We start from the raw sequence: 103899 nt of genomic DNA on the forward strand, positions 1-103899 counted from the left end.
GCTCGTCGCCGAGGGCGGCGCCGGGCGCCTCGTCGCCGTCGTGACGACGCACCGCCACCGCGACCACGTCGGCGCCTGGCCGCCGTCGTCGCGGCGACGGGGGCGGCCGTCGCCGCCGGTGCCGACGACGCCGACGCGGTCGAGGCCGTGACAGGAGTCACGGTCGACCGCCGGCTGCGCCACGGCGACCGGGTCGCGTCGGGCGCGCGGCCCTCGACGTGCTCGCGCTGCGCGGGCACACCCCCGGCTCGGTGGCGCTCGCCCACCGCGAGCCCGAGCGCGTCGCGCAGCCGCAGGCACGCCCCGGCCGGGCCCACCTCTTCACGGGCGACTCGCTCTTCCCGGGCGGCGTGGGGAACACTGACCGCGACCCGGAGCGCTTCGCCCGGCTGCTCGACGACGTCACCGAGCGCGTCTTCGCGCGCTTCGACGACGACACCTGGGTGTACCCCGGCCACGGGGCCGACACGACGCTCGGTGCGGAACGGCCCCACCTCGACGCGTGGCGCTCGCGCGGCTGGTGACCGGCCCTCGTCGGGCTGCTCGCCGGGCTGCGCGTCGGGCTGCTCGCCGGGCTGCTCGCGCGCTGTTCGTGCGGGCTGCCCGCACGGACCACCCCAGGCTGCTTGGATGGGGACATGCCGATCCACGCCGTGACGTACGTCTATCCCGACCGGCCCGCCGACCTCGACGCGGTGCGGCCCGAGCACCGGGCGTTCCTGCGGGACCTGCACGAGAAGGGCACGCTGCTCGCGTCCGGGCCGCTGCCCGCGACGGACGACGCACCGGCGGGGGCGCTGATCGTCCTCGACGCCGACTCCCCCGCCGCCGTCGAGGCGGTGCTCGACGCCGATCCGTTCGCGCGCGCGGGCCTCGTGGCCGAGCGGACGATCCGGCCCTGGTCGCCGGTGATCGGCGACTGGGCCGACCGCGCCTGACCGCCCGGCTCAGTCCTCCTCGCGCGCTCCCACCGGGGCGACGTCCGTGGCCTGCGCGGCGCGCAGCGCGCGGGTCCGCAGGAGGCTCGCCACCGTCGTCACGGCCAGCGCACCGACGATGACGACGAGCGACAGCCAGATCGGGACGGTCGGGACGGCGTCGACGGGCTCGCCGCCGTTGATGAACGGCACCGTGTTCTCGTGCAGCGCCTCGAGCACCAGCTTCACGCCGATGAACCCGAGGATGACCGCGAGCCCGATCGGCAGGTACACGAGCCGCTCGAGCAGCCCGCCGAGCAGGAAGTAGAGCTGGCGCAGGCCCATGAGCGCGAAGACGTTCGTCGTGAACACGATGAACGGGTCCTGCGTGAGGCCGAAGATCGCCGGGATGGAGTCGAAGGCGAACAGCAGGTCGGTGCTGCCGATCGCGAGGAACACCACGACGAGCGGCGTGAAGACGCGGCGCCCGTCCTCGACCGTGCGCAGCCGGCCGCCGTCGTAGCGGGACCCGATCGGGAGCACGCGACGGACGAGGCGCACGGCGCGGTTCTCGCGGTACTCCTCTGCCTCGTCCTCGCCCACCACGAGCTTGATCGCGGTGTACACGAGGAACGCGCCGAAGAGGTAGAAGACCCAGACGAACTGCTCGAGCACCGCGGCGCCGGCCAGGATGAACGCCCCCCGCAGCACGAGCGCCACGATGATGCCCACCATGAGCACGCGCTGCTGCTGCTCCCGCGGCACGGCGAACCGCGCCATGATGAGGACGAACACGAACAGGTTGTCCACCGAGAGGCTGTACTCCGTCAGCCAGCCCGCGTAGAACTCGCCCGCGGGCGCACCGCCGCCGACCGCCGCGACGATCGCGCCGAAGACGAGCGCGAGCGCGACGTAGAAGCCGACCCACAGCGCGCTCTCGCGCATCGAGGGCACGTGGGGCCGCCGCCCGACGACGAACAGGTCGACGAGCAGCAGGACCGCCAGCGCGGTGAGGGACGCCCACTCGAACCAGAGGGGCAGCTCGTGGATCACTGGCCCTGCTCGGGGCGTGCGGGCTCACGCTCGGCCTCGGTCGCCACGAGCGCGCGCCGACGCCGGTCCGCGAGGAGGCTCGCGACCGTCGTGATCGTGAGGACCACGACGATGAAGCCCAGCGAGACCGGCGTCGAGATCTCCGGGATCGCCGTGACGTGCTCGCCGCCGTTGATGAAGGGCACCTCGTTGGTGTGCAGCGCGTGGATGACGAGCTTGACGCCGATGAACCCGAGGATCGCGGCGAGGCCGTAGTTGAGGTAGACGAGCCGGTCCAGCAGGCCGTCGATGAGGAAGTACAGCTGACGCAGACCGAGCAGCGAGAACGCGTTCGCGGTGAAGACGAGGTACGTCTCCTGCGTGAGGCCGAAGATCGCCGGGATCGAGTCGACGGCGAACAGGAGGTCCGCGCTGCCGATCGCGACCATGACGATGAGCATCGGGGTGATGAAGCGGCGGCCGTCGATCTTCGTCGTGAGCCTGTCCTCGACGTACGTCTCCGTCGTCGGGAACAGGCGGCGCGTCAGGCGCAGGACCCCGTTCTCGTGGAACTCCTCGTCGTGCGAGGTGCCCGCGCGCGCCTGCGAGATCGCGGTCCAGATGAGGAACGCGCCGAAGATGTAGAACACCCAGGCCCAGTTCTCGATGATCGCCGCGCCGAGGAAGATGAAGATCGTCCGCAGGACCAGCGCCACGGTGATGCCGATGAGCAGCACCTTCTGCTGGTAGTCCCGCGGCACGCGGAAGCTCGTCATGATGAGGACGAACACGAAGAGGTTGTCGACCGACAGGCTCTTCTCGGTGATGTAGCCGGCGAAGTACTCGCCGCCGTACGTGCCGCCCCACACCGCCCACACGACCCCGCCGAAGATCACGGCGATCGCGACGTAGGCGATGGACCAGCGCGTCGCCTCGCGCAGGCTCGGGGCGTGCGGCGTGCGCACGTGGCCGACGTAGTCGACGGCGAGCATCGCGAGGATGACGCCGACGGTGACGATCCAGACCCAGACGGGGACGTCCATGCAGAAACCTCCGGTACGCAGGTGTGCTCCAGTACCGAAGGTCTCTTCCGCCACGCACCGCCACGCGCACCCGCACGGGACGCGGGCTGGTGGTTGCGGGACCGGTGACACCGGACCGACGTCTGCGCCGGCCGTGATGACGACGTCACCGCGGAGGAATACTCCCCTTCAACGAGGTGCCAGCATAGGCCATGCCGCGCTCGCACGCGGCCTGCGCCTCGCCCCGGGGACGGCGCTCAGGCCGTCGCCGCGTGCATCTGCCGCAGCTCCTTCTTGAGCCCGCCGATCTCGTCGCGCAGCCGCGCGGCGAGCTCGAACTGCAGCTCGGCGGCCGCCGCGTGCATCTGGTCGCTGAGCTCCTGGATGAGGTCCGCGAGCTCGCTGGCGGCCGCACCGGCGAGCCGGTTGCCCGACGTCGCGCCCTCCTTGGGTGCACCCGGGACCGGCGCCTTGCCCTTGGCTCCCTTGCCCGGCTGGCGGAACCCGCCGGCGAGCAGCTCGGCCGTGTCGATGTCCTCGCGCGCCAGCATGTCGGTGACGTCGGAGATCCGCTTGCGCAGCGGCGTCGGGTCGACGCCCGCTCGCGGTTGTACGCGATCTGCTTCTCGCGGCGGCGCTCGGTCTCCTCGATCGCCTCGGCCATCGCCGGCGTGATCTTGTCGGCGTACATGTGCACCTGGCCCGAGACGTTGCGCGCCGCGCGCCCGATGGTCTGGATGAGCGAGCGGGGCGAGCGCAGGAAGCCCTCCTTGTCGGCGTCCAGGATCGCCACGAGCGAGACCTCGGGCAGGTCCAGGCCCTCGCGCAGGAGGTTGATGCCGACGAGGACGTCGTACTGGCCGAGCCGCAGCTCGCGCAGCAGCTCCACGCGGCGCAGCGTGTCGACCTCCGAGTGGAGGTAGCGCACGCGCACGTCCTTCTCGAGGAGGTAGTCCGTGAGGTCCTCGGCCATCTTCTTCGTGAGCGTCGTGACCAGCACGCGCTCGTCCCGCTCCACCCGCTCCCGGATCTCGTGCAGGAGGTCGTCGATCTGGCCCGTCGTCGGCTTGACGACGACCTCCGGGTCGACCAGGCCCGTGGGGCGGATGATCTGCTCGACCACCCCGTCCGCCATCGACAGCTCGTAGGAGCCCGGGGTCGCGGAGAGGTAGACCGTCTGGCCGATGCGCTCGACGAACTCCTCCCAGCGCAGCGGGCGGTTGTCCATGGCGCTCGGCAGCCGGAACCCGTGGTCGACGAGGCTGCGCTTGCGCGACATGTCGCCCTCGAACATCGCGCCGATCTGCGGGACGGTGACGTGCGACTCGTCGATGACGAGGAGGAAGTCCTCCGGGAAGTAGTCGAGCAGCGTGTTGGGCGCTGTGCCCGACGCGCGCCCGTCGATGTGCCGCGAGTAGTTCTCGATGCCCGAGCACGTGCCGATCTGGCGCATCATCTCGATGTCGTACGTGGTCCGCATGCGCAGGCGCTGCGCCTCGAGCAGCTTGTTCTGCGCCTCGAGCTCGGCGAGGCGCTCGCCCAGCTCCGCCTCGATGGACGTGATGGCGCGCTCCATGCGCTCGGGCCCGGCGACGTAGTGCGTCGCCGGGAACAGGTGCACGTACTGCTCGGAGCGCACCACGTCTCCGGTGAGCGGGTGCAGCGTCTGGATCGCCTCGATCTCGTCGCCGAAGAACTCGATGCGGATCGCGAGCTCCTCGTACACCGGGATGATCTCCACGGTGTCGCCGCGCACGCGGAACGTGCCGCGCGTGAAGGCCATGTCGTTGCGGGTGTACTGCATCGTCACGAACTGCCGCAGCAGGTCGTCCCGCTCCACCTGCATGCCGACGTCGAGCCGCACCATGCGGTCGACGTACTCCTGGGGCGTCCCGAGGCCGTAGATGCACGAGACCGACGCGACGACGACCACGTCGCGCCGCGTGAGCAGCGAGCTCGTCGCCGAGTGCCGCAGCCGCTCGACCTCGTCGTTGATCGACGAGTCCTTCTCGATGTAGGTGTCCGTCTGCGCGATGTACGCCTCGGGCTGGTAGTAGTCGTAGTACGACACGAAGTACTCGACGGCGTTGTTCGGCAGCAGCTCGCGGAACTCCGTCGCGAGCTGGGCGGCGAGCGTCTTGTTGGGCGCCATGACGAGCGTCGGGCGCTGGAGCTGCTCGACGACCCACGCCGTCGTCGCCGACTTGCCGGTGCCGGTCGCGCCGAGCAGGACGACGTCCTTCTCCCCCGCCCGCACGCGGCCGGTGATGTCGGCGATCGCCGTCGGCTGGTCGCCGGAGGGCTCGAACTCCGAGACGACCTCGAAGGGCGCAGCGGCACGCTGCAGGTCGGTCACAGGACGCATGGGACCACGGTACGGCCCCGCACCGACACGCGCCGCGGACGACGGTGCGCCACCTCCGGCGCCCTGCACACCCCGGTCCCCGCCTCCTGGACGCCCGTCCAAGATCACCCGCCCTCCCGCTGTACGAACGCCCCGGCCGTCGCCTAGCGTCGTCCTGCGGCGCCACGCGCCGTGGCCGGGGGGGCGGTCGACGCAGGCGGTGGACGCCCACCGTCCCGGCCGCTCTGGAGACCGTCATGCCCCGCGCACGCCACCGCGCGCACCCCCTCGCCGCCCTCGTCCTCGCCCCCGGCCTCGCCGCTGCCGTGCTCGCGGCGCCGGCGGTCGCGGTGACACCGCCCTCCGAGGCGACGACGCGCTGCGACGCCGACGGCACGCTCGCGGGGTTGTCGAGCGACGGACCGGTCGCGACCGACGACGGCGTGGCGGTGCTCGTGGGCGGCTCGTACACCGCCCTGCCCGGCGCCACGGAGACCGAGGGCGTCCTCGCCGTCGTGGGCAACGTCCGCGTCGCGACGGGCGGCCGGTTCAACGTGGGGCGCGCGGGCGGCGGGTCGCAGATCGTCCCGCCGGCGGGCACGGCGATGCTCGTGGCCGGCGGGCGGATCGACGCGACCGGTTCGGTCGTCGACGTCGGCCACGGCCTCGTCGGCGCCGACGGGTCCGGCGGCGACGTGGTGGCGGGCGGCCACGCCCTCCCCGCCGACGCGTTCGAGACGAACGGCGGCGTGGTGATGGCGCACGGCGGGCAGGACGTCGCCGCCTCGCTGCAGGGCCTGCGCGACAGGCTCACCACCCTCTCCGCCGGGCTCGCCGCCCAGCCCGCGACGGGGACCGCGGTGCTCACGGGCGACCAGCTCACGCTCACCGCGGGCGAGCCGGCCGACGTGCACGTGTTCGACGTCCGGGCCGAGGACCTCGCGGTCGCCCGCTCGCTCCTGTACGTCGGGACGGGGACCTCTCCGGTCGTCGTCGACGTCGCGGGCGCCGACGTGGACTACGGCGTCCTCCACACGGCGGTCGGCACGCTCGCCGCGCGCGTCGACGAACCGGGCGGCACGACCATCGGCCCCGCCGCCGCGCGGACGCTGTGGAACCTCGCGGACGCCACGACCGTCGACCTGGGCGACGGCACCACCACGAGCCAGCTCGTCGGCAGCGTGCTCGTCCCGCGCGAGGGCTCGGTCGTCCGGCAGCGCACGCACACCAACGGCCGCCTGTGGGTCGGGGGCGACCTCGTCGTCGGCGGCGCGCCCGGTCTGGAGCACCACAGCTACCCGTGGGCGGGTGCCGAGGACCTCGACTGCACGCCCGGCACCGCGCCGTCGACCCCGCCGGTCCCCGCAGACCCGGACGGCGGCCAGGACGACGTCGACCCCGAGGCGCCGTCGGACCCGCCCGCGACCGAGGAGCCGCCGGGCGCGGCCGAGACGCCCGACGGTCCGGACGACGTCACGCACCCGGTCGGCACCACGGAGCCCGTTGCCGGCGGTGCACCGGCGGGCACGACCGGGCCCGGGCCGCGAGCGGCGGCGGTCCGCGTCACGACGGCGAGCGCCGTCGGACAGCAGGAGCCCTCCACGCCGTCGGCGGGCCGTGAGCTCGTCGCGACCGGCGCCTCGACGCTGGTCCCGGCGTCCGCGTCGGCCGCCCTGCTCGCCGCCGGCGCCGTGCTGCTCGCAGCGAGCAGGCGCCGTCGCGCGACGCGCTGAGCCGCCTCAGGCCTCGGCGCCGGCCGCGAGCGCCGGCTCGCGCCGGCCCGCGAGCGCCGCACGCACGACCGCGGCGACGGCGCGCACCTGCTGGTCCACCGGGACGACGTCCGCCCCGGGCACGTGGACGAACCCGGCGCGCAGCCCCGGCACGCGGGCCGCGTGGTGCATGAGGCGGTAGAACGTCGCGTTGCACACGTAGGTCCCGGCGGTGTTCGACACCTCGGCGGGGATGCCCTCGGCGCGCAGCGCGGCGAGCGAGCCCTTGAGGGGTAGCCCGGACCAGTAGGCCGCGGGGCCGCCGGCGACCACGGGCTCGTCGACGGGCGCGGAACCGGTGTTGTCCGGGATCCGCGCGTCGACGACGTCGATCGCCACCCGCTCGAGCCGGACGGCGCGCGAGCCCCCGGCGAGCCCGAGCGCGACGACGACCGCCGGCTCGTGGGCGCGGACGACGGCCTCGAGCGCCGGCCAGGCGCCGTCGAACGTGACGGGAAGCCGGACGGCCACGACGTCGTCGCCGACGAGCTCGCGACCGCGGACCGCCAGCGCCTGCGCGGTGTCCCAGGACGGGTTGGTCGCGTCGCCGCCGAACGGCTCGAACCCGCTCACGACGACGGTCATGCCTCGTCCTCGCTCTCCTCGTCGAGCTCCCGGCAGACCTTGTCCCACAGGGCGTCGACCTGGTCGCGCAGCGCGTCGGCGCTGCCGGTGCCGTCGAGCGTGACGTCGGCGGCGGCCAGCCGCGCGTCGTCGTCCGCCTGGGCGGCGACGCGGGCCGCGGCCTCGTCGGGGGTGAGCCCCCGCTCGGCGAGCCGGCGGGTGCGCAGCTCGGCGGGCGCGTGCACGACGACCACGAGGTGGAAGCGCGCGGGGTCGCCGGTCTCGACGAGCAGGGGGATGTCGTGCACGACGACGGCGCGCGGGTCGGCCGCGGCGGCCGCGGCCTCGCGCTCGGCGGCGAGACGGCGCACCTCCGGGTGCACGACGCGTTCAGCCGCTCGCGCGCGGCGTCGTCCGCGAAGACGACCGCGGCGAGCGCCTGCCGGTCGAGGCTGCCGTCGGGCGCGAGGACCGCCGCGCCGAACGCCGCGACGACCTCGTCGAGCCCCACGGAGCCGGGGGCGACCGCCTCGCGCGCGAGCACGTCGTAGTCGATCGTGACGGCCCCTCGCTCGCCGAGCCGTGCGAGGGCGACGGACTTGCCTGCCGCGATGCCTCCGGTCAGACCGATGCGGAACATGGGCCCCATCCTGCCAGGGCCGGGCCGTGCACGACCGGTGGGGAGGCGGTCAGGCCGACGGCCCGCCGGCGACGGCACGCAGGAGCCGCAGCAGCGCGCGGCGGTCGGCGTCGCCGAGCCGGGCGAGCAGCGACCCCGCGCTCGACGAGCGCACCGCGCCGACCTGGTCGACGGTCTCGCGACCGCGCGGGGTCAGCTCGACGAGGGTCGCGCGCCGGTCGTCGGGGTCCGGGATGCGCCGCACGAGGCCGGCCCGCTCGGCGTCGTCGACCTTCGACGTCACCGACCGCGGGGCGACGTCGAGCGCCGTCGCGACGGCGCCGAGCCGGCACGGCGCCTCGCAGCGCGCGAGGAAGCGCAGCATGCGGAACTGGCCGGGCGTCGTGCCGACGGGTCCGAGGTGCTCGTGGGCCTCGCGCCGCACCGCGTGCAGGGCGGTGTGCAGGAGCGCGAGGAACTCCCCCGCCTCGTCATCCGAGGGTGCGGGCAGCGGCTCGCGCGGGCGCTGTTCGGTCACGGGGCGTAGCGTACTCGCGCGCCGCGGCGTTGTTCCCCGGCTATTAGTGAGTTAGACTCACGATCGCTTTCCGCTCGAGCGGCACCCGCCCCCGAGGTGCCCGCGCCCGCCGGCCGCCCCTGGCCCCCGCGGACGACGCGCGCTCCCCACCCCCCGGGAGGCACCATGACGTTCCCCTCGTCCTTCCCCGGCCACGGACCCGCCGGCGGTCGCGGCATGCGCTCGTTCCGGCAGGACTCCGCCGTCGCGCACCGGCGCCTGCGGCGCGGCACCGTCCACCGCGTGCTCGCCTTCGCGCGCCGTACCGACGCCGGCTCGCCGTGTTCCTCGTGCTCATCAGCATCGACGCCGCGGCCGGCGCGGTGACGCCCCTGCTCTTCCAGCGCATCATCGACGACGGCATCGCGGACGGGCGCACGGACGTCGTGGTCTCGCTCTCGCTCGCGGCCGCGGGGCTCGCCGTCCTGTCGGGCGGGCTCGGCGTCGCGCAGCGGTGGTTCTCCTCGCACATCGGCGAGGGACTCATCGTCGACCTGCGCACCGCGGTGTTCGACCACGTCCAGCGCATGCCGCTCGCCTTCTTCAGCCGCACGCGCACCGGTGCGCTCGTCCAGCGGCTCAACGGGGACGTGCTCGGCGCGCAGCAGGCGTTCACGTCGACGCTGTCCAACGTCTTCTCGAACCTGCTCACGGTCGTGTTCGTCCTCGCCGCGATGCTCTCCATGTCGTGGCAGCTGACGCTGCTCGCCCTCACCCTCCTGCCCGCGTTCGTCCTGCCCGCCCGCTGGGTCGGCAAGCGTCTCGCGGCGATCACGCGCGAGAGCTACGAGCTCAACGCGGAGGCGGCGCAGACGATGAACGAACGGTTCAACGTCGCGGGCGCCCACCTCGTCAAGGTGTTCGGGGACACCGGCCGCGAGTCGGCACGATTCGCCGCGCAGGCCCACCGGGTACGGGACATCGGCGTCAAGCAGGCGATGTACGGGACCGTGTTCCGGGTCGGGCTCACCGTCGTCGCGTCGGTCGCCGTGGCGATCGTCTACGGCATCGGCGGCGTCATGGCGATCGCCGGGTCCCTCACGGTGGCACCGTCGTCGCGCTCACCGCGTACCTGGGCCGCCTCTACGGCCCGCTCACCGCGATGTCGAACGTCCAGGTCGACGTCATGACCGCGCTCGTCAGCCTCGAGCGCGTGCTCGAGGTCCTCGACCTGCAGCCCACCGTCACCGACGCGCCGGGCGCCGCCGACCTCGCCGACGACGTCGCCCGCACCGGGGCGAGCCTCGAGCTCGACCGCGTCACGTTTCGCTACCCGTCGGCCGCCGAGGTCTCGCTCGCGTCGCTCGAGTCCGTCGCGGTCGAGGGGGCCGACCCGACGACGGACACGCTCACGGACGTCTCGTTCTCCGTCCCCCCGGGCGCCATGGTCGCCCTGGTCGGCGCGTCGGGGGCCGGCAAGACGACCGTGTCCCAGCTCGTCACCCGCATGTACGACCCCACGGGCGGCGCCGTGCGCATCGCCGGGCGCGACGTGCGCGAGGTCACGCAGGCGAGCCTGCACGAGACCGTCGGCGTCGTCACGCAGGAGGCGCACCTGTTCCACGACACCGTCGCGGAGAACCTGCGGTACGCCAAGCACGACGCGACGGACGCCGAGATCGAGGAGGCGCTGCGCCGTGCCCACGTGTGGGACGTCGTCTCCGCGCTGCCCGCCGGGGTGCGCACGGTCGTCGGCGACCGCGGCTACCGGCTCTCCGGGGGCGAGCGCCAGCGCCTCGCCATCGCGCGCGTCTTCCTCAAGGCGCCGGACCTCGTCGTGCTCGACGAGGCGACCGCCCACCTCGACTCGGGCTCCGAGGCCGCCGTGCAGGCCGCGCTCGCGGAGGCCCTGCGCGGACGCACCTCGCTCGTCATCGCGCACCGGCTGTCGACGGTGCGCGCGGCGGACCTCATCGTCGTGCTCGACGCCGGACGCGTCGTCGAGACCGGCACGCACGCCGACCTGCTGGCCCGCGACGGCCGCTACGCCGCGCTCTACCGCACCCAGTTCGCGGACACGCCGGCCGCCGTCGCCTGAGCCGGACCGCGGCGGTCCCCCGGCACGTCCTCCGGCACGGCGAAGGCCCGCCACCCCGGACGGGGTGACGGGCCTTCGTGGCGTCCGGTCGTGACCGCGCACGGTCACGGACGGATCAGTTGCCGGTGAGCTTCTCGCGCAGAGCGGCGAGCGCCTCGTCCGACGCGAGCGTGCCCGTGGCCTCCGCGGCCGGGGCCGAGGAGTACGAGGTGCCGCTGCTGCTGGCCGGCGCCGCCGAGTCGCCCGCGGGCGTCTCGAAGTCGGCGCGCTGCGCCTCCGCGACCTGCTTGCGGTGCGCCTCCCAGCGCTCGTGGGCCTTGGCGTACTCCGCCTCCCACGCCTCGCGCTGCGCCTCGAAGCCCTCGAGCCACTCGTTGGTCTCGGGGTCGAAGCCCTCGGGGTACTTGTAGTTCCCCTGCTCGTCGTACTCCGCGGCCATGCCGTAGAGCGCGGGGTCGAAGTCCTCCGACTCCGGGTCGACGCCCTCGTTCGCCTGCTTGAGCGAGAGCGAGATGCGACGACGCTCGAGGTCGATGTCGATGACCTTGACGAAGACCTCGTCACCGACGTTGACGACCTGCTCCGGCAGCTCGACGTGACGCACGGCGAGCTCGGAGATGTGCACGAGGCCCTCGATGCCGTCCTCGACGCGCACGAACGCACCGAACGGGACGAGCTTGGTGACCTTACCCGGCACGACCTGGCCGATCGCGTGGGTCCGGGCGAACGTCTGCCACGGGTCCTCCTGCGTCGCCTTCAGCGACAGCGAGACGCGCTCGCGGTCGAAGTCGACGTCGAGCACCTCGACCGTGACCTCCTGGCCGACCTCGACGACCTCGGAGGGGTGGTCGATGTGCTTCCAGGACAGCTCGGAGACGTGCACGAGGCCGTCGACGCCGCCGAGGTCCACGAACGCACCGAAGTTGACGATCGAGGAGACGACGCCCGGGCGCACCTGGCCCTTCTGCAGCGTCTGCAGGAAGGTGGAGCGGACCTCGGACTGCGTCTGCTCGAGCCACGCACGGCGCGAGAGCACGACGTTGTTGCGGTTCTTGTCGAGCTCGATGATCTTCGCCTCGATCTCCTTGCCGACGTACGGCTGGAGGTCGCGGACACGACGCATCTCCACGAGCGACGCGGGCAGGAAGCCGCGCAGACCGATGTCGAGGATGAGGCCGCCCTTGACGACCTCGATGACGGTGCCGGTGACGACGCCGTCCTCCTCCTTGATCTTCTCGATCGTGCCCCAGGCGCGCTCGTACTGGGCGCGCTTCTTGGACAGGATCAGGCGGCCTTCCTTGTCCTCCTTCTGGAGGACGAGGGCCTCGACGGCGTCGCCGACGTTGACGACCTCACCGGGGTCCACGTCGTGCTTGATGGACAGCTCGCGGGAGGGGATGACGCCCTCGGTCTTGTAGCCGATGTCGAGGAGGACCTCGTCGCGGTCCACCTTGACGATCGTGCCTTCGACGATGTCGCCGTCGTTGAAGTACTTGATGGTCGCGTCGACGGCGGCGAGGAAGTCCTCCTCGGTGCCGATGTCGTTGACGGCAACCTGGGGTGCGGACTTCGCGGGGGTAGAGATGGTCATTGAGTTCGATGCTCCGATGCGGACAGGGAAGTCGTGCGGATAGGGACCTGCGGCGATCACGGGCCGGCACCTGCCGACCGCTGGGCTGCCGTGGCCGGGGCAGGAGACCTGCGCGGCCCGGGAACGTGGGTCGACGTGACGGCGGGCGCAATGCACCGCCGTCCATCGTACGCGGGCCGCGCGGCGAGGGTCAACGCACGTCAGGCGAGGACGTGCGCCACCCGCAGGAGCTCCTCCGGGACGCGCTGGGGCCGGCCGGCGACCTCGGACAGCGGAACCAGCTCGACCCGCTCGCCGCGCAGCGCGGTCATCACCCCCGTGGTCCCCGCGCTGACGGCGTCGACCGCCGCCACGCCGAAGCGGCTGCCGAGGATGCGGTCCGTCGGTGTCGGCGTCCCGCCGCGCTGCACGTGGCCCAGGACCGTCAGCCGTGTGTCGAACCCGGTGCGCTGCGCGATCTCCGCGCTCACGCGCTCCCCGACCGACCCGGCGACGATCTCCCCGAACCGGCCGAGCTGCTGCGTGAACTCCATCGACGAGCCCTCGCGCGGGACCGCGCCCTCGGCCACGACGACGATGGAGAAGTTGGCGTGCGCGCGATGGCGGTGGCGCAGGAACTTCACGACCTGGTCGATGTCGAAGGGCTCCTCGGGCGCGAGCACGACCTCCGCCCCGCCGGCGATGCCGGCGTTCACGGCGATCCACCCCGCGTGCCGCCCCATGACCTCGACGACCATGACGCGGTTGTGGCTCTCCGCCGTCGTGTGGACGCGGTCGATCGCGTCCGTCGCGATGTTCACCGCGGTGTGGAAGCCGATCGACAGGTCCGTGCCCTGGACGTCGTTGTCGATCGTCTTGGGGATCGCGACGATCGGGACGCCCGCGTCGGCCACGCGGCTCGCGGCGTGCAGCGTGCCGTCGCCGCCGATGCAGACCAGCGCGTCGAGGCGCTCGGCCTCGACGGTCGTCAGCACGGCGTCCATGCTGCCGTCCTCCGTCGACGGGTGGAAGCGCGCCGTGCCGAGCAGCGTCCCGCCCACGGGCAGCACGTTGCGGATGTCCTGGCGCCCGAGCGGGAAGACGTCGCCGTCGACGACGCCGCGCCAGCCGTTGCGGAAGCCGATGATCGTGTGCCCGTACTCCCCCGTCCCCTGCTTCACCACGGCACGGATCGCCGCGTTGAGCCCGGGGCAGTCGCCGCCCCCCGTGAGAAGTCCGATGCGCACCTGGTTCCTCCGTCTCGTCGTCGTCGCGCGACCTCGCGCCGTCGGCGGCGGGACGGGGCCCGGCCCCGCGGCGCCGCGTCGGCCACCACCCTAGTCACGGCCCCCCGTTCTCCCCGCGCCGTCCCGCGGGCCGGGCGCGCCGACGACGACGGCCCCTCCCGCCGGGCGGCACCGTCCCCGCCGGGTGGCCGAGAATGGCCGGATGACGTCCTCCCCCGGCGGGCCCGGAACCGCAGCCGTCCCACCCCTGCCCCGCGACGCGCGGCCCACGGCGCCGGGCCCGACGGCGCACGCCGGCTACCGCGACGTCGCCCCCGCCGAGGGTGGCCGGGCCGGGCGTTCCTGGTGGGACGGCAACGCGCAGGAGTACCTCGACGAGCACGGGGACTTCCTCGGCGCCGCGGACTTCTGCTGGTGCCCGGAGGGGCTGCGCGAGCGCGACGCGCACCTGCTCGGCGACGTCGCCGGACGTCGCGTCCTGGAGGTGGGTGCGGGCGCCGCGCAGTGCTCGCGCTGGCTCGCCACGCAGGGTGCGCACGTCGTGGCGACCGACGTCTCGGCCGGGATGCTGACCGCGGGGCGCGCGCTCGACGCCCGGACCGGCGTGCACGTCCCCCTCGTGCAGGCCGACGCGCGCCGCCTGCCGTTCGCCGACGAGACGTTCGACCACGTCTTCACGGCGTTCGGCGCGCTGCCGTTCGTGCCCGACGCCCGCGCGGTCCACCGCGAGGTCGCACGCGTGCTGCGCCCGGGGGGCACGTGGACCTTCTCCGTCACCCATCCCGTGCGATGGGCCTTCCCCGACGACCCGGGCGCCGGGGGCTCACGGCCGACCGGTCGTACTTCGACCGCCGGCCCTACGTGGAGACGGACGCCGCCGGCGCGGTCGTCTACGCCGAGTACCACCGGACGCTCGGCGACCACGTGCGCGACGTGGTGGCCGCCGGACTCGACCTGCTCGACGTGGTCGAGCCGGAGTGGCCCACCGGTCACACCGAGGTCTGGGGCGGCTGGGGCCCGGTCCGCGGGGCGTTCCTGCCCGGCACGGCGATCTTCCGCGCGCGCCGGCCCGGCTGATCCCGGCCGACGCACGACGGCGGCGCGACGGCGGAAGGCCCAGGGCCCTCAGTGGCCGGCGTCGTGCCAGGTCGCGCCCACGCCGACGGAGACGTCGAGCGGCACGTCGAGCTGCGCGGCCGCGCCCATCTCGGTCCGCAGCACCTTCTCGACGGTCTCGCGCTCGCCCGCCGCGACCTCCACGACCAGCTCGTCGTGCACCTGCAGGAGCAGGCGCGAGCGCAGGCCCTGCTCGTCGAGCGCGCGCTGCACGCCCAGCATGGCCACCTTGATGAGGTCGGCCGCGCTGCCCTGGATGGGAGCGTTGAGCGCCATGCGCTCGGCCATCTGGCGGCGCTGGCGGTTGTCGCTCGTGAGGTCGGGCAGGTAGCGGCGGCGCCCGAGGATCGTCGCGGTGTACCCGGTCGCGCGTGCCTCGTCGACGACGCCGGTGAGGTAGTCCCGCACGCCGCCGAAGCGCTCGAAGTAGTCGTCCATGAGCGTCTGCGCCTCGCCCACCTCGATCGTCAGCTGCTGCGAGAGCCCGAACGCCGAGAGCCCGTACGCGAGGCCGTAGGACATCGCCTTGATCTTCGAGCGCATCGCCGGCGTGACCTCGGCAGCGGGGACCTCGAACACGCGCGAGCCCACGTAGCTGTGCAGGTCCTCGCCCGAGCGGAAGGCGTCGATGAGCCCCTCGTCGCCCGACAGGTGCGCCATGATCCGCATCTCGATCTGGCTGTAGTCGGCCGTCATGAGCGTCTCGTAGCCCTCGCCGACGACGAACGCCCGGCGGATCCGCCGACCGGCCTCGGTCCGGATCGGGATGTTCTGGAGGTTCGGCTCGGTCGAGCTCAGGCGTCCGGTCGCGGCGATGGTCTGCTGGAACGTCGTGTGGATGCGCCCGTCGTCCGCGACCGACTTCAGCAGGCCCTCGACCGTCTGGCGCAGACGCGAGGCGTCGCGGTGCGCGAGCAGGTGCTCGAGGAACGGGTGCTGGGTCTTGACGAAGAGGTCCGCGAGCGCGACGCGTCGGTCGTGTACCCGGTCTTGATCTTCTTCGTCTTCGGCATGCCGAGCTGGTCGAACAGGACCTCCTGGAGCTGCTTCGGCGAGCCGAGGTTCACCTCGCGGCCGATCACGGCGTACGCCTCGGACGCCGCGGTCGCGACGAGGTCGCCGAAGTGCCGCTCGAGCTCGGTGAGGTAGTCGACGTCGGCGGCGATGCCGGTGCGCTCCATGCGCGCGAGCACACCGGTGAGCGGCAGCTCGAGGTCCGTCAGCAGGTGCGTCGCGCCGCGGTCGGCGAGCTCGCCGGTGAGGACGTCGGCGAGCTGGGCGACGGCGAGCGCGCGCACGGCGTCGCGCTCCTGCTCTCCGCTGCCGTCCAAGGACAGGTCGAGGGCGCCCTGCGCGTCGCCGCCGGCGTCCGTGTCCGCGCGCAGCTCGCGGTGCAGGTGGCGGACCACGAGGTCGCCGAGGTCGTAGCCGCGCTGGTCGGGGTGGCACAGGTAGGCCGCGAGCTCGGTGTCGAACACCACGCCGTGCAGCTCGTACCCGCGCGCCGCGAGCTCGTGGGAGGCCGACTTGGCGCCGTGCACCACCTTCGGCGCGCCGGGGTCGCGCAGCCACGCGGCGAGCGCCTCGTCGTCGGCCGCGCCGAGGTCGGCGAGCTCGAACGCGACGGCCGACCCGGCGTCGTCGGACAGCGCGAGGCCCCAGCGTCGCCGCCGGCGGGCACGGCCTTCCCGGAGACGTCGACGCCGAGGCGACGCTCGCCGTGCTCGGCGAGCCACGCACCGAGGCCACCCGGCAGCACGTCCGCCAGCTCGACGTCGAACCCCGACTCCGGCGTTACCTCGCCCTCGGGCGCGATGGCGAAGAGCCGGTCGCGCAGGACGCGGAACTCGAGGGCGTCGAGCACGCGGTGCACCGCCTCGCGGTCCCAGGCCCGCGCCGCGAGGTCGTCGGGGCCGACCGGCAGCTCGAGGTCGCGCAGCAGCGCGTTCAGCCGGCGGTTCGTGCGGACCTGCTCGAGGTGCGCGCGCAGGTTCTCCCCCGCCTTGCCCTTGACGTCGTCGGCGTGCTCCAGCAGGCCGTCGAGGCCGTCGTAGGTGGTGATCCACTTCGCCGCGGTCTTCGGCCCGACGCCCGGGATGCCGGGCAGGTTGTCCGACGTCTCGCCCACGAGCGCGGCCAGGTCGGGGTACCGCTCCGGGGGGACGCCGTACTTCTCGACGACCGCGGCGGGGTCCATGCGCGAGAGCTCGGACACGCCCTTGCGCGGGTACAGCACGGTGACGTCCGGGCTCACGAGCTGGAACGCGTCGCGGTCGCCCGAGCAGACGAGGACCTCCATCCCGGCGGCGGCGCCCTGGGTCGCGAGCGTCGCGAAGATGTCGTCGGCCTCGTACCCCTCGCGCTCGAGCGTCGGGACGTGCAGCGCCTCGAGGATCTCCTTGATGAGCGGCACCTGGCCGCGGAACGGCTCCGGGGTGGACTCGCGCGTGCCCTTGTAGCTCGGCAGGAGCTCGGTGCGGAACGACTGCCGGCCCGCGTCGAACGCGACCGCGACGTGCGTGGGCTCCTCGTCGCGCAGGAGGTTGATGAGCATCGACGTGAAGCCGTAGACGGCGTTCGTGTGCTGGCCCGTCGTCGTCGAGAAGTTCTCCGCGGGCAGCGCGAAGAACGCGCGGTAGGCCATGGAGTGTCCGTCGATGAGCAGCAGGCGGGGTCGCGCGGAGTTCGTCACGGGTGCCAACCTATCGTCCATGACCGACACCACCGGCGAGGGCGTACCCACCGCCGCCGACGCCCCGGAGGGCGCGGCGCGCCACGACTACGAGGCCCTCGGGTTCACCACGCGGGGCACGCTGATCGAGCGCATGGGCATCGAGGTCGAGGAGGTCGCGGCCGACCGCGCGGCGGCGCGCATGCCCGTCGCGGGCAACACGCAGCCGGCGGGCCTGCTCCACGGCGGCGCGTCGGTGGTCCTCGCCGAGACGCTCGGGTCGATGGCGGCGCAGCTGCACGCCGGCCGGGGCCGCGCCGCGGTCGGCATCGAGGTCAGCGCCACGCACCACCGAGGGGTGCGCGAGGGGTGGGTGCGCGCGCAGGCGCGAGCGCTCCACCTCGGCCGCACGACCGCGAGCTACGAGATCGTCGTGTCGGACGACGCGGGCCGGCGCGTGTGCACCGCGCGGCTCACGTGCATGGTGCTCGACCGGGGCTGACCACCCGTGCGCCCGTCGGCTCAGGAGGCAGGGCGCCGGTGGTACTCCGCCTGGAACTCGCGCAGGTCGACCGGGCCGCTGAGCCCCTCGGTGCGCGCGCGCCGACGCCGCGCGATGAGGTCCTCGAGGGACCGCGCGCCGCGTCGCGCCGGGACCAGGTCGGCGGCGAGGCGGCGCTGCAGCACGCCGGTCGCCACGACGCGGTGGCCGGCCACCGGGGCGAACCCGAGCCGGGCAAGGAACCGCTGCACGCCGCGCGAGCCCGGGATGGGGACCGAGTACACGTGCGACGCGCCCGACGCCGCGGCGAGCTCGGCGGTCGCGCTGAGCAGCGCGTGGCCGACCCCCCGGCGGCGCGCGTCCTCGCCGACGTAGACGGCCTCGACGTACAGGCTCGGCTCGTCGGCGAACAGGTGCGGGTCGAGCACGCGGGCGAGCACGAACCCCACGGGGCGACCGTCCTGGACCGCGGCGAGGACGCTGCCCCCGGGCAGCGCGAGCAGGACCGACAGGTGGCGGACGAGCCGCTCCTCGTCCGGGGCGCAGAGCTGGGCGCCGGACGCCGACTCCGTCCGGGCCTCCGCGCACAGCGCGGCGATCCCGGGCAGGTCGTCGCCCGTCGCGGACCTGACCTCCACTGCGTGGCGCACGTACCCCTCCTCGTTCGCACCGTGGGCCGACGGGCACCGAGGACGTGGGGCGTGAGAAGGTCCACGTCGCTCGGTCGACGCCGTCGGCGACCGACTGAGCACTACGTGGCGACCGCGTTCACCGCCCCGGAACAACTGGACGCCGGTCCAAGACGATAGTCCGCTCCGCTCGTCAGGACAAAGGCCCAGCCCAGGGCGGCCGCACGGGGCCGCCGGCCGCGCGTGCGGCTCAGGCGCTGCCGACCTGCTCGATGACCGCGTCCGCGACCTCGCGCATCGTCAGGCGCCGGTCCATCGACGTCTTCTGGATCCAGCGGAACGACTCCGGCTCCGTCAGGCCCATCTTCGTCATGAGCAGGCCCTTCGCGCGGTCGACACGCTTGCGGGTCTCGAAGCGCTCCGCCAGGTCGGCGACCTCCGACTCGAGCGCCGAGATCTGCGAGTAGCGCGAGATCGCGATCTCGACCGCGGGCAGCAGGTCCGCGGGCGTGAACGGCTTGACCACGTAGGCCATCGCACCCGCGTCGCGCGCGCGCTCGACGAGCTCGGCCTGCGAGAAGGCGGTCAGGAGCACGACCGGTGCGGCGTGCGCCTTCCCGATCCGCTCGGCGGCGGAGATGCCGTCGAGCTCGGGCATCTTCACGTCCATGACCACGACGTCGGGCTTGAGCTCGAGCGCGAGCCGCACCGCCGTCTCGCCGTCGCCGGCCTCGCCGACGACCTCGAACCCCGCCTCGCGCAAGGTCTCCACCACGTCGAGGCGGATGAGCGCCTCGTCCTCGGCGACGACCGCGCGCCGTGCGGGACGACCCGTCGCCGGCGGCGTCGGCTCGGCCGGCTCGGTCTCGATCATGGGGGGCAGGTCGAGCGGCGTCCTGTCCTCGGGCTGCGCTGTCTCGTCACTCACGAGGATCATCGTAGTGCGCGCGCGGCCGTGACGGCGGACCATTCGCGCGTCGCGGACTGTGATTCTCGCTCCAGCAGGCCGCTGTGGTTCGATGGAGCTCGCGCGCCCCCGGGGCGCGCGCCGCCCCGGTAGCCCAACCGGCAGAGGCGTTCGGCTCAAACCCGATCCAGTGTGGGTTCGAATCCCACCCGGGGCACCTCGTTCTCGTCACCCTCGTGCTCGCCTCGGTGACGACCCCCTCCGTGCACGGCACCCGCCGGCACGGCGACCGCCGGCACGGCGACCGCCGGCACGGCGCCCGCGGTCGCACCCGTGGTCGCACCGCCGATACCGCCGCGAAACGCCCCCGACACACCGTGCTCGTAGCGTCCGACCACCGGCCCGGGACCCCGGCCGGCGGCGCACGGGAAGGGGCGCGACCGTGACCGACCCGCTCGACCACGTCGACCCGTTCATCGGCACGGCGGCCACGGCCCTGCCCGGGCCCACCGGGCTCGCGGCGACGTGGTGGTCGCCCAAGCCGCAGGTCGGCAACACCCACCCCGGCGCGTGCCACCCGCTCGGCATGGTGTCGGCGTGCGCCTACTCCGGCGCTACCCCACCGGGTACGGCCGGTACGACATCGGGACCGAGGGCCTGCCCACGACGCTGCCCGCCCTCGCCGGGAGCAGCGGCGCGGGGACCGTGGCCTCCGGCGTCACGCACTTCCAGCAGTCCGGCACCGGGGCGATCCGCAAGTACTACAACTACCTGCGGGTCACGCCGATGCTCGAGCCGCTCGACGTGCTCGGCCGGACCTGGGACCTGCACGACGAGGTCGCCTCCCCGGGGTACTACGCCGCGACGCTCGGGAGCGGCATCCGCTGCGAGGTCACGGTCGGTCCGAAGAGCGCGGTCCACCGGTTCACGTTCCCCGCCCGTCCCGACGCCCGCGTCGTCGTCGACCTGTCGCTCGGCGGTCTCGCCATCCCGTTCGGCGCGACGATCCCGCTGCGTGCCCGCCTCGGCACGCTCGGGCCCGGCGCCGCGTACGGCGAGGTCGTCGTCGAGGGCGCGCCCCTCGCCGCGCACCTCGAGTGCGACGCGCCCCGCTGGCGCCAGCTGCTCTGGTACGACCGCCGACTCATGCCCGGCAGCACGCGGCTCGAGCTCGGCGACATCCGGCCGACCACGCTGCGCCCGTTCGGCCTCATGTGGGCCGGGCCCACCACCGAGGGCCAGGTGGTCGAGCTGCGGGTGGGGTTCTCGCTGCGGGGCACCGAGCGGGCACGCGACACGCTCGCCGCCGACTGCGGGCCCGGCCCGGTGAGCTTCACCGCCCGCCGGGCGAGGACCGCGGCCACCTGGCGCGAGCACCTGTCGCGGATCGAGGTGGACGGCGTCGACGACGAGCACCGCACGGTCCTGACCACCGCGCTCTACCACTCGCTGGTCAAGCCGTGCCTCGCGCCCGGCGAGAGCCCGTTCTGGCCCACCGACGGTCCGTTCGCGTTCGACCTGTCGACGATGTGGGACGTCTACCGCACGCAGCTGCCGCTCCTCACCACGTTCTGGCCGGAGCGGGCCGTCGAGCTCGCGACGGCGCTGCTGCACATCTGCGAGGAGGAGGGGAACTTCCCGATCGGCTACCGCATGGCGCGCGGCGCGGACCGCTTCTCCCGTCAGGCGAGCGCGCTCGCGCAGACCTTCCTCGCCGACCTGTGCGCGCTCGACCTCCCGGGGATCGACTGGGACTGGGCCCTGGTGCACATGCACGCCGACCTGCGCCGGACCTACGGCGAGGACTACCTCTTGCACGGCGTCGCGCACCCCGTCAGCCACACGCTCGACCTCGCGTTCGGCTACTGGTGCACCGAACGCGTCGCCCGGCGCGTCGGCGACACCGCGCTGGCCGACGACCTGGCCCGGCACGCCGCCGGCTGGGTCGCCGCGTTCGACCCGGCGACGGGACTGCTGCGCGACTCCACGTTCTACGAGGGCGGACGCTGGAACTACTCGTTCCGGCTCGTGCACGACATGGCGGCACGCATCGCGCTGGCCGGCGGCGACGACGCGTTCGTCGCGCTCCTCGACCGCTTCTTCGGGTACGGCGCCGCCCCCGTCACGCAGCCGGGCGAACGGCCCGGGGCGGCCGAGATGGAGGCCGGGTACGCGCTCGACCGGTTCGAGGGGCTGAACAACGAGCCCGACATGGACGCCCCGTGGGCCTACCACTACGCCGGGAGGCCGGACCGGACCGCCGAGGTCGTCCACGCGGCCGTGCAGCAGCGGTTCGGCACCGGACCCGGCGGCCTGCCGGGCAACGACGACTCCGGCGGGCTCAGCTCCTGGTACGTGTGGGCGTCGCTCGGGCTGTTCCCCGTCGCGGGCCAGAGCCTCTTCCTCGTCAACACCCCCGCGTACGCCGAGTCGCGCCTCCACGTCCCGGGCGGCGTCCTCACCGTCGAGACCACGGGGTTCGTCCCCCCGGGGCCCCGCAGCGCCCCGCAGTACGTGCGAGCGGCCTGGTTCGACGGCCGCCCCCTGCCCGCCTCGTGGTTGCCGGCGTCGCGGGTGCGCGCCGGCGGCCGGCTCCTGCTCGAGCTGGGCACGGAGCCCGGCGGCTGGGGCACCGCGCCCGACGACCGGCCCCCCTCGTTCCCGCCGCGCCCGCGGCGCGGTCCCACCCCCACCACCGACCCCCGGGAGACGCCATCGACCCCCACCGACGCCGCCCGCGACCGCCGCCTCGTCATCGTCGTCCGCGCCGACCCCGTCATCTGCGGCCACTCCGGCGAGGCGCGCCACCTCGCCGAGGCCGCCCTGGACCGCGGCTTCACCGACGTCCGCATCGTCACCTGGCCCGTCGAGCGTCTCGAGGAGGCGGGCCTCCGCTCAAGCCGCTGGACGCCGTCCTGCCGTACAGCCCCGGCATCACCGTCGAACGCCCGGCCCCCGTCGGCGACTACAAGGTCCCCGACGGCCGCTATCTCGCGGGCATCACCGGCCGACTCGTCGAGCTGTTCACCGACGGCGTCCCGACCGTGTGCCTCTCGCTGTACCTCAGCCCCCACACCACCGCCGTCTCCGACGCCGTACGGGTGGCCCGCAGCACCGGGCTGCCGGTCGACGTCGCGACCGTCGCCGAGGCCGTCGGCTCGGACGTCACCCACGTCGTGCGCTCGTGCGTCGAGCAGGGCCGCTTCGGCGCGGCGGCCCACGTCCTCGCCGACTACCTCGGCAACGACCTGTGCGTCGCGGTCTCGCGGTACACGCGCGACCTCGTCGTCGCGTGCGCCCAGGAGGTCGACGACCGGCACGGGACGTTCTTCGCCGCGCAGTGCCGCGAACGCGTGCAGGTCTCGTACCCGGCCGTCGACACCGGTGCGTGGACGGACCTCGACCCCGCCCGCACCGCCGCGGTCCTCGACCGGCGCGGCCTCACCGCGGAGGGCTACGTCCTGTACCTGTCGCGGCTCGCCTCCGCGAAGGGCGTCGACGACCTGATCGGGGGGTTCGCGGCGTCGGGCGCCCCGGCCACCCACCGGCTCGTCGTCGCGGGGCGCGGCCCCGAGGAGGCGGAGCTGCGCGCGCTGGCCGCCGCGACCGACGTGGCGGACCGCATCGACTTCCTCGACGACGTCGACGACGCCGAGAAGCCGCACCTCATGGCGGCCAGCGCGGCGTTCGTGCTGCCGAGCAGGCCGCAGCCCGAGTTCGTCGAGACGTTCGGCATCGCTCTCGTGGAGTCGATGCTCGCGGGCGGCGGCCCGGTGATCACGACCGCGACCGGCGGGATCGGCGAGGCCGTCGGCCCGCACGCGACGATCGTGCCGACCGCGGACCCCGCCGCCGTCGCGCAGGCCCTCGACACGGTGCTCGCGACCCCTCCCGCGGACCGCGAGCGGGCCCGTCTCGCCGCGCGGGCGTACGCGCTGCAGTTCGACCGGGCGCAGGTGCTCGACCGGATGCTCCGCGCGCTAGCGCTGACCCCGGACGCGCCGTCCTGGCTGACCCCGTGGCAGCCCGCTGCCGTGTGAGCGGCGGCACGGACGACGACGCCCGGGTCGCGGCACGTGCGGTGCGCCACCCGGGCGTCGCTGCGCGCACCCTCACGGGTGCGACGAGGTCACTTCCGCGTGTCGGAGTGGTCGCCGATCTTGTGCACGAGGATCGAGTTCGTCGTGCCCGGCTGACCCACCGGCGCGCCGGAGACGACGACGACCAGGTCGCCGACCTCGGCGAGCCCGTTGGCCTGGAGCGTCGTGTCGACCTGGCCCACCATCGCGTCGGTGTTCTCGACCTCGGGGACCTGGTACGTCTGCGTGCCCCACGAGAGCGACAGCACGTTGCGCACGTGCTCGCGCGGCGTGAACGCCAGCAGCGGGATCGACGAGCGCAGGCGCGACATGCGGCGCGCCGAGTCGCCGGACTGCGTGAACGTGACGAGGTACTTCACGCCGAGGATCTCGCCGATCTCCGCCGCCGCGCGCGTGATCGCACCGCCCCGGGTGTGAGGGGTCGACCCGAGGGGGGCGATGCGCTCGCGGCCCGCCTCCTCGGTGGCCTCGATGATGCGCGCCATGGTCTGCACCGTGACGATCGGGTAGTCCCCGACGCTCGTCTCGCCCGAGAGCATGACCGCGTCCGCGCCGTCGAGCACCGCGTTGGCGCAGTCGGACGCCTCGGCGCGCGTCGGGCGGGGGTTGGTCGTCATCGACTCGAGGACCTGCGTCGCGACGATCACCGGCTTCGCGTTGCGACGGGCGAGCTCGACGATGCGCTTCTGCACGAGCGGGACCTGCTCGAGCGGCAGCTCGACCGCGAGGTCGCCGCGGGCCACCATCACGCCGTCGAACGCGTCGACGATCTCGGCGAGGTTCTCGACCGCCTGCGGCTTCTCGATCTTGGCGACGACGGGGACCGTGCGGCCCTCCTCCGCCATGATCTGCGCGACGTCGTCGAAGTCCTTCGCGGACCGCACGAACGACAGGGCGATGAAGTCGGCGCCGAGGCGCAGCGCCCAGCGCAGGTCCTCGCGGTCCTTGTCGGACAGCGCCGGCACGGAGACCGCGACGCCCGGGAGGTTGAGGCCCTTGTTGTTGGACACGGGGCCCGCGACCTCGACGCGCGTCACGACGCGCGGGCCGTCGACGGCGGTGACCCGCACGAGCACCTTGCCGTCGTCGATGAGGATCGGGTCGCCGACGCGGGCGTCGCCCGGCAGGCCCTTGTGGGTCGTGGAGACGAGCTCCTTGGTCCCCACGACGTCCTCGGTCGTGATGGTGAACTCGTCGCCGACCTCGAGCCAGTGCTTCTCGTCGCCGGCGAACCGGCCGAGACGGATCTTGGGACCCTGGAGGTCGACGAGCACGGCGACCGACCGGCCCGACGCTCCGCCGCGGCGCGCACGCCGTGGTAGACGGCCTCGTGCTCCTCGGCGCTGCCGTGGCTGCGGTTGATCCGGGCGACGTCCATACCGGCGTCGACCAGCGCCCGGAGCTGCTCCGGCGACTCGGTCGCGGGTCCGATGGTGCAGACGATCTTTGCTCTGCGCATATCTCCAGCCTCTAGTTGTCGGTCCGGCGACGAGCCGGCCGTCGCGGGGTGCCCCTCCCAAGGATGCCCCGCACATCGTCCCGGCGCCGGGCACGGCGCCGGGTGAACGTCAGGCGCGCAGCGACACGGTGCTCGCGCGAACCGGAGCCGGGAGCTCCGTACCGCCCTGGAGGTAGGCGTCGACGGACGCCGCCGCCGCCCGGCCCTCGGCGATCGCCCACACGATGAGCGACTGCCCGCGGCCCGCGTCCCCCGCCACGAAGACGCCGGGCAGCGTCGACGCGAAGTCGTCGTCGCGCTCCACGAGCCCGCGCGGCGTGAGTCCCGCCGCGGCCTGCTCCGTGAGCGTCCCCGTCTCCGGGCCGGTGAACCCCATCGCCACGAGCACGAGGTCCGCCGGGATCTCGCGCTCGGTGCCCGCGCGGGGGGCGCGGCGCCCGTCCGGCAGGTACTCCGTCTCCGCGACGCGCAGCGCCCGGACGTTCCCCGAGGCGTCGCCGAGGAACTCCACGGTCGAGGCCAGGTACTCCCGCTCGCCGCCCTCCTCGTGCGAGGACGAGACCTCGAACACGATCGGGTCGGTCGGCCACGGCTGGTTCGCCGGGCGCTCGAGCGGCGGCTGCTTGCCGATCGCGAGCGTCGTGACGCTCGCGGCGCCCTGACGCAGCGAGGTGCCGAGGCAGTCCGACCCCGTGTCGCCGCCGCCGATGACGATCACGTGCTTGCCCGTCGCGGTGATCTGGTCCGCGACCTCGTGGCCCGCGACGACCGCGTTGGCCTGGTGCAGGAACTCCATGGCGAAGTGGACGCCGCCGAGCTCCCGGCCGGGGATCGGCAGGTCCCGCGGCACGGTCGCGCCGGTCGCGACCACGACGGCGTCGTAGCGCGCCCGCAGCTCGTCCCAGGTGATGTCCACGCCGATCTCGACGCCCGGGCGGAACCGCGTGCCCTCCGCCTCCATCTGCGCGATGCGACGGTCGATGTGGACCTTCTCGAGCTTGAAGTCGGGGATGCCGTAGCGCAGCAGCCCGCCGATGGCGTCGTCCCGCTCGTACACGGCCACCGTGTGACCGGCCCGCGTGAGCTGCTGCGCGGCGGCGAGCCCCGCCGGGCCGGAGCCGACCACGGCCACGGTCCAGCCGGTCAGGCGCTGCGGCACCTGCGGCGTCACGTACCCGCGGGCGAACGCCTCGTCGATGATCGAGACCTCGACGTTCTTGATCGTCACCGCCGGCTGGTTGATGCCGAGCACGCAGCTCGACTCGCACGGCGCCGGGCACACGCGACCGGTGAACTCCGGGAAGTTGTTCGTCGCGTGGAGCCGGTCGATCGCGTCGGCCCACTGCTCGCGGTAGACGAGGTCGTTCACTCGGGGATGAGGTTCCCCAGCGGGCAGCCCTGGTGGCAGAACGGGATGCCGCAGTCCATGCAGCGACCTGCCTGCTCCTTGAGGAAGACCTGCCCCTCCTCGAGGTGCGCGTGCACGTCCTTCCAGTCGCGCAGGCGCACGGCCACGGGCCGGTTCGGCGGGAGCTCGCGCTCGCGCACCTTCAGAAAGCCACGGGGGTCAGCCACGGGCCACCTCCAGAATCTGGTCCCACACGCCCGGCGCGGCCGGGTCGAGCCCCGCCGACTCCGCCTTGTCCAGCGCGGAGCGCATGCGGGCGAAGTCGGTCGGCAGGACGCGGGTGAAGCGTCGCGCCGCCGCGGGGAAGTCGGCGAGGAGCTCGGCCGCGAGCGGCGAGCCGGTCTCCTCGTGGTGCCGGCGCACGAGCGTCTCGACGAACGACACCTCGTCGTCCTCGAGCGGGCCGAGGCCCAGCTCACCGGTCGTGAGCGCGGCCGTGTTGACCGCCTCCTCGCGCAGGTCGAGCACGTACGCGGTCCCGCCCGACATGCCGGCACCGAAGTTGCGCCCGGTCGGTCCGAGGACGAGGACCGTGCCTCCGGTCATGTACTCGCAGGCGTGGTCGCCCACGCCCTCGACGACGAGCGTCGCGCCCGAGTTGCGCACGCCGAAGCGCTCGCCGACCCGCCCGCGCAGGAGGACCTCTCCCGACGTCGCGCCGTACCCGATGACGTTGCCCGCGATGACGTTGCTCGAACCCGTGAGGACCGCGTTGCGGTCGGGCCGGACGACGATGCGTCCGCCGGACAGGCCCTTGCCGACGTAGTCGTTCGCGTCGCCGAACAGGCGCAGCGTGATGCCGCGCGGCACGAAGGCGCCGAACGACTGGCCGGCGGACCCGGTGAGCGTGACGTCGATCGTGTCGTCGGGCAGGCCCTCGCCGCGGTAGCGCTTCGTCACCTCGTGACCGAGCATCGTCCCGACCGTGCGGTTGACGTTGCGCACGGGCAGCGCGATGCGCACCGGCTCGCGCCGCTCGAGGGCGTCGGCGGCGAGCGCGACGAGCTGGTTGTCCAGGGCCTTGTCCAGGCCGTGGTCCTGCGTCGTCGTGTTGCGCAGCGACGAGCCCTCGACGGGCACGGGCTTCTCGAGCACCGGCCCGAGGTCGAGCCCCTGGGCCTTCCAGTGGTCGACGGCCCGGCGCGTGTCGAGCAGCTCGACGTGGCCCACCGCCTCCTCGACGCTCCGGAAGCCCAGGCGCGCGAGGTACTCGCGGACCTCCTCGGCGATGAACTCGAAGAAGTTCACGACGAACTCGGGCTTGCCCGTGAACCGCGCGCGCATCGACGTGGCCCACCGCCTCCTCGACGCTCCGGAAGCCCAGGCGCGCGAGGTACTCGCGGACCTCCTCGGCGATGAACTCGAAGAAGTTCACGACGAACTCGGGCTTGCCCGTGAACCGCGCGCGCAGCTCGGGGTTCTGGGTCGCGACGCCAACCGGGCACGTGTCCAGGTGGCAGACGCGCATCATGACGCAGCCCGAGACGACCATCGGGGCGGTCGCGAAGCCGAACTCCTCCGCCCCGAGCAGCGCCGCCACGACGACGTCGCGGCCGGTCTTCATCTGCCCGTCGACCTGCACGACGATCCGGTCGCGCAGGTTGTTCAGCACGAGCGTCTGCTGCGTCTCGGCGAGGCCGATCTCCCAGGGCGTGCCCGCGTGCTTGAGCGACGTCAGCGGGCTCGCGCCGTGCCGCCGTCGTGCCCCGAGATGAGGACGACGTCCGCGTGCGCCTTGGACACGCCGGTCGCCACGGTCCCGACGCCGAACTCGGAGACGAGCTTGACGTGGACGCGCGCCGACGGGTTGGCGTTCTTCGCGTCGTGGATGAGCTGCGCGAGGTCCTCGATCGAGTAGATGTCGTGGTGCGGCGGCGGCGAGATGAGGCCGACGCCCGGGGTCGAGTGCCGGGTCTTCGCCACCCACGGGTACACCTTGTGCCCGGGCAGCTGACCGCCCTCGCCCGGCTTGGCCCCCTGCGCGAGCTTGATCTGGATGTCGTCGGCGTTCGTCAGGTACTCGCTCGTGACGCCGAAGCGTCCCGACGCGATCTGCTTGACGCGCGACCGGCGCTCGGGGTCGTACAGGCGCTCGGCGTCCTCGCCCCCCTCGCCCGTGTTCGAGCGGCCGCCGAGCCGGTTCATGGCGACGGCGAGCGTCTCGTGGGCCTCGGCGGAGATGGAGCCGTACGACATGGCGCCCGTGTTGAACCGCTTGACGATCTCGCTCACCGGCTCGACCTCGTCGAGCGGCACGGCGGGGCGCTCGCCCTCGCGCAGCGCGAGCAGGCCGCGCAGCGTCATGAGTCGCGAGGACTGCTCGTCGACGCGGTGCGTGTACTGGCGGAAGATGTCGAAACGGCGCTCGCGCGTCGAGTGCTGGAGCCGGAACACCGTCTCCGGGTCGAAGAGGTGCTCCTCGCCGTCGCGACGCCACTGGTACTCGCCGCCCGTCGCGAGGCTGACGTGCGCCTGGTGGTTGCCGGACGCCGGGTACGCCTCGGCGTGCCGGGCCGCGACCTCGGCCGCGATGACGTCGAGACCGACGCCGCCGAGCCGGGACGTCGTGCCGGCGAAGTAGTCGTGCACGAGGTCGTGCGACAGCCCGACGGCCTCGAACACCTGGGCACCGCGGTACGACGAGATGGTCGAGATCCCCATCTTGCTCATGACCTTGAGCACGCCCTTGCCGAGCGCCTTGATGAGGTTGGCGACCGCCTTCTGCGGGTCGACGCCGAGGTAGCCGCGGCGCGCGAGGTCCTCGACGGTCTCCATCGCGAGGTAGGGGTTGACCGCGGCCGCGCCGTACCCGATGAGCAGCGCGACGTGGTGCGTCTCGCGCACGTCGCCCGCCTCGACGACGAGCGACACCTGGGTGCGCGTGTGCCGGCGCAGCAGGTGGTGGTGCACGGCGCTCGACAGCAGCAGCGACGGGATCGGCGCGAGGTCGGAGTCGGAGTCGCGGTCCGAGAGCACGATGAAGCTCGCGCCGGCCTCGACGTGCGCGTCGACCTCGGCGAAGATCTCCTGCAGCCGCGCGAGCAGCGCCTCTCCCCCGCCGGAGACGCGGTACAGGCCCTTGACCGTGACGGAGCGGAAGGTCCCCGCCAGGCGCGGGTCCTTGTCGACGCGGATGATCTTCGCGAGCTGGTCGTTGTCGAGCACCGGGAAGGGCAGGACGAGCTTGCGGGCGTGGTCCGGGGTGTCGACGAGCAGGTTCGGCTCGGGGCCGATCGCGCCGCCGATCGACGTGACCAGCTCCTCGCGGATCGCGTCGAGCGGCGGGTTCGTCACCTGCGCGAACATCTGCGTGAAGTAGTCGAAGAGCAGGCGGGGACGCTCGGACAGCACGGCGATCGGCGTGTCGGTGCCCATGGCGCCGAGCGGCTCGGCGCCGGTGTTGCCCATGGGCGTGAGGATGACCTTGAGCTCCTCCTCCGTGTAGCCGAACGCGCGCTGGCGCCGCTGCACGGACGCGGGGCTGTGCGCGACGTGCTCGCGCTCGGGGAGCTGGTCCAGGTACACCGAGTTCTCGGCGACCCAGCCGCGTAGGGGCGCTGGGCGGCGAGCTGCGCCTTGATCTCCTCGTCCTCGATGATCCGGCCCTGGCCCGTGTCCACGAGGAACATGCGGCCCGGCTCGAGCCGGCCCTTGCGCACGATCGTCGCCGGGTCGAGGTCGAGCACGCCGGCCTCGCTCGCGAGCACGACGAGCCCGTCCTCGGTGACCCAGTAGCGTCCGGGGCGCAGCCCGTTGCGGTCGAGCACCGCGCCGATGAGCGTCCCGTCCGTGAAGTTCAGGCACGCCGGCCCGTCCCACGGCTCCATGAGCGTCGCGTGGTACTCGTAGACGCCCGCAGGTCGGGGTCCATGTCGGCGTTGTTCTCCCACGCCTCCGGGATCATCATGAGCACCGCGTGCGGCAGCGGACGGCCCGACAGGTGCAGCAGCTCCAGCACCTCGTCGAAACTCGCGGAGTCGCTCGAGCCGTCGGAGCACACCGGCAGCAGCGGGGCGAGGTCGCCGAGCACGTCGGACGCGAGGGTCCCCTCGCGCGCGGCCATCCAGTTGCGGTTGCCGCGCACGGTGTTGATCTCGCCGTTGTGCGCGATCGACCGGAACGGCTGCGCGAGCGGCCAGGACGGGAACGTGTTGGTCGAGAAGCGCGAGTGCACGAGCGCGATCTCGCTCGCGTAGCGCGGGTCGGACAGGTCCGGGAAGAACGGCTCGAGCTGTGCCGTGGTGAGCATGCCCTTGTACGTCAGCGTGCGCGCGGACAGCGAGGCGAAGAACAGGCCGAGCTCGTTCTCCGCGCGCTTGCGCAGCCGGTACGCGCGGCGGTCGAGGTCGATGCCGGCGAGCTCGCGCGCCGGGTCGGCGACGACGAGCTGGCGGAACACCGGCATGGAGGCGCGCGCGGACGGGCCGACGAGGTCGGCGGTCACCGGGACGTCGCGCCACGCGAGGACGTCGAGCTTCTCCTCGGCGGCGATGGCCTCGACCCCGCGGACGGCCGCCTGCGCGGCGTGCGCGTCCTGCGGCAGGAACGCGGTGCCGATCGCGTAGTGCCCCGCCGGGGGCAGCTCGGCGTCGACGACGTCGCGGACGAACGCGTCGGGGATCTGCGTGAGGATCCCTGCGCCGTCGCCGCTGTTCTCCTCGGCGCCGACGGCGCCGCGGTGGTCGAGGTTGAGCAGGGCCGTGAGCCCCGCGTCAACGATGTCGCGCCCGGGCGTGCCTCGCAGCGTCGCCACGAAGGCGACGCCGCAGGCGTCGTGCTCGGCGGCGGGGTCGTACAGACCGTGAGCCGTGGGAGGAACGGCCAGGGCGGGTGCCCGGTGCTCGTCCCGATACTGCGGCGTGGTCATCAACACCGTCCTCACAGGCGCCCGGCCGCGAGGGCCGGGCTGCTTCCAGCTGGGGGGATTTCGGGACGTCTTCGGCCCTACGGACATGGCGGAACTCGCCGGGCGGTCGCCCGGTGGTCCGACTACGGGTGACGGATGCTCACCGACCTGGGTCTGGTCGTGCGGCATCTGCCTGCTCTGACTCCTCCGCGTCGTCGGAGTCCTCGGCGTGGTCGGTGCCCTCGGCGTCGGTCGATCTCTCGACCTCGTCCGCGGACCCCGTGGTGGGCGCCGGGTCGGGTGCGCGCTCGTCGGCCGCCTCGGGGCGACCTGCGAGCTGCACCGTCTCCTCGCGTCCAGGGTGGCGGCGCCCGACGACGACGAACGCTACCAAGGCACCGAGACCGACCAGGATCGACGTCCAGACGTTCAGCCGAAGACCCAGGACGAGCTCGGCCTCGTCGATGCGCAACATCTCGATCCACACACGACCGAGCGTGTAGACGAGAACGTACAGCCAGAATACCCGACCATGACCGAGCCGGAACCGACGGTCCAGGTAGATCAGGAGGAAGGCAGCGCCGACGTTCCAGATCATCTCGTACAGGAACGTCGGGTGGAACAGCGTCCCCGGGGGGTACCCGGCCGCGGCCGCCACGCCGTCGTCGACGCGCAGGCCCCACGGGAGGGTCGTGGGCGAGCCGAACAGCTCCTGGTTGAACCAGTTGCCCAGACGCCCGACGGCCTGCGCGAGCAGCAGCCCGGGCGCGAGCGCGTCGGCGAACGCCGGGAAGCTCACCTTCTGACGGCGGCAGCCGATGTAGGCGCCGACGGCCCCGAGCGCGACCGCGCCCCAGATGCCGAGGCCGCCCTCCCAGACGTAGAGGGCGCGCACCGGGTCGCCGTCCGGACCCCAGTACGGGTCGGGTGTCGAGAAGACGTGGTACAGCCGGCCGCCGACGATCCCGAACGGCACCGCCCAGAAGGCGATCTCCAGGACGTCGTCCGCCTCGCCGCCGCGCTCGACCCAGCGCCGGCGCGTGAGCCACAGCGCGACCACGATCCCGGCGAGGATCGCCAGCGCGTACGCGCGCAACGGGAACGGCCCCAGGTACCAGGTGTGCTGCGGCGGGCTCGGGATCGCGGCGGGCAGCGTCCCGGCGGCGGGCGCGCCCGCGGCCCAGGCCGACAGCTGGCCGACGACGGCGGCGCTCATGCGACCACCTCGCCGACGCCGGCGTCGCCCGAGGGCCCGCCCGCGGGGACGGCGCCCCGGCGCGAGCCGCGCACGCCCGCGACGAGGGAGTCCGCCACCGCGCGCAGGGCCTCGAGGCGCTCCGCCCAGGCTCGTCGCCGAGGAGCGGGCGGACGAAGGCGGACCCGACGATGACGCCGTCGGCGAAGCGCGCGACCTCGGCCGCCTGCTCCCCCGTCGACACGCCGAGGCCGACGCACACGAACGGCGCGCCCGCGGCGCGCGTGTCCTCGACCAGCTGCGCGGCGCGCGGCCCGACCTGCGAGCGCTCGCCGGTCACGCCCATCGTGGACGCCGCGTAGACGAAGCCGCGCGACGCCTGCACCGTCAGGCGCAGGCGCTCGGGCGCGAGCTGGGCGCCACGAGGAAGACCCTGTCGAGGCCGTGGCGGTCCGCCGCCTCGACCCACGCACGTCCCTCGTCGGGGATGAGGTCGGGCGTGATGAGCCCGGCGCCGCCCGCCGCCGCGAGGTCGCGGGCGAACGCGTCGACGCCGTGGCGCAGCACCGGGTTCCAGTACGTCATGACGAGGACCGGGACCCGACCGCCCGTGCGCTGCGTGACGGCCTCGACGACGCGGAAGACGTCGGCGACGCGCACGCCCGCGTCGAGCGCGGTCTGCGCGGCGGCCTGGATGACCGGGCCGTCCATGACCGGGTCGGTGTACGGGATCCCCAGCTCGAGCACGTCGACCCCGGCGTCGACCAGGGCGAGCGCCGCCTCGACCGAGCGCTCGACCGTCGGGAACCCGACCGGGAGGTAGCCGACGAGCGCCGCCCGGCCCTCCCCGCGCAGCTCGGCCAGGCGCTCCGCGGTCCGCGACCGCACCGGCGCCTGCGCACCCGGCTGGTCCTGCACGCCGTTCACAGCTCCCCCTCCGTGCCCGTCGCCGTCTCGGCGATCGCGTCGTCGTCCACGAGGTCGAACCACCGCGCGGCGGTGGCCACGTCCTTGTCGCCCCGTCCCGACAGGTTCACGAGGATGACGTGGTCCTCGCGCCCGGCGGCCACGGCCTCGCGTCCGAGCCGCAGGGCGCCGGCGAGCGCGTGCGCGGACTCGATCGCCGGGATGATGCCCTCGGTGCGGCACAGGAGACGGAACGCCTCCATCGCCTCGTCGTCGGTCACGGGCTGGTAGGTGGCGCGGCCCAGGTCGTGCAGCCACGCGTGCGCCGGGCCGACGCTCGGGTAGTCCAGGCCGGCCGAGATCGAGTGGCTCGCGAGGGTCTGCCCGTCCTCGTCCTGCAGCAGGTAGGAGCGGGCGCCGTGCAGCACCCCGGGCGCCCCGCCGCTGAACCGGGCGGCGTGCCGACCCGTGCCGACGCCCTCGCCACCGGCCTCGAAGCCGTGGAGGGCCACGCCCTCGTCGTCGAGGAAGGCGTTGAAGATGCCGAGCGCGTTCGAGCCGCCGCCGACGCAGGCCGCGACGGCGTCGGGCAGGCGCCCGACGCGGTCGAGCACCTGGGTGCGCGCCTCCTCGCCGATGACCCGGTGGAACTCGCGCACCATCTCGGGGAAGGGGTGCGGTCCGGTCACGGTCCCCAGCAGGTAGTGCGTCGTGTCGACGTTCGCGACCCAGTCGCGCAGCGCCTCGTTGATCGCGTCCTTGAGCGTGCGCTGGCCGATCGACACGGGGACGACCTCGGCGCCCAGGAGACGCATGCGCGCGACGTTGAGGGCCTGCCGGCGGGTGTCCTCCTCGCCCATGTAGACGACGCACTCGAGGTCGAGCAGCGCCGCGGCCGTGGCGGTCGCCACGCCGTGCTGGCCCGCGCCGGTCTCGGCGATGACGCGCGTCTTGCCCATCCGCTTGACGAGCAGCGCCTGCCCGAGGACGTTGTTGATCTTGTGCGATCCGGTGTGGTTGAGGTCCTCGCGCTTGAGGAAGAGCCGGACGGCGCCCGGCGCGCCGCCGACCTGCTCGGCGAAGCGCGGCACCTCCGTCAGCGGGCTCGGCCGGCCCGTGTACTCACGCTGCAGGCGGGCCAGCTCACCGACGAAGTCGGGGTCGTCGAGCGCCTTGCGGTACTCGGTCTCGAGCTCGTCGAGCGCGGCGACGAGGGCCTCGGGGACGAACCGGCCGCCGAACTCGCCGAAGTACGGGCCCTCGTGGTTCGCCAGGGAGCGCGTGAGGTCGGAGCGCACCGAGCGCGCGGACTGCTCGGTGCCGGCGGACGGAGAGGCGCCGGGTGCGGACGGCGGGGGCGGGGTGGGTGTCGAGTCGGGCACGGGGCCGGACCTCCTGCGGGATGGGTGAGCTGACGGGCCGGGGCGCGGCTCCGAGGCGGTGCGGGACCGGTGGGTCTGCTGCCTCAGGGCCGCACGGACCACAGCGAGGGGTGCGAGCCGGCGGCGACGAGGTCCGCGACCGACGCCCGCGGGGCGTCGTCCGTGACGAGGGCCTCGCCGACGAGCACGGCGTGCGCGCCGGAGCGCGCGTAGTCCATGACGTCGTGCGGCCCGCGCACCCCCGACTCGGCGACGCGCACCACGTCGTCGGGGATCGCCGGCGCCAGCCGGGCGAACGTCGTGCGGTCGACGTCGAGGGTCTTGAGGTCGCGCGAGTTGACGCCCACGACGCGCGCACCGGCGTCGAGCGCGCGGCTGACCTCCTCGAGCGTGTGCACCTCGACGAGGGCGGTCATGCCGAGGGAGTGCACGCGCTCGACGAGGGACGTGAGGACCGTCTGCTCGAGCGCGGCGACGATGAGCAGGACGATGTCGGCGCAGTGCGCCCGCGCCTCCCAGACCTGGTAGGGCGTCACGACGAAGTCCTTGCGCAGCACCGGCACGTCGACCCGCGCCCGGACGGCGTCGAGGTCGGCGAGGCTGCCGTTGAAGCGACGCTGCTCCGTGAGCACGGAGATGGCGGAGGCGCCGCCCTTCTCGTACTCCCCCGCGAGCTCGGCGGGATCGCTGATCGACGCCAGCGCGCCCTTGCTCGGGCTCGACCTCTTGACCTCCGCGATGATCGCGACCGCGTCGTCGGCCTTGAGGCGGCTCACGCTCTCCAGCGCGCCGGGCACGCGCGCCGCGCGCTCCTTGAGCTCGTCCAGCGAGGTCGCCGCCTGGCGCACCGCGAGGTCCTCGCGCACGCCGGCGACGATGTCGTCCAGAACCGTCATCGCCCCATCACTCCCCGAGATCGTCCCCTCGTCCTCGCCGCCGAGCCGGTCGCGCTCCGCCCGCGCGTCCGGCCGCCCCGTAGGTGGCGAGGTACAGCCATCGTAGGGCCGCCCCCGACCGGCGTTGACCACGGCTCACCCCACGAGACGGTCACCGCCGGTCAGGCACCGGCCGGGCCGAGCCACCCCGAGAGCGCAGGGACGTTGCGCAGCACGCCGAACGCGAGGACCACGACGAGCCCCGACCACGCGACGGCGGACGGGACACGGGGCCCGCGGCGACCGCGCCACGACCGCGCCAACCACGCGCCCCACAGCGCGACGAGCAGTGGGGCGACGAGGACCCACAGCGGGTTCGCCGCCCACGCGCCGGCGACGTCCAGGTGGGCGAGGTCGTGCGTCGCGCGCAGCGCGCCGCAGCCCGGGCAGGCCAGGCCGGTGAGCGCGAGCAGCGGGCAGCGAGGTAGTGCCCGGGCCGGTGCGGGTCGACGAGCGCGACGTAGGCCGTCGCCGCCGCCACCGCGACCGCCGTGGCCAGCGGTGCCGCCGTCGTCCGCCGGACCGCGCCGCCGCCCGCGCGGGCACCGGGCCGGTGCGGGGCCGTCGAGGCCCCGCCCTGGTCCGCCCGCGCGGTCGGCGGAGGTGTCACCGCGAGGTCGGCTTCTGCCCGTACCCCATGTTGCGCAGCACGAGGCCGACGACGAGGGCGAGGGCGACGACGCCCATCCCGACCCAGAACAGCCAGACGGCGGCGATCACGACGGCGACCGCGGCCACGAGCACGCCGACGATGATGCCGATCATCGTGAACCACGCGGCGACGGTGTGGCCGTGGTTGGTGGGCGGTGCCGCGGGCGGCAGGTACGCGATCTCGGTGGTCTGGTGCTTCTCGGCCATGGGGGTCGTGCCTTTCGTCATGATGTGCGTCCAGCCTATCGGACCGGCCCCGAGCAGGGCCGGTCCCCGGACGCGGGGTGTCATCGGTCGGTGGGGTCCTCGCCGCGCGACAGCGCGTCCCAGGCGTCGTGGTCGTCGATCCCGTCCGGTGCGCCGCCGTCGGTCGTCGTGGACGCGGGCTCGGCCGCTGCCCCGGCGCCCCGCTCGTGGCGCGACGACGCGCGGACCCACGTCCGCGACCCGGCCGCGACCCACACCACCGCGAGCACGACGAGGACGCCGAGCACGGCGGCGGCCCAGGGGGCGGGCGTGAGCGAGACCGGGGACGTGAGCTCGGTGACTCCCGTGGCCTCGGCGACGGCGGAGCGGGCGCTCGGCGCGGGGTCCAGCGCCACGGCGAGCGCCGCGGCCGTCGCCACCGCCCCGCTCAGCGCGGCCACGGCGAGCACCACCCACCGCCCGACGCGACCGACGAGGCCGAGGGCGAGCGCCGACGCGACGACCACGAGCGCGGCGGCACCGACGCCCGGGGCCGCCGTCGTGCCGCTCACGGCGACGTCGACGACCGGGTCGAGCGCCGTGGCGCCGGTGGTCGTGGCCCACGTCGGGGCCGCGACGGCGAGCGTCGCTCCGCCCAGCAGCAGGAGCAGCCAGACGGCGGTGCGGCGCGAGGGCGTGCTCACGCGAGCCCTCGCAGGCGGGCCGCCACCTGGACGGCACGAACGGCCGCGGCCGCCTTGTTGCGCGACTCGGCGTACTCGAGCGCCGGGACCGAGTCGGCGACGATGCCGCCGCCGGCCTGAACGCTCGCGCGCCCGTCGCGGATGAGCGCGGTGCGGATCGCGATCGCCATGTCCATGTCGCCCGCGAAGTCGAAGTACCCGGCGGTGCCGCCGTAGATGCCGCGGCGCGCCGGCTCGAGCTCGTCGATGAGGGCGATCGCCCGCGGCTTGGGAGCGCCGGAGAGCGTGCCCGCGGGGAAGGTGGCCCGGAAGGCGTCGAGCGCGGAGGCGCCGGGGCGCAGCGTGCCGACGACCGTCGAGCACAGGTGCATGATGTGGCTGAACCGCTTGGTCGCCATGAACTCGACGACCTCGACCGACGTCGGCTCGCAGACCTTGACGAGGTCGTTGCGGGAGAGGTCGACGAGCATGATGTGCTCGGCCCGCTCCTTGGGGTCGGCGAGGAGCTCCTCGCCGAGCGCCACGTCCTCCTCGGGCGTCGCGCCGCGCGGCCGCGACCCGGCGATGGGGTACGTCACGACCCGTCCCTCGCTGACCTTGACGAGCGTCTCGGGGCTCGAGCCGACGACGGCGAAGTCGCTCCCGTCGCGCGGTGAGCTGGAAGTAGTACATGTACGGACTCGGGTTGATGGTGCGCAGGGCCCGGTAGACGTCGAGGGCTGCGCGGGCAGTCGAGGTCGAGACGCTGGGACAGCACCACCTGGAACACCTCGCCCTCGCGGATGGCGTCCTTGCCGGCGACGACCGCGGCCTCGAACTCCTCGCGCGTCGAGCGGAACTCCAGCTCCGGCTCGGGCACGTCGTGCGCGGCCGAGACGACGTGGCCTCCGGCGGCGACGAGCCGCGCCTGCAGGGCGTCGAGGCGCGCGACGGCGTCCGCGTACGCCTCGTCGACGCGCTCGTCGGTGTCGTCGAAGTTGATCGCGTTGGCCACCAGCCACACGCTGCCCTCGCGGTGGTCCACCGCCGCGACGTCGGTCGCGAGGCACAGCGTCAGCTCGGGCACGCCGAGCTCGTCCGGGGCCGCCGCGGGCAGCGTGGGCTCCCAGTGCCGGATGACGTCCCACCCGATCGCGCCGGCGAGCCCGCCCGTGAGCGGCGGCAGGCCCTCGACCGGCGGCGTGCGCAGCGCCTCGAGCGTCGCGTCCAGCACCTCGACGACGTCGCCCTCGACCGGGATGCCGACGGGCACGTCACCGGACCACACGGCCCGGCCCTCGCGCGCCGTGAGCGTGGCGCGCGAGGCGGCGCCGACGAAGGACCAGCGCCCCCACGTACCGTCGGACTCGGCCGACTCGAGCACGAACGTCCCCGGGCGTCCGCCGCCGAGGGTGCGGTACAGGCCGACCGGCGTGACGTCGTCGGCGAGGAGGCGGCGCACGACCGGGACGACCCGGCGCGACGTGGCGAGCTCGCGGAAGCCCGCGGCGCTCGGCCACGTCTCGCCCCAGGCCGGCCCTCCGGCGGGGACGGTGGTGCTCCGGGTCGCGTGGGACGTGCTCACTGGTCCTCCTCCTCGGGTCCGGGCGCCGGTGCCGGCGTCGCTGCCCCGGGCGCGGGCGCGTCCCGGGCAGGTCGCCGACGACGGCACCGAGGTCTCCCCCGGCCTCGAAGCACGTGCGGGTGCCGGTGTGGCACGCCGCCCCGACCTGGTGCACGCGCACGAGCAGCGCGTCGCCGTCGCAGTCGAGCGCGACCGACCGCACGAGCTGGACGTGGCCGGAGGTGTCGCCCTTGCGCCAGTACTCCCGGCGCGACCGGCTCCAGAACGTCACGCGGCCGGAGGTGAGGGTCCGGTGCAGGGCCTCGTCGTCCATCCAGCCGAGCATGAGCACCTCGCCGGTGTCGTGCTGCTGGACGACGGCCGCGACGAGCCCGCCGTCGTCGCGCTTGAGGCGCGAGGCGACGTCGGGGGCGAGGGCGGTGGCCGGGGTCGTCGAGCTCGGGGGGCGGGTCGTGTCGTCGGGCACCTGAGAATCCTGCCAGACGCCGCGACCCGCGCGGCGCCCGGTCCCGTCGCTCGTCCGCCTCACCGCGTCTGCGTGACCCATGCGGCGTGCATGCGCGCGTAGACGCCGCCGGCGCCCGCGAGCTCGTCGTGGTGCCCGACCTCGACGACGTGGCCCGCGTCGACGACGACGACGAGGTCGGCCGCCTCGGCCGTCGACAGCCGGTGCGCGATGGTCAGCGTCGAGCGCCCCGCGGTCAGCGAGGCGAGGGCGCGCGCGATCCGCACCTCGGTCGCAGGGTCGACGGCGGACGTCGCCTCGTCGAGCACGAGGAGGTCGCCCTCCGCGAGGTAGGCGCGCAGGAGCGCGACGAGCTGGCGCTCCCCCGCGGACAGGGACTCGCCGCGCTGGCCGACCGGCGTGTCGAGCCCGTCCGGGAGGTCCGCCAACCAGTCGCCGAGGCCCAGCCGGCCGACCGCCGCCTCGATGCGCCCGCGGGCGGCCGCCCCCGCCGCCGGAGCGTCGGCCGCGCCGGCGTCGCGCAGGCCGTAGGCGACGTTCTCGGCGAGCGTCCCGTCGAAGAGGAAGCCCTCCTGCGGGACGAGCACCACGCGCTCGCGCAGGCTCGAGGCACGCAGCTCGCGCAGGTCGACGCCGTCGAGCAGGACGCGTCCGGCCGTCGGGTCCATGAGCCGTGTCACGAGCTTGGCGATCGTCGTCTTGCCGGACCCGGTGGCGCCCACGACGGCGACGGACGCGCGCGCCGGCAGGTCGAGGTCCACGCCGTGCAGCACCTCGGGGCCGCCCGGGTACGCGAACCGGACCCCCTCGAGCCGCACGTGGGCCGGGCCTCGCGGGCTGACGGCGCCGTCGTCCCCCGCGTCGACGACCTCCGCGGGCGTCTCGAGGACCGCGAGCACGCGGCGCCAGCCCGCGACGGCGTTCTGCAGCTCGTTGAGGATCTCCGTGGCCATCTGGACGGGTCCGGTGAACAGCTGGACGAGGAACAGGAACGCCAGCAGGCGCCCGACGGTGATGTCGCCCGCCACCCCGAGGAGCGACCCCACGACCACGACCACGGCGAGCACGAGGTTGGCGACGAGCACGCCGCTCGAGAAGACGACGGCGACGAGCTTCTGCGCGCGGACCATGGCGCGCCGGGTCTCGTGGACGGCCGCGTCGATGCGACGCGCGGTCCGGGCACCGACGCCGTAGGCGCGGATGGTCTCGGCGCCCACGACGGACTCCGAGATCGCGCCGAGCATGGCGCCCACGCGTGCCCGCACCGCGGTGTACGCCTCGTTGACCCGCCGCTGCGCGGGGCGCAGCACGAGGAACAGGGGCACGAAGCACGCCCAGACCACGAGGGTGAGCTGCCACGAGTAGATCGCCATGAGCACGGTCGCGACGGCGATCTGCAGCACCGAGACGAGCAGCATGATGCCGCCCCACTGCACGAACAGCGAGATGGTGTCGACGTCGCTCGTGACGCGCGAGACGAGCGAGCCGCGCCGCTCCGTGCTCTGCGTGAGGACCGACAGGTCGTGCACGTGACGGAACGCGCGCACGCGCAGCGACGCGAGGCCCGCCTCCGTGGACCGGAACAGGCGCACGTTCACGAGCGCCGAGCACAGCCCGGCGACGACGAGCACGCCCGCCGCCACGCCGACGAGGAGCGCCACGCGAGCGGTGTCCGGACCGCCCTCGGCGAGGACACCGGTGTCGATCGTCTGCTGGACGGCGACCGGCACGACGACGCGCCCGAGCGCCGCGGCGATCGCGAGGCCGAGCGTGACCCACAGCCCGTCGAGGATCTGCGGCGAGACCTGCACGCCGCGGCGCAGGGTCGCGAGCACGCCCAGCGTGCTCGCCGAGGCGATGCGGGCCTCGGTGGTCGTGGTGCTCATTCCTCCAGCGCCCCTGCCTCGGCGCGACGTACGACGACGTCCGCCTCCTCGTCCTCCTGCCGGTCGAGGGCGTCCCGCTCGTCCGCGGCACGCCGCTCGGCCTCGCGCGCGTACGCGGTCGCGAGCTCGCGGTACTCGGCGTCGCGCGCGACGAGCTCGGCGTGGGTACCGACGTCGACCACGCGCCCGGACTCGACGTGCACGACGACGTCGGCGAGCGCGACGCTCGCCATCCGGTAGGCGACCATGACGACCGTCGGGCCCTGCGCCCCGTCCCGCCGCAGCCCGGCGAGGACCTGCTGCTCGACGCGCGGGTCCACGGCCGACGTCGCGTCGTCGAGCACGAGGAGCCGCGGCCGGCGCACGAGCGCGCGGGCGATCGCCAGCCGCTGGCGCTGACCGCCCGACAGGTTCGCCCCGCGCTCCCCGAGGGGGGCGTCGAGGCCCTCCGGCAGCCGCTCGACGACGTCGTCGAGGCGCGCGAGCCGCAGCGCCTCCCACACCTGGTCGTCGTCGGGTCCCGCGTCGTCCTCGTCGGTGAGCGTGACGTTGCCCCGCACGGTGTCCTCGAAGACGAACGCCTGCTGCGCGACGAGCGCGACCTGCCGCGTGAGCTCGTCCTCGCGGACCTCGCGCACGTCCGTGCCGTCGAGCAGCACCCGGCCGCGCGTCGGGTCGGACAACCGGGCGAGGAGCGACACGAGGGTCGTCTTGCCGGAGCCCGTCGGTCCCACCACGGCGACGACCGAACCCGGCGCGAGGTCGAGGTCGACGTCGTCCAGGAGCGTGACGTCCCGTCCCCCGGCGCGGACGTCCAGGCCGACGCGCTCGAGCCGGACCGCGAGGCCCCCGCCGGACACGGGCAGAGTCCGGGTGCCGGGGACGAGCACGCCGCCGGAGTCGATCACCCGGCTGATCCGCTCGTAGCCGACGAGCCCGCGCGGGAGCTCGCCGAGCACCCAGCCGAACGCGCGCACGGGGACGGCCATCACCGTCAGCAGGTAGGCGGCCGTGACGATGTCGCCGGCCTCCACGCCTCCTGCGGCGAGCCGCGCCGTCCCCACGCCGAGCACGAGCAGCGTGCCGAGCGACGGCAGGAGCTCGATGACCGGGTCGAAGAACGCGCGGACCACGCCGACGCGGACGTTGGCGGCACGCAGCGTGTCGGTGCGCTCGGCGAACCGCCGCTCCTCGCGCGCCTCGGTGCCGAGCGACTTGACGAGCAGGGCCGCCTCGAAGCTCTCGTGCGCGACGTCCGCGACCTCCGCCCGCAGCTGCTGGGCCCGCGTGACGGCCGGCGACATGTGCCGCTGGAACACGACGTTGACGACGACCGCGAGCGGGATGATGACGAGGGCCGCGCACGCGAGCCACACGTCGATCCCGAAGAGCATCACCGCGGCCACGACGATCATCACCACGACGCCGAGCGCGAAGGGCAGCGGGTTGAACACGCCGGTCGCGGCCTCGACGTCGGAGCTGGCGTTCGAGAGCAGCTGCCCCGCCGGGTGCGCGCGGTGCCACGACATCGGCAGCCGCAGGTACTGGCGGGAGACGGCCGTGCGGTGGCGGGCCTGGAGCGCCGCGTACCCGTTGCCGGCGAAGATGCGCCGGGCGGCGACGCTGACCGCGAGCGAGACCGCGATCCCGGCGAGCACGAGCCCGGCGAGCCAGATGCGCCCGCGCGCGACCTCGTCGCCCCCGAGCGCGGGCACGACGACCTCGTCGGTGACGGTGCCCACCGCGCGGCTGACGCCGACGGTGAGGGCGCCGAACGCCGCGGAGGCGCCGATCGCGAGGACGTAGGTGCGCCACTCGTCGCGGATGCCTCGCCCCATGAGCACGAGGGAGCGGCGCACGCGCGAGCCCGTGAGGCCGTGGGGTCGGCGCACGACGGGTTCTGCGGGCAGCCGGTCCGGCGGCGGGACCGTCGCGGTGGTCGGGCGCAGGGCGCGCGCGGGTGGTGGTGCGGCGTCGCTCATGTCGTCAGCGCACCTCGAGGCCGGCGGAGCGCATCGCGTCCTTGACCTGCGCCACGGTCAGCGCGCCGAAGTGGAACACGCTGGCCGCGAGCACCGCGTCGGCACCCGCGCGGGCCGCCTCGACGAAGTGCTCGGGCGTGCCGGCACCGCCGCTCGCGATGAGCGGCACGCGCACCTCACGGCGCACCGCGGCGAACATCTCGAGGTCGAACCCCGCGGTCGTGCCGTCGGCGTCCATGGAGTTCAGGAGGATCTCGCCGGCGCCGAGCTCGGCCGCGCGCGCGGCCCACCCCACCGCGTCGATGCCGGTGCCGCGCCGCCCGCCGTGGGTGGTGACCTCGTAGCCGGACGGGGTGGTCGCGCCCCCAGTGGTGCGTCGGGCGTCCACCGACAGGGTGAGGACCTGGCTGCCGAACCGGTCGGCGATCTCGGCGATGAGCTCGGGACGCGCGATCGCGGCGGTGTTCACCCCGACCTTGTCCGCGCCCGCGCGCAGCAGCCGGTCGACGTCGTCGGCGGTGCGCACGCCTCCCCCGACGGTCAGCGGCACGAACACCTGCTCCGCGGTGCGGCGCACGACGTCGTACGTCGTCTCGCGGTTGCCCGACGACGCCGAGACGTCGAGGAACGTCACCTCGTCCGCGCCCTCGCCGTCGTACCGCGCGGCGAGCTCGACCGGGTCGCCGGCGTCGCGCAGGTTCTCGAAGTTCACGCCCTTGACGACCCGGCCGGCGTCGACGTCGAGGCACGGGATCACGCGGATCGCGACGGTCACGAGTTCTCTCCTTGGTCTGCCGGCACCTCGCCGGTCTGGTCGGGGGCGGCGGGCGGCGCCTCCGAGGACTCGCCCGCGGCCTGCTCGGCCGTCACGGGGAAGTGCGCGTCGAGGATGTCGACGACGTAGACGAGGGTCTCCTCGGCGAGCGGGCTCGCCGTGCCGCCGTAGCCCAGGCTCGGCGGCACCACGAGCAGCACGCGGCTGCCGACGGACTGCTCGAGCAGCCCCTGCTCCCAGCCCTCGATCACCTCGCCGATGCCGATCATGACGGACGACGGCGCCGCGCCGTCGGTCCACGTCGAGTCGAACACCCCGCCGTCGGACCACCGCACGCCCGTGTAGCGCACCGTGACGACCTGTCCCGCCTCCACCTGGCGCCCGCGCCGCGCACGAGCGGCTGGACGACGAGGTCGGAGGGCGCGGGCGTGTCGGGCGGGACGGTCACCGTGGGGGCACCGTCCTCCCCCGCGACGACGGTGGGCATGCCCTCGGCCGGCTCGACCGGTTCGCCCTGCGCCCGGGTGGGCAGCACGTCGACGACCAGGACCACGGGCACGCCGTCGTCCTCCTCCACGAGCAGCAGGCGCGCGCCGACGCGCTGCCCGCGCAGCAGGTCCGCGAGCGCGCTGCCGACGGAGGCGTCGCTCAGGGTGAACCACTGCGGCGCGTCGGTGTACGTGTTCTGCAGCACCGTGCCGTCCCGCGCGTCCTGCGCGTACAGGTTGAGCAGCAGCGGGCCACCGTCGACGAGCTCGCGCCCGGTGCCCGGCCACACGACCTCCGAGCGGCTCTGCGGCACGTCGAGCGGGGTCGTGTACGTCAGCGTGGGCGGCGCGCCGCGGAGCCCGCGACCTCGACCGCCGTGTTGAGCGGGGTCTGCGCCGCGTCCTCCGGCTCCTCGCACGCACCCAGCAGGAGCGCGGCGACGAGCGCGAGCGCCACGGCGAGCAGCGCGCGAGGTCGGTGCGCCCGCCCGCGCGCGCGGCGTCGTCCCGGCCGTGCCGCGACCCCGTCGGGTCGCACGGCCGTCGGAAGCACGGTCCTCACATCACGCCCCGCACGTCACATCGACTCGATGAGTCGTTCCACGCGCTCGTCGACGCTGCGGAAGGGGTCCTTGCACAGCACGGTGCGCTGCGCCTGGTCGTTGAGCTTCAGGTGCACCCAGTCCACCGTGTAGTCGCGGCGCGCCTCCTGCGCGGCGCGCACGAAGTCGCCGCGCAGCTTGGCGCGCGTGGTCTGCGGCGGCACGGCCGTCGACTCGAACACCTCGAGGTCGGTCGTGATCCGCTCGACCATCCCGCGCGCGGCGAGCAGGTTGTACAGCCCTTCCGTGCGCGAGATGTCGTGGTAGGCGAGGTCGAGCCGGGCGACGCGCGGGTCGTCGAGCGCGAGGCCGTGCTTGGCCCGGTACCGCTCGATGAGCCGGTACTTGATCACCCAGTCGAGCTCCCGGTCGACGAGCGAGAGGTCCCCCGTCTCCAGCGCGCGCAGGCCGCGCTCCCACAGGTCGAGCACCTGCTTGACGACGGGCGTGGGCGACACCTCGGTGTCGACGAACTCCTTGACGCGCTGCAGGTACTCGCCCTGCAGGTCGATCGCCGTCACCGTGCGCCCGCTCGCGAGCTGGACCGGCTGCTTGGCCGTGATGTCGTGGCTGATCTCGCGGATCGAGCGGATGGGGTTCTCGAGCGCGAGGTCGCGCATCGGCAGGCCCGCCTCGACCATGCGCAGGATGAGGTCGGTCGTACCCACCTTGAGCATCGTCGTGGTCTCGGCCATCGAGGAGTCGCCGACGATGACGTGCAGGCGCCGGTAGCTCTCCGCGTCCGCGTGCGGCTCGTCGCGCGTGTTGATGATGGGCCGCGACCGCGTGGTCGCGCTCGACACGGCCTCCCAGATGTGGTCCGCGCGCTGCGACAGGCAGAAGACGGCGCCCCGCGGGGTCGAGAGCACCTTGCCCGCGCCGGTGAGGATCTGCCGCGTGATGAGGAACGGCACGAGCACGTCGGAGAGCCGCGCGAAGTCGCCCTGGCGCCGCACGAGGTAGTTCTCGTGGCAGCCGTAGGAGTTGCCCGCCGAGTCGGTGTTGTTCTTGAACAGGTGGATGCGCCCCGGCAGCCCCTCGTGCTCGAGCCGCTGCTGGCGTCCGCGACGAGCCCCTCGAGGATCCGCTCCCCGCCGCGGTCGTACGCCACGAGCTGGCGGACGTCGTCGCACTCCGCCGTCGCGTACTCAGGGTGCGAGCCGACGTCGAGGTACAGCCGCGAGCCGTTGCGCAGGAAGACGTTCGACGAGCGCCCCCACGCGACGACCTTGCGGAACAGGTAGCGCGCGACCTCGTCGGCCGACAGCCCGCGGCCGTCGTCGGCGGCGCACGTGACGCCGTACTCCGTCTCGAGCCCGAAGATCCTGCGGTCCATGCGGTCCTACCCCCCGTCCGACGTGCCGGCCGCCGGCGCGGTGCCGTCGTCCGGGGTGCCGCTGCCCCGGCTGTCGCCGGGGCTGCCGTCGCCGTGGCCGTCACGCAGCAGGCCCTCGAGGACCGAGCCGGACAGGCGGCGGAACGCACGACGCGGGCGCGTGCGGTCGAGCACCGCGACCTCGAGCTGGCTCGCGGGGATCTCGCGCGCGTCGGCCTCCTCGGCCCCGGCTCCCAGCGCCCGCACGCCGAGGCGCAGCGCGTCCCCGAGCTCCATGCCCGGCCGCCACCCGTCACCGAGGATGCGTCCGAGCTGCTCCGCCTGGCCGCCCATCACCACGTAGCCCTGCTCGTCGGCCACCGAGCCGTCGTACGAGATGCGGTAGAGCTGGTCCTGCGCCGGCGTCGGGCCGACCTCGGCGACGACGATCTCGACCTCCATCGGCTTGGACTCCGTGGTGAACACGGTGCCGAGCGTCTGGGCGTACGCGTTCGCCAGGCCGCGCGCGTTGACGTCGGTGCGGTCGTAGGAGTACCCCCGCAGGTCGGCGTACCGCACCCCGGCCACGCGTAGGTTCTCGAACTCGTTGTACTTGCCGACCGCGGCGAACGCGATCCGGTCGTAGATCTCGGAGATCTTGTGCAGCGCGCGCGACGGGTTCTCGGTCGCGAACGCGATCCCGTCCTCGAACGCGAGGGCGACGACGGAACGGCCCCGGGCGATGCCCTTGCGCGCGAAGTCCGCCCGGTCCTTCATCAGCTGCTCGGGCGAGACGTAGAACGGCATCGTCATGCGAGGTCACCTCCCGGGACGGCGCGGCCGCCGGCCTCACCCGCGCGGCGCTCGGCTACGATCTGCTCGACCACGGCCTCCAGCTCGTCGGCGGGCACGCGCTCGTAGCCCGCGGCGGTGACCACCGCGACCACCGGCCAGATCCGGCGGACTGGGTCCGGACCACCGGTCGCCGAGTCGTCGTCGGCCGCGTCGTACAGCGACTCGACCGCCACCCGCACCGCGGCGTCGCGCTCCAGACCAGCGCGCCACAGCTTCTTCAGCGCGCCGCGGGCGAACACCGAGCCCGAGCCGACGCTGTGGTGGTCGCGCTCCTCGTAGCGCCCGCCGGTCACGTCGTAGGAGAAGATCCGGCCCTGGCCGCGGTCGAGGTCGTAGCCGGCGAACAGCGGCACGACGGCCAGGCCCTGCATCGCCATCGGCAGGTTCTGCCGGATCATCATCGACAGGCGGTTCGCCTTGCCGTCGAGCGAGAGGAGCGCGCCCTCGATCTTCTCGTAGTGCTCGAGCTCGAGCTGGAAGAGGCGCACGAGCTCGACGGCGAGACCGGCCGTCCCCGCGATGCCGACGGCCGAGAACTCGTCCGCCGGGAAGACCTTCTCGATCTCACGGTGGGCGATCATCGACCCCATCGTGGCGCGCCGGTCACCGGCCATGACGACGCCGCCCGCGCCGTCGGCCCCGAAGGTGGCCGCGACGATCGTGGTGGCGTGCGGCGCCTCGGGCGCGACGCGGGGTGCGTCGCCGCGCGGCGCGCCGGCAGCAGGTCCGGCGCGTGACCGGAGAGGAAGTCCAGGAACGACGACGACCCGGGGGTCGTGAACGCGTCGGGCAGCCGGCCGGGGAGGCGCTGGGGCTGGTGGGTGCTCATCGGCGCTCGACCACTCTTCCTACTCGCCGCCCTTCTGCACGAAGCCCCGGACGAAGGACTCCGCGTTGGTCTCCAGGACCTCGTCGATCTCCTCGAGCAGCGCGTCGACCTCCGCGTCGCGGGACTGGGCCTGCGGAGCCGTGGGGACCTCCGGGGCGTCCGGCTCGTCGTCGGGACGCCGGTCCTCGTGCGACGCGTGGGTGCGTTCCGTACCCGCCATGGCTGCCTCCTCGTCCGCCGGGCACGCCCGGCGCTCGTCGTGCCGCACTCTCGTGCGGCCCGGCCGCCCTCGCGACCGGCTCCTGCCCGCGGGCGGCGCCCCGGGGGGCGCCGTCCTGCCCCCAGCCTAGTCGCCGGACACTCACCCCGGTGCGGCGAGACCCGCCAGGAGCGCCGACGCGTCGGGGCTGGCGTCGAGCAGCGCCCCGATGTGGGCGCGCGTGCCCCGCAACGGGTCCATCATCGGGACGCGCTGCAGCGACGGCGCGCCCGGCACGTCGAAGATCACGGAGTCCCAGCTCGCCGCGGACACCTGGTCCCCGTAGCGCGCCACGACCTCGCCGCGGAAGTACGCACGCGTGTCCTCCGGCGCGTGGTGCACGGCCGCGCCGACCTCGCGCTCCGAAACGACCCGGTCGACGGCCCCGGCCGCGAGGAGGCGGTGGTAGACGCCGCGCTCGGGCCGCACGTCCGACCACTGCAGGTCCATCGCCGCGAGCCGCGGGTGCCCCCAGTCGAGCCCGTCGCGCTCGCGCAGGCGGTCGAGCAGCCGCAGCTTGGCGACCCACTCGACGTCGCGCGCGCACGCGTCGCGGTCCGCCCCGAGGCGCGCGAGCACCGACTCCCAGCGGGTGAGCACGTCGCGCGTCGGCGCGTCGGGCCCGTCGCGCCCGCGAGCCGTGTCGAGACGTCCGCCGCGACCTGCAGGTACTCGCGCTGCACCTCGAGAGCGGTGAGCGAGCGCCCGTCGGCCAGCCGCAGCCGCTGCGTCAGGTCGAGGTCGCGGCTCACGCGCTGGACGTCGCCCACCGGGTCCGCGAGGCGCAGCCCGGCGAGGCGCGCGCGCAGGTCCGGGCCCAGCTCCTCGAGGTGCTCGGCGACGAGGAGGACGAGCGACGTCGTCCCGGTCTTCAGGTACGTGGCCGGCTCGAAGAGGTTCGCGTCGCCCAGGATGAGGTGCAGGCGTCGCCAGCGCTGGCGGTCGGCGTGCGGCTCGTCACGCGTGTTGACGATGGGGCGCCGCAGCGTCGTCTCCAGACCGACCTCCGCCTCGACGTAGTCCGCCCGCTGGGAGATCTGGAACCCGTGCTCCTCCCCCGCGGGCCCGAGCCCGACCCGGCCCGAGCCGGCGAACACCTGCCGCGTGACGAGGAACGGCGTGAGGACCTCCACGAGGACGCCGAACGGGACCGACCGGTCCACGAGGTAGTTCTCGTGCGTGCCGTAGCTCGCGCCCTTGCCGTCGACGTTGTTCTTGTACAGCACCACCGGCGACCCGGGCGCGTTCGCGAGCTCCCGGGCCGCGGCGAGCATGACGCGCTCGCCCGCCACGTCCCAGCACACGACGTCGTGCGGCACGGTCACCTCGGGCGAGGAGTACTCCGGGTGCGCGTGGTCCACGTACAGCCGTGCCCCGTTCGTGAGGATGACGTTCGCCGCGCTCGGGTCGTCGTACTCCTCCGACGTCGGGCGCGCGAGCTCCTGGAGCGAGCCGGCGCGCGCGCCGTCCGCCGACGGACCCGACGGTGCCGGGGCGGCCGGGTCGTCGGTGAGCATCGACGGGTGCGCCGACGCGCGCGGCACGTGGAACCCGCGCGCGTCCTGCAGCGGGTCCTCGTCGTCGTAGTCCCACCGCGCCCGGCCTCGCGCGCCGTCGCTGCGCGCCGCGAGCGCCCGGTACGTCGTGACGACCTGGCTCGACATGAGCATCGGGTTGGCCAAGGGCTGGCCCGGCTGCAGGACGCCGTACTCGGTCTCGATCCCCATGACCCGTCGAACGCTCACGCGCCCACCCTAAGCCGCACCTGCGACGACGCGTCGCGTTCGTCCACGTGCGGTGGGATCGCCCGTCGTGGTCGGGGGCCCGTCTGTGGTCGGGTCCGCGGGCACAGCGCCGTCGGTGCTCGGCTGCCGCGCCGTCACCTCGGCCGTTCGGCAGTCGGTTCGCGCGCGCGGCTTCTACGCCCTTCGCATCCGACGCCGCCCCGCCCGCTCTTCCGTCAGCCCACCCCGTCCGCCATGCTGCGCGTCCGGCGGCGCATCCGGTCCGCACGACCGGCGTCCGTCGGCGGTCTCGTCGTCGACGCGACGCGTCTGCGGCCCGCGTCGGCGAGGCGGGGCGGCCCGCCCGGCCCTGTTCGCGGACGGGTCACGGAGCGGTGATCGCCTCCCACGGCGAGGCCCGTGCACGACTGCGGCGGGGCGTGGCCGGAGGGGCGGCCGTGCCGGGTCGTGGCGGGTCTGGCGGGAGCGCCGCGAGGGACGAGCGGCGCGGATGGTAGACCCGGCACGGCCGCCCCGGAGGTCACGCCCCGGCGCCCCCAGCACCCGACCCCCGGCACGGACCCGCTACAGGTACTGCCCGGTGTTGGTCACCGTGTCGATGGTGCGCGGCGAGCCGCCCTCGCCCTTCTTCTGGACGATCGTGCGGATGAAGACGATGCGCTCGCCCTTCTTGCCGCTGATGCGCGCCCAGTCGTCGGGGTTCGTGGTGTTGGGCAGGTCCTCGTTCTCCTTGAACTCGTCGACGCACGCGGCGAGCAGGTGGTCGACGCGGATGCCGCGCTGGCCGGTCGCGAGGAGGTCCTTGATCGCGGACTTCTTGGCCCGGTCGACGACGTTCTGGATCATGGCGCCGGAGTTGAAGTCCTTGAAGTACAGGACCTCCTTGTCACCGCTGGCGTACGTGACCTCGAGGAACTGGTTCTCCTCCTCCTCGGAGTACATGCGCTCCACGACGGAGCGGATCATGGCGTCGAGCGCCTCGCGCTGGTTGCCGCCGTGCTCGGCGAGGTCCGCCGCGTGGATGGGCAGGTCGTCGGTGAGGTACTTGGCGAAGATCTCCTTGGCGCCCTCGGCGTCGGGCCGCTCGATCTTGATCTTCACGTCGAGGCGTCCGGGCCGCAGGATGGCGGGGTCGATCATGTCCTCACGGTTGGACGCGCCGATGACGATGACGTTGTCGAGCCGCTCGACGCCGTCGATCTCCGACAGCAGCTGCGGCACGATGGTGGTCTCGACGTCCGAGGAGAGCCCGGTGCCGCGCGTGCGGAACAGCGACTCCATCTCGTCGAAGAACACGACGACGGGCGTGCCCTGCGAGGCCTTCTCGCGCGCGCGGGCGAAGATCAGGCGGATGTGCCGCTCCGTCTCGCCGACGTACTTGTTGAGCAGCTCGGGGCCTTTGACGTTGAGGAAGTAGCTCTTCACCGCGCCGGGCTCGACGCTGTCGCCGCGAGAGCGCGCGACGGTGTGGGCGAGCGAGTTCGCGACGGCCTTCGCGATGAGGGTCTTGCCGCAGCCGGGCGGGCCGTACAGCAGGACGCCCTTGGGCGGGCGCAGCCCGTGCTCGCGGAACAGGTCGGGGTGCGTGAACGGGAGCTCGACGGCGTCGCGGATCTGCTCGATCTGCGGGCCGAGACCGCCGATGTCCTCGTACCGGATGTCCGGCACCTCCTCGAGGACGAGCTCCTCGACCTCCGACTTCGGGATGACCTCGAAGACGAACCCGGAGCGGGTGTCGATCGTCAGCGAGTCGCCGACGCGCAGCGAGGTGCGGGCGACGGAGCCGGCGAGGCGCACGACGCGCTCCTCGTCCGCCCGGCCGACCACGAGGACGCGCTCGGCGTCGAGGATCTCCTTGACGGTGACGATCTCGCCGGTGCGCTCGTACCCACCGGCCGCGACGACCGTCATCGCCTCGTTGAGCTTGACCTCCTGGCCGGGGCGCAGCCGGTCGACGTCGATGCTCGGGCTCGCGCCGACGTGCATCTTGCGCCCGGACGCGGACACGTCGACCGAGCCGTCGGCGTGCGCCGCGAGGAACACGGCGTACGTCCCCGGGGGTTTCGCCAGCTCGTCGATCTGCCGCTTGAGCTCGAGGATCTGGTCGCGGGCGGCGCGCAGCGCCTCGGCGAGCCTCTCGTTCTTCGCGGACAGCAGCGCCAGCTCGCGCGCGGTGCTCGTCGCGCCCTCGTCGCTCCGGGATGTCTCGCTCATCGGGTGTCCCCTCTCGCCGTCGGCACCCCCGGCCGCGGGACGGAGTCCGCCGCGGCGGTCGGGTCCTCGACTCTAGGCACAATTGTCGTCCGCGTACACGGACGACACTCGCGATGAGACGACGCGGGCGGGATCGTCACCCGGCCGTCACGCGTCGCGCACGTCGTCGGGCGCCGGACGAGCGACGGCTGTCCCGGTCGCCGCCTCCTCGGTCACCGCCGGCTCCGGCGCCTGTCCGACGTCGCGCCGCACCCGGCGGATCTTCTTCGCCGAGACGGGGCGCTCGCCGAGCTCCTCGGGCGACCACCGCTCCTCGTCGGTCGGGTAGGCGCCCTTGGCGGGGCGGCGCTTGCGCTCCGGCGGGGCGACGCCGTCGGCGAGGCGGCGGGCGGTGAGGAGGAAGCCGGTGTGCCCGATCATGCGGTGCTGCGGGCGCACGGCGAGGCCCTCGAGGTGCCACCCGCGGACCATCGACTCCCAGGCGACCGGCTCGGCGTAGCGGCCGTCGGCGCGCAGGTCCTCGGCGAGGCGGGACAGCTGCGTCGTCGTCGCGACGTAGCACACGAGCACGCCGCCGGGCACGAGCGCGCGGGCCACGACGTCGAGGTTCTCCCAGGGCGCGAGCATGTCGAGCACGACCCGGTCGACCGACCCGTCGGCGGCGACCGTGGGCAGCACGTCGGCGAGGTCGCCCACCGACAGCGACCACGCCGGGTGCTCGCCGCCGAAGAAGGTCTCGACGTTGCCCCGTGCGATGGCCGCGAAGTCCTCGCGGCGCTCGATCGAGTGCAGGTCGCCCGCGTCGCCGACGGCGCGCAGCAGCGACATCGTCAGCGCGCCCGACCCGACCCCGGCCTCGACGACCCGCGCGCCGGGGAACACGTCGGCCATCGCGACGATCTGGCCCGCGTCCTTGGGGTAGACGACGGCGGCGCCGCGCGGCATGGACAGCACGTAGTCGGACAGCAGCGGGCGCATCGCGAGGTACTCGATCTCCGCGGTGTTGCGCACGACCGTGCCCTCGGGCTGCCCGATGAGGTCGTCGTGGCGCAGGTAGCCCTTGTGGGTGTGGAACGTCGCGCCGGGCGCGAGGGTGATGGTGTGCAACCGACCGCGCGGGTCGGTGAGCTGGACCTTGTCGCCGACACGCAGGGGTCCGCGGCGCTGCGCGGCGCCGGTCGCGTCGGTCGGGCGGGGCTCGTCGGACGTCGTGGGGGCGGGCTCGTCGGTCACGGGCGACCATCCTACGGGCGGGCCCGCCCGCAGGCGCCCGCGCCGGTCAGCGCCGCCGCGCGTCGCGCAGCGCAGCCACCACGCGTGCCACCTCGAGGGCACCGACGACGCGGCCGTCCTCGACGACGGGGACCACGGAGGCCTCCCGTCCCGCGACCGCGAGCGCCGCGAGCATGTCCTGCCCCGCCAGCGCGGCGTCCACGGTCGCCTGCGCGGGCAGGGGGACGGCGACGGCCCCGACGGGGGTGGTCTCGGCCACGTCGGGCGGCACCGCGGCGGCCGCCGTCGGGTCGACGTACCCGACCGGACGGCCCGCCGGGTCCACGACGACGGCGAGGACGTGCGGCCCGCCCGCGCGGGCGACGTCGCGGCCCACCGCGGCGACGGACGCGCCCGATGCCACGGGGACGGCCGGGCGGGCGAGCCCGCGCACGGTCAGCCCGGAGAGCGCGTCGCGAGCCCGGCCGGCCGCGATCGCCTGTCCCGCGCCGCCCAGAGGAACGCGCCGATGAGGGCCGCCCACCCGACGGTCCACAGGTCCGGTCGCACACCGAGCGTCAGCGGCCACAGCAGCGCCCAGGCGACGACCCCGACCGCGACGGCCCGGCCGACCCATCCTGCGGCGACGGTGCCCCTGGTCCGCGACCCGGTCGCCGCCCACACGGCGGACTCGAGGATCTGGCCGCCGTCGAGCGGCAGGCCCGGGAGCAGGTTGAAGAAGCCGACGAACGCGTTGGAGAACGCGGCGGCGTACAGCAGCAGCGCCGGGACGGAGAACGTCGTCTGCGCCTGGAAGGCGAGCCAGAACACCACCGCGAGGACGAGGTTGGTCAGCGGGCCGACCACGGAGATGAGGAAGCCGTCGAGCGGGCGCGCCGAGGTCCCGGAGTAGGCGGTGTGCCCACCCCACAGGGTCACGGCGAGCTCGGTGACGCGCTGCCCCCGGGCGCGCGCGACGAGGGCGTGCGCGACCTCGTGCAGGAACACGGAGGCGAAGAGCAGCAGCACGAACGCGAAGGAGACGAGGTAGATCTCGGTGCCGAGCTGCGGGGCGAGGCGCTGGACGGTGGGCGCGAACAGCACGGTGAGCACCGCGGCGGCGAGGAACCACGAGGGCGTGAGGATCACCGGCGCGCCCGAGACGCGGCCGATGACCCACCCCCGGGTCCGTCCGGGCACGTCCTGACGTGCGGGCGTGCGAGGTCTGCGGGGCTCGGGTCCGTCCACCCTGGAAGGGTATGCGGTCAGGGGGCGACCGACGTCACGTCCCGCGCCATGAGGTCGACCGGGTCGCCGCCGACGACCCGCGCGAGCAGGTCGAGGTCGACGAGCTCGAGGGACGGCGTCCGGCTCAGGCCCGGCGCCGGCTCGACGGGCACGACCGCCTCGACGCCGACGGTGGCGGCGCCGGCGGCGCGCGCCGAGGCGATGCCGGCCGGCGAGTCCTCGAGCGCGACGCAGCGGGTGATGTCGACGCCGAGCCGCTCCGCCGCGGTGAGGTACGGCTCCGGGTCCGGCTTGCCGTGCTCGACCTCGTCGCCGCAGACGAGCACCTGGAACGCGTCCGACGGCGCGAGCTCGACCACCGGCTCGGCGAGCTCCCGGTAGGACATCGTCACGAGGGCGCACGGGACCCCGGCCTCGCGCAGGGCGGTGAGCAGCGCGCGCGCACCGGGCTGCCACGGCACCTTCACCCGCACCTGGTCGATGACCCGCCCGAGGAGGAAGCGCACGATCTCCTCGACGGGCAGGTCGACACCGCCGCGGTCGCGCAGGATCTGCGCCGACGTCAGGAGCGGGTTGCCGACGAGCGCCATCGCGTCCTCGTGCGTCCACGTGCCGCCGTGCGCCGCGACGAGCTCGTGCTCCGCGGCGATCCAGTACGGCTCGGTGTCGACGAGCGTGCCGTCCATGTCCCACAGGACTGCGGCGGGCAGGCTCCCCGGCGCAGCGCTCCGAGCTGCCGAGGCATCGTTCGGCGAGAGGGTCACACGTTCTCCTGGGGTCGCAGGGCGTCGGGGGGACCACCCGAGGCTACGTCACCCTCCCGCGCACGGGCCGGGCGGTCCGGGCACCGGCGACCGCAGCACGTCGGCTGCCCGCGACGAGCGACACCGCCGAGGTCGCGCTCGTACCCGGTCGGCTACCAGGTGAGCCGTTCCGTGGCGTATCTCTTGAGGAGGTCGCGCACGTCCGGGTCGAGCAGGTAGGAGAAGTGGTCGCACTCGATCCGGTACGGCGTCCCCACGGCGAGTGCCGAGGCCTGCGGCACGACACGGTCGTTCGGCTGCTGGAGGAACAGCTGGCGCAGGCTCTCGTCGACGAACGACCAGGAGTCCGCGCCCTCGGCGGTGCTCCCCCCGACGGCGGTGACGCCCGAGGACCCGAGCGCCGTCCGGGCGAGCCCCAGGTAGTCGCTGCCCTCCTGCATCGCGGCGATACCCGGTGGGAGGACGCGCGGAAGGGCGAGGCTCGCGAGACGTGTCGCGGTGTCGACGAACGGTCCGCCCGCCCACCGCAGCGCACCGAGGACCGCCTGGAGACCACGCCGACCCGCTTCGGCGGTCCCGATCAGCGGCGTCCCGAGGTAGGGGGTGCCGAGCGAGATGACGGTCGTCTCGACCCCCTGCTCTCGCAACAGGTGCATCGCGTGGCGTGCGACCAACCCACCGCGCGAGTGAGCGACGAGCGTCACCCGACGCGGCCGCACGCGTCGCACGAGCGCGTCGGCGAGCTCGTCCGCGTTCGACACCAGCGGCTGCCACGTGTCGTGCTCGAACCGCAGCACGGTGGCGAGCCGGGGCAACAGCTCTCGCAGGGTCGCCGCGATCGGGACGGCGCAGCTCATCGTCCCGTGCACGGCGACGACCGCGTCGTCGTACGACCGCGCGTAGCTGACGTCCGGGCACGTGTCGACCGTCTCGCGGTCCGCCGCCGAGTACTCCGCCAGACGGTCGCGCCGCGTGGGGTCGCTGCGGTGCTTCAGGGCGCCGTGCGAGGCGATCATGACGATCCGGCCCACGAGGATTGCTGCCCCACGCCGGGCAGCCAGCCTCACGCGGCCGAACACCCCCCGCTCGCGCGCGGTGCGCAGCACGCCGTCGACGACGTCCGTCCCCTCCCCGGCATACGTGCGCCACAGGACTCCCCACTCCGTGTCGTCGGAGAGGCTCGGGCCGAACCCGACGGGCTCGCGGACGAGATCGCGGTTCTCCGGGATGACGAACACCTCGTCGACGTGCGCCGGCACGACCGCGACGAACGCGTCGGGACTGAGCGCCACCTGCGCGGAGAACGCGCGCTCGTCGCGCCCCTGGCTCACCCGGTAGGTGAACCACCCGTTGTTCGTCCCCTCGTCGACCCTCACCGCGGGGCCGGTCTCGCGGAACGACGCGGCGTCCGGGCCGGCTCTCCGGGCGAGCTCGACCCTCGCCCCGAGCGCCCCGAGCGCGGCGAGGTCCGGGTACCCGGCGAGCGGGCTCCAGTGCTCGGGGTCCGTCCCCGTGAACAGGTCCGACTGGCGGGCCTCGGTCACGGCGCGCTCGACGAGCCCGGGCGCGAGACCTCCGCGTCCCAGACCGAGCACGGTCTCCATGCCGGCCCCACCGTCGAACAACAGCGGGTAGCCGATCTCGTCGTCACGTCGCCCCCCGGGCGGCTCGACCGGCGCATGTCCCCTGACCTGCAGGGTGGGGATGGCCTCGACCGGTTCCCCCGAGAGCGCACCGACGACCTGCACCACGTGGATCCCCTCCCGTCATGGGGTCGGCGACGGACGACAGGTCAGCGATACCACCGTCCGGCACCTCTCGTCACGGTCGACGCCGCGGTGCGGGACCCGCACCCGCCGCGGCGTCGTCGGGGATGCCGTGGTTCCAGTACTCCATGGACTGCAGGACCCAGAAGATCGTGAAGAACAGCAGCAGCGACGCCTCGACCCAGAAGATCCACGTGCGTGGCGGGCTGGCGTCGCTCCACCAGACGGCGAGCAGGATCACCGCCACGACGGCCAACGTCGCGAGCATCGCGAGCGCCACCGCGCCGTAGGACCAGCGGAACTGGCTCGGTGTGAGGCCGTCGACCTGGTCCTCGCCCTTGGACGCGACGCGGCGCGCGTGATGATCACGACGGCCACGATGCACGCGAACATCGTGATCGCGGCGGTGTTGTGCCCGGCCGAGAGGAACGACTCCGCATCGACGAAGAGCCAGAGACCGAACAGGAGCGCGACGGCGGTCGTCACGGCCAGTCCCGCACGGACGGCGCTGCCTCCCACCTGCTCACGCCCTCGAGAGCTCCATGCGGTCCACCAGGCGAACACCAGCGTCAGGGCGCCCACGACGAACAGCGCCCGCATGTTGTTCTCGATCCCCGGCACGAGGTCCGGCGGGACGCACGTCGAGGCTCCGTCCGCGCAGGCGGCGGGCGGCGTGGGCCTGACCCGCGTCGGCACGAGCGCCACGACGGGGGCGAGCATGCCCGCGAGGTTGAGGAGCGTCTCCTCCCACCCCTTCCCCCGGATCGCGATCAGCGCGAGACCGATCGCGACCAGTGCCCCGACGAAGACGCTGCGCACCGGCGTGTAGTAGTAGGAGCTGATCGAGCCGCGCAGCGGAGCGTCCGCGCCGACGATCGCGAACGACAAGGACAGGGCGAGGAGCACCGCCATCGCGACGATCCCGGTGCGCAGGTATCGGTACGTGAGCAACGTCGAGTCGTTGAGCGGAGCGTCCGTGCGCCCCACCGGAGCCTCGTCGACCGTGGCGTCCATGGCTGTCCCCTCTCCCTCGAAGGCGACATCCCCTGCTGCCTCGAACGATCCACCTCCGCCCGGTCGACGACAACCGCCCGACCGGGTGAAACCGGCGAGCGGCGACGAGCGGTGACCGCCGCGGCGCGACGACGCGCTCTTCGCCACGCGCGAACCCGCGCGGCGCCCGTCGGCGGGTTCGCCCTACGCTGGGGCGATGAGCGAGAACGCGCACGACGGCGCACGTCAGACCGTGATGATCGCGGCGTTCGAGGGCTGGAACGACGCGGGCAGCGCGGCGACCTCGGCGCTCGCGCACCTGCACGAGGTGTGGGGCGCGGAGGACGTCGACGAGCTCGACCCGGAGGAGTACCACGACTTCCAGGTGAACCGACCGATCGTCACGACCGACGAGGACGGCAACCGCGAGATCACCTGGCCGACCACGACGATCGCCGCCGCGACGGTCTCCCCGAGCGGCCGCCGCGTCCTGCTCGTGCACGGGATCGAGCCGTCGATGCGCTGGCGGCGCTACTGCCGCGAGGTGCTCGACCTGGCCGTCGCGCACGACGTGCGGACCGTCGTCACGCTCGGCGCGCTGCTCGCCGACGTGCCGCACACCCGCCCCATCCCGATGACGGCGACGTCGGAGAGCGTCGGGCTGCAGGCGGTGCTCGACGTCGAGCCGAGCCGCTACGAGGGCCCGACGGGCATCGTCGGGGTGCTGCAGCACGCCGCGGCCGAGCGCGGCATGCAGTCGGTGTCGCTGTGGGCGGCGGTCCCCCACTACGTGGCGCACCCGCCGTCCCCCAAGGCGACGCTCGCGATCCTCGCCCGGATCGAGGAGCTGCTGTCGGAGCCCGTCCCGCTGGGCGACCTGCCGGAGGACGCGCAGGCGTGGCAGCACGGCGTCGACGAGCTCGCGGCCGAGGACGCGGAGATCGCGGAGTACGTGCAGCAGCTCGAGGAGGCGAAGGACACCGCCGAGCTGCCGGAGGCCAGCGGCGAGGCGATCGCGCGCGAGTTCGAGCGCTACCTGCGGCGTCGCGACCCGGGCAGCCCGGGCGAGCGCGGGAAGGGCCCCTCGGCCTGACCGCTCCCCCGGCCCACGGCCGGCGGGCGCCGACGCGGGTGGCTCAGAGCCGCACGCCGAGCAGCGCGTTCACCGCACGCGAGACGACGCCGGGCGCCCCCTCCTCGTCCCCGGACGTGTCCCGGCCGGGCCGCAGCGCCTCGGCCGCCCACGCGTCGACGGCCGCGACCGCGCCGGGCGCGTCGAGGTCGGTCGCGAGCGCGGCACGGACCGCGTCGAGCGTCGCGGTGGCGTCGGGCCCGCCGTTGCCCGAGACGGCGTCCCGCCAGGTCTCCAGACGCTGCACGGCGGCGGGCAGGTCGTCGTCGGTCCACTCCCACTCGTCGCGGTAGTGGTGCGCGAGCAGGGCGAGCCGGACCGCCATGGGGTCGACGCCGGTGGCGCGCAGGTTCGACACGAGGACGAGGTTGCCGAGCGACTTGCTCATCTTGTGGCCCGCGTAGCCCACGAGGCCGGCGTGGACGTGCACGCGGGGCCCGGAGCCGTCGGAGAGCACGCGGTCGTGCGAGGTCGACATCTCGTGGTGGGGGAACAGCAGGTCGGCGCCGCCGCCCTGGACGTCGAACGGGAGCCCGAGCGCGTCGCGCGCGATGACGGCGCACTCGACGTGCCACCCCGGGCGGCCGGTGCCCAGCGATCCCCCGTCCCACGCGGGCTCGCCGGCACGCTCGCGCCGCCACAGCAGCGGGTCGAGCGGGTCCTTCTTGCCGTCACGGGCGGGGTCTCCCCCGCGCTCGGCGAACAGGCGTGCCATCGTCTCGCGCGTGAAGCGCGACACGGAGCCGAACGCCGGGTCGGCCGACAGGTCGGCGTAGACGTCGCCGAGCCCCGGGTCGGTCCCCCCGGCGCCCGGCTCGACCGGCACCCGGTAGGCCGCGCCCGCGGCGAGCATCTCCTCGACGGCCTCGACGACGGACGGGATGCGCTCCACGACGCCGTCCCAGACGTCGGGCGGGAGCACGCCGAGGGCGGTCATGTCCTCGGCGAAGAGCGCGATCTGGTCCGCGGCGAGCGCGCGCCAGTCGACCCCCGTCGCGGCGGCACGCTCGAGCAGCGGGTCGTCGACGTCGGTGACGTTCGAGGCGTACGTGACGCGCTGGCCGGCGTCGCGCCAGGCGCGCACGAGCAGGTCGAACGCGACGTAGGTGTTGGCGTGCCCGATGTGGGTCGCGTCGTACGGCGTGATGCCGCACGCGTAGAGCGTCGCGGTCGGTCCCTCGGCGGCGACGACGAGCCCACCGGTGGTCGAGTCGTGCACCCGGACGGGGCGGCCGCGGCCGGGGAGCTCGGGGATCTGCGGGGCGGGCCAGCTGTGCACGCGACCACCTTAACGGCCGCCCCGGGGGCGCCGTGCCGCCGTCCCACCCGGCGACGGCCGGTGGGGGTGGCGTCGGCCGCGGGGCGGCGTACGCGTGCCGCTCGGCCCTGTGCGTCGCGCTACGGCGTCGAGGCGGCGGTGCCGCCGGGCTCCAGGACGCCGACGAGGAGCAGGAGCACGACGAGTGCGGCGAGACCGAGCCGGTAGACGACGAACGGCGCGTAGGAGAACGTCGAGACGATCTTGAGGAACGCGATGATGACGAGGTACCCGACCACGAACGCGACGAGCGTCGCGATGAGCGTCGCGCCCGCGCCGGGCGCACCGGGCTCCGGCTCCCCGGCCGACTTCACGAGCTGGTAGAAGCCGGACCCCAGGACCGCCGGGATGGCGAGCAGGAACGAGTAGCGGGCCGCGGCCTCGCGCGTGAATCCCATGAGCAGACCGGCGGTGATGGTGCCGCCCGAGCGGGAGACGCCCGGGACGAGCGCGAGCGCCTGGGCGAAGCCGAACGCGACGGCCTGGCGCGGCGTGAGCTCGCGCAGCGTCCGGCGCTTCGCGCCGACCCGGTCGGCCCAGCCGAGCACGAGGGCGAACACGGCGAGCATCAGCGCCGTGAGGTAGAGGTTGCGGAAGGTGTTCTCGATCGACTCCTGGAACAGGAGCCCGAGCACGACGATCGGGATCGACCCGAGCGCGATGAACCACGCCATCGCGGCGTCGTGGTCCGCGCGTCCGGTGCGGGACCGCCAGTCGGAGCCGTGGTCGCCGCGCAGCGACCGCCACCAGGCGGCGCAGATGCGCGCGATGTCCCGGCGGAAGTAGAGCAGGACGGCGGTCTCCGTGCCGATCTGCGTGATGGCGGTGAAGGCCGCTCCCGGGTCGGACCCCAGGAGCTCCCCGACGATGCGCAGGTGCGCGCTCGAGGAGATCGGGAGGAACTCGGTGAGACCCTGGACGAGGCCGAGGAGGACGGCTTCCCACGCGTTCACGAGCGGACACGATACCCCGGCGCGGAGCGCTGACCTGCACCACCGGGTGAACTTTCCCGCGGTGCCCGCCGGCACCCGCCGGGACCGCGCGCCGACCCGCGCGCGAGGGGCCCGCCGGTAACCTCGGCTCCCATGGAACACCGTCAGCTCGGCCGCAGCGGCCTGCGCGTCTCCGCACTCGGGCTCGGCACGATGACCTGGGCGCGGGACACCGACGAGCTCGACGCCGCCGAGCAGCTGCGCGACTTCGTGGACGCGGGCGGGACGCTCGTCGACACCGCCGCCTCCTACGCCGACGGGGACGCGGAGTCGCTCATCGGCTCGCTCCTCGGCACGAAGGTCGACCGCCGGGACGTCGTGCTGTGCACCAAGGCGGGCGTGCGGCGCACCTCGGCCGGCCCGGTGGTCGACGCGTCGCGCGGGGCGCTGCTGGACTCGCTCGACGCCTCGCTCGCCCGCCTCGGCACGGACCACGTCGACCTGTTCCTCGTGCAGGCGCCCGACGCCCGCGCGCCGTTCACCGAGACGCTGTCCGCGCTCCGGCAGGCCGTGACCTCGGGCCGGGCGCGCTACGTCGGCCTCTCGAACCACCCCGCGTGGTCGACGGCTCGCGCGGCGGCGCTGCTCGACGGTCCCGACGACGTCGGCCTCGCCGCGGTCGAGCTCGAGTACTCGCTCCTGCAGCGCGGGGTCGAGCGCGAGGTCGTGCCCGCCGCGCAGGCCCTGGGCCTCGGCCTCCTCGCCTGGTCGCCGCTCGCCCGCGGGGTGCTGACCGGCAAGTACCGCCGCTCGCTGCCCGCCGACTCCCGGGCCGCGTCGGCGCACCTCGCCGGCTTCGTCGAGCCCTACCTGGACCAGGAGTCCGCGGGGATCGTCGAGGCGGTCGTCACGGCCGCCGAGGGCCTGGGCCGCGCCCCGCTCGACGTCGCGCTGTCGTGGCTGCTCGGCCGTACGGCGGTCGCGGGAGCGATCGTCGGCGCCCGCACGCCGGCCCAGCTGCGGGCGTCGCTCGCTGCGACCGACCTCGAGCTGCCCGTCGCCGTACGGGCCGCGCTCGACGACGTGAGCGAGCTCGGGGTGGGCTACCCCGAGCGGTGGTGACGACCGCCTCACGGCCTCCTGGGCGAGGGGGTCAGCGCGCGCCGTCCGCCTCGAGCTCGGAGACGACCTCGTCGTCGAGCGGCTCCAGCTCCTCGTCCTCGTCGTCGTCCTCGTCGTCTCGTCCTCCTCGGCGAGGTAGAACGGGGTGGCCTCCCCGTGCACCTGGCCGAGCGCCTCGTCGTAGACCTCGAAGGCGTCCGCGAGCACGTAGTAGGCGTCGTCGACGGCGGGGTCGTCCTCCCCGCGACGTGCGGCGACGGCGTGTAGTGGGCCTCGAGCGCGGCGACGAACCGGTCGAGGGCGGCACGCGGGTCAACGGTCATACCCTGACCGTAGCGCCGGGAGGGGCACAATGGCACACGTTGAGAACGGTGGCGGGCACGGCCGGCCACCGGCACGACGGACGAGAGGGACGGTGAGTCGTGGGAAGCACGCCGACGTCACGCAAGCGGTCCGGGTGGGCCACGCACGGTGGGCAGTACGAGTACCGCGTCCTGACGATCGACCGCTCCACGAGCCGGTCCGACGCGAACCGCCTGCTCACCGACGAGGCGGAGTACGGGCGCTGGGAGCTCGCCCGGACGCGGCTGTACGTGGGTGGTGAGCGGCGTGTGTGGTTGCGGCGCAAGATCATCCGGGTGAGCTCGACGCTCTGAGCGACGTGGCCGCCGTCTTCACCAAGTCCCGGCCGGACGCGCCACCGGGGTTCTTCGCGTGCGAGGCCGCGGGACTGACGTGGCTGCGGGTGCCGCAGGGCCCGCGCGTCGTGCGGGTGCAGGGCGTGGGGGCGACGCACCTCGACCTCGAGCGGCTGCGCCCCGCACGGCCCACGCCCGACGCGGCGCGAGCGCTCGGGCGCCGGCTCGCCGTCCTGCACGACGCCGGCGCGCCCGCCTGGGGTGCGCCGCCCGCCGACTGGGAGGGCGACGCGTTCTTCGGCCCGCTCGACGACCCGCTCGTGATGCCCACGGGCGCCTGGCCCGACTGGCCGACGTCTACGCGCAGGCACGCCTCGCACCGGTCGCGCGCAGGGCCGCGAGCGCGGTGCCCTCACCGCGGACGACACGCGGCTCCTGGCGACCCTGGGCGACCGTCTCGCCGACCTCGCCCGCCCCGCGCTCGACGACGCGCCCGCGCGCCTGCACGGCGACCTGTGGTCGGGCAACGTCCTGTGGACCTCCGCGGAGCCCGCGCCGCGCGACGAGCCGGACCCCGGGATCGAGGGCGTGCTCATCGACCCCGCGGCGCACGGCGGCCACCGCGAGGCGGACCTCGCGATGCTCGCCCTGTTCGGCGCGCCCCACCTCGAGGAGCTCCTCGCCGGGTACGCCGAGCAGCACCCGCTCGCGCGCGGCTGGCGCCACCGCGTCGCGCTGCACCAGGTGTACCCGCTCGCGGTGCACGCGGTCCTGTTCGGCGGGAGCTACGTGCCGCAGCTGCGAGCCTCCGTCACGGCGCTGCTCGACGGGCGCTGACCCGCCGGTCGGCGCAGGCCCGGCGGGACGCTCAGCAGGTGCGCAGCAGGCGGTCGAGCACGCGGACGCCGAACCGGAGCGAGTCGACGGGCACGCGCTCGTCGACGCCGTGGAACATGCCGGAGAAGTCGAGGTCGGCCGGCAGGCGCAGCGGCGCGAAGCCGTACCCCGTGATGCCGAGGCGAGCGAGGGACTTGTTGTCGGTGCCGCCCGAGAGCGTGTACGGCAGGACGGCGGCGTCCGGGTCCTCGACGTGGAGGGCGTCGACCATCGCGTCCACGAGGTCGCCGGTGAACGGGACCTCGAGGGCGATGTCGCGGTGGATCTCCTCGACCCGCACGTGCTCGCCCGCGAGCGCCTGCAGCGTGGCGAAGCCTCCTCCTCGTGCCCGGGCAGCAGGCGCGCGTCGATCGCGGCCTCCGCCCGGCCCGGGATGACGTTCGCCTTGTACCCGGCGGTCAGCTGGGTCGGGTTCGACGTGTGGCGGACCGTCGCGCCGACGAAGCGCGACGCCGGTCCGAGGGCCGCGACGAGCGCGTCGACGGACGCCGGGTCGTGCGGGTCGAACGGCAGCCCCGTGAGGTCGGCGACGCCGCGCAGGAGCGCGTCGACGGTCGGGGTGAGGGTGTACGGCCACGTGTGGGCGCCGATGCGCGCGACCGCCTCGGCCAGGTGCGTGACCGCGTTGTCGGGGTTGACCTGCGATCCGTGGCCGGCGCGGCCCTCGGCCACGAGGCGCAGCCACGCGATGCCCTTCTCGGCGGTCTGGAGCAGGTAGGCGCGGCGCCCGTCGACCTCGACGGAGAACCCGCCGACCTCGCTGATCGCCTCGGTCGCGCCCTCGAACAGCTCGGGACGGTGGTCGACGGCGTACCGCGCGCCGTACACGCCGCCGGCCTCCTCGTCGGCGAAGAACGCGACGACGACGTCGCGCGCGGGCTTGCGCCCCTCGCGGACCATCTGGCGCACGACCGCGAGGATCATCGCGTCCATGTCCTTCATGTCGACCGCGCCGCGGCCCCACAGCAGGCCGTCGCGCTCCTCCCCCGCGAACGGGTCGACGGACCAGTCCCCGGCCTGCGCGGGGACGACGTCGAGGTGCCCGTGCAGCACGAGCGCGGGACGCGTCGGGTCCTGCCCCTCGAGCCGCACGACGACGCTCGCGCGCCCCGGCGCGGACTCGAACAGCTCGGGCTCGAGACGACCTCGTGCAGCAGCGCCATGACGTGCTCGGCGGCGGCACGCTCCCCCGGGCCCGAGCCGTCGCCGAAGTTCGAGGTGTCGATGCGCAGCAGGTCCTGGCAGATGCGCACCACCTCGTCCTCGGCGCTCGGGACGGGCACGGCAGGGCTGTCGGGGCGGAGGCTCGTCATGCGCCCCACGCTACCCGCCGAGGTAGAGGGTTCTCCGCCGAGGTAGAGGGAGATTCCCTCTACCTCGGCACGAAGAGCTCTACCTCGCGGGGCGTGCGACCCCGGAGCCGGGCCTCAGGCGTCGAGGCCGCGGCGCGCGAGCAGGGGCGCGATGTCGGCGTCGCGGCCGCGCAGCTCGCGGAACGAGGCGAGCGGGTCCTGCGAGCCGCCGCGCGCGAGGAGCGTGCGGCGGAACCGCTCGCCGTTCTCGCGGCGCAGCCCGCCGTTCTCGCGGTACCACTCGACCGTGTCGGCGTCGAGCACCTCCGACCAGATGTACGAGTAGTAGCCGGCCGCGTACCCGCCGCCGAACACGTGGTTGTAGTACGTGGTCCGGTAGCGGGGCGGGACGGGGCCGAACGCCACGCCCGCCGCCTCCAGCGCCGCCGTCTCGAAGGGCACGACGTCGTCCACCGACGCGGGGACGTCCTCGGGCGCGAGCGTGTGCCACGCCTGGTCGAGCAGGGCCGCAGCGAGGTACTCCGTGGTGGCGAAGCCCTCGTTGAACTGGCGTGACGCGAGCATCGTGTCGACCCAGGAGGTCGGCATCGGCTCGCCCGTGACGTGGTGCACGGCGTACGAGCGCAGGATCTCCGGGTCCCACGCCCACATCTCGTTGACCTGCGACGGGTACTCGACGAAGTCGCGCGGCACGTCGGTGCCCGACTGGGACGGGTAGCGCACGTCGGAGAACAGCCCGTGCAGGGCGTGACCGAACTCGTGGAACAGGGTGATGACCTCGTCCCACCGCAGCAGCGTCGGCTCGCCCGCCGGCGGCTTGACGATGTTGAGGTTGTTCACCACGACGGGCCGCTGCCCGAGCAGGTGGTTCTGGTCGACGAGGTTGTTCATCCACGCGCCGCCGCGCTTGGCCTCGCGCGTGTACCAGTCGGCGAGGAACAGGCCCATGCCCTCGCCCGGGGCACCCGGCGTCTCGGCGTCGAAGACCTCGAACACGCGCACGTCGGGGTGGTACCCCACGAGGTCGGTGCGCTCGGCGAAGGAGATGCCGTACAGGAGCGTGGCGGCACGGAAGACGCCTCGTGCACCACCTTCTCGAGCTCGAGGTAGGGACGCAGGAGACCGTCGTCGAGGGCGAAACGGTCCTTGCGCACGCGCTCGGCGTAGAACGACCAGTCCGAGGCGCGCAGGTCCGCACCCGGCTCGTCCGCCCGGAGCGCGGTCTGCAGGTCCGCCGCCTCCGTGCGCGCGTCGCGACGGCGGCGGGGGCGAGGCGCGAGAGCATCCCGTGCACGGCCTCGGTCGTCTTCGCCGTCGCGTCCTCGGCGACGTAGGCGGCGTGGTGCTCGTACCCGAGCAGCCGGGCCCGCTCGGCCCGCAGCCGCACCGTCTCGAGGACGGTGGCTCGCGTGTCGTGCTCGTCGCCGCCGGCGCCACGCGCCTCCGAGGCGCGCTGGACGCGCTCGCGGACGTCGCGACGCGCGAGCGAGGCGAGGACGCCCTGCTGCGTGGGCAGCTGCATCTCGAGCAGCCACGCGCCGTCGTGCCCGCGGGAGGCGGCGGCGGCCGCAGCCCCGGCGACGGTGTCCTCGGACAGGCCCTCGAGCTCGTCGCGGTCGGTGACGAGCACGCTCGCCGCGTTGGCGCCCGCGAGCAGCTTGCGGCCGAACGCGGCCTCAAGGCTGGTCAGGCGCGCGTTGAGGTCGCGCAGCCGCGCCTGCTGGGTGGCGTCGAGCTCGACGCCCGAGCGGCGCAGGTCGACGAGCAGCGTGCGCAGGAGCCAGGCGGCGTCCGGCTGGAGCGTCAGCGTGCCGGCGTCGGCGGCGTCCTGGAGGGCTCGGGCCCGCGCGTGCAGCCGCGTGTCCATGTAGATCGCGTCGTGGTGCGCGGCGAGCTCGGGCGCGATCGTCTCCTGGATCTCCTCGAGCCCGGGCGTCGCGTCGGCGCTGACCTGGTTGAAGAACGCGTGCCCGACGCGCGACAGCGCCTGGCCGGACCGCTCCAGGGCCTCGAGCGTGTTGGCGACCGTCGGCGGCTCGGGGTCCGTCGCGATCGCCTCGACGGCGGCGCGCTGGGCGGCCATGGCCGCCCGCAGCGCGGGCAGGTAGTGCTCCTCGCGCACCGCGGTGTAGTCGGGGAGCTCGTACGGCAGCGTCGACGGTGCGGCGAACGGGTTGGCGGGGTCGAGGTCGAGGACGGCGCCGGTCGGCGCCACGGGCGAAGACGTCATGGTGCCCATCCTCACCCCGCCGTGCGCGCAGCGGAAACCGGGTGCGTCCACGGCTCGGCGGGCTCGCGCGGGTCGTCCGCGAGCAGGGTGGCCACCCAGGCGTCGCGCCGCACGCCGCGCTGCACCGCGTGGCCGCGCACCGTGCCCTCGACGCGGAAGCCGAGTCGCCACGCCAGACGCCGCGAGGGCCAGTTGCCGACGTAGGCCTGCCACGACAGGCGGGCCAGGCCCAGCACCTCGGGGTCGAACGCCGCGTCGACGACGAGACGGCCCGCCGCGGTCGCCAGCCCCCGGCCGCGGCCCGCGGGCGTCATCCAGTAGCCGAGCTCCGCGGAGCGCTGGGAGGCCGGGGCGTCGTCGAGCCCGAGACCGACCATGCCGAGGAGGGGACCGAGCCCGTCCGGTCCCGGCACGCCCGACGGACCGACGCTCTCGCGCACGGCCCACGTGAGCACGTCCCCCCGCTCCCAGCCCGGGGCCACGTGGTCGCGCACGAAGCCGAGCGCGTCGTCGCGCGTGTACGGGGACGGGAGCACGGTCCACGCGGCGATGTCGGGGTCCTGGCACGCCGCGGTGATCGCGTCGACGTCGTCGAGCGTCGGTGCGGCGAGGTGGACGGTGCCGTCGTCGAGGGCGAAGGGCTGCACCCGGCCACCCTGCCACGCGGTCGCAGCCGGGTCACGACGATTCCCGTGGCCGGAGCGGCCGTCCGCGGGCGCGCGGGCACCGCCGCGGGTGCTCAGCCGGCGAGGGCGTCGGCCGCGGCGGTCCAGTCGAGGTCGTGCGCACGCGCGACCGCCTCGTTGAGCAGCGTGCCGCGGTGGGTCGAGGCACCCGCGCGCAGCAGCGGGTCGTCGCGCACGGCGCCCAGACCGCCGTCCGCGAGCGCCGCCAGGTAGGGCAGGGTCGCGCTCGTCAGGGCCTGGGTGCTGGTCACCGGGACGGCACCGGGCATGTTCGCGACGCAGTAGAACGTCGTGTCGTGGACGGCGAAGGTGGGGTCGTCGTGCGTCGTGGGGCGCGAGCTCTCGAAGCACCCGCCCTGGTCGACCGCGACGTCGACGAGCACGGCGCCGGGGCGCATGCGGGCGACGAGGTCGTCGCTCACCAGCCGCGGGGCGCGGGCACCCGCGACGAGCACGGCGCCGACCACGAGGTCCGCCTCGAGCACCTCGCGCTCGATCGCGTACGCGCTCGACGCGACCGTGCGCACGCGGCCGCCGAGCTCGTGGTCCAGGCGCGCAGGACGGGCAGCGAGAGGTCCAGGACGGTCACCTCGGCGCGCATCCCGACGGCGATCTGGGCGGCGCTGCGCCCGGCGGTCCCGCCGCCGAGCACGACGACCGCCCGGGCGGCGTCCCGGGCACGCCGCCGAGGAGGACGCCGCGACCCCCGGCCGAGCGCTGCAGCAGCCACGCGCCGACCTGCGTCGCCATGCGTCCGGCGACCTCGCTCATGGGCGCGAGCAGGGGCAGGCTGCCGTCGGGCGCCTGCATGGTCTCGTACGCGACCGCCGTCGTGCCGGCGTCGAGGAGCGCCCGGGTGCCGGCCCGGTCGGCGGCGAGGTGCAGGTACGCGAACAGCAGCGTGTCCTTGCGCAGCAGCGGGTACTCGGCGGCGACGGGCTCCTTGACCTTGCACACGAGCTCCGCCTCGCCCCAGACCTCCTCGGCGGTGGCGACGACCCGTGCGCCGGCGCGCTCGAACTCCGCGTCGGACAGGTGGGAGCCGTCGCCGGCACCGGACTGGACGAGGACCTCGTGGCCGGCCCGCACGAGGTGGTGGGCGCCGGCGGGCGTGAGCGCGACGCGGTCCTCGTGGTTCTTCACCTCGGTGGGGATGCCGATCCGCATGGTCATTCCTCCGTCGTCGCCGGTCCGGACGACGGGGCGTCGCCGAGCGCGATCTCCTTGGCCGTGGGGACCTCCTCCTCCATGGGCGGGTCCTTGTGCCGCAGCCGCGCGAAGACCGACCACGCGACCGCGACGAGCGGGACGGACACGACCGCGCCGAGGATGCCGGCGATGAGCGTGCCGGCCGTGACGGACAGCGCGACGACGACCGGGTGCAGCGAGACCTGCGCGCCCATGACGAGCGGCTGCAGGACGTGGCCCTCGAACTGCCCGATGAGGGCGATGCCGACGGTGACGATCAGCGCCGTGACGATCCCGTCCGCCGCGAGCGCCACGACGGCGGCGACGATCATCGCGGCCGGCGCGCCGATGATCGGGATGAACGCACCGATGAACACGAGCACGGCGAGCGGCGCGGCGAGCGGCACCCCGAGGACGCCCAGGAGGATCCCGGCGAGGATGCCGTCGATGATCGCGATGATCACGGTGCCGCGCGCGTAGCCGGAGAAGGTGTACCAGCCCGCACCTCCGGCGATCTTCCAGCTGTCGCGCGAGCGCGCCGGGAGCTGGTTGAGGAACCAGGTCCACATGTCCTTGCCGCGCGCGAGGAAGAACACCGTGCAGAAGATCGCGAGCGCGATCGCCGCGAACGCCTCGAACACCGAGCCCGCGCTCGCCGCGGCCTGGCTCGCGATGTCGCCGCCGTGCTCGACGATCCACTGACGCCCGTTCTCGATCCAGCCGTTGACGTCGTCCGCCGTGATCGACACGGGCAGCGGGCCGTTCTCGAGGAAGTCGAAGATCTCCTCGATGCCGGAGCTGAACTCGCCCGCGAGGCGCTCCCACTGCCCGGCGACCGAGGTGATGACGTAGGTGAGCAGCCCGGCGATGACGAGGACCGCGGACAGGATCGCGAGCCCGACCGCGAGGCCGCGCGGCATGACCCGGGCGTAGAAGTCCGTGACCGGGCGCAGCACCGACGTGATGACGAGCGCGAGGAACACCGCGACGAAGACGAGCTGCACCTGCGCCGTGGCGTAGAAGATGAGCGCGACCGCGGCGACGACCAGCAGCAGGCGCCACGACCAGCCCCCGGCGGTGCGCAGCCAGTGCGGGACCGACTCGTCGTAGCCCACGACGGACGGGTTGCGGCGGGCACCGGCCACCTTGCGCGCCTCCCGCGACGCGCCGGCGAGGTGCTTGAACGACCCCGCCGACCGCTCGTTCGCTCCGTTCGCGCGCGGGGTCGGGGGCGCGCCCTCGGGCGTCCGCTGCTCGTCGGTCACGCTCACCCCCGCCCGGTCGTGGCGCGCGCACGCGCTCTCCTGCGCCCAGTGTGCCCCAGGTCGTCCCGAGACGCGCCCGACCCGGGGGCGTGGCGTCGGTCGGCGCGGCCGGCGGACGGGATTCCGGATCGGCGGCCGGTCCGTGCTATGTTTTTGCCCGCACCGGAACGGCGGGAACGCCGCGAAGGTCCACTCGTCCGGGTGGCGGAATGGCAGACGCGCTAGCTTGAGGTGCTAGTGCCCTTTATCGGGCGTGGGGGTTCAAGTCCCCCTCCGGACACTCGTTGAGACAGTGACGACCGAGCGGGTCCAGGCACAGCCTGGGCCCGCTCGGTCGTTCCGCCCCCGCCCGCCGAGGCCTACTGCTGCGCCAGCGCGACGTGCATGCGGTGCTCGGGGTCGAGATGGTGGTCGTGCGTGTCCGTGCCGACGTCGAGCCGGACCCAGCGCAGCCGGCCCGTGAAGCGGCTCGTGCGCGTCGTGTACTCGGGCGAGACGCACGTGCCGGACTCGTAGCCGACGTCGGTCGTCTCGTCCGCGGAGAAGATCAGCGGCTGGGTGGCGTCGACCCGCCCGCTGCCGACCTTCGTGCCGTCGTGGTAGAGGGTGACGTCCCCGCCCTTGCCCAGGCCGCCGCCGTCGTACGCGAGCTCGGCGCGCAGCTCGAGGGAGCCCGTCGGCACCTGCTCGTCCGCCACGACGGCATAGTGCTGGATGCCGAGCACGTTGTAGAGGAACGTCAGCCGGCCGCCGTGGACGTACACGCTCCACCCGCCGAAGCGACCGCCCTGGGCGATGAGGACGCCCTCGACGGGCGTCGACGTCACCTCGACGCGCGCGGTCACGGAGAACGAGCGGTTCTTGACGTTGAGCACGCTGTTCTCCGACAGCCGTCCCATACCCGGGTAGAACGTCTGCGAGGTCCCGTGCAGCAGCGTGGGCCGTCCGGCGAGCGTCGGTCGACCCGCTCCCCCGTGCGGTCGTCCAGCGGCAGGACGCCGTACTTCACCGCCTCCACGAGCCACAGCCGCTGCAGCCTCGCGAGGAGGTCGGGGCGCTCGGCCGCGAGGTCGTGCGCCTGGGTGAAGTCGGTCGTGCCGTCGTACAGCTCCCACACGTCGTCGTCGAAGGCGGGCGTCGTGCCGCCGACGAGGATCCACGGCGTGCGGTGCTTGGTCACCGCGCTCCAGCCCCGGTGGTAGATGCCGCGGTTGCCGAACATCTCGAAGTACTGCAGGTCGTGGCGCTCGGGGACGTCGGCGTCGTCGAACGCGTACAGCATGCTCGTCCCTCGATCGGGGACTGGAGCACGCCGTTGACCGTGGTCGGCTCGGGGATGCCCGCGGCCTCGAGGACCGTCGGGGCGATGTCGATGACGTGGGTGAACTGCGAGCGCAGCCCGCCCCGGTCGGTGATGGAGCGCGGCCAGTGCACGATGGTCCCGTTGCGCGTGCCGCCCCAGTGCGACGCGACCTGCTTGGTCCACTGCAGCGGCGCGTTCATCGCCCACGCCCACCCGACGGCGTAGTGGTTGTACGAGCTGGGCGAGCCGAAGTCGTCCATCTTCGAGCGCATGAACTCGGGCGTCTCGAGCGCGGCCATGCCGTTGAAGTTCGCCATCTCGTTGAACGCGCCCTGCAGCGTGCCCTCCGCGGACGCCCCGTTGTCGCCGACGATGTAGTAGACGAGCGTGTCGTCCAGGACCCCCAGGTCCTCGAGCGTGTCGACGAGCCGCCCGACGTGGTGGTCGGTGTGCTCCAGGAAGGCGGCGTACACCTCCATCTGGCGCGCGAGGACCGGCTTGAGGTCGTCCGGCATCTCGTCCCAGGCGGGGATCTCGTCGTGGCGCGTCGTGAGGTCCGCGTCCGCGGGCACGACCCCGAGCCCCTTCTGCCGGGCGAAGGTCCGCTCGCGCAGCACATCCCAGCCGTCGTCGAACGCCCCGCGGTACCGCTCGATCCACTCGGCCGGGACGTGGTGGGGCGCGTGCGTCGCGCCCGGCGCGAAGTACACGAAGAACGGCTTGTCGGGCATGAGGGCCTTCTGCTGGCGCATCCACGCCACGGCGTGGTCGGCGAGGTCCTCCGTGAGGTGGTAGCCCTCCTCGGGCGTCGCGGGCGGCTCGACCGGACGCGTGCCGTCGTACAGGGCGGGGTCCCACTGGTTGTTCTCCCCGCCGATGAAGCCGTAGAACGTCTCGAAGCCGCCTCCCGCCGACGGCCAGGCGTCGAACGGGCCCAGCGGCGAGGCCTGCCACACGGGCACCTCGTGGCACTTGCCGAACTGCGCCGTCGAGTAGCCGTTGAGGCGCAGCGTCAGCGCCAGCGGGGCCTTCGTGTTCGGACGCACCGAGCTGTTGCCGGGCGCGGACGTCGCGGTCTCGGTGATGCTGCCCATGCCGACGGAGTGGTGGTTGCGGCCCGTGAGCAGCGCCTGGCGCGTCGGTGCGCACAGCGCCGTGGTGTGGAAGCGGTTGAAGCGCAGCCCACCCGCCGCGAGACGTTCCGCGGTCGGCGTGCGGCACGGGCCGCCGAACGCGCTCGACGCCCCGAAGCCCACGTCGTCGAGCAGCACGACGAGCACGTTCGGCGCGCCCTCGGGCGGCAGCAGCGGCGTGATCGGCGGGTACGACGTCTCGGGGTCCTTCGCGTCGTACGTGGTGAGCCCGGGAGCCGTGCGGTCCGGGATCGGGAGCATCGCTCGGGCGTGTCGGTCAGGACGCATCACGGACTCCTCGCTGCCGGTGGCGGGCCACGGGGCCGACGCTAGGAAGACGTCGCGGTGACGCGCATCACGCAGGATGGGTGAGACGGCGCCCGTCCGCACAGCCCGCGCACAGCACCGCAACAGGCGCCCGCCCGGCGACGGACCCAGACTGGTCGCATGACCGCCGCACCGCTCGCCGCCGGGCGTCCCGCCGACCAGCCACGCCTCACCCGTCCCGACGGGTCGCCCGTGCGCGTCCTCGTGGTCGACGACGAGCCCAACCTCGCCGAGCTGCTCACGTCCGCGCTGCGCTACGAGGGCTGGGACGTCTCGACCGCGCTCGACGGCCACGCCGCGATCCGCACGGCCCGCGAGACGGGACCGGACGTCGTCGTGCTCGACGTCATGCTGCCCGACATGGACGGGCTCACCGTCCTGCGCCGGCTGCGCGAGCGCGACACCGACGTCCCGGTGCTGTTCCTCACCGCCCGTGACGCCGTCGAGGACCGCGTCGCCGGCCTGACGGCCGGCGGCGACGACTACGTCACGAAGCCGTTCAGCCTCGAGGAGGTCGTGGCACGGCTGCGCGGGCTGCTGCGCCGCGGCGGCGCGTCCGCCGCGCAGGAGGACGCCGTGCTCGTCGTCGGGGACCTCGAGCTCGACGAGGACTCCCACGAGGTGCGGCGCGCCGGCGAGGAGATCCGCCTCACCGCCACCGAGTTCGAGCTCCTGCGGTTCCTCATGCGCAACCCGCGGCGCGTGCTGTCCAAGGCGCAGATCCTCGACCGGGTGTGGAACTACGACTTCGGGGGCCAGGCGAACATCGTCGAGCTCTACGTGTCCTACCTGCGCCGCAAGATCGACAAGGGTCGCGAGCCCATGATCCATACCCTGCGGGGCGTGGGCTACGTGCTCAAGCCGGCCGCGGGCACGCCGCGTGCCTGACGCCGTCGCCGCTCGGCCCGCGCCGCCCCGGCCGACGACGCTGCGCCGCCGGCTCGTCGTCGTCCTGGTGGGCGTGCTGCTGCTCGTCACCGCGGCGCTCGCCACGACCTCCGCGCTCGCTCTGCGCGGCCAGCTCGTCGACGAGCTGGACCAGTCCCTCGTCGAGGCGGGCCGGCGCGAGGAGCGCCCGCCCGGTCTCGACCGCCCTCCGGACGGCGCCCCGGGCGCCGACTCGGGCGCCGACCCGCTCGCGGGCGCAGCGCCCGCCGGCGACGACCCGGCCCGGTTCCCGTTCGGGGTCGGCCCCGGCACGGTCGTCGTGCGCTACGACGACGACACCCTCGCGCTCGCGGGCTACGTGACCACCGCGGGCACGTTCACGCAGCTCGACGACGAGCAGGTGGAGGCGTTCGCCGCCGTGCCCGTCGACGGGCGCCGCACGACGTCGACGCGCCCGGCCTCGGCGGCTACCGCGCCGTCGCCACGACGCGCGACGACGGGTCCCTGAGCGTCGTCGCGCAGAGCACCGCCGACGTCGACGCGACCGTGCAGCAGTACGTGCTCGTCGAGGTCGTCCTCGGCCTCGTCGGTCTGGTCGGCGCCGCCGCCCTCGGCACCTGGCTCGTGCGCCGGGCCCTGCGCCCGCTCGACGACGTCGCGGCGGCGGCGGGCCGCGTGTCCGAGCTCGAGCTCGCGCGCGGGGAGATCGACACCATCCCGCGCGTCCCCGACGACCTCACCGACGGACGCACCGAGGTGGGCCAGGTCGGCTCCGCGCTCAACCGCATGCTCCAGAACGTCGAGGCGTCGCTCGTCGCGCGGCACGAGTCCGAGACGCAGGTACGTCGCTTCGTCGCCGACGCGAGCCACGAGCTGCGCACCCCGCTCGCGTCGATCCGCGGGTACGCCGAGCTCGTGCGCCGCTCCCCCGACGTCGTCCCGCCCGACACGGCGCGCGCGCTCGACCGCATCGAGTCGGAGGCCGTGCGCATGACCGGCCTCGTCGAGGACCTCCTGCTCCTCGCGCGCCTCGACGCGGGACGGCCCCTCGACCGCGAGCCGGTCGACCTCGCCGCGCTCGCGGTCGACGCCGTCACCGACGCCCACGCCGCAGGCCCCGGCCACGACTGGGGGCTCGAGCTGCCGGGCGGCGAGGACCCGGACGACGTCGACCTGCACGTGACGGGCGACGAGGCGAGCCTGCGGCAGGTGCTGGCCAACCTGCTCGCCAACGCGCGCACGCACACGCCGCCCGGGACCCGGGTCGACGTGCGCGTGCGCGACGAGGACGGGTCCGTCGTCGTCGAGGTGGCCGACGCCGGCCCGGGGATCGCGCCCGCGCTGCGCCCCGTGCTGTTCCGGCGGTTCGCGCGCGGGGACGAGGCGCGCAACCGCGCGGGCGGGTCGACCGGGCTCGGCCTCGCGATCGTCGACGCGATCGTCGCGGCCCACGGCGGGACGATCACCGTCACCTCGGCCACCGCGGACGATCCCGGTCCGACCGGGACGACGGTCGCGGTCCGCCTGCCCCGGGCGTGACGTGCCGCGCCGCCGGCCCGTGCGCGCGCCGGGGGCCCGCGTCAGGTGGTCGCGCGGGGCGGCCCCGCGGGCGGCAGCCGCACCTGCGCGCGCAGCCCGCCGAGCGGCGACTGCGCCAGCACCACGTCGCCGCCGTGCTCGCGCGCCGTCTCGCGGGCGATCGCCAGCCCGAGGCCCGTGCCGCCCGCGTCCCGCTCGCGCGCCTCGTCGAGCCGGGTGAAGCGCTCGAAGACCCGCTCGCGGTCGGCCGCGTCGATGCCCGGCCCGTCGTCGTCGACCACGAGGCTGCCCGGGCCCGCCGTCACGCGCACGCGGGAGGTGGCGTGCCGGAGCGCGTTGTCGACCAGGTTGCGCAGGATCCGGGCGACGGCGGCCCGGTCGCCGCGCGCCGTGGCCGCGCCCTCCCGCGTCGCGCCGTCGGCGTCGAGGTCGAGGTCGAGGTCGAGGTCGAGGTCGAGGTCCACCGACACCGTGACGCCACGCCGGCCGTCGCGCCCCTCCTGCTCCTCGCTCCGACCCTCGGCCTGTCCTCGCCCCGGCGGCGGCGTCGACGTCCCGACGACCTCCCGCGCCAGCTCGCCGAGGTCGACGACGTCCTCCGCGGGGGGCCGCGCGCCGAGCCGCGCGAGCACGAGCAGGTCGTCGACGAGGGCCTGCAGGCGCCGCACCTCGTCCTCGAGCTCGGCGGCGAGCTCGTCCCCCGGGTACGCGTCGGGGTGCAGCCGCGCGACCTCGATGCTCGCGCGCAGCGCCGCCACGGGCGAGCGCAGCTCGTGCGCCGCGTCGGCGACGAACGACCGCTGCCGGGTGGCGGCCGCGCGCAGGCTGTCGAGCATGGTGTTGAGCGTCCGCGCGAGCGCCGCGAGCTCGTCGTCGGTGCGCGGGACGGGCAGCGCGCCCGGCCCGCCGGACCGCGCGATGGACTCCGCGCCGCGGCGCAGCTCCTCGACGGGCGACAGCGCCCTGCCCAGCACCGACCAGGTCACCCCGGCCGCCACGAGCGTGAGGAGCGGGACGACGACGGCGAGCGAGAGCCGCAGCGCACGGACCACGCCCTCCACCTCCCGCAGCGGCACGGTCGCCACCGCGGTGCGGCCGTCCGCGCCGTCGACGGGCGCCACCGCGACCCGCGCCGCGGCGTCGTAGGCGCTGTGGTCCGTGCCCGCGACGCGGACCCCGCCCGCGGCGACGGCCTCGGCGCGCAGCGCCGCGAGCTCGTCCACCGGCAGGACCGGCAGCGTCCGGCTCGCCGTCGCCGAGGAGGCGAGGACCTGCCCGGCAGGTCCCACGAGCTGCGCGACCTCGCCGGGCTCGGCGACGGGCAGCACGTCCGGCACCTGGTCGCTCGCCGCGAGCGCGGCGACCAGCCGGGCGCGCTCGCGCGCGATGTCGTCGAGCGCCGCGACCCGCCCGGCCGACACCACGGCGGACAGCGCGAGCGCGCCCACGACGAGCGCGGCGGCGAGCAGGAGCGACGCGGCCGCGGTGAGCCGGGCCCGCAGGGACCACGCGCGACGCCTCACGACGGGGCGGGTCCGGGCGACGGGGCGGGACCGGCTCCGTGCGGCGTCGCGGGCACGGCGAGGCGGTAGCCGGCACCGCGCACGGTCTCGATGACCGCCTGGCCGAACTTGCGCCGCAGGTACCCGACGTACACCTCGACGACGTTGAGCCCGTCGCCGGCGGCGTCCCACACGTGGTCGCGCAGCTCGCCCTTGCTCAGCACCTGCCCCGGCCGCCGCATGAAGTACTCGAGGAGCGCGAACTCGCGCGCGGTGGTCTCCACCTCGTAGCCGCGCTGGGTCACGACGCGCGTGGACGGGTCCAGGGTGAGATCGCCGACCGCCAGGACGGCGGGGCGCGGCTGCGGCCCGCGGCGCACCAGGGCACGGACCCGCGCGACGAGCTCGACGAACGAGAACGGCTTCGTCAGGTAGTCGTCGGCGCCGAGGTCGAGCCCGTCGGCGATGTCGTACTCGCCGTCCTTGGCGCTGAGGATCAGCACCGGGGTCCAGACCTGGAGGTCGCGCAGCCGCGCCACGACGTCGTACCCGTTGAGCCCGGGCAGCATGATGTCGACGAGGACCGCGTCGAACGCGCCGGAGGCGGCCAGCTCGAGGCCGCGCCGGCCGTCGAGCGCCACGTCGACCGCGAACCCCTCCGCGAGCAGGCCGCGGCGCAGCGCACGGGCGACGCCCCGCTCGTCCTCGACCACCAGCACCCGCACGCCGACAGCATGGCACCCCGGCGCCGCCGTCGCGGTGCCGAGCGGCGCACGACGTTCTCAGCGTGGCCTCAGCAGCCGTGTGCCACGGTGAGGCCATGGCAGCCGAACCCGTCCCCCCGTCCTCCCGCGCCGTCGCCGGCGGGCCGTCGCGCCGCGCCCGCTGGGTCGTCCCGGCCGTGGTCGGCGCCGTCGTCGCCGGGGCGTTCGCCGCCCCCGCGCTCGTCGCGTCCGCCGACGCCGACCTGCCCGAGCTCACGCCCGCCGAGCTGCTGGCGAAGGTCGCCGACGCCGACCCGGTCCCCCTGTCCGGGACGGTGGTCCACACCGCTCGTCTCGGACTGCCCGACCTCCCGCTCGAGGAGCTCCAGGGCGCGAGCCCGCTCGACCTGCTCGGCGGCAGCTCGACCGTCCGGGTGTGGTCTGACGGCGAGGACCGCTCGCGCGTCGCGCTGCTCGGCGACCTGTCGGAGTTCTCGGTCGTGCGGGACGGGCCCGAGGCGTGGACGTACTCGAGCCGCGAGGACGAGGTCGTCCACTACACGGTCGCGCCCGACGACCTGGCGGCCTACGAGGAGCTCGACGAGACGGCGCGCGCCGGGGCCGGGCCGGACGTCGCGGGCGACCTCCCGACGCCGGAGCAGGCCGCGGACGCCTCGTGGCCTACGCGGGGCTGTCGACGGACCTCTCGGTGGGCACGGCGACGCAGGTCGCGGGCCGCGACGCCTACCAGCTGGGCCTCGTGCCGCGCACCGACGGCACCCTCGTGGAGCGGGTGCTCGTCGCCGTGGACGCCGAGACCTCCACACCGCTGCGCGTGCAGGTCTGGAGCACGCAGGACGCCCGGACCCCCGCGCTGGAGATCGGGTTCACCGACGTGTCCTTCGAGGCCCCGGACGGCGGCGTGCTCGACTTCTCCGCGCCCGCCGGGGCGTCGACGCGCGAGGTCGAGGTCCCGCTGCCCGACCCGGCGGACCACCGGCCCGGCCGGGCCGACGCCCTGACGGCGGTGCCCGAGGGCGTGTCGGTCAGCGGCACCGGGTGGGAGACCGTCGTCGCGGTCGACGGCGTGGACGTGGCCGGCCTGCTCGCCGGCGACCCGGCCTCGGCGGCGGCGCTGCCCGGCGTCGAGCGCAGCTTCGGCTCCGCCGGCGCGAGGACCTCTACGGCGAGCTCGTCGGCGAGGACGGCGCCCCCGGTCTGCCGGAGGTCGACGCCACGGGGATCTACGACCAGCTCACGCAGGAGGTGCCGGAGGGTCGTCTGCTGTCCTCGGCGCTGCTGTCGGTGCTCGTGACCGACGACGGCCGCGTCCTCGCCGGGGCGGTGCCCCCCGAGGTGCTGCGCGACCTCGCATGAGGAGCGTGCCGAGCACGACGTCCGGTGCCCCCGGGCACGACCTCGCGGTGCGCACCCGCGGCCTGACCAAGCGGTTCCGCTCGGGTCAGGTCGCGGTGGACGGGGTGGACCTCGAGGTGCCCCGCGGAGCCGTCTACGGCTTCCTCGGGCCCAACGGCTCCGGGAAGACCACGACGCTGCGCATGGTGCTGGGTCTGGTCGCCCCGACGTCGGGCACGGCCACGCTCCTGGGCGAGCCGATGCCGGGGGCGGGGCCGCGCGTCCTGCCGCGCGTCGGCGCTCTCGTCGAGGGCCCGGGGTTCCACCCGTACCTGTCCGGGCGGGCGAACCTCGAGCGCCTCGACGCCGTGGACGCGACCGCCGACCCGCGGACCCGCGAGCGCCGGACCGCCGCGGCCCTCGACCGCGTCGGGCTCGCCCCGGCGGCGCGCAAACCGTTCCGCCAGTACTCGCTCGGCATGAAGCAGCGGCTCGGGCTGGCCGCGGCCCTGCTGCGCCCGCGCGACCTGCTCGTCCTCGACGAGCCGACCAACGGGCTCGACCCGCAGGGCACGCGCGAGGTGCGCCACCTCCTGCGCGAGCTGGCCGACGCCGGCACGACCGTCCTCGTCTCGTCGCACCTGCTGGGCGAGGTCGAGCAGGTGTGCAGCCACGTGGGCGTCATGAGCCGCGGACGGCTCCTCGTCCAGGGCCCGCCGCACGAGCTCGCCGCCGACGCGGAGACGACGGTCGTCGTGACCACCACCGTGGCGTGCGTCGACGGCGCGGGGCGTCTCCTCGCGGACCTCGGCCTCACCGACGTACGGGTCGAGGGGACGGTGCTGACCGCGCGCCTGGGCCTGGTCGCCCCGGAGAAGATCTCGGCGGCGATGGTCGGCGCCGGGCTCGACCTCGTCGGGCTCGAGGTGCGCCGGCCGAGCCTGGAGAGCCTGTTCGTCGAGCTGACCGGGGAGGGCTTCGATGTCGCGCGCTGACGTGGCGCCGGTCGAGGCACCGGCCGGGCCGCCGACCCGTGCGCACGGCGCCTTCGGCAGGCTGCTCGCGAGCGAGCTCCGCCTCGTCCTGGGCCGCCGCCGCAACCTCGTGCTGCTCGCGGGGCTCGCCCTCGTCCCCGTCCTCATCGGCACGGTCGTCCTCGTCACCCAGGACACCGCGGTCGGCGCGGGCGGGCCGCCGTTCCTCGACCGGGTGACGGGCAACGGCCTGTTCCTCGTGCTCACCGCGCTCGTCGCGTGCCTGCCCCTGCTGCTCCCCCTCGTGATGGGCATCGTCGCGGGCGACGCCGTCGCCGGGGAGGCGCAGGCCGGCACGCTGCGCTACCTCCTGCTGGTCCCCGTGCCGCGCACCCGGCTCCTCGTCGCGAAGGCGCTCGCCGTGCTGGTGTTCGCCGCGTGCACGGTCCTCGCGATCGCCCTGTCCGGGCTCGTCACGGGGGCCGCGTACTTCGGCGTCGGCGACGTGACCCTGCTGTCCGGCGACACGGTGCCGATGGCCGAGGGCCTGCTGCGGACCGCGGGCATCGTCGCGTACGTCGGGCTGTCGCTCACCGGCCTCGGCGCGGTCGGGCTGTTCTTCTCCACCCTGACCGAGGTCCCGGTCGCCGCGATGGCGGCGACCGTCGTCGTCGCCGTCGTCTCCGGCGTGCTCGACGCCCTCCCCCAGCTCTCGGCCGTGCACGGCGCGCTCCTCACGCACCACTGGCTCGACGTCGGCGAGCTGCTGCGCACGCAGGTCGACCTCGGCGTGCTCGGGCAGGGCCTCGCCGTGCAGGCCGCGTGGGCCGCGGTCTTCGGCGCGCTCGCCTGGAGCCGCTTCACGACGGCCGACGTGTCGTCCTGAGGCGAGGGGCCGACGAGCGCCCACGGCGGCACGGGACGGCCCGGGGCACCCAGGTGCGAGCGCGGGTCCGCCTGCGCACGATGGCGGAGCCGCCCGGACGACCGTGCGGCCCGTCGACACGAAGGAGGACCACGATGCGCGCCGTCGTCTACCGCGGACCGAAGCAGGTCGAGGTCACCGACGTCCCGGACGCCCGGGTCGAGGAGCCCACGGACGCCCTCGTCCGGATCACGACCACGAACATCTGCGGCTCCGACCTGCACATGTACGAAGGACGGACCACCGTCGAGGAGGGCAAGGTCCTCGGCCACGAGAACATGGGGATCGTCGAGGAGGTGGGCAGCGGCGTCGGCCGGGTGCAGGTCGGGGACCGCGTGAGCGTCCCGTTCAACATCGCGTGCGGCACGTGCCGCAACTGCATCGCAGGCTGGACGTCGTTCTGCCTGCGCACCAACCCGACCGAGGGCATGGTGGGCGCCGCCTACGGGTACGCCAACATGGGCCCGTACGACGGGGGCCAGGCCGAGGTCCTGCGCGTGCCCTACGCGGACTTCAACCTCCTGGAGCTGCCGGAGGGCACGGACCACGAGAACGACTTCACGATGCTGTCCGACATCTTCCCCACGGGCTGGCACGGCACCGAGCTCGCCGGCGTCTCCCCCGGTGACGACGTCGCGGTCTTCGGCGCGGGCCCCGTCGGCCTCATGGCCGCGCACAGCGCCCTGATCCGTGGTGCGTCGCGGGTGTTCGTCGTCGACAAGGAGCCCGACCGGCTGCGCCTCGCCGAGGAGATCGGCGCGCAGGGGGTCGACTTCTCGGCCGGCGACCCGGTCGAGCAGATCATGGACGCCACGCTCGGCCGCGGGGTCGACAGCGGCGTGGAGGCCGTCGGCTACCAGGCGCACGACCCGTCCGGCGAGGAGCACCCCGAGCTCGTGCTCGACAACCTCGTCCAGGTGGTGCGCGCGACCGGCGGGATCGGCGTCGTCGGCGTGTACATGCCGCAGGACCCCGGAGCGGACGACGAGGGTGCGCAGCAGGGGCGGATCGGCTGGGACTACGGCACGTTCTTCACCAAGGGCCAGCGCATGGGCACCGGCCAGGCGCCGGTCATGCGCTACAACCGCCAGCTGCGCGACCTCATCGTCGCGGGCCGGGCGCGGCCGTCGTTCATCGTCTCGCACGAGCTCGGGCTCGGCGAGGCCGCGGACGCGTACGCGCACTTCGACGCGCGCGACGACGGCTGGACGAAGGTGCTGCTCAAGCCGGCCGCCTGACGGTCACCGACCTCCCGGCGCCCCTCGCCCACGGCGGGGGGCGCCGTCGCGCGCCCGGCCCGGCCCGGGAGCCTCCCGCGCCACGGACACCGCCCACGCGACGAGCGGCACCTGGAGCGGAAGCCTGCCCCACGCGACAGCAGGCCTGCGGGCCCACGCCCGGGCGCGGGACGGGAGTCGAGGGCCATCTTCACGTTCCCCGGGAAGACGCCGACGAGCAGGACCGCGCTGGCCGTCCCGGCGAGCCGGCGCGTCGGCGGCAGCACGAGCCCGGCGGCGCACGCGAGCTCGGCCAGCCCGCTCCCCACGACCCAGGCCCTCGCCGGGCCGAGACCGTGCGGGATCAGCGGCTCGAACACCCGCGGGCGGACGAGGTGGAGCACGCCGGACGACCCGAGCAGGGCCGCGAGCCCGACGGCGGAGACGGTGCGAGGGCGCATCGGTCGAGGCTACGGGCGGCGGCCACGCCACGCCCGGCGCTGCAGGGACGACGCACCGCTTGGCACACTTTTCAACGCTGACCTCGCTGTGCTCCCGTGTCGGAGCGCCCCGGTAGGGTTTCGGACGTTCCGGACAGAAACCGCGACACCACCGATGCCGACCGCCGTGCGGCCGTCAGACGACGAGGAGAACGCCTCACCATGATGGGTGCCAACCACGCGGCGACGGGAGCCGCCGCCTGGATCGCCGTGACGTCCACCGCCCCGTTCGCCCTCGGCTGGCACCCCGTGTCGTCCGTCGGCGTCATGACGGGCGCGGTCGTGTGCGCGGGCGCGGCGCTCCTGCCCGACGCCGACCACCACAACGGCACCTTCGCGCACTCCCTGCCGCCCGTCAGCGAGTGGGTGTCCGACGCGGTGGAGGCGATCGCGGGCGGGCACCGCCAGGGCACGCACTCGGTCCTCGGCATCGCGGTGTTCACCGCGCTCGCGTGGCTCGCCGGCCTCGTCACGGTCGAGACGGCGGCGTTCGGCACCGTGTACGTCGGCGGCGGCGTGCTCGCCGTCCTCCTCGTCGCGCTCGCCCTCAAGGCGCTCAAGCTCACCCGCCGCGGGAGGCTCGCGCCGTGGTTGACATCGCTCACCGTCGCCGCGCTCGTCGCGCTGTTCGCGCCCGAGGAGTGGAACTGGCTCCCCGTCGCCGTGGGCCTCGGCGTCACCGTGCACATCCTCGGCGACGTCCTCACCACCAACGGTGCCCCCCTGCTGTGGCCCGTCAAGGTGCGCTCGCCCCGGTGGGTGCGGCGCTCCCTCGTCGTCGACGACGTCTGGCGCCCGAGCGGCAGCTTCGCCCTGCCCCTGCTCGGCTCCACCGGCTCGGTGCGCGAGTGGCTCCTCGCGACCGCGGTCGGGACGTACGCCGTCGTCGGGTTCGTGTGGTCCGCGCTCGACCAGATGGGCTTCGACACGCTCGGCACCTGGGACCGGCTCCTCGCGGCGGTCCGGGCGACCGCCGCCGTGGCCCTCTGAGCGGCAATTCCGTTGCCCCGCCGCGGGGACCGATGAGACGGTCGGTGCCGAGCCGCCCGCCCGTCGGGCACGAGGGAAGGAGGACGCCATGCGCCGCACGAGCCGTGCCTGCGTACCCCCCACCCTCGGGAGCGCCGCCCGCCGCTGAGCCGGGCCACCGTGCGCTCCCCGCCCGAAGGAGCCACCACCGTGCCCGAGCACGACCTTTCCGCACCCGAGCCCGGAGTCCTCGACGCCGCGCTCGACGTCGACCAGCGCTGGTCGACCTGGTCCACCGTCGAGAAGGGGCAGCGCGGCCCCGCACCGCGCCCCGCCTGGGTCGTCACCGCCGACGCCGCCGTGGACACCGAGCTCGGCGTCCTCAAGACCGGCAAGGAGGCGGACGTCTTCCTCGTCGAGCGCGCCGTCCCCGGCGACCCCGCGCAGCGGTCGCTGCTCGCCGCCAAGCGCTACCGCGACCTCGACCACCGCGCGTTCCGGCGCGACACCCTCTACACCGAGGACCGCCGCGTGCGCCGCACGCGCGACCGCCGCGCCCTCGAGCGCGGGTCGTCCTACGGCCGCCAGGTCGCGGCCGGGCAGTGGGCCGCGGCGGAGTTCGCGGCGCTCGGCGAGCTGTGGTCGGCGGGCGTCCCCGTCCCCTACCCCGTGCAGATCGACGCCGGCGAGATCCTCATGGAGTTCGTCGCACGAGCGACGGCGCCCTGCACGTCGCCGCGCCCCGGCTCGCCCGTGCACGCCCGGACGCGGAGCTCCTCGCGTCCTGGTGGGACCAGGTGCGCGACGCCATGGCGGTCATGGCCCGTCTGGGGTACGCGCACGGGGACCTGTCGCCCTACAACGTGCTCGCCGACGACGACCGCCTCGTGATCATCGACCTGCCGCAGGTCGTCGACCTCGTCGCGAACCCGCTCGGCACCGAGCTGCTCCTGCGCGACTGCCGGACGATGGCCGCATGGTTCGCCGCCCGCGGCCTCGACACGGACGCCGACGAGCTCTTCGCCACGCTCCTCGCTCAGGCCTGGTGACGGGCGGCACGGGAGAACGCGGCACGGTAGAACGGGGGCATGGAGTCCTACGACAGCGACGACGTCCAGACGTTCCTGGCGACCTTCGGCGTGGCGGTGAGCACCGGCGACCTCGACGCCATCGCCGACACGTACGCGTTCCCCGCGCTCGTCGTGGACGCGACGACGTCCGAGGTGGTGCCCGACCCGGACGCCGTCCGCGACGCCGCCGTGCGCACGGCGCGCGGGTACCGCGAGCGCGGGCTCGTCGGCCCGGTCGCGCACCTGGAGGACGTCGAGGAGGTCGGCGACGCGCTCGTGTGGGCGCGCGTGCGCTGGAGCTACCGCGACGAGTGGGCGAACGAGCAGGACTCGACGACGGTGCGCTACCTGCTGCGCCGTGCCCGCGACACGTTCGAGGTGTGCGTCGAGGTGCGGCTGGACCCGCGCGAGGTCTGAGGTCGACGACGGGGCGCCCGCCGGGTGCGCGCACGCCCGGCGCGCGTCACCGGAAGTCCCGGGACGTCGTCGCGACCTGGAGCGAGAGCGGGGCCAGGTGCTCCGCGACGAGGTTCGTCGCGCCGTCGGCCCGCTCGAGCCGCCCCCGGACCACGAGCGCCGCGGACGTGCGCGCGACCTTGCGGAACCGTCGCCACAGCCCGGCCGAGCACACGACGTTGAGGATGCCCGTCTCGTCCTCCAGGGACAGGAACGTCACGCCGCCGGCCGTGCCCGGCCGCTGGCGGTGGGTGACGACACCCCCGACGGCGACGCGCGACCCCGGCCGCTCCCCGGCACCCGTCCGGTCCGCGCGCTCGATCTCCTCGGCGGTGCGCACCGCGCCCGCGACGGTGAGCACGCCCGCGGCGTCGAGCCCGCCGCGCACGTACTGGGTCGGGTAGGAGTCGGCGGACACGCCCGTGGCCCACACGTCCGCGACGGCGGTCTCGACCTCCGACATGCCGGGCAGCGCCGGCGCCTCGACGCCGACGCTCACGCCCGGGAGCGTGTCCGGGCCCTCCTGGGACAGCGCGCCCGCGGCCCACAGCGCCTCGCGCCGCGTCACGCCGAGCGAGTCCGTCGCGCCGGCGGTCGCGAGACCCTCGAGCTGGGCGGTCGTGAGGTCGACGCGCCGCACGAGGTCGCGCAGGTCCCGGAACGGCCGGGACGCCTCGTCGCCCGACGACGCGCCGCCGTCGCGCGCCGCGACGACGCGCTCCGCGGCCTGCGTGCCGAGCCCGCGCACGCTCGCGAGCCCGAGCCGCACCGCGAGCCCGAGGTCCGGCTCCGGCCCGAACGCGGTGTCGATCCGCGGAGGCTCGGCACGACCGGGAGGGGGCGGGTCCCCGCCCCCTCCCTCGTCCTCGGGCAGCCGCTCGACCGTCGCCTCGACGTCGGACGCGTTGACGTCCGGGCGCAGCACCGTCACGCCGTGGCGGCGCGCGTCCGCGACGAGCGACTGCGGCGAGTAGAACCCCATGGGCTGCGCCGCGAGCAGCCCGGCGTAGAACGCGGCCGGGTGGTGCACCTTGAGCCACGAGCTCGCGTAGACGAGGAACGCGAACGAGTACGCGTGCGACTCGGGGAACCCGAAGTCGGCGAACGCCTTGAGCTTGTCGTAGATCTCCTCGCGCACGCCCGGGTCGTCGACCCCCTTCCTCCGCATACCCGCCATGAGCCGCTCGCGCAGCGCCTCCATCCGCTCGACCGACCGCTTGGACCCCATCGCGCGGCGCAGCTGGTCCGACTCGGCGGGCGTGAAGTCCGCGACGTCGATCGCCATCTGCATGAGCTGCTCCTGGAACAGCGGCACGCCGAGCGTCTTGCCGAGCGACTTCTCCAGCAGCGGGTGCAGGAACGTCACGGGCTCGCGCCCCCGCGCACGGTTGATGTACGGGTGGACCGACCCGCCCTGGATCGGCCCGGGCCGGATGAGCGCGACCTCGATGACGATGTCGTAGAACCGGCGCGGGCGCAGGCGCGGCAGCGTCGCCATCTGCGCGCGCGACTCCACCTGGAACACCCCCACGGTGTCGGCCGCGCACAGCAGGTCGTACACCGCCGGGTCGTCCTCCGGCAGCGTGTGCAGCTCGAGCTGCGCCCCCTCGTGGCGCTCGACCAGCCCGAACCCGATGCGCAGCGCCGTGAGCATCCCGAGCCCCAGCAGGTCGAACTTCACGAGCCCCGCGTCGGCGCAGTCCTCCTTGTCCCACTGCAGGACGGTGCGCCCCTCCATGCGCGCCCACTCCACCGGGCACACCTCGATCACGGGCCGGTCGCACATGACCATGCCGCCCGAGTGGATCCCGAGGTGCCGCGGCAGACGCAGCATCCGGTCGGCGAGGTCGATCACCTCGCCGGGGATCTCGCCGTCCTCCGCGGCCGACGGCGGCCGGTGCGCGGGCACGACGTCGTGCGTGTCGTCCGCGCGCAGCGCCTCCTCGGCGAGCGGGTCGACGACGCGCGGCTGCGGGCCCCACAGCGCCGTGACGCGTGCGTCCTTGGCCGCGGTCCTCGTGACGGTCCTGGCCGCGACGGCCTTCTCCTTGGCCCGGCGGTCGGCCGCCGGCGACGACGGGTCCGGGCCGCGCAGGGAGCCCCACTGCTCGATGGACTTGCTCCACGCGTCCGCCTGGCCGACGTCGTACCCGAGCGCCCGCGCGGCGTCGCGCACCGCGGACTTCGGGCGGTAGGAGATGACGTTCGCGACCTGGGCGGCGTGCGTGCGCCCGAACCGGGCGTAGACGTGCTGGATGACCTCCTCGCGCCGCTCGGACTCGATGTCGACGTCGATGTCGGGCGGGCCGTCGCGCTCGGGCGCGAGGAAGCGCTCGAACAGCAGGCCGTGGCGCACCGCGTCGACCGCGGTGATGCCGAGCGCGTAGCAGACGGCCGAGTTGGCGGCGGACCCGCGCCCCTGCGCGAGGATGCCGTTGACCCGGCAGAACTCCACGAGGTCGTACACGACGAGGAAGTACCCGGGGAAGCCGAGCTCCTCGATGACGCGCAGCTCGTGGTCGATCTGCGCCCACGCGCCCGGGACGCGCTCGCCGCCGCCCTGCCCCGGACGCGGCCCGTAGCGGTCCTCCGCCCCGCGCCGCACGAGCTCGCGCAGCCACGTGGTCTCCGTGTGGCCGTCGGGCACCGGGTAGGGCGGCAGCTGCGGCGCGACGAGGCTCAGGTCGAACGCGCACTCGTCCCCGAGCGCCGCCGCCGTCGCCACGGCCTCCGGGAACCGGTGGTGGCGCGCGAGCATCTCGGCCGCCGAGCGCAGGTGCGCGGTCGGTGCGCCCGGCAGCCAGCCGTCCATGTCGTCGAGCGCGGACCGCGCCCGCACGGCCGCGAGCGCCCCGGCGAGGTCGGCGTCGGCCGGGCGGGCGTAGTGGGCGGCGGTGGTCGCCACGACCGGGAGCCGCGCGTCGGCGGCGAGGTCGGCGAGCGCGGCGTGCAGGTCGGCGGTGCGGGGGTCGTCGTCGGCGGTGATCTCGACGGCGACGTTCCCGGCCCCGAAGACCGCGACGAGCCGGTCGAGCTCGCGGCGTGCGGCGGCCCGGCCGTCGGTGACGAGCGCGCGCCGCACGGCGCCCTTGCGGCACCCGGTGAGGACGAGCCACTCGCCGCCCGCCTGCTCGCCGAGGTGCTCGAGCCGGTAGTCGGCGGCGCCCTTGGTGCCCGTCGCGAGGTGCGCGGTGGCGATCGCGCTCGACAGGTTCCGGTAGCCCTGCGGGCCCCGCGCGAGGACGAGCAGGTGGGTCGCGCGCGGGTCGGGCACGCCCGTCGGTGGGTCGAGCACCGGCGCGCCCGACGGCGCCCGGTCGCCGGACCCTGCAGGGACCGGCAGGTGCAGCTCGGCGCCGAACACGGTCGGCAGCCCCACCTTGGCGGCGGCCTGGGCGAACCGGACGACGCCGTACAGGCCGTCGTGGTCGGTGATCGCGAGCGCGGACAGGCCGAGGCGAGCCCCCTCCGCGGCGAGCTCCTCGGGGTGGGAGGCGCCGTCGAGGAAGCTGAACGCGGAGTGGGCGTGGAGCTCGGCGTACCGGGGGGTGCGCGGCATCAGTCGTACACCCCCTCGACGGTCCAGCGGCCCTGGGCGCTCGCGAGGAGGAGCCCGCGCCCGTCGTCGAGCAGCACCTGCAGGTGCACGCGCCGCCGGGGCGCGGGGCCCCACCAGCGCTCGGCGAGCGGCCACGGCCCGGCCCAGTCGACGACCACGGCCTCCCCCGGCCCGGCGCCGTCGGTCCGGACGCCGGTCCGCCCCTCCCGGGGCCCGTCGGGGTCCTCGCTCGTCGGCCACCGCACGACCGCGGGCTCGCCGCTCATGGCCAGCCGGGCGTCGACGACGACGGGACGGGCCGCGGCGTCGAGCACCGCGACGTCCGGGGGCACCCCGGGCACGACGGCGGGTGCCGGGCTGGGCCGCGCCCCGGGCCAGGGACGCTCCGGGTCGCGCGGCGTCGCGACGTCCTCGCCGAACGGCACGAGGTGGACGCGGTCGACGGCGTCGCGACCGCCCTGGAGACGCACGTGCAGCACGGCGTCCCCGCCGAGGAGCCCCTGGACGCGGCCGAGGGCGCGGTGGGCGCGCTGGTCCTCACCGCTCGACGCGCCCCACAGGCGCGGCTGCTCGGCGCCCGCGGGCACGACCTCCTCGGCGGTGAGGGCGAGGTGGGCGAGCGGGGCGCGTCGGGCACGGCGACGGTGCCGGCCCCCGCCCGGAGGCGCGGACCGAGGCCGTCGTGAGCCAGCCCTCGAGCTGCCAGCGCACCCGGTCGGTGATGCGCGCGGGGCTCAGCACGCCCGTCGGGCCGTCGAGCCGCCACGTGCGCTCAAGCTCGCCGCCCTCGGTCGTGCGCGCGGTGATCCGCATCCGGCCGGCGACGAGCGAGCGCGTGACGAGCTGGTCGTGCAGGTCCTCCGCGAGCCGGCGCGCGGCGAAGGTCGCGACGTCGACGCGCTCGGCGGGCGGGTCGAGCTCGGTCGCGACCGCGACGTCCGGCTCGACGCGCCGGCGGGCGGGCGGGCGCAGGTCCTCCCCGCGCGCGAGCCGGTGTGCCCACGCGCCGGTCGCGCCGAAGCGCCCCTCGACGGTGTCCGCGGGCAGGGCGGCGAGCGCGCCGAGCGTGCGGACGCCGAGCCGGTCGAGGAGCTGCACGAGGTCGGCCACGGCGACCGCGACGTCGGGGCGGGTCGCGACGTGCACGAGGTCGCCCGCAGGCCGTGCGGCGAGGAAGTCGGCCGACCGCCCGGGCGGGACCACCGACGACGAGCGCGCGGCGAGCACCGCGGCGAGGATGCCGTCCGCGACCCCCACCTGGGCCTCGTGGCCCGTGCGCTCGACGACGCGGGCGACGAGCGCCTCGGCGAGCGCCGCGTCCGAGCCGTGGTAGCGGCTCGCGCCGCCCGCGGGCAGGAGCAGCAGGCCGGGGCGCGTGATCTCCAGGCCCGCGACGACGGTCTCGGCGGCGAGCGCGACGGGCTCGAACTCGCGGGCGTCGCGCGCGTCGTCGACGTCGAGCAGCTCGAGCTCGGGGCAGCACTCCCGGGCCCGGCGCCGGCGCATGCCGCGGCGCACGCCCGCCGCGCGCGCCGTGGCGGAGACGGCGACGACGCGGCGGCCGTCGTGCGTCGCGGCGGGGACGTGCGGCGGGATCTCGCGGACCGCCATCGCGGCGAGCACGGGCCAGTCCGGCACCCACAGCGCGGCTGTCCGGGTCGGTACGCGGGTCGGTGGGCGAGGCGTGCGGGTGGTCGGCCCCGTCCCGCGCGGCGTCGCGGCCTGCACGGTGCGCCCGCTCATCCGACGAGCCTCAGGCCGGGCTGCTCCGCGCCGGCGGCGGCGAGGGCCCGGTCGGTCCGGTGCTCGGGGCCGTCCCCGCGGCGTGCGAGGTGCCGCTCGGCATCACGTGCGACGTCGCGCGCGGCCTCCCGCTCGAGGAGGTAGGCGGGCCAGCCCGCGCGCCCCACCGGCAGCTCGACCTCGAGGCGGGCCGGGCGCGCCGCCCCCGCGCGCCCGGCCCGCTCGACGTGCAGCGTGCGGCGGCGCAGCCACCCGGCGCCGCGGTCGGCGCCGGACCAGGCCCCGCCCGTGACGGTGAGCGCGACGTGCGCGCCGGGCCAGGTCGCCGCGGCGACGAGGACGGTCCCTCGCTCGCGGGCCCGCGCGACGACGCGCCGGCGGTCGGCGTCCGTGAGGGCCGCCGCGGGCCCGACGACCACGACGTCCATGCCGTCGACGAGCGCCGCGACGGCGACCGCCGCGTCCGGACCGGGGCGCGGCACGAGGGCGAGCCGGCCGAGGTCGACGCCCGCGTCCGCCGCGGCCAGGAGCCCGACCTCGGGGAAGCCGACCGCCGTCGTCCACGCCCCGGCCGCCGAGGCACCCGCGACGAGCGCGAGCAGCAGGCTCGTCGAGCCGCGCACGGCGAGGACGGTGCCCCGCTCGAGCGCGCCGGCGGGCAGCAACGGGGCAAGGTCCTCGTGCACGGGCCAGGACCGCTCGTCGGGCACCGCGGTCCGCGGGGCGGCGGGGACGCGACGCCGGGCCGGCGGGACAGGGCGCACGGCGGACCCGACGACCTCCGGAGCCGCGACCGGGCCCACGGCCGGGCCCGGGGCAGCGGCGGCGCGGGGCGCGGCGGCCCGGGACGCGGTGGCCCGGGACGCGGTGGCGAGCGCGGGACGCGCGTCGTGCCGGCGGACCCCGGTCCGCTCCTCCGCCCGGAGCAGCGCGGCACGGGCCCTCGCCGCGCGGTCGGACCGCTCGGCCGGGTCGGCGAGGACGCTCATGCTCGCCTCCAGGTCGTGCTCGTGCCCACGGCGCGCGCCCTGCCCGTGGCCGCGTCGTGTTCGAACGCCTGTTCGAACACCTCCAGTGTTCGACCACCCTGTGGAGCGTGTCAACTCCGCCCGCGCAGCCCGCCGGTTTCGTCCGGGATACCCCGCTCGCAGGCCCGAGAACCCTCGACCAGCACTCGAGGGTCGCCCCGCAGACCCTCGACCGGCGCTCGAAGGTCGCCCCGTGGCCGGCAGGTCCGGCGCGCAGGTGCGGGCACCCCCGCGGGACCGCACGATGGAGCGCATGGCCATCCACGTACCGCTCGACTCGCGACCGCCCGCACCCGACCCGTACTCCCTGCTGCCGCAGGTGCCGCTGTTCACGCTCGAGAGCACCGACGTGACCGACGGCCGGACGATGCCGGACGCGCACGTCGCCTCCGGCGGCAACACGTCCCCCGCGCTCGTGTGGTCCGGCTTCCCCGAGGGCACGCGCTCGTTCGTCGTGAGCTGCTTCGACCCGGACGCCCCCACGCCCGCGGGCTTCTGGCACTGGACGCTGGCCGACCTGCCCGCCTCCGTCACGGCGCTCGAGACCGGGGCCGGGGCGCCCGACGAGGCCGCGCTGCCGGGGGACGCCTTCCACGTGCGCCACGACGGGGGCGGCCTCGGCTACACGGGCGCCGCCCCGCCGCCCGGCGACCGCCCGCACCGGTACGTCTTCGCGGTGCATGCGCTCGGTGTCGACTCGCTCGCCGACGCGGCCGGGCTCGGGCCGGACGCCACGCCCACGGCCGTCGCGTTCAACGCGCTGTTCCACACGCTCGGGCGGGCGACGCTCACCGCCACGTACCAGGCCGCGGCCTGACCGGCCGTCGCGCCGCCCCGGCCGGGTTCGGACCTCCCGGCCCGGGCGGCGCGACGAGTACAGTCGGGCACGCCCCGACGTCGCACCCCGGTGGAAGGACCATGGACGCACCGACGACCCTGCCCACGCTCGGCTCGCTCCGGTGGGAGCCCGCGCTCGACCACCTCGACCTCGTCGCGCCGGTGACCGCCGACGCCCTGCGCCGCTGGGCGGACGCGGACCCCGACGTCGCCGCGGGGGTGGCCGTCACGGAGATCGACCCCGGCCTCGCGGACACGGCGACGCTCAACGAGGCCTTCTCGCTGCCGGTGGAGGCGTCGGCGAACTGCGTCGTCGTCGGCGGCACGCGTGCCGGGGACGAGCGGATCGCGGCCGCCGTGGTGCGCGCGCACACGCGCGCGGACGTCAACACGCGCATCCGCAAGCTGCTCGACGTCCGCAAGGCGTCGTTCCTGCCGACCGACCGCGCGACGGCCGAGTCCGGCATGGAGTACGGCGGCATCACCCCCGTGGGGCTGCCCGCCGCCTGGCGCGTCCTCGTCGACGCGCGTGTGGTGGCCGACGGCGAGCCCGCCCTGATCGGCAGCGGCGTGCGCCGCTCGAAGCTGCTCCTGCCGGGCGCGCTGCTCGCGCGCCTGCCCGGCGTCGAGGTGGTCGACGACCTGGCCGTGCCGGTCGGCTGAGGCAGCGGCGGCGCCCGGCCGGGGCCAGGACCCCTGCCGTCGGGTGCTCAGCTCTCGGCGCGGCCCTCGCGCCAGTAGCCCATGAAGGCGACGGCGCGGCGGTCGACGCCGAGCTCGGCGACGAGGTGGCGGCGCAGCGTCTTGATGCACCCCGCCTCGCCCGCGAGCCACGCGTACAGGACGGTGTCCTCCTCGAGCAGGCCGGGCACCTCCCACAGGATCGAGGCGTCGACGTCGACGTCCTCGAGGTCCTCCGCCGTCGCGCACTGCGTGGGCGGGTCGGCGCCGAGGACGCCGGCGCCCAGCATGCGCTCGGCCGCCTCCTTGACCGTGGGCACGAGCAGCGCGCCGTGCGCGCAGCCCGTGCCGTCAGCCGTCGACGGCTCGGCCGTGTCGCGACCGAGCCACGTCACGCGCACGCCGGGCGGGGCGACGAGCTCGCGCGCGTCGGCCGCGTGCGGCACCTCGACGTACACCTCGCCCCAGGCCGTCGCGGGCAGGTCCTCGCAGATGGCGGCGATCGCGGGCAGCGCCGTCTCGTCGCCCGCGAGCAGCAGCGCGTGCTCGCGTGCCGGCGGGCGGAACTCGATGCCGCCGACGGGCCCGTCGCACCGCGCGTCGGGGCCGAGCAGCACGAGCGGCGTGCCGGGCTCGGCGGCGAGCGCCCAGCGCGAGGCCGGGCCGGCGTCGCCGTGCAGGACGACGTCGACGTCGACCTCGCGCACCTCGGGACGCACCGCGACCGTCGTGTACGTGCGCAGCGGGTTGCGCCGCTCCTCCGGCTGGGCGCGCCACGCGGCGTACCACTCGTCGGCGTCGCGCACGAGGTGCTCGTAGCCGCCGTCCGGTGCGGGCAGGACGAACTTGATCCGGACGTCGAGACCGGGGTCTGCGAAGTGCTCGAGATCCGGCCCAGTGAAGGTGAAGCGGCGGTAGCTCGGCGTGATCTGCTCGACCCGCACGACCTCGACGTCGAAGAAGCACCAGGGCCGGGCAGCCCGGGCGGCGGGCCGCGAGGGTGCGCGGCGGGCGGTCCGAGGGGCGGCGACGGTCTGGCTCACACAGGTGAGGCTAACCTGCCTGGCAGGGGTCGGGTCAACCCGCTCGACCCCCGGGGTCCCCAGGCGACGGTGATCCCCGTCACTGCGCCCGCGTGCGGCCGGTCACGCGCCGCGCCCGCGGCTGCGCCACAGCAGGTACACGAAGTACGGCGCGCCGAGCAGGGCCGTGCCGAGACCGGCGGGGATCTGGTCGGGCGCGATGATCGTCCGGCCGAGCGTGTCCGCGACGGACACGAGCAGCGCGCCGAGCAGCATCGCGACGGGCACCACGCGCCCGTGCCGCGCCCCGACCAGGGCGCGCGCGGCGTGGGGCGCCACGAGACCGACGAACGCGAGGACGCCGACGGCGCACACGGCCGCGGCGGTGAGGAGCGCCGCCGCCGACAGCAGGAGCAGACGCGTGCGGTCGAGCGGCACGCCGAGCACGCGCGGGGTGTCCTCGTCGAGCGCGAGCACGTCGAGGTCGCGGCGCAGCCCCGTCGCGAGCGGCGTGACGAGGAGCAGCGCGATCGCGACCGGCGCGACCTGGGCGAGCGAGCGCCCGTACGTCGAGCCCGACAGCCAGGTGAGCGCGAGGTTCGCGTCCCAGGGGGCCACGACGACGATGACCAGCGTGATGAGCGCCGTGACACCGGCCTGCGCCCCGATGCCGATGAGCACGAGCCGGTCCGAGCTGAGACCACCGCGGTACGACAGCCCGTACACGAGCCCGAACACCGCGAACGCGCCGACGGCGGCGGCCGCGGACATGGGCCAGATCCCGACGCCCGGCACGAGCAGGATCATCGAGACCGCGCCCAGCCCCGCCCCGGAGGTCACGCCGAGCAGCCCCGGCTCGGCGAGCGGGTTGCGGCACACCGCCTGCACGATCGCGCCGGCGAGCGCGAGCGCGGCGCCGGCGAGCAGCGCGGCGAGCACGCGCGGGAGGCGCTGGTCCAGGACGAACGTCACCTGGCGGCCCGCCACGCCGCCCCACCAGTTCGCGACGTCCCCGAGGAGCACGAGGCGGTCGCCCAGCAGCAGGCCGGCGACGGTCGCCCCGCCGACCAGCACCGCCAGCACGCCGACGACGACCACCACGGTCGTGCGGGTGCGCACCCGTCCGAGCGCCCCGCGTGCGGCGCGCGCGCCGGCCCGGCGTCGCGCAGGCGGCGCGCGAGCCACACGAGCAGGCCCGCGCCCAGGACCGTGGTGACCACGCCCGTCGGCACGGCGATGGAGGTCGTGCCGGGCAGGAGCAGGCGCAGCAGGACGTCGGCGCCGAGCACGACGACGACGCCGACCACCGCCGCGAAGGGCAGCAGCAGGACGTGCCGCCCGAGACCGGGCACCCGGCGCGCGACGAGCCGTGCGAGCACGGGCGCCGCGAGACCCACGAACCCGACCGGTCCGGCGACGGTGACGGCGATCGCGGCGAGCAGCACCGCGACGAGCACGGCCACGACGCGCGTGCGGCGCACGTCGACCCCGAGGACGCTCGCGGCGTCGTCCCCGAGCCCGAGCAGGTCGAGCCGGCGTGCGAGCACGAGCGCGGCCAGCACCCCGACCACGACCACCGGCGTCGCGAGCGTCACGGTCCGTGTGCCGGACTGCACGATCGACCCGCTCCCCCACGCGAACAGGCCGAGCGTCTCCTGCTCGAACAGGACGAGCAGGACCATGGTCAGCGCGTGGAGGGCGAGCATGATCGCCGAGCCCGCGAGGACCAGGCGCGTGGGGCCGTCGGCCCCGCCGCGCGCGAGGACGAGCACGAGCCCCGCGGCGGCGAGGCCGCCGAGGAACGCGAGCCCGCCCTGGAGGTAGAACGGCACGCTCAGCCCGAACGCCGCGACGGCGACGACGGTGACGTACGCGCCCGCGTTGACGGCGAGCGTGTCGGGCGACGCGAGCGGGTTGCGCGCGACCGACTGCAGGACGGCGCCCGCGACGCCCAGCGCGACACCGATGAGCAGTCCCGCGAGCAGCCGGGGCACGCGGGAGGCGACGAGCACGGCGAGCGTCTCGTCCCCGCCGCCACCGGTGGCGAGCCGCAGCAGGTCGAGCGGTCCGACCGCCGCGGTGCCCTGGGTCAGGTGCACCGCGGCGATCAGGACGGCGAGCACCCCGGCCGCGACGAACGCCGTCGTGATGCCGAGGCGCGAGGTGCGCGCGGCCGGCGGCGCCGTCGCCCGCACGCGCTCCGGGGTGGTCGTCATCGCTGCGGTCGTGCCTCTCGGTCGGGTGCCGGCGCCGTCAGGCCGTCAGCTCGTCGACGAGCGCGCCGACGTACGCGCCGCCCGACAGCGGGCCGCCGAACATCCAGATGCCGTCGGGGATGCGGTGCACGTCGCCGGCCGTGACGAACGGCAGCTGCTCCCACACGGCGTTGCCCGCGAGGCCGTCCGCGAACGGGTCGCCGTCGGCCTCGTTCGCCGCGTAGACGAACTGGACGTCGCCGAGCTGGGTGAGCCCTTCGACGTCGGTCTGCGCGAGGCCGTAGTCGGGGTCGCCGCCCTCGGTCCAGGCGTTGACGAGCCCGATCTCCTCGCCGAGCGCCCCGAAGTACGAGCCGGGCGTGTACATGCGGATCGACACCGTGCCGTTCGCGATCCAGCCGTCGGCCATGGTGAACTCCGCGCCGGCGAGACCGGCCTCGTCGATCGCGGTCGTCGCGTCTCGACGGTGGCGTCGAACTCCTCGAGCGCCGCCTCCGCCTCGTCCTGCGTGCCGGTGACCTCGGCGAGCGTCTCGACCGTCGAGCGCATGTAGCCGAGCGGGTCCTCGCCGTCGGAGCCGCGCAGCGCGAGCACCGGGGCGATCTCCTCGATCTGCGTGATGACGTTCTCCGGCAGGTCCGTCGTCGTCACGACGAGGTCGGGCTCGAGCGCCGAGATGGCGTCGAGGCTGGGCTCGCCGCGCGTGCCGACGTCCGGCGTGCCCTCGTCGATCGGCGCGACCGTGTTCCAGGTGTTGTAGCCCTCGACGTCGGCCTGCCCGACGGGCTCCACGCCCAGCGCGACGAGGTTCTCGGTCAGGCCCCACTCGAGCGAGACGACGTCGGCCGCCGGCGCGTCGAGCGTGTGCTCGCCCCGCTCGTCGGTGTACGTCACGGGGCCCGTCGTCGCGGCCGTCTCGGCGGTGTCGCGGCCGTCGGTGCGGCGTCCGCCGGGGCCTCCGTGGTGCCGCACGCGGCGAGCGCCAGCGTGGCGGCGAGGGCGAGGGCGCCGCGGTGAGCGAGCGGGATCGGGTGGAACGCATCGGTGTCCTTCTTCTCGTGAGGTGCACACGCCGTCACGGCCGGCGCGAGGCGCGCCGGTACCGGGCCCGTGCTGCCCGCGCTGCGGGCCGTGGACGGCGCGGTGACCCGCGCCGGAGGTCAGGCGAGGGCGTCCGCCCTCAGGTCCGCCCCGACGGACGCCGTCGGCCGCGCCGCGTGCCTCCCGAGCGGTTCGCAGCACGTACGGCCCGTCAGCGGGTGGGTGTAGACGTCGACGCGGATGCCGTACACCTCGGACAGCAGCCCGGGCGTGAGCACGTCGGTCGCCCGGCCGGACGCCCGCACGACGCCCTGGTCCAGGAGCACGACGTGGTCGGCGACCGACGCGGCCTGGTTGAGGTCGTGCAGCACGACGCCGACCGCGACGCCGTGCTCGGCCGCGAGGTCGCGCACGAGGTCCAGCAGCTCGACCTGGTAGCGCAGGTCGAGGTAGGTCGTCGGCTCGTCGAGCAGCAGCACGCGCGTGTCCTGCGCGAGGCACGTCGCGAGCCACACGCGCTGGAGCTCGCCGCCCGACAGCTCGTCGACGCCGCGGTCCGCCATCGCGGTGACGCCGGTGACGTCCATCGCGTGGGCGACCGCGCGCGGCCCGTCCGGGTCGTTCGAGCGGAAGCGGCCGCGGTAGGGGTGGCGGCCGTAGGCGACGACGTCGCGCACGCTCACGCCGCTCGGCGTCGGCCGGCTCTGCGACAGGAGCGTGACGCGCCGCGCGAAGTCCTTCGCGTGCAGGGCCAGGGCGTCGTCGGCGTCGTCGAGGGCGACCGTGCCCGCGTCGGGGCGGTGCAGGCGCGCGAGCGAGCGCAGCAGCGTGGACTTGCCCGAGCCGTTGGGCCCGACGAGGGCGGTCACGGCGCCCGGGGCCAGCTCGAGCCCGGCGCCGTGGACCACGGTCCGGGACTCGTAGGACAGGCGCAGGTCGCGCCCGGCGAGCGCGGCCGTGCGCACGGTCTCGGGGGCGGCGCCCGCCAGTAAGGTACGACTCACATAGGTGAGGCTAAACTACCGCGCGCGCCGATGGCCAGCCCCTGCGGATGCGACCGACGTCACTCCGCCCCGTGCGTCGGCACGGTCGGGCCACGGTCCTCGTCCGCGGCGTGGGAGCGGGTCGGCGACGCGTGGTGCTCGCCCCCGAGCGCGACGGGCACGACGAGCGCGCGATGGTCGGACATGCCCGTGTCCACCGCGTGGGCGGGGGCCGTCGCGCGCACCGGCCCGTGCGCGAGCACGTGGTCGAGCTGGCGCGTCGGCGCCGCGACCGGGAACGTCGCCGCGGTCGCGAGCGGGTGCCAGCCGCTCGTGCGGGCGGCCTGCGGGGCCTCGATGTTGAGGTCGCCGAGCAGCACCACGGGCTCGTCGTGCGGGGCGTCGGCGGCGAGCGAGCGCGTGAGCCGCACGAGCTGGGTGAGGTTGCGCCCCGGCACGAAGGTCAGGTGCGCGCACACCACCGTCACGCGCCCGGCGGGTGCGTCCACGCGCGCGACGAGCGCGGCGCGCGGCTCGTCGCGCACGAGGCTCGGCAGCCTCCGGCCGGGGAACCGCACCGGGACGCGGGTACGCGGCGGCGGCATGACGACGGTGCGCCACTCGAGGACCGGGTACCGGCTGACGATCGCGATCCCGTAGGCCGCCTGACCGGGCTGGTGCTCGCCGGTGGGGGCCGCCCACACGCCCGGCTCGCCGACGAGCGTCGCGACGAACCGGTGGTGCTCCGCTCCCGCCGCCTCGGCGGCCACCGCGGTGAGGTCCGCACGGTGCGAGCGCGGCTGGTCGCGGTCGACCTCCTGGAGGGCGAGCACGTCGGCGTCGAGCGACCGGACGGCGTCGGCGAAGCGGTCGACGTCGACGCGGTCGTCGACGGTCGACCGCCCGTGCAGGATGTTGAACGTCGCAAGGCGCATCGGGTCGATTCTCGGCACCCGTGCCCGTCGTCGCACCCGCAGCCGGCACGGCCGGCCGTCGGGGCGGGCCGTCGGCCGCGGGAGGTCCACGAGCGCCCGCGGCGTGCCTGCCGTCCCGGGGTGGTGTAGACCCTGGGCATGGTGGACGACAGGGAGGCCCTGCACGACGGCCTGCGACTGACCGCGGCCGCGCTCGCCGAGGCCGGCATCCCGCACGCGCTCGTCGGCGGGTACGCCGCGTGGGCGCGGGGCGCGCCGGAGCCGAGCCACGACGCCGACTTCGCGATCCGCGAGGTCGACGTCGACCGGGCGCGGGAGGTGCTGAGCGCGGCGGGGCTCGAGATCACCGAGCCGACGGAGAACTGGCTGTTCAAGGCGTACCACGGCGGCGAGCTCGTCGACGTGCTCTACCGGATGGTCGGCGAACCCATCGACGACGACCTCCTGGCCCGCACGGACGAGATCGAGGTCCTCGCCGTCCGCATGCCGGTGCTGTCCGCGACGGAGATCATGACGTCGAAGCTGCGCGTGGTCGGCGAGCACTACTGCGACTTCTCGCGGCTGCTGCCGGTCGCGCGCGCGATGCGGGAGCAGGTGGACTGGGTCGAGGTGCGCCGCCGCGTCGACGACAACCCGTACGCGCGCGCCTTCCTGTTCCTCCTCGACGAGCTCGGGGTGGTCGACCGCGCGCAGATGCACGACGACGCCGCGCCCGTCGGCACGCGCGCCGGGTCGAGCCCCGCCTCGGGCGACCCGTCGAGCCACATCGAGTGACGCCGGGCCCCGGGCACCGGCAGGGCGCTGCGCTCGCGAGCGGGCACGGCCCGGGGCAGGGTGGAGCGGTACCGCCCGACGAAGCACAGGAGGTATCACCCATGAGCACGGTCACCCAGTCGATCGACGTCGCCGTCCCCGTCCGCACGGCCTACGACCAGTGGACGCAGTTCGAGGAGTTCCCCCGCTTCATGGAGGGCGTGGAGGAGATCCGGCAGCTCGACGCGACGCACACGCACTGGCGGACCAAGATCGGCGGGGTCGAGCGCGAGTTCGACGCCACGATCACGGAGCAGCACCCCGACGAGCGGGTCGCGTGGAACAGCACCTCGGGCCCCGACCACGCGGGCGTCGTGACGTTCCACAAGCTGGCCGACGCCGAGACCCGCGTGACCGTCCAGCTCGACTGGTCGCCGGAGGGCGTCGTGGAGAAGGCCGGTGACGCGCTGCAGCTCGACGAGCGGCGCGTCAAGGGCGACCTCGGCCGGTTCAAGGAGTACATCGAGTCGCGCGGCGTCGAGACGGGCGCCTGGCGCGGCGACGTGAGCTGAGCCACGCGCGCAGCACGCCGCACCCGCCGCGGGCGGGCCGGCACGACGGAGCGGGTCCTGCGGGGCCCGCTCCGTCGTCGCGCGGGGGCGTCCGCGCCGTACGATCGACGGGTGCGCCGCACGACCGGGACGTCGCCCCCGCAGGGTCTGCTGCGGCTGCGCGAGCGCGCGGCGGACTACGCGTGGGCAGCGGCCCGCCAGGTGCAGCACGTCCTGCGCCCGAGCCGCCCGCTCCCGGACGGCCCCGGCGGCCGCGCGCCGGTCGTGCTGCTGCCCGGGGTGTACGAGCCGTGGCCCTTCCTCGCCCCGCTGGCCCGCGCGCTCGCCGCCACCGGTCATCCGGTGCACGTCGTGCCCGGGCTCGGGTACAACCGGCGCCCCGTCCTCGAGGGCGCCGAGCTCGCGGCGTCGTTCCTCGACACGGCGCGGCTCGAGGGCACGGTGCTCGTGGCGCACAGCAAGGGCGGGCTCGTCGGCAAGCAGGTCATGCTCTCGCCCAGCGGACGCCGCGTGGCGGGGATGGTCGCCGTCGCGACGCCGTTCCGCGGCTCGCGCTGGGCGCGCTACCTGCTCGGCCAGACCCTGCGGGCCTTCTCCCCCGCCGACCCCGTGCTGCTCGCGCTCGCCGCCGAGCGCGCCGTGGACGCACGCATCACCGCGGTCTACCCACGGTTCGACCCGCACATCCCGGAGACGGGGTACCTCGAGGGCGCGACCAACGTCGAGCTGCCCCTGTCCGGGCACTTCAAGCCCCTCGGCGACCCGTCGCTCGTCGAGGTCGTCGTCCGCGAGGCCGGCCGCCTCGCCGGCACCGTCGCACGGCAGGGCGACGACCCCGGGTTCGCCGCTCCCCGCTGAGCCGCCGCGGGCTCGCCGCCGTCACGGCACGCGCGTGGCCCAGAACGCGACGGCCGACGCCGCGGCGACGTTGAGCGAGTCCACTCCCCCGGCCATCGGGATCGTCACGACGCGGTCCGCCGCCTCGACGGCGCCGCGCGAGAGCCCGTCGCCCTCGGTACCGAGGACGAGCGCGAGCCGCTGCGGCGGGTCGGCGACGACCTCGTCGAGGCTCACCGCGTCGTCGGACAGCGCGAGCGCGGCGACGGCGAAGCCGTCCTCCCGCAGCGCGGTGAGCCCACCCGGCCAGGTCTCGAACCGCGTCCACGGCACCTGGAACACGGTGCCCATGCTGACGCGCACCGACCGGCGGTACAGCGGGTCGGCGCAGCGCGGCGAGACCAGGACGGCGTCGACCCCCAGCGCCGCGGCCGACCGGAAGATCGCCCCGACGTTGGTGTGGTCCACGATGTCCTCGAGCACCGCGACGCGTCGGGCGCCCGCGCCGTCGCGCGCCCCGGTCACCAGCTCGTGCACGCTCGGCAGCGGCGGGCGGTGCATGGCCGCGAGCGCCCCGCGGTGCAGGTGGAACCCGGTGACCGCCTGGAGCACGTCGGGCTCGCCGACGTACACGGGCACGGGTTCTCCCGTCCCACCGGGCGCGTCGTCGACCGGCAGCGCCGCGATCTCCTCCGCGAGGTCCGCGAGCCAGCGCTCGGCCATGAGGAACGAGCGCGGGCGGTGCCCCGCCGCCAGCGCGCGACGGATCACGGTCGAGCTCTCGGCGATGTACAGGCCCTTCTCGGGCTCGTGCTTCGCGCGCAGCGCCACGTCGGTGAGGCCCGTGTAGTCGCGCAGCCGCTCGTCGTGGGGGGCGGTCACGCGCACGACGCGCACGCCGGGAAGGGGTTCGCTCACGCGACGATTCTCCCAGCGCCCGGCACGTGCTCGGGCCCTTCGCCCTCTCGCGGGGATCGTCGAGCCGGGGTCGAATGGGGGCATGGGACCTGCGCCGGACGCCACACCGCCCTCCGCACCGACCACCACATCGACGTCGTCGACCGCGACCGACTCGTCGTCGGACCGGTCCGGCCTCGACGCGCCCTGGGCCCGGCCCCCGGACGACGTGCTGGAGGCCGTCGGCTCCACGCCGGACGGCCTGACGCGCTCGGACGCCGGCGAGCGGCTCGAGCAGGTCGGCCCGAACCGTCTCGCGCCGCAGCAGCGCGATCCGTTGTGGAAGCGGATCCTCGTCCACTTCGACGACATCCTCATCTACATCCTGCTGGTCTCCGCGGTGCTCAAGGCGATCCTGGGCGACTGGATCGACTTCACCGTGATCCTCGCGGTGGCGGTGATCAACGCCTCCATCGGCTTCATCCAGGAGGGCCGCGCGGAGAGCGCGCTCAACTCGATCCGCGACATGCTGTCGATCGAGGCGCAGGTACGCCGGGACGGGTCGTGGGCGAACGTGGACGCCGACGAGCTCGTGCCGGGCGACGTCGTGCGCGTGAGCTCAGGCGACAAGGTCCCGGCGGACCTGCGGCTGCTGCGCTCGACCAACCTGCGCGTCGAGGAGTCGGCGCTCACGGGCGAGTCGGTGGCCGCGTCCAAGGCGGTCGACGCGGTGGACGCCGAGGCCGGGGTCGGGGACCGCTCGAGCATGCTGTTCTCCGGCACGCTCGTCGCGGCCGGGCAGGGCGTCGGCGTCGTCACCGCCACCGGCGACCGCACCGAGATCGGCCGCATCCAGACGATGATCTCCGAGGTCCGCAGCCTCGAGACGCCGCTCACGCGCCAGCTGGACCGGTTCGGCAAGCTCCTGGCGCTCCTCATCCTCGCGATG

The 103899-nt window shown here is 74.8% G+C and carries 73 protein-coding genes, 2 tRNA genes and 23 pseudogenes; 31 read left to right on the forward strand and 67 right to left on the reverse strand.

Features of this window, described 5'->3' with window-relative positions:
• Both BJF88_RS20755 and BJF88_RS00955 read left to right on the forward strand, forming a co-directional pair.
• A pseudogene (locus BJF88_RS20755) lies at nt 1-524 on the forward strand (MBL fold metallo-hydrolase); the annotation flags it as partial.
• Between the two features lie 114 nt (nt 525-638).
• A complete protein-coding gene (locus BJF88_RS00955; RefSeq protein WP_075827418.1) occupies nt 639-938 on the forward strand; it encodes a YciI family protein in 300 nt (99 codons plus the stop codon).
• A gap of 9 nt (nt 939-947) precedes the next feature.
• On the opposite strand, the gene BJF88_RS00960 is transcribed toward BJF88_RS00955, so the two are convergent.
• From BJF88_RS00960 to uvrB, 3 genes and pseudogenes are all read right to left on the reverse strand, one after another.
• Nucleotides 948-1970 (reverse strand): TerC family protein, encoded by a 1023-nt coding sequence (locus BJF88_RS00960; RefSeq protein ID WP_075827419.1) that lies wholly within the window; start codon nt 1968-1970, stop codon nt 948-950.
• Complete coding sequence (locus BJF88_RS00965) at nt 1967-2992, reverse strand: TerC family protein (RefSeq protein ID WP_075827420.1); 1026 nt, start codon at nt 2990-2992, stop codon at nt 1967-1969. The genes BJF88_RS00960 and BJF88_RS00965 overlap by 4 nt, the downstream gene beginning before the upstream one ends.
• Before the next feature lie 236 nt (nt 2993-3228).
• A pseudogene (uvrB, locus tag BJF88_RS00970) lies at nt 3229-5336 on the reverse strand (excinuclease ABC subunit UvrB).
• Between the two features lie 236 nt (nt 5337-5572).
• Here uvrB and BJF88_RS00975 point away from each other — a divergent pair.
• The gene (locus tag BJF88_RS00975; RefSeq protein WP_075827421.1) at nt 5573-7048 is read left to right on the forward strand and encodes a choice-of-anchor A family protein; all 1476 of its coding nucleotides are present in this window, start codon (nt 5573-5575) and stop codon (nt 7046-7048) included.
• A 6-nt stretch (nt 7049-7054) separates the two neighbouring features.
• On the opposite strand, the gene BJF88_RS00980 is transcribed toward BJF88_RS00975, so the two are convergent.
• The 3 genes and pseudogenes from BJF88_RS00980 to BJF88_RS00990 form a co-directional block, all read right to left on the reverse strand.
• Nucleotides 7055-7672 carry a pyroglutamyl-peptidase I gene (locus BJF88_RS00980; protein WP_075827422.1) on the reverse strand — a complete coding sequence of 206 codons (618 nt, stop codon included), beginning with the start codon at nt 7670-7672 and terminating at the stop codon, nt 7055-7057.
• Nucleotides 7669-8291, reverse strand: a pseudogene (coaE, locus tag BJF88_RS00985) (dephospho-CoA kinase). Before coaE ends, BJF88_RS00980 begins: the two are co-directional and overlap by 4 nt.
• A 49-nt stretch (nt 8292-8340) precedes the next feature.
• Nucleotides 8341-8808 carry a MarR family winged helix-turn-helix transcriptional regulator gene (locus tag BJF88_RS00990; protein WP_139315845.1) on the reverse strand — a complete coding sequence of 156 codons (468 nt, stop codon included), beginning with the start codon at nt 8806-8808 and terminating at the stop codon, nt 8341-8343.
• Between the two features lie 216 nt (nt 8809-9024).
• Between BJF88_RS00990 and BJF88_RS00995 the strand changes: the two are divergent.
• Nucleotides 9025-10885 (forward strand): annotated as a pseudogene (locus BJF88_RS00995) (ABC transporter ATP-binding protein).
• A 115-nt stretch (nt 10886-11000) separates the two neighbouring features.
• On the opposite strand, the gene rpsA reads toward BJF88_RS00995, so the two are convergent.
• On the reverse strand, nt 11001-12476 hold the full coding sequence (rpsA, locus tag BJF88_RS01000; RefSeq protein WP_075827423.1) for a 30S ribosomal protein S1: 1476 nt from the start codon (nt 12474-12476) through the stop codon (nt 11001-11003).
• Between the two features lie 200 nt (nt 12477-12676).
• Nucleotides 12677-13702: a 6-phosphofructokinase gene (locus BJF88_RS01005; RefSeq protein WP_075827424.1), complete on the reverse strand. Its 1026-nt coding sequence runs from the start codon at nt 13700-13702 to the stop codon at nt 12677-12679.
• Between the two features lie 202 nt (nt 13703-13904).
• Here BJF88_RS01005 and BJF88_RS01010 point away from each other — a divergent pair.
• Nucleotides 13905-14779 (forward strand): annotated as a pseudogene (locus tag BJF88_RS01010) (class I SAM-dependent methyltransferase).
• A gap of 48 nt (nt 14780-14827) precedes the next feature.
• On the opposite strand, the pseudogene polA reads toward BJF88_RS01010, so the two are convergent.
• A pseudogene (gene polA, locus BJF88_RS01015) lies at nt 14828-17531 on the reverse strand (DNA polymerase I).
• Here polA and BJF88_RS01020 point away from each other — a divergent pair.
• Nucleotides 17530-17991, forward strand: a complete 462-nt coding sequence (locus tag BJF88_RS01020) for a hotdog fold thioesterase (RefSeq protein ID WP_075827425.1) — start codon at nt 17530-17532, stop codon at nt 17989-17991. The pseudogene polA and the gene BJF88_RS01020 overlap by 2 nt on opposite strands.
• Nucleotides 17992-18011: 20 nt before the next feature.
• Here the strand turns inward: BJF88_RS01020 and BJF88_RS01025 are convergent, their stop codons facing one another.
• A complete protein-coding gene (locus tag BJF88_RS01025; protein WP_255371627.1) occupies nt 18012-18641 on the reverse strand; it encodes a GNAT family N-acetyltransferase in 630 nt (209 codons plus the stop codon).
• 229 nt (nt 18642-18870) lie between these two features.
• Nucleotides 18871-19557, reverse strand: coding sequence for a response regulator (locus BJF88_RS01030; RefSeq protein ID WP_075827426.1), 687 nt, complete (start codon nt 19555-19557; stop codon nt 18871-18873).
• A 113-nt stretch (nt 19558-19670) separates the two neighbouring features.
• Here BJF88_RS01030 and BJF88_RS01035 point away from each other — a divergent pair.
• The 3 genes from BJF88_RS01035 (at nt 19671) to BJF88_RS20760 (ending at nt 23567) form a co-directional block, all read left to right on the forward strand.
• Nucleotides 19671-19744: transfer RNA gene (locus BJF88_RS01035), tRNA-Leu, on the forward strand.
• Nucleotides 19745-20124: 380 nt separating this feature from the next.
• Nucleotides 20125-23034: a glycoside hydrolase domain-containing protein gene (locus BJF88_RS01040; RefSeq protein ID WP_255371628.1), complete on the forward strand. Its 2910-nt coding sequence runs from the start codon at nt 20125-20127 to the stop codon at nt 23032-23034.
• A complete protein-coding gene (locus tag BJF88_RS20760; protein WP_255371644.1) occupies nt 23034-23567 on the forward strand; it encodes a glycosyltransferase in 534 nt (177 codons plus the stop codon). Before BJF88_RS01040 ends, BJF88_RS20760 begins: the two co-directional genes overlap by 1 nt.
• Before the next feature lie 89 nt (nt 23568-23656).
• Here BJF88_RS20760 and pyk read toward each other — a convergent pair.
• From pyk to BJF88_RS01200, 33 genes and pseudogenes are all read right to left on the reverse strand, one after another.
• Nucleotides 23657-25086, reverse strand: a pseudogene (gene pyk, locus BJF88_RS01050) (pyruvate kinase).
• Nucleotides 25087-25195: 109 nt separating this feature from the next.
• A pseudogene (locus BJF88_RS01055) lies at nt 25196-26661 on the reverse strand (glutamate synthase subunit beta).
• Nucleotides 26654-31361: pseudogene (gene gltB / locus BJF88_RS01065) on the reverse strand (glutamate synthase large subunit). Before gltB ends, BJF88_RS01055 begins: the two co-directional pseudogenes overlap by 8 nt.
• Before the next feature lie 139 nt (nt 31362-31500).
• Nucleotides 31501-32556 carry a prolipoprotein diacylglyceryl transferase gene (gene lgt, locus BJF88_RS01070; protein WP_075827428.1) on the reverse strand — a complete coding sequence of 352 codons (1056 nt, stop codon included), beginning with the start codon at nt 32554-32556 and terminating at the stop codon, nt 31501-31503.
• Nucleotides 32553-33423, reverse strand: a pseudogene (gene trpA, locus BJF88_RS01075) (tryptophan synthase subunit alpha). The gene lgt and the pseudogene trpA overlap by 4 nt, the downstream one beginning before the upstream one ends.
• A 35-nt stretch (nt 33424-33458) precedes the next feature.
• On the reverse strand, nt 33459-34739 hold the full coding sequence (trpB, locus tag BJF88_RS01080) for a tryptophan synthase subunit beta (protein ID WP_075827468.1): 1281 nt from the start codon (nt 34737-34739) through the stop codon (nt 33459-33461).
• A gap of 167 nt (nt 34740-34906) precedes the next feature.
• Nucleotides 34907-35719, reverse strand: a complete 813-nt coding sequence (gene trpC, locus BJF88_RS01085) for an indole-3-glycerol phosphate synthase TrpC (RefSeq protein ID WP_075827429.1) — start codon at nt 35717-35719, stop codon at nt 34907-34909.
• Between the two features lie 161 nt (nt 35720-35880).
• Nucleotides 35881-36171, reverse strand: coding sequence for a DUF2752 domain-containing protein (locus tag BJF88_RS01090; protein ID WP_369824433.1), 291 nt, complete (start codon nt 36169-36171; stop codon nt 35881-35883).
• Nucleotides 36172-36364: 193 nt separating this feature from the next.
• Nucleotides 36365-36637 (reverse strand): HGxxPAAW family protein, encoded by a 273-nt coding sequence (locus BJF88_RS01095; protein WP_255371629.1) that lies wholly within the window; start codon nt 36635-36637, stop codon nt 36365-36367.
• A gap of 59 nt (nt 36638-36696) precedes the next feature.
• A complete protein-coding gene (locus tag BJF88_RS01100) occupies nt 36697-37299 on the reverse strand; it encodes a Trp biosynthesis-associated membrane protein (RefSeq protein ID WP_075827431.1) in 603 nt (200 codons plus the stop codon).
• Nucleotides 37296-38863: pseudogene (locus BJF88_RS01105) on the reverse strand (anthranilate synthase component I). The gene BJF88_RS01100 and the pseudogene BJF88_RS01105 overlap by 4 nt, the downstream one beginning before the upstream one ends.
• A gap of 73 nt (nt 38864-38936) precedes the next feature.
• Nucleotides 38937-39329: pseudogene (gene hisI, locus BJF88_RS01110) on the reverse strand (phosphoribosyl-AMP cyclohydrolase); the annotation flags it as partial.
• A 59-nt stretch (nt 39330-39388) separates the two neighbouring features.
• Entirely contained in the window at nt 39389-41215 is a 1827-nt protein-coding gene (locus tag BJF88_RS01115; protein WP_075827432.1) for an ABC transporter ATP-binding protein, read from the reverse strand.
• Entirely contained in the window at nt 41212-43053 is a 1842-nt protein-coding gene (locus BJF88_RS01120) for an ABC transporter ATP-binding protein (RefSeq protein WP_075827469.1), read from the reverse strand. Before BJF88_RS01120 ends, BJF88_RS01115 begins: the two co-directional genes overlap by 4 nt.
• Nucleotides 43054-43201: 148 nt before the next feature.
• Nucleotides 43202-43972, reverse strand: a complete 771-nt coding sequence (gene hisF, locus BJF88_RS01125) for an imidazole glycerol phosphate synthase subunit HisF (RefSeq protein WP_075827433.1) — start codon at nt 43970-43972, stop codon at nt 43202-43204.
• Complete coding sequence (locus BJF88_RS20765; protein ID WP_075827434.1) at nt 43969-44346, reverse strand: FKBP-type peptidyl-prolyl cis-trans isomerase; 378 nt, start codon at nt 44344-44346, stop codon at nt 43969-43971. Before BJF88_RS20765 ends, hisF begins: the two co-directional genes overlap by 4 nt.
• The gene (locus BJF88_RS20770; protein ID WP_075827435.1) at nt 44238-44774 is read right to left on the reverse strand and encodes a hypothetical protein; all 537 of its coding nucleotides are present in this window, start codon (nt 44772-44774) and stop codon (nt 44238-44240) included. Before BJF88_RS20770 ends, BJF88_RS20765 begins: the two co-directional genes overlap by 109 nt.
• 20 nt (nt 44775-44794) lie before the next feature.
• Nucleotides 44795-44998: a hypothetical protein gene (locus tag BJF88_RS20775; RefSeq protein ID WP_255371631.1), complete on the reverse strand. Its 204-nt coding sequence runs from the start codon at nt 44996-44998 to the stop codon at nt 44795-44797.
• Between the two features lie 39 nt (nt 44999-45037).
• Nucleotides 45038-46398, reverse strand: a pseudogene (gene pafA / locus BJF88_RS01145) (Pup--protein ligase).
• A 6-nt stretch (nt 46399-46404) separates the two neighbouring features.
• A complete protein-coding gene (gene prcA / locus BJF88_RS01150; protein ID WP_075827437.1) occupies nt 46405-47190 on the reverse strand; it encodes a proteasome subunit alpha in 786 nt (261 codons plus the stop codon).
• Nucleotides 47187-48061 (reverse strand): annotated as a pseudogene (gene prcB, locus BJF88_RS01155) (proteasome subunit beta). The gene prcA and the pseudogene prcB overlap by 4 nt, the downstream one beginning before the upstream one ends.
• 19 nt (nt 48062-48080) lie before the next feature.
• Nucleotides 48081-48281, reverse strand: a complete 201-nt coding sequence (locus BJF88_RS01160) for a ubiquitin-like protein Pup (protein WP_069386939.1) — start codon at nt 48279-48281, stop codon at nt 48081-48083.
• A gap of 141 nt (nt 48282-48422) precedes the next feature.
• Nucleotides 48423-48593, reverse strand: coding sequence for a hypothetical protein (locus tag BJF88_RS22800; RefSeq protein WP_369824434.1), 171 nt, complete (start codon nt 48591-48593; stop codon nt 48423-48425).
• Between the two features lie 33 nt (nt 48594-48626).
• Nucleotides 48627-48920: pseudogene (locus tag BJF88_RS22805) on the reverse strand (proteasome accessory factor PafA2 family protein); the annotation flags it as partial.
• 98 nt (nt 48921-49018) lie between these two features.
• Nucleotides 49019-50047, reverse strand: a pseudogene (locus BJF88_RS22810) (proteasome accessory factor PafA2 family protein); the annotation flags it as partial.
• A 582-nt stretch (nt 50048-50629) separates the two neighbouring features.
• Nucleotides 50630-52279: a proteasome ATPase gene (gene arc / locus BJF88_RS01170; RefSeq protein WP_075827438.1), complete on the reverse strand. Its 1650-nt coding sequence runs from the start codon at nt 52277-52279 to the stop codon at nt 50630-50632.
• A 147-nt stretch (nt 52280-52426) separates the two neighbouring features.
• Nucleotides 52427-53512: a tRNA (adenine-N1)-methyltransferase gene (locus BJF88_RS01175; RefSeq protein WP_075827470.1), complete on the reverse strand. Its 1086-nt coding sequence runs from the start codon at nt 53510-53512 to the stop codon at nt 52427-52429.
• Between the two features lie 46 nt (nt 53513-53558).
• Complete coding sequence (locus BJF88_RS20780; protein ID WP_255371632.1) at nt 53559-53915, reverse strand: hypothetical protein; 357 nt, start codon at nt 53913-53915, stop codon at nt 53559-53561.
• 32 nt (nt 53916-53947) lie between these two features.
• Nucleotides 53948-54691 (reverse strand): site-2 protease family protein, encoded by a 744-nt coding sequence (locus BJF88_RS01180; protein ID WP_255371633.1) that lies wholly within the window; start codon nt 54689-54691, stop codon nt 53948-53950.
• Between the two features lie 65 nt (nt 54692-54756).
• Nucleotides 54757-55503 (reverse strand): HAD family phosphatase, encoded by a 747-nt coding sequence (locus BJF88_RS01185; protein WP_075827439.1) that lies wholly within the window; start codon nt 55501-55503, stop codon nt 54757-54759.
• 152 nt (nt 55504-55655) lie between these two features.
• Nucleotides 55656-57254, reverse strand: a complete 1599-nt coding sequence (locus tag BJF88_RS01190) for a triacylglycerol lipase (protein ID WP_075827440.1) — start codon at nt 57252-57254, stop codon at nt 55656-55658.
• A gap of 70 nt (nt 57255-57324) precedes the next feature.
• Entirely contained in the window at nt 57325-57537 is a 213-nt protein-coding gene (locus BJF88_RS01195) for a hypothetical protein (protein ID WP_139315847.1), read from the reverse strand.
• A complete protein-coding gene (locus BJF88_RS01200; RefSeq protein WP_075827442.1) occupies nt 57507-58283 on the reverse strand; it encodes a hypothetical protein in 777 nt (258 codons plus the stop codon). Before BJF88_RS01200 ends, BJF88_RS01195 begins: the two co-directional genes overlap by 31 nt.
• A gap of 196 nt (nt 58284-58479) precedes the next feature.
• Here BJF88_RS01200 and BJF88_RS01205 point away from each other — a divergent pair, with 196 nt between their 5' ends.
• On the forward strand, nt 58480-59355 hold the full coding sequence (locus tag BJF88_RS01205; protein ID WP_075827443.1) for a PAC2 family protein: 876 nt from the start codon (nt 58480-58482) through the stop codon (nt 59353-59355).
• A gap of 43 nt (nt 59356-59398) precedes the next feature.
• On the opposite strand, the gene mshC is transcribed toward BJF88_RS01205, so the two are convergent.
• Together mshC and BJF88_RS01215 are read right to left on the reverse strand one after the other, a co-directional pair.
• Nucleotides 59399-60673, reverse strand: a complete 1275-nt coding sequence (mshC, locus tag BJF88_RS01210) for a cysteine--1-D-myo-inosityl 2-amino-2-deoxy-alpha-D-glucopyranoside ligase (RefSeq protein WP_075827444.1) — start codon at nt 60671-60673, stop codon at nt 59399-59401.
• A gap of 119 nt (nt 60674-60792) precedes the next feature.
• Nucleotides 60793-61665: an undecaprenyl-diphosphate phosphatase gene (locus tag BJF88_RS01215; protein ID WP_075827445.1), complete on the reverse strand. Its 873-nt coding sequence runs from the start codon at nt 61663-61665 to the stop codon at nt 60793-60795.
• A gap of 132 nt (nt 61666-61797) precedes the next feature.
• Between BJF88_RS01215 and BJF88_RS01220 the strand changes: the two genes are divergently transcribed.
• From BJF88_RS01220 to BJF88_RS22815, 3 genes are all read left to right on the forward strand, one after another.
• Nucleotides 61798-62766: an aldo/keto reductase gene (locus BJF88_RS01220; protein ID WP_075827446.1), complete on the forward strand. Its 969-nt coding sequence runs from the start codon at nt 61798-61800 to the stop codon at nt 62764-62766.
• Between the two features lie 422 nt (nt 62767-63188).
• The gene (locus BJF88_RS01225; RefSeq protein ID WP_075827447.1) at nt 63189-63422 is read left to right on the forward strand and encodes a DUF5703 family protein; all 234 of its coding nucleotides are present in this window, start codon (nt 63189-63191) and stop codon (nt 63420-63422) included.
• Nucleotides 63423-63839: 417 nt separating this feature from the next.
• A complete protein-coding gene (locus BJF88_RS22815) occupies nt 63840-64241 on the forward strand; it encodes a fructosamine kinase family protein (RefSeq protein ID WP_222843895.1) in 402 nt (133 codons plus the stop codon).
• A gap of 31 nt (nt 64242-64272) precedes the next feature.
• Here the strand turns inward: BJF88_RS22815 and BJF88_RS01235 are convergent.
• From BJF88_RS01235 to BJF88_RS01255, 5 genes and pseudogenes are all read right to left on the reverse strand, one after another.
• Nucleotides 64273-65614 (reverse strand): annotated as a pseudogene (locus tag BJF88_RS01235) (M20/M25/M40 family metallo-hydrolase).
• A 114-nt stretch (nt 65615-65728) separates the two neighbouring features.
• Nucleotides 65729-67853, reverse strand: a pseudogene (locus BJF88_RS01240) (M3 family metallopeptidase).
• Between the two features lie 2 nt (nt 67854-67855).
• Complete coding sequence (locus BJF88_RS01245) at nt 67856-68491, reverse strand: GNAT family N-acetyltransferase (protein WP_075827448.1); 636 nt, start codon at nt 68489-68491, stop codon at nt 67856-67858.
• Nucleotides 68492-68583: 92 nt separating this feature from the next.
• Nucleotides 68584-69697: pseudogene (gene ald, locus BJF88_RS01250) on the reverse strand (alanine dehydrogenase).
• A gap of 2 nt (nt 69698-69699) precedes the next feature.
• Complete coding sequence (locus BJF88_RS01255; RefSeq protein WP_083648768.1) at nt 69700-70983, reverse strand: AI-2E family transporter; 1284 nt, start codon at nt 70981-70983, stop codon at nt 69700-69702.
• Between the two features lie 195 nt (nt 70984-71178).
• Here BJF88_RS01255 and BJF88_RS01260 point away from each other — a divergent pair.
• A tRNA-Leu gene (locus BJF88_RS01260) sits at nt 71179-71263 on the forward strand.
• Nucleotides 71264-71342: 79 nt separating this feature from the next.
• On the opposite strand, the pseudogene BJF88_RS22820 reads toward BJF88_RS01260, so the two are convergent.
• Nucleotides 71343-73707, reverse strand: a pseudogene (locus tag BJF88_RS22820) (arylsulfatase).
• Nucleotides 73708-73866: 159 nt separating this feature from the next.
• Between BJF88_RS22820 and BJF88_RS01270 the strand changes: the two are divergent.
• From BJF88_RS01270 to BJF88_RS01275, 3 genes are read left to right on the forward strand one after another with little or no spacing between them, the layout of a single operon-like run.
• Nucleotides 73867-74634 carry a response regulator transcription factor gene (locus tag BJF88_RS01270; protein ID WP_075827449.1) on the forward strand — a complete coding sequence of 256 codons (768 nt, stop codon included), beginning with the start codon at nt 73867-73869 and terminating at the stop codon, nt 74632-74634.
• The gene (locus BJF88_RS17925) at nt 74627-75142 is read left to right on the forward strand and encodes a hypothetical protein (protein WP_083648761.1); all 516 of its coding nucleotides are present in this window, start codon (nt 74627-74629) and stop codon (nt 75140-75142) included. The genes BJF88_RS01270 and BJF88_RS17925 overlap by 8 nt, the downstream gene beginning before the upstream one ends.
• A 38-nt stretch (nt 75143-75180) precedes the next feature.
• Complete coding sequence (locus tag BJF88_RS01275; RefSeq protein ID WP_255371634.1) at nt 75181-76173, forward strand: cell wall metabolism sensor histidine kinase WalK; 993 nt, start codon at nt 75181-75183, stop codon at nt 76171-76173.
• Between the two features lie 41 nt (nt 76174-76214).
• Here BJF88_RS01275 and BJF88_RS01280 read toward each other — a convergent pair whose 3' ends face one another.
• The gene (locus BJF88_RS01280; protein WP_075827450.1) at nt 76215-77696 is read right to left on the reverse strand and encodes a cell wall metabolism sensor histidine kinase WalK; all 1482 of its coding nucleotides are present in this window, start codon (nt 77694-77696) and stop codon (nt 76215-76217) included.
• Nucleotides 77693-78400, reverse strand: coding sequence for a response regulator transcription factor (locus BJF88_RS01285; protein WP_075827451.1), 708 nt, complete (start codon nt 78398-78400; stop codon nt 77693-77695). The genes BJF88_RS01280 and BJF88_RS01285 overlap by 4 nt, the downstream gene beginning before the upstream one ends.
• Before the next feature lie 655 nt (nt 78401-79055).
• On the opposite strand from BJF88_RS01285, the gene BJF88_RS22825 reads away from it, so the two are divergent.
• The 4 genes from BJF88_RS22825 (at nt 79056) to BJF88_RS01305 (ending at nt 82872) form a co-directional block, all read left to right on the forward strand.
• Nucleotides 79056-79694, forward strand: coding sequence for a hypothetical protein (locus BJF88_RS22825; RefSeq protein WP_369824432.1), 639 nt, complete (start codon nt 79056-79058; stop codon nt 79692-79694).
• Between the two features lie 58 nt (nt 79695-79752).
• Nucleotides 79753-80730 carry an ABC transporter ATP-binding protein gene (locus BJF88_RS01295; protein ID WP_075827452.1) on the forward strand — a complete coding sequence of 326 codons (978 nt, stop codon included), beginning with the start codon at nt 79753-79755 and terminating at the stop codon, nt 80728-80730.
• Nucleotides 80717-81595, forward strand: a complete 879-nt coding sequence (locus BJF88_RS01300; protein ID WP_083648763.1) for an ABC transporter permease — start codon at nt 80717-80719, stop codon at nt 81593-81595. The genes BJF88_RS01295 and BJF88_RS01300 overlap by 14 nt, the downstream gene beginning before the upstream one ends.
• Before the next feature lie 134 nt (nt 81596-81729).
• Nucleotides 81730-82872, forward strand: coding sequence for a glutathione-independent formaldehyde dehydrogenase (locus BJF88_RS01305; protein WP_075827454.1), 1143 nt, complete (start codon nt 81730-81732; stop codon nt 82870-82872).
• A 254-nt stretch (nt 82873-83126) separates the two neighbouring features.
• On the opposite strand, the pseudogene BJF88_RS22830 reads toward BJF88_RS01305, so the two are convergent.
• Nucleotides 83127-83312: pseudogene (locus BJF88_RS22830) on the reverse strand (hypothetical protein); the annotation flags it as partial.
• A gap of 201 nt (nt 83313-83513) precedes the next feature.
• Between BJF88_RS22830 and BJF88_RS01310 the strand changes: the two are divergent.
• The 4 genes and pseudogenes from BJF88_RS01310 to BJF88_RS01320 all read left to right on the forward strand — a co-directional run bounded on the left by BJF88_RS01310 (nt 83514) and on the right by BJF88_RS01320 (nt 85807).
• Nucleotides 83514-84341, forward strand: coding sequence for a metal-dependent hydrolase (locus BJF88_RS01310; RefSeq protein WP_075827455.1), 828 nt, complete (start codon nt 83514-83516; stop codon nt 84339-84341).
• A 510-nt stretch (nt 84342-84851) separates the two neighbouring features.
• Nucleotides 84852-84980: pseudogene (locus BJF88_RS20790) on the forward strand (serine/threonine protein kinase); the annotation flags it as partial.
• On the forward strand, nt 84959-85369 hold the full coding sequence (locus BJF88_RS20795; RefSeq protein ID WP_255371636.1) for an RIO1 family regulatory kinase/ATPase: 411 nt from the start codon (nt 84959-84961) through the stop codon (nt 85367-85369). The pseudogene BJF88_RS20790 and the gene BJF88_RS20795, both read left to right, overlap by 22 nt.
• Nucleotides 85370-85408: 39 nt before the next feature.
• A complete protein-coding gene (locus BJF88_RS01320) occupies nt 85409-85807 on the forward strand; it encodes a hypothetical protein (protein WP_075827456.1) in 399 nt (132 codons plus the stop codon).
• A gap of 46 nt (nt 85808-85853) precedes the next feature.
• On the opposite strand, the gene BJF88_RS01325 is transcribed toward BJF88_RS01320, so the two are convergent.
• From BJF88_RS01325 to BJF88_RS19800, 4 genes are read right to left on the reverse strand one after another with little or no spacing between them, the layout of a single operon-like run.
• The gene (locus BJF88_RS01325) at nt 85854-89405 is read right to left on the reverse strand and encodes an error-prone DNA polymerase (protein WP_075827457.1); all 3552 of its coding nucleotides are present in this window, start codon (nt 89403-89405) and stop codon (nt 85854-85856) included.
• Nucleotides 89405-89992: a hypothetical protein gene (locus BJF88_RS20800; protein ID WP_255371637.1), complete on the reverse strand. Its 588-nt coding sequence runs from the start codon at nt 89990-89992 to the stop codon at nt 89405-89407. Before BJF88_RS20800 ends, BJF88_RS01325 begins: the two co-directional genes overlap by 1 nt.
• Nucleotides 89943-91148, reverse strand: coding sequence for a DNA polymerase Y family protein (locus BJF88_RS01330; RefSeq protein ID WP_255371638.1), 1206 nt, complete (start codon nt 91146-91148; stop codon nt 89943-89945). The genes BJF88_RS20800 and BJF88_RS01330 overlap by 50 nt, the downstream gene beginning before the upstream one ends.
• Nucleotides 91145-92137 (reverse strand): hypothetical protein, encoded by a 993-nt coding sequence (locus tag BJF88_RS19800; protein ID WP_075827458.1) that lies wholly within the window; start codon nt 92135-92137, stop codon nt 91145-91147. Before BJF88_RS19800 ends, BJF88_RS01330 begins: the two co-directional genes overlap by 4 nt.
• 292 nt (nt 92138-92429) lie before the next feature.
• On the opposite strand from BJF88_RS19800, the gene BJF88_RS01340 reads away from it, so the two are divergent.
• On the forward strand, nt 92430-92993 hold the full coding sequence (locus tag BJF88_RS01340; RefSeq protein ID WP_075827472.1) for a YbhB/YbcL family Raf kinase inhibitor-like protein: 564 nt from the start codon (nt 92430-92432) through the stop codon (nt 92991-92993).
• 101 nt (nt 92994-93094) lie between these two features.
• Nucleotides 93095-93676, forward strand: a complete 582-nt coding sequence (locus BJF88_RS01345; RefSeq protein WP_075827459.1) for a YbaK/EbsC family protein — start codon at nt 93095-93097, stop codon at nt 93674-93676.
• A 47-nt stretch (nt 93677-93723) separates the two neighbouring features.
• Here the strand turns inward: BJF88_RS01345 and BJF88_RS01350 are convergent, their stop codons facing one another.
• The 7 genes and pseudogenes from BJF88_RS01350 to BJF88_RS01370 form a co-directional block, all read right to left on the reverse strand.
• Nucleotides 93724-94737 carry a siderophore-interacting protein gene (locus tag BJF88_RS01350; protein WP_075827460.1) on the reverse strand — a complete coding sequence of 338 codons (1014 nt, stop codon included), beginning with the start codon at nt 94735-94737 and terminating at the stop codon, nt 93724-93726.
• 102 nt (nt 94738-94839) lie between these two features.
• Nucleotides 94840-95799 carry an iron chelate uptake ABC transporter family permease subunit gene (locus tag BJF88_RS20805; RefSeq protein ID WP_255371639.1) on the reverse strand — a complete coding sequence of 320 codons (960 nt, stop codon included), beginning with the start codon at nt 95797-95799 and terminating at the stop codon, nt 94840-94842.
• On the reverse strand, nt 95685-96932 hold the full coding sequence (locus BJF88_RS20810) for an iron chelate uptake ABC transporter family permease subunit (RefSeq protein WP_255371640.1): 1248 nt from the start codon (nt 96930-96932) through the stop codon (nt 95685-95687). Before BJF88_RS20810 ends, BJF88_RS20805 begins: the two co-directional genes overlap by 115 nt.
• Before the next feature lie 37 nt (nt 96933-96969).
• Entirely contained in the window at nt 96970-97341 is a 372-nt protein-coding gene (locus BJF88_RS20815) for a hypothetical protein (protein ID WP_255371648.1), read from the reverse strand.
• 110 nt (nt 97342-97451) lie between these two features.
• Nucleotides 97452-98174 (reverse strand): annotated as a pseudogene (locus BJF88_RS22835) (ABC transporter substrate-binding protein); the annotation flags it as partial.
• Nucleotides 98093-98977 carry an ABC transporter ATP-binding protein gene (locus BJF88_RS01365; RefSeq protein WP_304441354.1) on the reverse strand — a complete coding sequence of 295 codons (885 nt, stop codon included), beginning with the start codon at nt 98975-98977 and terminating at the stop codon, nt 98093-98095. The pseudogene BJF88_RS22835 and the gene BJF88_RS01365, both read right to left, overlap by 82 nt.
• Before the next feature lie 59 nt (nt 98978-99036).
• Nucleotides 99037-99891, reverse strand: coding sequence for an endonuclease/exonuclease/phosphatase family protein (locus BJF88_RS01370; RefSeq protein WP_075827462.1), 855 nt, complete (start codon nt 99889-99891; stop codon nt 99037-99039).
• A 138-nt stretch (nt 99892-100029) separates the two neighbouring features.
• On the opposite strand from BJF88_RS01370, the gene BJF88_RS01375 reads away from it, so the two are divergent.
• The 3 genes from BJF88_RS01375 (at nt 100030) to BJF88_RS01385 (ending at nt 102074) form a co-directional block, all read left to right on the forward strand.
• Complete coding sequence (locus BJF88_RS01375) at nt 100030-100665, forward strand: nucleotidyltransferase family protein (protein ID WP_075827463.1); 636 nt, start codon at nt 100030-100032, stop codon at nt 100663-100665.
• 101 nt (nt 100666-100766) lie between these two features.
• Nucleotides 100767-101216 carry an SRPBCC family protein gene (locus BJF88_RS01380; protein WP_075827464.1) on the forward strand — a complete coding sequence of 150 codons (450 nt, stop codon included), beginning with the start codon at nt 100767-100769 and terminating at the stop codon, nt 101214-101216.
• Between the two features lie 111 nt (nt 101217-101327).
• Nucleotides 101328-102074 carry an alpha/beta hydrolase gene (locus tag BJF88_RS01385; RefSeq protein ID WP_075827465.1) on the forward strand — a complete coding sequence of 249 codons (747 nt, stop codon included), beginning with the start codon at nt 101328-101330 and terminating at the stop codon, nt 102072-102074.
• A gap of 21 nt (nt 102075-102095) precedes the next feature.
• Here the strand turns inward: BJF88_RS01385 and BJF88_RS01390 are convergent, their stop codons facing one another.
• Entirely contained in the window at nt 102096-102971 is an 876-nt protein-coding gene (locus BJF88_RS01390; protein WP_255371641.1) for an RNA methyltransferase, read from the reverse strand.
• Nucleotides 102972-103053: 82 nt separating this feature from the next.
• Here BJF88_RS01390 and BJF88_RS01395 point away from each other — a divergent pair.
• On the forward strand, nt 103054-103899 hold an 846-nt coding region (locus tag BJF88_RS01395), incomplete at its 3' end, for an HAD-IC family P-type ATPase (RefSeq protein ID WP_139315848.1).

Origin of the sequence: Cellulosimicrobium sp. CUA-896, from assembly GCF_001942335.1 — a bacterium.
Lineage (GTDB): Bacteria > Actinomycetota > Actinomycetes > Actinomycetales > Cellulomonadaceae > Cellulosimicrobium.

What these genes read in the sequence shown, in the direction of transcription:
- BJF88_RS00955 (WP_075827418.1), top strand. Translation starts at nt 639, where the DNA reads ATGCCGATCCACGCCGTGACGTACGTCTATCCCGACCGGCCCGCCGAC.
- BJF88_RS00965 (WP_075827420.1), bottom strand. Translation starts at nt 2,992, where the DNA reads ATGGACGTCCCCGTCTGGGTCTGGATCGTCACCGTCGGCGTCATCCTC.
- BJF88_RS00975 (WP_075827421.1), top strand. Translation starts at nt 5,573, where the DNA reads ATGCCCCGCGCACGCCACCGCGCGCACCCCCTCGCCGCCCTCGTCCTC.
- BJF88_RS00980 (WP_075827422.1), bottom strand. Translation starts at nt 7,672, where the DNA reads ATGACCGTCGTCGTGAGCGGGTTCGAGCCGTTCGGCGGCGACGCGACC.
- rpsA (WP_075827423.1), bottom strand. Translation starts at nt 12,476, where the DNA reads ATGACCATCTCTACCCCCGCGAAGTCCGCACCCCAGGTTGCCGTCAAC.
- BJF88_RS01020 (WP_075827425.1), top strand. Translation starts at nt 17,530, where the DNA reads ATGACCGACACCACCGGCGAGGGCGTACCCACCGCCGCCGACGCCCCG.
- BJF88_RS01030 (WP_075827426.1), bottom strand. Translation starts at nt 19,557, where the DNA reads ATGATCCTCGTGAGTGACGAGACAGCGCAGCCCGAGGACAGGACGCCG.
- lgt (WP_075827428.1), bottom strand. Translation starts at nt 32,556, where the DNA reads ATGAGCGCCGCCGTCGTCGGCCAGCTGTCGGCCTGGGCCGCGGGCGCG.
- trpC (WP_075827429.1), bottom strand. Translation starts at nt 35,719, where the DNA reads ATGACGGTTCTGGACGACATCGTCGCCGGCGTGCGCGAGGACCTCGCG.
- BJF88_RS01095 (WP_255371629.1), bottom strand. Translation starts at nt 36,637, where the DNA reads ATGACGAAAGGCACGACCCCCATGGCCGAGAAGCACCAGACCACCGAG.
- BJF88_RS01115 (WP_075827432.1), bottom strand. Translation starts at nt 41,215, where the DNA reads ATGAGCACCACGACCACCGAGGCCCGCATCGCCTCGGCGAGCACGCTG.
- BJF88_RS01120 (WP_075827469.1), bottom strand. Translation starts at nt 43,053, where the DNA reads ATGGGGCGAGGCATCCGCGACGAGTGGCGCACCTACGTCCTCGCGATC.
- prcA (WP_075827437.1), bottom strand. Translation starts at nt 47,190, where the DNA reads ATGACGATGCCGTTCTACGTCTCGCCCGAGCAGCTGATGAAGGACCGG.
- BJF88_RS01160 (WP_069386939.1), bottom strand. Translation starts at nt 48,281, where the DNA reads ATGGCGGGTACGGAACGCACCCACGCGTCGCACGAGGACCGGCGTCCC.
- arc (WP_075827438.1), bottom strand. Translation starts at nt 52,279, where the DNA reads ATGAGCGAGACATCCCGGAGCGACGAGGGCGCGACGAGCACCGCGCGC.
- BJF88_RS01195 (WP_139315847.1), bottom strand. Translation starts at nt 57,537, where the DNA reads ATGCTCGCGACGTTGGCCGTCGTGGCGGTGATCCTGCTCGCCGTCTGG.
- BJF88_RS01200 (WP_075827442.1), bottom strand. Translation starts at nt 58,283, where the DNA reads ATGGACGCCACGGTCGACGAGGCTCCGGTGGGGCGCACGGACGCTCCG.
- BJF88_RS01205 (WP_075827443.1), top strand. Translation starts at nt 58,480, where the DNA reads ATGAGCGAGAACGCGCACGACGGCGCACGTCAGACCGTGATGATCGCG.
- BJF88_RS01220 (WP_075827446.1), top strand. Translation starts at nt 61,798, where the DNA reads ATGGAACACCGTCAGCTCGGCCGCAGCGGCCTGCGCGTCTCCGCACTC.
- BJF88_RS01270 (WP_075827449.1), top strand. Translation starts at nt 73,867, where the DNA reads ATGACCGCCGCACCGCTCGCCGCCGGGCGTCCCGCCGACCAGCCACGC.
- BJF88_RS01295 (WP_075827452.1), top strand. Translation starts at nt 79,753, where the DNA reads ATGAGGAGCGTGCCGAGCACGACGTCCGGTGCCCCCGGGCACGACCTC.
- BJF88_RS01300 (WP_083648763.1), top strand. Translation starts at nt 80,717, where the DNA reads ATGTCGCGCGCTGACGTGGCGCCGGTCGAGGCACCGGCCGGGCCGCCG.
- BJF88_RS01305 (WP_075827454.1), top strand. Translation starts at nt 81,730, where the DNA reads ATGCGCGCCGTCGTCTACCGCGGACCGAAGCAGGTCGAGGTCACCGAC.
- BJF88_RS01310 (WP_075827455.1), top strand. Translation starts at nt 83,514, where the DNA reads ATGATGGGTGCCAACCACGCGGCGACGGGAGCCGCCGCCTGGATCGCC.
- BJF88_RS01320 (WP_075827456.1), top strand. Translation starts at nt 85,409, where the DNA reads ATGGAGTCCTACGACAGCGACGACGTCCAGACGTTCCTGGCGACCTTC.
- BJF88_RS01325 (WP_075827457.1), bottom strand. Translation starts at nt 89,405, where the DNA reads ATGCCGCGCACCCCCCGGTACGCCGAGCTCCACGCCCACTCCGCGTTC.
- BJF88_RS01330 (WP_255371638.1), bottom strand. Translation starts at nt 91,148, where the DNA reads ATGAGCGGGCGCACCGTGCAGGCCGCGACGCCGCGCGGGACGGGGCCG.
- BJF88_RS19800 (WP_075827458.1), bottom strand. Translation starts at nt 92,137, where the DNA reads ATGAGCGTCCTCGCCGACCCGGCCGAGCGGTCCGACCGCGCGGCGAGG.
- BJF88_RS01340 (WP_075827472.1), top strand. Translation starts at nt 92,430, where the DNA reads ATGGCCATCCACGTACCGCTCGACTCGCGACCGCCCGCACCCGACCCG.
- BJF88_RS01345 (WP_075827459.1), top strand. Translation starts at nt 93,095, where the DNA reads ATGGACGCACCGACGACCCTGCCCACGCTCGGCTCGCTCCGGTGGGAG.
- BJF88_RS20810 (WP_255371640.1), bottom strand. Translation starts at nt 96,932, where the DNA reads ATGACGACCACCCCGGAGCGCGTGCGGGCGACGGCGCCGCCGGCCGCG.
- BJF88_RS20815 (WP_255371648.1), bottom strand. Translation starts at nt 97,341, where the DNA reads ATGGCCGACGGCTGGATCGCGAACGGCACGGTGTCGATCCGCATGTAC.
- BJF88_RS01370 (WP_075827462.1), bottom strand. Translation starts at nt 99,891, where the DNA reads ATGCGCCTTGCGACGTTCAACATCCTGCACGGGCGGTCGACCGTCGAC.
- BJF88_RS01375 (WP_075827463.1), top strand. Translation starts at nt 100,030, where the DNA reads ATGGTGGACGACAGGGAGGCCCTGCACGACGGCCTGCGACTGACCGCG.
- BJF88_RS01380 (WP_075827464.1), top strand. Translation starts at nt 100,767, where the DNA reads ATGAGCACGGTCACCCAGTCGATCGACGTCGCCGTCCCCGTCCGCACG.